Here is a 115,343-nt window from a genome sequence, read left to right on the forward strand (position 1 = left end):
GTGGCTCGGCTGACTGTGGTGATTTGCTGGAGTTGGTTGCGTACATCCCAGTCCAGTGTCTGGCCGCGTACCAGTTGTAGGAGATTACCGTTGGCATCGAAGGCTTCAGCAAAATCCACATCCACTTCACCCTCGGGCAGGCTTCGATTACTGTTCTCTGCCACGCGCAGGGTGCGGGTAAAGTTTTGCGCGCCGACGTGGCGCATCTGCAACAGATTGCCCGCCGCGTCGTAGTCGTAATTTTGGGTGTAATTGCTGATCTGGTTCGGATCAGGCGGCAGCGGCTGCAAGCCGGGTAGGGCTGGCCCATGGCTGGCGCCGATATTGACCTCGCGCCCCGTGGCTTCGATCAGTTGATACAACGTGTCGTAGCGGTAGCGGCTGATTGGCTCGACCCGCTGGTTGGCAAAGAAACGAATCGGTTGCACGGCATCTTCGATCTGCAGGATATTGCCAGCCGGGTCATAAACGTAGATAAGGTGCTGCAACGCTGGGCTGCCCGCCCGAATTTCCATCAAGCGACCATCTTGCGGATCGTAGATCGAGCGGCGGATAACACCATTGCCCGCCGTTTCCTGCTCGACCTGATTGAAAGCGTTGTACTGGATGTCGCTGACCAGCGTCTGTGTGGCGTTCGATAACTTCAGATCGACGGCTTTCAATTGTCCGGCCACGGTCTGTTTGAAGGATTGCGTATTACCCATGGCATCGGTCTGCCGAATCTGTTCGCCCAGAGCATTGAACGCCCACTGCGTTTCCAGGCTGTCGCTCTCCAGCAGGGCATCGCGCTCGGCTTCGTCCAGCGGCCAGTCCGGCGTTTCGGCTGCCTGCAGAAACTGCCGGACTTCGGTCAGGGCCGAACCGAGCACCCCATAATCCGGCAGATGACGCGTGCCCGCCGGGTCGTCGTTGCGGATCAACTGGTTGCACTGGTTGTGCTCGAAACCATCTGGCGCGCCGTAGCTAGACCGCTCGGTTACCCGTCCATTCTCAATGATTGCCAAAGGACGTAGCGCAGCATCATAGGCAACCTGGCGTTGAGTGCCCCGGCTGTCCCATCCTTCAACAGCCTGACCTGCTTCCCCCATTAGCCCGAGCCGCCAACCGGCATCCACGCTTTCGGTCAGCAGCGCTTGATTGCTGAGGCTGTAGGTGGTACGGAGGTTTTCAATAGAGAGGCGCGGATCACGCTGGCTGACCAGTCGACCTGCCGCATCATAGGTCTGAGAGTTCACACGCTTATCGACAGGTTCATCAGGCTCACTGCGATAAAACGCAACGTTGCGTATCGCCAAACCTCGCGGATCGATAACGATCAGCGTAGGTGTGAGGGTGTGCAGCGCCATGTTCATTCGCAAGCGTCCCTGTCTGCGGTCTGACATGAGTTTAGTTCAGTGACATGCGCCGACTTGGCCGTATGTCATATCACACCTGACATCGAACCCTGTCGCGGCCAAGGCTCCTCCCACGGGGCAATATGGAAGGGGCCTTGGCCGCGAGCAGTATTTACAGCATCAGCAGGTATTCGCAAATTCACGTCACCTATCGTTTTTACAATCTAGTCATCTTGAGCTGTGAGTTTTGTCGACCCGGTTGCCGGGCTTCAATGGATAACTCTCGGGCTTCTTTAATAATGCCGATTACCTTTGTCGTCATTTTGTTCAGGGATTCAAACGATGCTCTCGATTTCAACGGTATTACACTGACCTTTACCGATTCTCTGCCGGTTCTTTCAAATTCCTCTTTGAGAGCGTTCATCCTTTCTAGCAAAGCCGTTTCCAGTGCATCCAGATGGGTGTCCAGATACTCCCATTTCTCAGGTTCTATCTGGTTTTCGCTGTGCTGTATTTCGTATGTCAGCTCCACGAATTCCGGAGCGTGTTTTAGGGCAATGCCGACCACTGGAGTTTGCTCCAACGCTGTTCCAGCCGCTAACTTCAACATGTTCTGGCGTGCTTTTTTATCCCTTATATCGGTATATCCACGTACTATGTGCATCACCGTCCCCAGCAGTGAATGGGCTGTTTTTTCAGCTTCCTCAAATATCTTCTCAGGTTCCAGAACGCTGATTTTCAAATTGATGGCAGTGTTCAAATCCAGCATGTCGGTGGCTTTTTCCGCTATGAACCCTGATAGCTTCCCGGCTGCGAACCCGCCGACAAGTGCAGCTCCGCCCGCCACCCATCCGACGGGGCCGCATGCTGCGCATGCGGTTGCCCCAACCAAGACTCCCGCTGCAGTGCCACCGCCTGTAGAGCCGGCCACTTTTGCGGTGGTCTGGCCCATCAGGGATGCGCTGCGTCTGACAGCCGAGATACCACGCTCTTCATGGTCCAGATAGTTTTCTATCTGCTGCCTGACTGCCCGGACTCGCTCTTTAACAAGTTTCAACGCTGAGAGATGAACAACCGTATTGTGGATAAGTTTTCTTTTTGCTTCTGTTCGATCCGGTGCCCCGGATGAGTCCATTCTTCCATCCAGGTCGAATCGGCTGACGGGGTTGTTACCCAGCATTTGATATAAATTCAAACCGTCGATATCACCTGCCGGGTCCGGATTGATCCAGCGCTGCAACCACGGCGCGTAATAGCGAAAACCGTAGTAATACAACCCACTGGTATCGAGTTCCTTGCCCGAGTAACGCACCGTCTTGTATTTCGCTTCCACAGCACTGCGCGCCGCCCACCAAGCTGTGCCGCCAAACGGGTAGTAACCTTCCTGGCTGATCAGGCCGCCTTGCTGGTCCAGTTCCAGCGTGCTCGACCCCAGATGATCGTCCAGGCTGTAACGCACTTGATCGTTGGCAATGCCGCTCGGCTGGCCTGCCTGCCAGTGCAAAACCCGCACGTTACTGCGACCTGCCTGGAGAGTGATGACATGCAGGTTTTCACCATCGGCCGTGGTGCGGATTTCCAGGCCTGGCAGGTAGCGCACTTCACTGTTCAACGTGCGGCTGGAGGTTTGAGTGCTGTTGATCTTGCGACAGCGCTGACCCTGGCCTTCGTAGACGTACTGCTCGTTATCGTTTGCAGCGGTGGCACGGGTAACGGTGATGATCTGCTGCAACTGATTGCGTAAATCCCATTCCAGCGTCTGGCCACGTACCAGTTGCAGCAGATTGCCGTTGCCGTCGAAGCCGTCAGCGAAATCCACCTCCACTTCACTTTCCGGCAAGCTGCGGTTGCTGTCCGGTGCCACGCGCATGGTGCGGGTAAAGGCTTGTGCGCCGACATGGCGCATCTGCAACAGGTTACCGGCGCTGTCGTAGTCGTAACTCTGGGTGTAATTGCTGACCTGATTCGGATCGGGCGGCAGGTTTTGCAGGACGGGCAAGGCGGGGCCATGGCTGGCACCGGTCTTGACTTCACGACCTGTGGCTTCGATCAATTGATAGAGCGTGTCGTAGCGGTAGCGGCTGATCGGTTCGATACGCTGGTTGGCGAAAAAGCGGATCGGTTGGGCATTGTCTTCGATCTGCAGGATGTTGCCGACCGGGTCGTAATCGTAATGCAGCGATTGCAGGGCTTCATTGCCGGCGCGGCCTGCGCTCAGGATTTGCAGCAGGCCGGTGGATGCCTCATAAACGGCCTGGCTGACCACGCCGTTTCCCGCGGTCTGTTCTTCTACCTGGCCGAAGGCGTTGTAAATCATGCCATCCACAAGCGTTGTTTCGTTCTGTGAATTCAGGCGCAGATAGACGCCGCTCAGGTTGCCTGAAACCGAGTAGGCCGCACGTTGTGCATTGCCTCTTGCATCGGTTTGCAGTGTCTGCTCTGCGACAGCGTTGTACTGCCAGTGCGTGGTAAATGCTTCGGCTTCCACCAGGTCGAGATAGTCCGTTGCGTCTGTCCAGTCAGGCAGTTCCGGGGCTTTCAGGAATTGCCTGGGCTGGCTGAGAAGCTGGCCCAGAACCCCGTAATCGGGAAAGTGCAGCGAGCCTGCGGTGTCATCCAGACGAGCCAGTTGACCGCACCGATTGTGTTCGGCCGACTCTTCGCTGCTGTCGGCATAGACCGAGCGGATGATCGTGCGGGCATTTTGTTGTGCGTCGATCTCCACGGTCGCCACGGGTCTGAGGTAGGGGTCGTATTTGATCTGTCGTTTGCTGCCTCGTGTATCCCAGCTTTCAACGACATTGCTGGCCTCTGCCGACAAGCTCAGTTCCCAGCCGGCGTCCACGCTCTCGCTCAGGAGTGGAACGCCAGCAAGGTTGTAACGGTAAGTACGGTTGGCGGGAGATGCCGCATCCTGCTGCGCGAGTGCCCAGAGGCGTGGGTCCCAGAGTGCAGTAAGTCGACCGGCAACGTCATAGGCCATGCGCGATGTCAGGGCGAGCGGTTCGTCCTGATCCTGAAGCTTGCGATACTCGGTGGCGCGTACCGTCAGGCCTCGCCCGTCAATAGCAATCACAATCGGAGTGCGGGCGTGTAGTGCATTGCTCATCACTGCTCTCCTGACACCTTCAATGCCAGCATTTCTTCAGCCGTATCGTTCTCGTCCTCGCTGATGCTGTACCAGGTCCGGTATGTCTTACGTCGCATCCAGCCCTTGGCGGTGAGGGTGATGGTCGGGCGCCCCAGCGGGTCGTAGAACTGGCGGTCGAAATGACCGTGCTCACGCAACGATTCGTCTTTCACATACAAGTGACTGTTGGCGAAGTAAGGGCGATAGACCCGCACTGCCAACCCTTTGTTGTTGTATTCCACCCGCTCGCTGACCCTCCAGCGCGGGGAGGCATGGACGATTTTCGGTTTGCCACCTTCCAGAATCAGCTTGCCGTATTCATCGACCGCATAGGCGTCACCGTCCTCGACCAGTTGGCGGGTCTGCAAGGTACGTCCGAAGCCGTCCACCGACACCAGGCTGATGCGGATTTGTTTGTCTGGATCGCCCGGATAGCGGTCTGCCTGAAGGGCGGCGCTGGTAAAGGGGACAGTGCCCGTATCAAATGCGACATTGCCGTCGTAGTAATAAACGGTGGCCGAATTCTTTAGCGCGATTGCAGGCTTAAGGATTGCCTGATTGCTACCACCCCATATGCGTACAGTGGGGTCAAGCGGATCAAAGCCGACCTCCTGACCCAGTTCTGTGCCATAGAAGCTGCTTGACCATAACCGGCCGAATGCATCGTAGTCCGCCTCCTGAGTGTTGTGGTTGGGGTCGACAATCCGGAACACTTGCAGCACGCGATAGTTGTACGTCGCTGTGGTGACGCAGCCCACCGGGTCAGTGACTTTGGTCACGAACAAACCGTAGGGGTCGTATTCGACGCTGGTCCAGCCATGGCTGCGCGTCGGCCTGAAAGTGGTAATGCGATAGAAGTCTTCAGGCCCTGCGTAGGTGAAGAACCCCTGCTTGACCGACCAGAGATTCAAACCGTCATCCGGCAGGAAAGAGGGCATCTGCTGATAGCCCACCTCTGCCAGCCGGATGGCCAGTTGATCGGCATCCATGACCCGCTCGTAGGCGCTGAGTGCGTGATCGTCCAGCTCTGCGTTTTCGACAGCGTCGGCCAGCGCCTCGAACGTCGCTTCCCCATCGCCGCACCCGATGTAACGTTGCACCGAAAGGCCGATGAGTGTGCGGGGCAGGGCGGCAAATGCGCCTTGCGGGTCAATGAAATGCTCGTAACTGATCTGCGACGGTGCCAGTACGCTTGCCGGAACGACCATGGCGTTGCCCCGGGTTCTGTAGGGCAAGCCCAGGCGCCAGCTTTGCGGGCTGTCCAGATGAATGCTTTGGTTGCGTACTTCGTTCAGGTAGAAATTCTGCTGCGCTTCGTCATGGGATGCCTGCCACCATTGTTGCTGCCAGGGCTCCTCGAACGGTGGCGTATCTTGCGGTTTCTTGCGCCGCGCATAACTCACCGTGACGGCGTGGGTCTGGGCACCGTAATGGTCCCAGGTCAGGTTCAACTGGTGCTGGCACATCGGGTCGTCACGCTGCTCGGCTTCGTATTGATACGTGATGGATTCCAGCGCCAGCGGCATCATCAAGGCGTAAGGCTGATGTGGGGAGCGTGGCTGAAGCTGGCGCACCAGATAGCGTTGCGCCTGGACGGAATACAGCACGCCGTCCGTGCTTGAGATTTCCGTGCGCAAAGGCGAACCGCTGAGTGCGCGGGCCATTTCACGCCGGGTAGCCTCATCAGGTTCACTGATCAGTTGCTCAGTCTGTGTGGCAGGGTCGTAGCTGGACAACAGATGCTCACCCAGCGGCACCGCTTGCGGATCACTGGCGTCGTAGTCATCGTGAGGCTGTTGCGGATCGCGCCCGGTATGAAACCAGGTTTTGCTCAGCACCGGTGCAGTAAAGCCTTCTTGTTGTTGAGGCGGTATTTCGGTGTCGGTCTGCAAGACCAGCCCGAAGCCGCGGAACTCACGCTCGCGTGGATCGTAAAAGCCTTGTCGATACCGGAAGAGCTGGCTCAGGGTGTTACCGGTCACGGTATCTTTCTGGGTTTGCTTGACCACCACATGAACCGGAAATGGCAGATGTGATACAGCGCTCTTGCCTGCGGCAAGCAAGTCCTTTTTCTCATCCAGCCATTCTTGGGCCGAGCTGCGATAAGTCACTTCGCCTGTCGTACCCATATGGTTGTCCGTGGCCTTGAGCAGATAGGGCTTATGCAACAAACCGAGGGCGTTGGCGGCATAGTGCAACGTCCAGTGGCGGGGCTGCATGTGCGGTGCGGTGATGATCAGGCTCGAAAAACCCAGCCCATGCAGGTCGGCACCACTGACCTGGCAGAAACGGTCATAGCGCATTCCGTCAGGCCAGGTTTGCTCGAAAGGCGCGGCGAACGCATTGCCGCCTTCGTTCATGAACACCCGGATGCAGTCCGGCTCAAGGTACAGCAAGTCGCTGGCCCCGGAGCCATCCATGTCGGCCAGTAGAATCCGGCTCGAATCGAACGCTTCATAGCTGAACGGCAAGCTGGCGAACAACTGGCCTTTACCGAAACGCCCACGTCCCAGGTTTGGCCAGAAGCGGACTTCATTGTGGCGAATACGGATCAGATGCTGCTGCCCGGTGCCCAGCAGGTCGGCGAATGCCACCAGCTCGTTGGGGCTGTCGCTGAGCAGTGGCAAACGGTCATCGTCGTGGGCGATCTCCGTCGGTGCTTCGAAACCCGCAGCCCGGCGATTGGCATACAGACGCACGCTGCGCGGCCCGATCAAGGCCAGGTCTGAAAGTCCGTTGCCGACCAGATCGGCCATCTGCCCTTGTGGATGAAAGAACTCGGGCGGGAAGGCCGCAAAGGTGGCAAAGCTCGACCAGCTACGATCGGGGTTGAGGGTGAATAAACCTGACATGCCTGGCTGGGCCACGATCCAGTCCAGGCGCCCGTCGCCGGTCATGTCTGTCAGTGCCTGACGTACTGCAGTGTTTGAATCGGCATTCGGAATGGCAGGCAGCTCCTGCCACGGACCGTACGCCACCGCATCAGCATCGCCTGAGTCAGCGCGTACCGGTTCCCGATAGCGCCAGCTCTTGTCCTCTTTATAAAGCACGCCGGGCAAGCCATCGCCGTACAAGTCGACCATCTGGTAGCGCTGACCGTCATTGAGTCCCGGCATGGATTCCATGGGTTTGTAAATGTCGTTTTTGCTATCGAACTCGCTGTAGGTAAATTGCAGGGCGGGCTGCTGCTGGAGCTGCTGCGTGGTTGTCCCGTCCCAGGCTTGTGAATGCGCGGCGGCGAGCATGTTGTATTTGAGCCCGGTCTGCTTGTACTCCAGCAGCAAGCGTTGAACCAGCAACGGCGATTCTGTGAGTTCGTTCGGGAAGTGATGAAACATCAGGACTTGCTGACACAGCCGCAGATTGCCCAGCTCGAAACCATAGGCAAAGCTGGAATGCGGGTCGCTACGCACAGGCCATGCAGTCTGCTCTGCATAAGTCGGTTTTGCCTTCGGGTCAGTGCTGCGTTCGCCATAGTCGAACAACAGGTCGAAGTGCCATTCCAGGTTTTCCAGCGAGTCTTCGTCCCACAGGTACAACACCGGATGAGCCTGGGCGTTGCCATAACGCACTCGCCACAGATAACACTGGGCGATGAAGTCCCGAGGACAATCATCAGGCAGGCCGACTTCGTCCTCTGCCTTGTACTCGTAGAGGATATGTTCGCCAGCGGCATTCATGCTTTCTTCCAGCAGCCACTCGGCGACCCGGTTCGAGTCGGCCGGGTCGGTACTGCGTGAGCCAGCTTTTTTGCCGTAGAAGTGCAAGCTGCCGTCAGCGCCGTGAATCAGCCAGAAACCCGGATCGACCGGGTCGATACGCCAGTGTTCGATTCGCTCGAACGCGCCTTCGATCCTGGCGAAATAGCGAACCACCTGATAAGTCGCGCCCAGATCATGGCCGTTGTAGCTGCTGGCGCTGGTGAACTGGATGACCCCATTGGCGTCGCGCTCCGGCAGCCAGGCCTCGCCATTGGGGCCGAGGATCAGATCATCGTCGTTGTAGAAGGGCACGCCTTTGCTGGCACGTCGGGCGACGCAACCGATGTTCAGGTTCCAGCCAATACCGAACAGGCCATTGCCGATGGTGCTCTGGTAATTGAGCGACAGCGCAGGGTCATACCCCCGACCGGGGCTGACGGGCAGGGGGATTACCAGTGACGCCGCACCCGTGCTGCCAACGGCACCCCAGCCCTTGCCGATACTTTGAATGGCCCCGCCGCCCTTGGGCAGTGAAGGCGTCGCGACGGCTGGCTGCGATGCTTGTTGCGATTGTGCTTGAGCGTCCATGGTTCTGGCTCTCCCTCGTCAGCTGCTTTTCGCGGTGTAACGCAGGTGAAGGATGATGTCGGTGATCGAGGCGATCATGTCCTCTTGCCCTGCACTGAACTGCAAGGCCCAGCGGGAAATCGCCCCCGTGCCTTCAAAGGGCAGGTAGCGTTCATCATCGAAGTTGAAAACGAACAGGCCGTCGTCGTCGACGCCGGTTGAAACGGCGATCTGCTGGCTGGCGCGCATGTTTTCTCTCGGCGCGCCTTGCGGGCCGTTCATCTGCACCGCGTTGTAGGTTTGCGTCAGGGTGGCGCGAATGTCCTGGTACGGGCCGAGGGTCACTGGCAGCGATACACTCACGCGCTTGATGCGGCGCAGGTAGTGGCCCGGGTAATCGGCATCGAGCATCGCCTGGGTGATTTCAAATTCGGCGATGTTCTCCTCGGCCAGGCGGGCGACCACGTCATCCCAGCCCAGATTGATACTGGGATCTTCTTCGGTCGATACGGGTAATTGTTTCACCGACACCGTCTTGACGATCTCCTGCTTGCGGTCGTTGCGTGCCAGGTAGGCCGCATCCATGCGCAGCAGGTTGAGCTTCAGCGATTCGCCGGCTGTCAGGCCACGCCAGGCGTCTTTCCACGCGGCGGGCTTGATGAAGGTAGTTGCGTAGTCGGCAATTTCGTATTGCCAGCAGGCCTGGGCAGCCAGGCACAGAGAAAAGGTGGCGTCATAGGCCTGATAGTAAAAGGTCGAGAACTGGCCGTTGAGCCACTGGTAAAGCTGGCTGTTGGTGAAGCGTTTGTTGAGGAAGGCATACACGACTTCAGCCTGCTTCTTCGCTTCCTGAGACTGGCGAAGTTGCAAGGCGGTGATACGGGTCTGCGCATCATGGACGGCCAGTTGTGCGGTGAGGTGTTCAGATTCCAGCTGGGCCTGATCGCGAGCGTTTTCCCATTCCTGCAGACGGCGGCGGAAAATTTCCGTACGCTCCAGAGCGGTGCCGACACTGTCCTCGAGTGCGGCGATGGCCTCTGCGCCAATGGCGACCATTTCAGGAATACCTTCAAGCTGGAATCCTCCCCCTGCGCCACCCGTTGCTACCCCGCTCGCATATCCTACGGTTGCGCTTGAATGAATGCCTAAATGGTTTGGGACGGGTTTAAGCCCGGAGGCAACAGCTTTTGAAACCGATGCACCACCGCTTGCCACTCTGGCTACCATATGAGCAGCGAGCGCATCGCTCTCCACGCGAGTGACATTTTCGTCCGCCAGCTTGCCGTAAAAGCTGGCCCGCGCATCGGCTATCGCTTTGCTGGCTTCCAGCGCCTTGCGCGCTTCGATTTCGACTTTTTGAGCCTCCAGTTGCAAATCGATGGCGTACTGGGCGAACTTCCACGCCAGTTGCTGTTGCAACTCCATCAGTTGCCCCTGTTCCTTGCGCTCGATGATCGACAGCAGGGTATTGCCGAACTGGATCAGGTTATCCACTGCGGCACTCGCCCGGTTGAACATCACCGCATAGCGGTAGTGCGGTGTTTCCTGGGCCAGTAGGCTGCCCGCGCCGCCTTCGGTCGCCCCATTGGCGTGGGCGGCGAGCAGGGCGCGTGGGTCCAGTGGCGCAGCAAACAGCGGCAGCGACAAGGGTTTGCCATCCAGGGTCAGGTTATGGCGCAGGTTGTAGAGGCGTGATTCGACCATGTCCCAGTACTTGGTCAGCTCGGCATTCATGGGCACGATAAAGTGCCCGTTGTCTTCATCCACCAGTGTCGGGTCGCTGCCGAAGGTACTCAGGCGCAAAGAGGGCTGAGTGAAACTGATCACGGCCTTGCCTTCATTGGCCACCGCGCTGGCGCGGACCTGCTGCTCCTGTTGGATCAGTTGCGTCTCGAACGCGCGCAGGCCAGGGTTACTGGCTCCGGCCAGATCCGCCAGTTTGATCGGTGTCCACTGGCTGGTGATCACGGCATCGGGGCGCGGGCCGAGCAGGTCGAGGATGCGCACGTACCACAGCTTGGCTTCGCCGAGGCTGTCAGGCGTTACTTGCCGATAGGCCATGTCGCCACGATCAATGAGGTTCTTGATGTAGTGGAAATACACGGCCTTCTGATAACGGACCGGGTCGCTGGCGGCGATGCCGTCCGGGTCGATGGGCGCGCGCATGAAGTAGTCGGGGTCCGGCAGCTCGGTCAACGGTCTTACGTTCCAGTAATCGGGCGCGCCGGTACTGGCGTTTTCCTTGCGCCCCGGCTCGAAGATGAACCCCAGCCAGAATTCGGCTTCGTTGAAGCGTTGCTCCAGATTCAGGCGGTAGGAAATCATGAACGGCAGATGCAGGAACAACTCCCAGAAGTACAGGCCGTTGGCCCCTTTGAAGTCCATCTTGCTGGGTTCGGTTTCTTCGCCAATCGCCGGTTCCGGTAGCTGTTGCGTTCCCCAGGACAACAGCGCTTCCAGGGCGATATTGGCCTTGTTGATCAGTTCGCGGGCGAACAGGGTGTTCATGCGGATCGGGTCGCGCTTGTCGTCAGTCGAGCCGTCGCTGAATTTTATGGTGGAGGCAGAGAAGTCGATGTATTCGGCAATGCCCAGCAGTGGGTCGGTGCGTTTGTTGATTTTGGGCGCGATGGGGTCGACGCCGCCTTCGGATTCCCATTCGAGCTCTATTTCGGTGGATTTGATGGCGGAGCCAATCCATTCATGAGTCGTGTGTCTGTTAACGCCCACGCCATGGGTTATAAAGAATTTTTTCGACCCGTCAATATAGGTGGCAGGCAGCAAAGGCAATAATGTTGATTTATTCAAAGGGATGGTGGTTTGGTAGTGGCTGGGGGCAGTCAGTTTTTCTTTGTGCGAAGTTTGACTAATGTCACTTTGCGCTCCATAAGGTGAGTTCATGTCTCTGGGATGGCTAAAGTATTGATTCATAATGACGGAATGCAGGTTTTCCGTGCTTGAGAAGGTTATTGCTGGATAAATCATGATAAGTGGATCGGATGGAAGGATACTGACAAGCGCCCATTTTAGTTTGTTTGGTTCGGCTGTTACGGTGTCCACTAGCTCTTTCTTTATAAGTCCGCCTGTCAAGTCAAAATACTCATCGCCGGGGTTTTCGGGATCTGAAATGCCAGGGAAATCTACATAATAGTGAGTGTGATCTCCCTTTAAAAGGAAGTCCTTGAATTCTGGGGGTAATGCCAGCTCCGGATTTTCGATCATACTAAAACTTATATCACCGTGGCGGGGTAATATTGTGTAGCCTTTCAGTAAAGACCCTTCAGTAAGACTATAGTAATTTTGGGAGTTAGGGGTGTAGTTAAGGGTTAGAATCCACATTGCAGGGACCAGGGCTATACTTATAACTATAGTTCCTGATGCGTTGCCATCTATGTCTGTGTTTATTGCTGTCGTTAAGGAGATCTCGGATTTTTCATGGTTTATTGTGGCTCTGGCAGCTGTCAGGTCAGAAATCCGGGACTGCCATTCCCGGTAGTTCCATTTATCGCTGTCGTTGTTGGGAGCTGTTGTTTTTATTGTTTTTATTCCAATGTGAACATTCCACGTGAACTGAAAATTCCCTTTGTTTTTCAGCGCCAATGCCCAGCAGGTTTTACGAATGCGGCCTTCATTAGGCTCGGCTTTTGCCGGGTCATAGTTGTCCCACACAAAACCATCTTTAGGGAACGATCTTTCCTTATTGAAGTTTTTGTCAATAAAAGCGGTGTGCAGCAGGGCATAATCCGAAGTAGAGCCGTCCGTATCGCCACTGACCAGCTTTTCCCCTGCATAGAGGGCGATAAACAGCGATTCCGGTGAAGCCGAAACGTCAAACACGGCGATGCTGTTCAGATCGGTTTCAAGGTTGACCGGTTTGTCTGCAAAGGTAAAAGTTTTGAGCGACGTGACATCCATGTAAATCAGCGGTGCGCTCCAGGAGTCGTCATATTTCTTGTACGAGACATTGAAGAGCAGACGCACCTTGGGCGTGGAGGTCGGTGGTGGGGCCGGGGTAATGGGGATGCTGCCATCGGGGTTGGGCTTGATACTGCCTGTGGGCAGAGAAACGTCAATCTCTTCGGAGACAGAGATCATATCCACCCAGGTCACGAACAGCCGGTTATTGAAAAATACCGGCCGCAGCGTGCGTTCAATGGTATTGGCATTGACCCCGATTTCTGCCCGCTTCCAGTCCGACCAGGCACCCGGCGTCGGGTAGTCGTGCTTGGGGCCTTCAGTGCCTTCCTTGTAAGCCCGCTCGTTCATATCGACCGTGCGCCAGTAATAGATATTCTCGGCGCGAGACTTGCCAATAAAGTAATACTTGCCCTCAGCAAAACGCTCCGTGTCGATATAGCCGTTGATAACGGTCAGGTTCGCCACTTCCTCGAAACTGGCCAAGTAGGACTTCACGGCCTCTTGAGTGGTGTCGATACTGATCTTGTTCTGGTTGATATCGTTTTCCAGATTTTCAAAGTAACCGGATTTCTTCATCCGCAGGGCCGGGGAAATGAAGGTTTCCGGGTAGAGCGCCAACTGCATGTTGGCGGCCCAGATCGGGTACTGACTGCTGCGCTCGCGCCACTCGACAAAGTTTGCTTCGGTGGGTTGCAGCAGGTCATAACCGGGCTCCATACCCATCAGCGCCCCGTTGATGAGTTGCTGAACACTGCCGATGGCCGAGGCGACGTAACTGGTTTCGACTTCGTTGATCACCTGATTGTCGATCAGGAAAAACTCATACAGATCGTTGGCCGTTTTCAGGCGCTGGTCCAGCCCCAGGCGCCTCAGTAATGGAGAGTTGGGGACTACTTCGCCGAGGTAATAAGTCACCAGTGCATCCCGAAAGGATTCGTTGAGCTGGCTTTCAATGGAGCGAGACATAATGTGCAGCTTCCCTGGCAATTGATAGAAATCCATTCGTTCAGTGTTCAGCGGCTGATCCCCATGACGCCCTGTCAGCCACTTTTCGCGGTATAGCGCAGGTGAACGATGATGTCGGTGATCGAGGCGATCATGTCCTCCTGGCTGGCACTGAACTTCAAGGCCCAACGGGAAATCGCCCCCGTACCTTCAAAGGGCAGGTAGCGCTCGTCATCGAAGTTGAAAACGAACAGGCCGTCGTCGTCGACGCCGGTCGACACGGTGATTTGCTGGCTGGCGCGCATGTTTTCTTTCGGTGCGCCTTGCGGACCGTTCATCTGCACCGCGTTATAGGTTTGCGTCAGGGTGGCACGGATGTCCTGATAGGGGCCGACCGTCACCGGCAGCGACACACTCACGCGCTTGATACGGCGCAAGTAGTGGCCCGGGTAGTCGGCATCGAGCATCGCCTGGGTGATTTCAAATTCGGCGATGCTCTCATCGGCCAGGCGAGCGACCACAGCATCCCAGCCTCTGTTGATGCTGGGATCTTCTTCTGTGGAGATGGGCAATTGCCTCACCGATACCGTCTTGACGATCTCCAGCTTGCGATCGTTGCGCGCCAGATAAGCCGCATCCATGCGCAACAGGTCCAGCTTGAGCGATTCGCCGGCAGTCAGGCCGCGCCAGGCGTCTTTCCAGGCGGCGGGCTGAATGAAACTCGCTGAATAATCGGCAATTTCGTATTGCCAGCAGGCTTGTGCGGCGAGGCATAGGGAGAACGTTGCATCGTAGGCCTGATAGTAGAACGTCGAGAACTGGCCGTTGAGCCATTGGTAAAGCTGGCTGTTGGTAAAGCGTTTGTTAAGAAATGCATAAACGACCTCGGCCTGTTGCCTGGCTTCCTGAGCCTGACGCAGTTGCAAGGCGGTGACGCGAGTCTGGGCGTCATGCACGGCCAGTTGCGCCACGATCTGTTCGGATTCCAGCTGGGCCTGTTCGCATGCATTGATCCACTCCTGCTGGCGGCGGCGTAATATTTCCACCTTTTCCAGAGCATCGCCGACACTGTCTTCGAGTGTGGCGATAGCTTGCGCGCCGATGGCGACCATCTCGGGGATACCCTCAATTTCAAACCCCCCTGCAGCACCGCCTGCTGCTACTCCAACGGCCATCCCGCCAATCAGGCCTGCATGAGCGCCAGCGTGGTTGGGAGTTACTTTCATCGCTGCGGCGGCAGATGACGAGATGGCCGCTACACCGGTGAACACCTTGGCACTCATATGGGCTGCAGCTGCAGTGATCTCTGTCCCTGTGACATTCTCCTCCGCCAGCCTGCTGTAGAAACTGGCCCGGGCATCGGCTATCGCTTTGCTGGCTTCCAGCGCCTTGCGCGCTTCGATTTCGACCTTTTGAGCCTCCAGTTGCAAATCGATGGCGAACTGCGCGTATTCCCACACCTGCTGCTGTTGCAACTCCATCAGTTGCCCCTGTTCCTTGCGCTCGATGATCGACAGCAGGGTATTGCCGAACTGGATCAGGTTATCCACTGCGGCACTCGCCCGAGTGAACATCACCGCATAGCGGTAGTGCGGTGTTTCCTGGGCCAGCAGGCTGCCCGCGCCGCCTTCGGTCGCCCCATTGGCGTAGGCGGCGAGCAGGGCGCGAGGGTCCAGTGGCGCGGCAAACAGCGGCAGCGACAAGGGTTTGCCATCCAGAGTCAGGTTATGGCGCAGGTTGTACAGACGCGACTCGACCATGTCCCAGTACTTGGTCAGCTCGGCGTTCATGGGCACGATGAAGTGGCCGTTGTCTTCCTCCACCAGTGTCGGGTCACTGCCGAAAGTACTCAGGCGCAACGACGGCTGAGTGAAACTGATCACTGCCTTGCCTTCATTGGCCGCCGCGCTGGCGCGTACCTGCTGCTCCTGTTGGATCAGTTGCGTCTCGAACGCGCGCAGGCCAGGGTTACTGGCTCCGGTCAGATCCGCCAGTTTGATCGGTGTCCACTGGCTGGTGATCACGGCATCGGGGCGCGGGCCGAGCAGGTCGAGGATGCGCACGTACCACAGCTTGGCTTCGCCGAGGCTGTCGGGGGTCACTTGCCGATAGGCCATGTCGCCACGGTCGACGAGGTTCTTGATGTAGTGGAAATACACGGCCTTCTGATAACGGACCGGGTCGCTGGCGGCGATGCCGTCGGGGTCGATGGGCGCGCGCATGAAGTAGTCGGGGTCCGGCAGCTCGGTCAGTGGCCTTACGTTCCAGTAATCGGGCGCGCCGGTACTGGCGTTTTCCTTGCGCCCCGGCTCGAAGATGAACCCCAGCCAGAATTCGGCTTCGTTGAAGCGCTGCTCCAGGTTCAGGCGGTAGGAAATCATGAACGGCAGATGCAGGAACAACTCCCAGAAGTACAGGCCGTTGGCCCCTTTGAAGTCCATCTTGCTGGGTTCGGTTTCTTCGCCAATCGCCGGTTCCGGTAGCTGTTGCGTTCCCCAGGACAACAGCGCTTCCAGGGCGATATTGGCCTTGTTGATCAGCTCGCGGGCAAACAGGGTGTTCATGCGGATCGGGTCGCGCTTGTCGCTGGTCGAGCCGTCGCTGAATTTGATGCTTGAGTCGGAGAAGTCGATGTATTCGGCAATGCCCAGCAATGGGTCGGTGCGTTTGTTGATTTTGGGGGCGATGGGGTCGACGCCGCCTTCGGACTCCCAAGTGAGTTCTATTTCGGTGGATTTGATGGCGGAGCCAATCCATTCCTGGTCTTTTTTAGTGTTAATCCCGACGCCGTGGGTAATGTAGAACTTTTTTGAACCCTCCATAAAAGTGGCGGGTAATGTTGGCAGTAGGGTTGCTTTATTAAAGGGGATCATTATGGATTGCGGGGTGGGCGTGAACAAGTTTTCATGGTCTTGAGTTTTAGTGATGATTTTTTGAGGGCCATAAGGCAGGGCCATGTTTTGAGGGTGGCTCATGTACTGGTGGAGCGTAATTTCAGGGTTTGTATTAGACGCTTCAATAGTGACGCTGCATTGGAAGGGGATGAGTAGTTCCATCATAACAAGCCCTGCCTTGATATCGTCTACGTCATAAAGGGTCTCATGCCTGACTAGCCGGGTAAGGAAATGGTTTATATAGCCGTCTGTCGCGTCGATCGTATTTGAATCCGCACCGAATACGTAGGGTAGGTGGTTTGGGTTTCTTATGAAGTCGATTAGTTCTATAGGTAGGCGGATGTCGTGACTTATATAAGCGGAGCACTGAACGGATAAAAGACTAGGTATTGCGTCTGTAGGCAGAAAACTAATGAGTGAGCCTGATAGTAGTTTGTTGTAAAAGCCTTCTTTTTTACCGACTATCAAATGTAAGTTGGTGTGGGGGGTGCCTCTGTAGTGAAAGGTTATATCAATGATCATAGGTTCAGGATCACTATCACCGCTTTCCGGGATGATGTCGGCATTGATATCGGATGTTAAGCGTATCGTAGAGCTGGCGTGGTCAAGGGTAGGCTGTTGGATAGCCGGATCTTCCATCGCCCGTATCCTGGACTGCCAACCGTTGTAGTCCCAGTCGGCAGACCCGGGAAGTGCTGGTTTGGTAATAATGGGCTTTAAGCCAATGTGAACACTCCAGGTGAACTGAAAGTTTCCTTTGTTTTTGAGTGCCAGCGCCCAGCAGGTTTTACGAATGCGGCTTTCATTAGGCTCGGCATCTGCGCCATTGTAATTTTCTTTTACATAACCCTCTTTGGGGAACGATCGTTCCTTATTGAAGTTCTTGTCAATAAACGCGGTGTGCAGCAGGGCATAATCCGAAGTAGAGCCGTCCGTATCGCCACTGACCAGTTTTTCCCCTGCATAGAGGGCGATAAACAGCGATTCCGGTGAAGCAGAAACGTCAAACACGGCGATGCTGTTTAGATCGGTTTCAAGGTTGACCGGTTTGTCTGCAAAGGTAAAAGTTTTGAGCGACGTGACATCCATGTAAATCAGCGGTGCGCTCCAGGAGTCGTCATATTTCTTGTACGAGACATTGAAGAGCAGACGCACCTTGGGCGTGGAGGTCGGTGGCGGGGCCGGGGTAATGGGGATGCTGCCATCGGGGTTGGGCTTGATACTGCCTGTGGGCAGAGAAACGTCAATCTCTTCGGAGACAGGGATCATATCCACCCAGGTCACGAACAGCCGGTTGTTGAAAAACACCGGCCGCAGCGTGCGCTCAATCGTATTGGCGTTGACCCCGATTTCTGCCCGCTTCCAGTCCGACCATGCACCCGGCGTCGGGTAGTCGTGCTTGGGGCCTTCAGTGCCTTCCTTGTAGGCCCGCTCGTTCATATCGACGGTGCGCCAGTAATAGATATTCTCGGCGCGAGACTTGCCAATAAAGTAATACTTGCCCTCAGCAAACCGCTCAGTGTCGATATAGCCGTTGATAACGGTCAGGTTCGCCACTTCCTCGAAACTGGCCAGGTAGGACTTCACGGCCTCTTGAGTGGTATCGATACTGATCTTGTTCTGGTTGATATCGTTTTCCAGATTTTCAAAGTAACCGGATTTCTTCATCCGCAGTGCCGGGGAAATGAAGGTTTCCGGGTAGAGCGCCAACTGCATGTTGGCGGCCCAGATCGGGTACTGACTGCTGCGCTCGCGCCACTCGACAAAGTTTGCTTCGGTGGGTTGCAGCAGGTCATAACCGGGCTCCATACCCATCAGCGCCCCGTTGATGAATTGCTGAACACTGCCGATGGCCGAGGCGACGTAACTGGTTTCGACTTCGTTGATCACCTGATTGTCGATCAGGAAAAACTCATACAGATCGTTGGCCGTTTTCAGACGCTGGTCCAGCCCCAGACGCCTCAGTAATGGAGAGTTGGGGACTACTTCGCCGAGGTAATAAGTCACCAGTGCATCCCGAAAGGATTCGTTGAGCTGGCTTTCAATGGAGCGAGACATAATGTGTAGCTTCCCTGGCAATTGATAGAAATCCATTCGTTCAGTGTTCAGCGGTTGGCCGCCATGACGGCTATGCCGACGTTTTTCCAGAGTTCAGGTTCGCTATCAGAAGTGAGGTTCGTGGCGTTGAGAATCTGGTTGGCTGCCAGCCCGGTCAGCGCATTGGTGCTGTGCATCCGGTTGATCCAGTCCACTTCGTGCATGGAGATGGCAATACCTCCATGAGCGGTCAGGAACGCACTGGCAGTCAGAACCTCGGAAGCGCTCCAGCCAGAGAGCGCAGCCAGGAGGTTGGCGCACAGTTGCGCCAGCTCGCTCGCCCTGGCTGTTTCCAGACCATTGGCTCGACTTAAATAACCGAGCAGCGCTGTTTCAGGGTGGCCACCGCTATCGCGCCAGTCACGATAGCGATCCAGCAGATAGAAGCTTGTGAGCGACAGCTCCAGTGGTGTCTTGAGAGTGGCGTGCAGCCATTGGGGATAAACCAGAAAAGTACGCAACGCCTGAGCGCTTAGCCCCAGTTGTTGATTGGCCTCTGCGTAGCGCACCAAGGTCATGAGGGCGTCGATCACCGCCAGGCCGGGCGCACTCAATGGCAGGCTCAATGGCGCGTCAGCGGTGGCGCTCAACAACGGACCCAGAAACGTGTCGGCGCTGCTGCCTGCCCAGCGCATGACGGTTTCGCTGCGGTCCAGCGGCAGGCCAGCGTTGGTTTGCAGCAAGCCTTCCATCAGGCGGTGCTGGACGAAATAGCCCTTGAGAATGAACTCAAGCAACCGCGTGGTCACCTCGGCTTTTTCTGACTCTTCCAGGTTGATGGGCTTTAGTTTCGCTTCCAGCGCAGCGGCAATGACCAACGTCTGGTCGTCAAGCAGACTCAATGCCTGGGCCATGACCAGTCCGCTTGCGTCAATCAATGTTTTCAATACGTTGCCTGACCAATCAATGGCCGTGCCGGCATTGTCCTTGGCAGGCAGGTTCAGCAGATCAAGCTTTGCAGCAGTCAATGCGGCATCACGGGTTTCTGTAGCCAACTGGTTGAGTTGATCGATCAGGCTCTGCGGTATGGCCGCTTGCGTACTGTCGATGCCCAGTTGACGGCGCAGGGTCGCTACATCGCGCCCGGTGTCCTTGAGCCAGGTCACGGCCCAGTCCAGTTGCATCAGAATATCGAGAATGTCAGGTTCCACGTTTGTATCGTCAGCCGCTGCGCGTAGCTTGCCGGTCACGACTTTTTTCCGGTACGACTCACCGCCCAGCAGGTCAACCAGCGCTCGACTGTCCTTGGCTGCCAGCCCGAACACCGAGGCGATGCGGGTCTGGCGGTACATTGAAGAGATCATGCTGGAATTGCGTATAAGATCTTGCGGAGCAGCACCGATAAGCTCGCGAGTATCCATCGCTATTGGCCACAGATCGTCCTGAGTCAGGGGTAATTGCAGACCAGCGCATATCTGGGCAAGCGTTCTGTTGTTATTGCTATCTGTACTGTTGAGATAAAACCTTGAGCCATTGAGCACCAGGGGCGTGTCGAACAACGACGGGTTATTGAAGACCTTGTCGAACATCGGCAAATGTCCGTCATTGGCATAAGCGCTCAGTCCATGGAGGAACGCGGCAAACTCTTCTGGCTCGAGGGTGTAGCGGCTGCGCAGGTAACGATAGGTACCAAGGGCCCGCAAGACGTTTTGCGTCAGTATGGCAGCAGTATTTTCGGCCCCCTCCGACCGAATCACCGCCATGATCAGCGTATCCAGTTCTGAAAAGGGAATGTCCATCCAGCGTTGCAGGCGGATCATGCGTTGCAGGCGGTCGAAGCGGTCCACGCTGGTGTTGATCAGTCGTGCGTTGCCCTTGTCGTCTCTGCTCAAACCCAGCGGTTGCTGATCAGACGGACCGTTGACATAACAGGCACCGTATTTGACAGCGCTTGCCTGAGGTTCGATGGCGTTGTGCCCTGCCGACAGGACATTGGGTGATCCATAGGGGGCATGGTTGTGCACAGCCAGTACGGCTTCGACCTCATTACTGTTCAGGCCGGTTTTCTCGATGAACACCTTGAGCGAATCCAGAGCGTTGGCCGCCCCCTGGATATAGCTGACACCGTAATGGGTTTTGAAAAAACGGGTGATGGTCAGCAGGTCTTCCTGATCATCCTGCACGTCGTCTACGGTTTTGGCTGGCGGCGGTTCCAGTGGCAGGGCAGGGGCCAGCACGATGGCCTGCTGCTCGGGGCTGAACCCGCTCATCATCACCTGGGCAATGGCGCTGTTGTGTTGCAGTGCTCCATAGGCGCTGGTTCCCGCCGTAGTGGCAGGAACCTCAAGGCTGACACGGTAACTCAGCTCGCCCAGCCTCGGCTTCTTACCCCCAAGGCCCAGGGTGATCTGTTGATGGTGAAAGTTGTACGGGAACAGAAAGGGATGTTTCTTTTCTGCCACCAATTGATAAATGGTCTTGTCCTTGTCTCCCTCGACGGTGTCGACATAGGCATCGATGGCTTTGGTCAGCACCTGGTTGACGATCTGTAGCGTAGGCACCGGAGTGAAGGTGTTTTGCTGGTCGATCAACAGATCTTTCAGATCCGGGCGACGGTCATCGAGTCTGATACGGTTCGTTTCCGGAGTGCTGTTTTCCAGTTCTTCCAGGGCGAATCTGTACAGGGAGGTGAGATACGCCGCCGGTGAGTCCTTGGCCTCAATCGCACCGACCTTGCAAAACAGGTCCCAGTTCTCCTTGAACAGGTTGGGGAAGCTGGGGCCGATGTCTACCAGCGAGCGGACACCGGTACGCCTGGTAATGGTTTGCGTGCGTCCGGATGACACCAGTTGGTTGCGATACAGCCGCACGATCTGGGTGGCATAACAACGGGCGTTTTCGTATGCCAGCGCACCGTTGGCATCGCTCAACCGGGCAAGTTCACGCACAAACGCAGGCTTGGCGCGGCGCACGATGTCGAACACCGAGGTAATCCCCATCTCTTGCAGGGCATCGACAAACGTCAGTTTGCCGTCCGTGCGCTCGGCGGAAGATGGCTCGCTCTTGGCAAGATTTCTCAACAAGGAAAAAGGCTGGTCGGTCATGTCAGTGCTCCTGCAGGGATGACTGACAGCATTTTTCACGGGGGGATTTTTGTCATCTGACAGAAATGACAGTGAAGATTGAAACAAGAGAAGTCTTCTTTCAATACAGAGGCTTGGCGAACTCCATAGGCCTATGACACTTGGTCATAAAGGCTGACTTACTAAGGCCTGATAGAAACACATCGCAGGATCACGTTGTGCGAGCAAGCGTCTTCCCGCGTATTAGTGGTGACTTGTGCCCGCTGCGACAGCGGCGCATAAAAAAGCCCGGCTCGAAAGCCAGGCTCTTTATCGTCGCCAGGGAGAGGTTTACTGCACTTCCACCGCCAGACTGTCGCTGATCTTCTTCTGCCAGATCGCCGGGCCGGTGATGTGGACCGACTCACCGTTGGCATCGACCGCAACGGTGACCGGCATGTCCTTGACCTCGAACTCGTAGATCGCCTCCATGCCCAGTTCAGCAAAGGCCACGACCTTGGATTTCTTGATCGCCTGGGCAACCAGATAAGCCGCGCCGCCGACGGCCATCAGGTATACGGCCTTGTGGTCCTTGATCGCTTCGATAGCGGTGGGGCCGCGCTCGGACTTGCCGATCATGCCCAGCAGGCCGGTCTGGTCGAGGATCTGCCGGGTAAACTTGTCCATCCGCGTGGCGGTCGTCGGGCCGGCCGGGCCAACCACTTCTTCGCGCACCGGATCAACCGGGCCGACGTAATAAATGAAGCGGCCCTTGAGGTCCACCGGCAGCGTTTCGCCCTTGTTCAGCATTTCGACCATGCGCTTGTGCGCGGCATCGCGACCGGTCAGCATCTTGCCGTTGAGCAGCACGGTTTCGCCCGGTTTCCAGCTCTGTACGTCTTCCGGCGTCAGGGTGTCGAGGTCGACGCGACGAGCAGACGGCCCGGCTTCCCAGACGATTTCCGGGTAGGCGTCCAGCGATGGCGCTTCCAGCGAGGCCGGGCCGGAGCCGTCGAGTACGAAGTGAGCGTGACGGGTGGCGGCGCAGTTGGGGATCATGCACACCGGCAACGACGCGGCGTGGGTCGGGTAATCCATGATCTTGACGTCGAGCACGGTAGTCAGGCCGCCAAGGCCCTGGGCGCCGATGCCCAGCTGGTTGACCTTCTCGAACAGCTCCAGGCGCATTTCTTCAATGCGGTTCTGCGGGCCACGGGCCTTGAGCTCGTGAATGTCGATGGACTCCATCAACACTTCCTTGGCCATGACCGCGGCTTTTTCTGCCGTGCCGCCGATACCGATGCCCAGCATCCCTGGCGGGCACCAGCCGGCGCCCATGGTCGGAACGGTTTTCAGAACCCAGTCGACGATGGAGTCGGACGGGTTGAGCATCGCCATCTTGGACTTGTTTTCCGAACCGCCGCCCTTGGCCGCCACGTCCACTTCGACGGTATTACCCGGCACGATGGAGTAGTGAATGACCGCAGGCGTGTTGTCCTTGGTGTTCTTGCGAGCGCCCGCCGGGTCGGCCAGGATCGAAGCGCGCAGGACGTTTTCCGGCAGGTTGTAGGCGCGACGCACGCCTTCGTTGATCATGTCGTCCAGGCCCATGGTGGCGCCGTCCCAACGTACATCCATACCGACGCGCACGAACACGGTAACGATACCGGTGTCCTGGCAGATGGGGCGATGACCGGTCGCGCACATGCGCGAGTTGATCAGGATCTGGGCGATGGAATCGCGAGCCGCCGGCGATTCTTCACGCAGATAAGCCTCGTGCATCGCCTGGATGAAGTCCACGGGGTGATAGTAGGAAATGAATTGCAGTGCGTCGGCAACGCTCTGAATCAGGTCGTCTTGCTTGATCACGGTCATGCGGCGCGCTCCTCTGTAGGGACGGGAACATTCAATTACGCTATCGGCAAGCGACTGAATCGCGGCACAAACCTGCGTGTTCAGGAAGCCGAAGCGGGCGCAAAAAGGCGCGGCAGTATAACCCGGTCAATCGGCCAACCTGTACAATCGCGCATATTTTCTGCGCCTGGCCTGGAACTTTCCGATGCCTGAATTACATGTCGGCGGCCGGCACTGGCCTGTGCCTGTGTCCAGCAACCTGCTGGACGCCCTGAACCAGGCGGGCTTTGCCGTTCCTTACAGCTGTCGGGCGGGCAGTTGCCATGCGTGTCTGGTTCGTTGCGTGAAGGGCGAACCTGCCGACGCTCAACCTGACGCGCTGGCCGTTGACAAACGCCGCCAGGGTTGGCGTCTGGCATGCCAGTGTCAGGTGGTTGAAGACCTGACGGTCGAAGTCTTCGATGCGAAGCGTGATGGCTTGCCCGCTCAGGTTGTGGGTTGCGACTGGCTCAGTCCTGAGGTGCTGCGCCTGCGTCTTGAGCCTGAACGGCCATTGCGTTATCGCGCCGGCCAGCATCTGGTGTTGTGGACCGACAGCGGCGTTGCGCGGCCGTATTCGCTGGCAAGCTTGCCGGACGAAGACCCGTTCCTAGAGTTTCACCTCGATTGCCGCCGTCCTGGCGCGTTCAGCGATGTTGCGCGGCAGTTGCAGGTTGGCGATTCGATCCGGTTGGGTGAACTGCGCGGCGGAGCACTGCGATACGATCCGGAGTGGCAGGAGCGGCCGCTTTTGCTGCTGGCGGCCGGCACCGGACTGGGGCCGCTATGGGGCGTATTGCGCGAAGCGTTGCGGCAGGAACATCAAGGCCCTGTTCATCTTGTGCATCTGGCTCAAGATGTTGCTGAACATTATCTGGCTGGCCAGCTGAACGTACTGGCCGCCGAACATCCCGGTTTGGAGGTACGACTCATCACGCCTGAGCAACTGCCGGCAGCTCTGGACGCCCTGCGCTTGTTGTCGCGCAGGGCCATGGCGCTGGCGTGCGGCAGCCCTACGAGTGTCGAAATGTTCGCCAAGCGTTTATATCTATCGGGCCTGCCGCGTAATCAGTTGTTGGCGGATGTGTTTCTCGACCGCGCTTGATGCACCGACCGTGGAAGCGGACCGGGCGGCGTTCCGCTGATCCGCGAAAACCTGTTTTCGGCCGATAAACGTGTTTCGTGTATACCGGCCTCTTTGCGGACGAGTCCGCTCCTACTCTCACTGTTTCGCGCGAACATGAAAAAGCCCCGGCTCTTTCGAACCGGGGCTTTTGGGTCTTGCGAGGCTGGCGCTTAGACCAACGGGTCGCCAACGTGCAGGATCTTCATGCCGTTGGTGCCACCGATGGTGTGGTAGCTGTCACCTTTGGTGAGGATGACCCAATCGCCTTGCTCGACCAGGCCGCGCTTGAGCAGCTCGTCCACCGCTGCCTGGCTGACCTGACCTGGCGGCAGGGCTGCCGGGTCGAACGGCACGGTGTAGACGCCACGGAACATGGCGGCACGTGCCTGGGTTTCGCGGTGCGGGGAAAACGCGTAGATCGGCACCGAGGAGCGGATGCGCGACATGATCAGCGGGGTATAACCGCTTTCGGTCAACGCAATGATCGCCTTCACACCCGGGAAGTGGTTAGCCGTGTACATGGCTGCCAGGGCGATGCTTTCGTCACAACGGGTGAACGAGTGGCCGATGCGGTGGCTGGAGGTCTTGCCGGTCGGGTGCCGTTCGGCGCCCAGGCAGATCCGCGCCATGGCCTGCACGGCTTCGATCGGGTACGAACCGGCGGCACTTTCAGCCGAGAGCATCACGGCGTCGGTGTAGTCCAGCACGGCGTTGGCCACGTCGGATACTTCGGCGCGGGTCGGCATCGGGCTGGAGATCATCGATTCCATCATCTGCGTGGCAACGATTACCGCCTTGTTGTGGCGACGTGCGTGCAGGATGATTTTCTTCTGGATGCCCACCAGCTCGGCGTCGCCGATCTCCACGCCCAGGTCGCCACGGGCAACCATGACTGCATCGCTGGCACGGATCAGGGCGTCGAGCACTTCATCGTTGGCAACGGCTTCGGCACGTTCGATCTTGGCGACCAGCCAGGCAGTGCCGCCCGATTCATCGCGCAACTGGCGCGCATATTCCATATCAGCGGCATCGCGCGGGAAGGAAACGGCCAGGTAGTCCAGTTCCATCTCGGCAGCCAGTTTGATGTCCAGCTTGTCTTTTTCGGTCAGCGCCGGAGCAGTGAGACCGCCGCCGCGACGGTTGATGCCTTTGTGATCCGACAGCGGACCACCGATCAGAACGGTGCAGTGCAGCTCTTGCGCGGTCTGGGTGTCGACGCGCATGACCACACGACCGTCGTCGAGCAACAGCTCGTCGCCCACGCCGCAATCCTTGACCAGATCGGGGTAATCGATGCCCACGATTTCCTGGTTGCCGTCAGTGAGCGGATGCGCGGTTGAGAAGGTGAACTTGTCACCGACTTTCAATTCGATTCGCTTGTTGGTGAACTTCGCGATCCGGATCTTCGGTCCCTGGAGGTCGCCCAGCAAGGCGACGAAACGGCCATGTCTGGCGGCGATCTCGCGGATCAGCCTGGCACGAGCCTTGTGCTCGTCAGGGGTACCGTGGGAGAAGTTCAAACGAGCGACGTCCAGACCCGACAGGATCAGCTGTTCGATGACTTCTGGCGAATTACTGGCAGGGCCAAGTGTGGCGACGATTTTGGTGCGGCGAACGGTCATGCACAAACTCCTTAATTGAAGCGCAGCGAGAGGCTACTCCTGTCTGTGCTTTTAGTCATTGTTCCTTTGCACTACAGCGCTACCGATCGGCAGGGCGTTCGGCTGACGGCTGGCGTGCAAACTCGGGTGAAGAAAACCGTGCTCGGGTCGATACAGGGCAAAGGACAGGAGACTCCCATGCGTATTTTAATGATTGCTGTAATGCTCGCCGCAATCGGCGGGTGCACCCGCTGGTCCATGAATTCCAATCTGGACCACGCCTATCTTGCCTACGAGCAGGGCGATTGCGAACGGGTGATGCTCGATCTATCCAAAGTGGAGCGTCAGAGCCGTTCGCGCCGTTACGTCCAGCCGGAAGTCTCGATGTTGCGCGGGCAGTGCCTGGAGAGACAAAAGCTGTACGTGGATGCTGCACAAACTTATCAGTACCTGATGACTCACTACCCTGACAGCGAATACGCCTACCGCGCCCGTGCCCGCCTGGATACGCTCGCGCAGCTGGGGCACCTGCCCAAGGCCCAGCCGGCCAAGGCATTTCCTGCTTCACGATGATTACACCCGATTGGATGACTGGTAGCGTTTTCGGGTGGATGATAGAAATTTTTGAGCTAGGCTGACTGTCAAGGGCGGCGCAAACCCAGGACGTTTGTGCGTTAGGATGTCCGGCAGCAGGAAGCGCAGTAAGGCTGCTGCAAACTCATCATGTTTGCTTGACCATGCTCATGGGTCATCGGAAGGCGGTCACCATGCTCAAAGAACGAAGAATCGAACGTCATCAATTGCAGGATTATCTTCAGGTGTTCAACCGCCTGACCGACAGGTCGGTGGGTTGTCTGGGGAATGTGTCGGAAAACGGCATGATGGTTATCAGCGATTTGCCCATGTTAACGGGCGCAAAGTTCGAGCTTCGCTTGAAAGTCCCTAATAACGGCGGTCAGAAATTTATCGACGTCCAGGCAACCTGCATGTGGTGCAAGGAAGATGAAACGCCGGGCAGCTACGACTCCGGTTTCCTGCTGATCGATGCGCCGGATGACTATCTCGACTTCATCCACATGCTGCGTCGTTACTTCAGCTTCTATCCGCTGGAAGCTTCGGCTTGATGTGATGATCGGCAGGCAGCCTTCACAAGGCGCCTGCCTTTTTCCAGCTCAGGTAACGAGTGACAAGCTTGACGCCCAGTCCGCCAGGACGGGTGTCCAGCACTGGCACGCCCTGGGCCATGAGGCGTTCGTGCAGTCCTGCTCGGGCGTTGAGCAGTTCAAGCGTGCCGCAGTAGGTCATGGCGTCATCGTAGGTTTGCACGGCGCCTTGGCGCACTTCGTCCAGTATTTCTTCGCGCAGGCTGGCGATCAGTACCCGATGCTGACGGCCAAGCTGCTTCATGGCGTTGAACAGCTCCTCGTCCTCTTCATCCCGCAGATTGGTCACCAACACCACCAGCGCCCGTTTCTTCTGACGCGCCAGTACCTGACGTACGGCGTTGGCGTAGTCCGCCGGTCGCCGAGTGGTCTGCAGGTCGTAAACCGTATTGAGTAGTTGATGCAACTGGCCCTGGCCCTTGACCGGCGCGAGGTAGCGGTCCTGATCGGCGGCAAAGGTCGACAGCCCGACCGCATCTCCCTGGCGCAATGCAACGTAGCTCAACAGCAGGCACGCATTGAGCGCATGGTCGAAGTGTGAGAGGTCGCCATCCTGGCTGCGCATCCGCCGCCCGCAGTCGAGCAGAAACACGATCTGCTGGTCGCGTTCGTCCTGATACTCCCGGGCGATGGGCGTGCGTTGACGGGCGGTGGCCTTCCAGTCGATCTGACGCAGGCTGTCGCCTTCGCGAAACTCCCGCAACTGATTGAATTCAAGGCCCAGCCCGCGCCGCTGATACTGGCGGATGCCGATCTGCCCGAGAAGATTGTCCACGGCCAGCAGTTGACCACCGTAGACCCGCGCGAAGTCCGGGTAGACCCGCGTCGTGCCAGGCAGCGGCAGACAGCGTCGGGATGTCCACAGGCGCAGCGGGCTGGGCAGATGGACTTCACACTGCTCGAGCTGCAGCGGGCCGCGCCGCACCGGTCGCACGCGATAGCCCAGCTGTGCGGTTTCGCCTGATGCGAGGGACACCGACTGGGGCAGGTTTTCAGTCTCAAGCCCCGGTGGCGGGTGGTCGAACAGGCGAATGGTCACCGCGTCAGGGGAGTCGTGCTCCACGTCCAGCCTCACTTCGCTCCAGCGCCCCAGGGCCATGTTGCCTGGGAGATGGCGGTTTATCCGGGGGGAGGGCCGATAACCCAAACGGATTGCGTCGATCAACGCCACGCCGGCCAGTGCCAGAAGTGCTCCCCAGAACAGATTGTCCAGTGCCGTCGGCACCGCCACACCCAGCACCTTAAGCGTATCGAGCAGCAACGCGACGGCCGCCATGCCGCCCAGCCCGCGCAGCAGGAGCCCGGTGGGCTTGAATGCCTGCCTCATAAGCGCGGCGCCGGGACCTGATCCAGCAATTGCTTGAGCACCTGGTCGACCGAAAGCCCTTCGATGTCCAGTTCCGGCGCGAGCCTGACTCGATGGCGCAACACGGCCAGCGCGCAGCTCTTGATGTCATCGGGAATGACGAACTCGGCGCCGCGCAGTAATGCCCGCGCCCGCCCGCCGCGAACCAGGGCGATGGATGCCCGAGGGCCGGCGCCCAGGCTCAGGCCCGGCCAGGTTCGGGTGCTGCGTGCCAGACGCACGGCATAATCGAGTACCTGTTCGTCGATGGGCAGGTCGCTGGCAATGCGCTGCAGGGCCTGGACATCCCGCGCCTGCATGATGACGCGCAGCGGCTGCACGTCGAGCATGTCGGCGCGGGTCGAGCGTGTGACCTGACGCACCATGCTCAGCTCCTGTTGCGCGTCGGGATAATCCATCAGCACCTTGAGCATGAAGCGGTCCAGTTCCGCCTCGGGCAGAGGGTAGGTGCCTTCCTGTTCTATGGGGTTCTGGGTGGCGAGCACCATGAACGGCTGGGCGATAGGCAGCGCCCGACCTTCGAGGGTGACTTGTCGTTCCTGCATGGCTTCCAGCAGTGCGGCCTGGGTCTTGGCAGGCGCACGGTTGATCTCATCAGCCAGCAGCAGGTTGGTGAACAGCGGCCCCTTGCGCAGCTTGAACTGCTCGGTCTGCATGTCGTAGACCGCATGGCCGGTGACATCACTGGGCATCAGGTCCGGAGTGAACTGGATGCGGGCGAACTCGCCGCCGAAGCAGCGAGCCAGCGCCCGTACCAGCAATGTCTTGCCCAGCCCGGGTACGCCCTCCAGCAACACATGGCCGCCTGCGATCAGGGCCGTCAGCACGTCATCGATCACCGTGTCCTGGCCGATCAGGGCTTTTTGCAATTCGTTGCGCAGCGCCTGGGCGAGCTGGCTGGCACGCTGGCGTTGCTGAGTCGGGTTCGTGGCCGGCGCTTCGACGGTGGCCGTATCGGTTGGGGAGCCAGTGCTTTGCGGATCGGTCGTTGGATCACTCATAGGGCATTCCTGAGGTTTTGCAGGCGGGCTACCTGACGGGTGAAGTCGGCCCTGGAAAAGCGCTGCGTGGGCCTTGGGCGCAAGGCGTCGCTGATGGCGCTGGTGGGTTGCCGGGTCAGGCGTGCCAGGACCTGCCATTGCTCGGCGACCGCCAGTTGCTCAAAGCCGGGGTGACGTTGGCGGGCACGGCGCAGGATGTCGTGCTGCAGGTTCCTGAGCAGGACCTGCTGGCCGCTGCGCCGGGACAGAAAGTCGGCACAGGCGCGGACATGTTCAATCAACTGACGGCGAGCCTTGGGTGCAGGCAGCTGCAAGGGACCTTCCCGCTGGCCGAAGTGCCACAGCGTCATGCCGAGCAACAACGCCAGCGCCACCAGCGCTGCTGGAAAATGGCGCAGGAGCAGGGTCAGCAGAGTGTCGTGTGCGGATTGCACAACCAGCGTGACCGCACTGTCCTGAGTCAGGTACCACAGCAACCATGCGTTGTCGTAACGCGTAATGGCACGGGTTTTCCAGAGCTCCGCATCGCTGAGCACGGTGATCAGGCCCTCTCCATGGCTCATCTGCAACAGGTGCGTAGCTCCGGCACTGTTGGCCCAGGACTGCGCGCTGTCGTTCGGGTCTTCCAGGTGGTACGCAGTGTTGAAGCTCATGTAGGCCGGGGCGTCTTCGTTCTCCAGATACAGGCGGGTCAGTTCGGGCCACGGCATCCGCGGCGGTTGTTGTGCCGGGGCGGCGAGAGGGATCGGCAATCCCGAACGGGCAGTGTCCTGCTGGCGTTCCTGCTCCTTTATATCCTTGCTGAGGTACTGGCGGATTCCGGTTTTGTCCAGCAACAGGTCGCCGCTGCGACCACGTTTCGCATCCCACAGTCGCTCGGCGACGAACAGCAGATGCCCGCCAGCGCTGGCCCAATCGAGAAGCTCATCTACCTGGCGGGGCGTCATGTTCTCGCGGCTGTCGAGCAGCAGGAGTGATTGTCGCTGCTGCTGCGGATCGGGAAGGCTGGCGAGGCTATCGGCCACATTCACCGGAAGCGAGCGTTGGCGCAGGAAATACTCTGCCGCCAGATAAGGATTGGCCAGGGCCTCGGGAGACGGGCCTTGATCCACCGTCTCCTGGTAAGGTTCCAGATGCTTGAACAGCCAGACGCCCAGCAACGCCACGACCAAGGCGATCGTCAGGCCGATCATGAAATGCCGGCGCCGGGTCATCGCAGCGCTCCGTCGCCGAACAGCCGCCGCCAGCCGTCACACAGTTCTGCCTGCAAGGCGGCGGGTGGTAGACGATGGCCATAGGCGAGGTTCTGCCAGTGGTGGGTGAGGGTGCGACTGAACTGGTCGAGTGATGGATGATTCAGCCCAGCGATGCGCTCCAGCACCTCGCCTTCGGTGTCGGCACTTTTCAACGGGAGCTGGTGCTCGATCAGGAGCCGGTTGAGCAGTGCCCGATACAACAGGCCCAGGGCTTCACGCGGTTGGCTGGCCCAGAGGCTTTCGACACTTGCGGCAATGTCGTCCGGCAGGGATTCGGTAGTGACCTGCAAACCGAACAGCTGGCTGGGCGCCTCTTGCACAGCGCCGGCGGTGCGGACCCTGCGGCTGACGAAGGCGCCGAACCAGGTGCGGTAGCGCCAGACCAGCAGGCCCGCCAGCCCGATCGCGACAGCCCATAGCAGAACCTCGAACAGGCGGGCGACGACGTTCGCTGTTCCCATAAGCCAGGCGAGCCATTTCAGAAAGGCAGGGTCGCCCTGGTTACCCCCGGCCTTTGCAGCCTTGTCCTCAGGATCGGGAAAGCGCCAGCCGGAAATCTGTTTGGGGTTACGGAAGGGAGGTTGTTGCACCAGGTCGGTGATCGACTGCCGGGCGGCCTGGCTGGACAAGGCCTGATGCGTCAGGCGCGGCATGTCCGGAGCCACGGATGCCTGTTCGACAGACAGCGTCTCGGCGTCCGGCAGTGGGCAGCTGAAACCTTGGGCGTTGGCGAAGGCTGGCGTACCGGCCATAGCGAAGACGAGCGAGCACCCGATAAGCACCGAGTAGGCACTGCCGACCAGCCGCTGGCGCAGGCGCCTGAACACCAGTTCGATATCCCAGGCCTCCAGAATCGTGCGGCGATTGAGATACAGGCAGAATCCGCTGGACACGTAGATCGGTTCCCAGAGGATCAGAACCACCGCGTAAAACACATTGTTGAGGTGATCCAGCCAGTTCGATTCGCCTTGCGGGTCGAGCAGGCTGACCCAGAGCCAATCGGTCTCCATCTGTTGCGGAATCAGCGCGTAGAGCAGGACACCCATGCCGATCACCAGTGCGGTTTCCAGATGGCAACCCACCAGAGTCAATAAACGGGCTGCGCGCAGGTCCTTGCGGCTGAGCGCTTCCACGCGCAAGGCGCGTTGCTGACCTGAAAGGTTTTCCAGCTGTTGCACCGGCAGCAAAAAACTGCGACTCAAACTCAGGCGGCGCCAGAGCAGGCTGGGCAACAGCTGGGTTTTCAAGGTGGCGGGCCAGGCCTTGAGCGCCTCTTTCAATGTGGGCGTTGCACCGAACAGCGCCTGGGACAGGATCAATAGCGGCAGCCGTTCGAACAGCGGTTTTAGCCACCAGACAATCAGCGCGACCAGATAAGGATGATCATGAAAGACCGCCGTGAGCAGGATGAACACGGGAACCGTCACGATTGCCCAACTGGTCATCAGCAGGCGCCTGTGCCTGCCCGCCAGCAGTACGCCCAGGTCGATGGCTTCCCAGGGCGTGCGCGGGCGCAGTTCAACCGAGGCTTCAGTCAGGCGCATGGAAACTCCGCCCCGCGAAGGTCAGATAGCCGATCACCAGCGCCCACAGCAGGCTGCCCACCCAATATTTGACAGACGGTTGCGGCCACGTCATCGATGACCAGTACGCCTCAACGAACGCAGCGATTACCAGCAGCAGGATCACGCCGCCCACCAGTTCTACGCTGGTCTTGCCGGCCATCCGCAACGCTTCGCCGCGGGTGTGCCTGCCCGGCGCAAGCAGCGCCCAGCCAAGCTTGAGGCCCGCCGCGCCGGCCAGCACGATACCGGTCAGCTCGAATGCACCATGGCCGATGACGAACGACCAGAACGTCTGGCCATAACCGACCCCGGTCAGGTGGCCAGCCACCGCGCCCATCATCAAGCCGTTGAACAGCAGGAAGAACAGGCTGCCCAGGCCAAGGAGCAAGCCGGAGGCGTAAGTCTGAAAGGCGATGCCGACGTTGTTCATGATGTAGTAGCCGAACATCACCCAGTCTTCACTGGACTCGCGCTCCAGCGCTTCGCCGATCCGGCGAACGTCCGGGTCGTACATGCGCTCCATTTCACTGACCCGTTCGGGGTCGACCACGCTGTAGACCAGATCCGGGAAACCGTAGACCAGCAGGCCCATACCGATCAGGCTCATGAAAAACAGCAGGCCCGCCGCCAGCACGAAACGCCACTCGGCCCGCACCAGCCGAGGAAACCCTGCCAGGACGAAACCTGCCAGCCAGGCGCCGGGAGCGTTGCGGTGGCGGTAGAGCTGTTGATGGGCGCGCATCGCCAGTTGATGAAGCGGGTCGACCAGATGGCTGCTGTAGCCGCGCTCCTGCGCCAGTGCCAGTTGATGGCAAATGCGCCGGTAGTCACCGGCGAAGGTCTCGCTGGTCTGGGGGGCGGACTTGCCGCGTTCCAGTGCATCGAGTTGGGCGCCGAAGCGTTGCCACTGCGCTTGATGACGTGCCTCGAACAAGGTCTGTTTCATGTTGGCCCCAGCAGGCCGCGGGCCATGCCGTTGACGTGCTCGAGTGCCAGGTTCGGCGGGACACGCAGCGGATCGGCGAGAATCGCCGCCAGCTCGTGCGCACGGGCTTCGGACAGCTCGCCCTGACGTTCCGCAAGGCTCAATATCGCGCGTTGTTCCTCGAGCCGAAGCACGACAGGCGCAATGATCGGTGCGGCATCTGGCAAGACCGGGCGTTTGATCGGCAGGTCGTCATGGATCACCAGCGTACCGGCAGCGAGGTCGCCGAGGCGCTTGAATGCGGTGTGGTTGAGGCAACTGATGGCGCCGACGCCGTATCCGAAGGGCAGCATGTCGACGAAGCGCAGCAGGTTGCGGGTCAGGGAGCAAGCCCAGCCTACTGGCGTACCGTCGTCGTGGGTTACCCGCAGGCCCATGAATCGTTTGCCCGGTGTCCGGCCCTGGTTCAGGACTTCGAACAGCACCATGTACCACCAGTTAAGAATGAACATGGCGATGGCAGCCAGGCCCAGGCCCAGGTTGTCGAACAGGCTGAACAGCAGCAGGAGGACGCCGGTCGCCAGCGCACGAATGCCGAAGTCGATCGCGAACGCCAGCGCGCGGGGCACCAGCCCGGCGGGGCGCAGGATCAGATCGATGCCTTCCGGGGTCTCGATCCGGGTGCGGGTATCCAGCGATACATGCAGCGTCGCATTCCTTGGCAGTGTGGGGGATGAGGACATTGTCGGCAGGCGGTACTTGAGGGCGAGAACTGATGCTAGCTACCGCAACGGGGGTAAGCAACCTGCCGTTGCCCTCGGCGTTCGTAAGAAACGGTTACAGGTGACTGGCGAAGCTGCGATTAGCCATACGCCGGTGACTGGCCCTACACTTTGTCTGACTTAGGTTCAGGACAAGACTGTGACTTCCAGCATCTTCTGGTACGACTACGAAACCACCGGTATCAACCCGCGCAACGACCGTGCGCTGCAGATGGCGGGAATTCGCACCGATGCCGACCTCAACGAAATCGCGCCGCCGGTCAACCTGTACTGTCAGCCCAGCGATGACATCCTGCCGCATCCGGCGGCATGCGTGATCACCGGTATCACGCCGCACCGCCTCGCGGAAAAAGGGTTGTGCGAGGCCGATTTCATGACTCGCGTGCATGCCCAACTCGCGGCACCGGGAACGTGCGGTGCCGGCTACAACACCCTGCGTTTCGATGATGAAGTGACTCGTTACAGTTTGTACCGCAATTTCTTCGATCCCTATGGCCGTGAATGGCAGGGGGGCAACAGTCGCTGGGATTTGATCGACGTAGTGCGCGCAGCCTACGCCCTGCGTCCGGACGGGATCGTCTGGCCTCAAGAGGATGGGCGGGTAACGCTCAAACTCGAGCGCCTGACCGCCGCCAATGGCATCGATCATGGCCAGGCCCACGATGCGCTCTCCGACGTGCGTGCCACAATCGCCCTGGCACGCCTGGTTCGTGACCGGCAACCCAAGCTTTATAACTATCTTTTTGCTCTACGCAGCAAGCAGAAAGTGCAGGATCAGATCCGGCTCCTGGAACCGCTGTTGCATATTTCCGGTCGTTTTTCGGCAGCACGCAATTATCTGGGCGTGGTGTTGCCACTGGCCTGGCATCCGCATAACCGTAATGCGCTGATCGTGTGTGACCTGCACCTTGACCATGCCCCGCTGCTGGAACATGACGTCGAGGTCTTGAAACAGCGCTTGTATACGCGGCGTGAGGCCCTGGCAGAGGGTGAACTGCCGGTGCCGCTCAAACTGCTGCATATAAATCGTTGTCCGGTGGTGGCGCCGCTGGGTGTGCTGCGCAGTGAAGATCAGGAGCGGTTGCAGCTCGACATGGCGAGCTACAGGCACCGGGCTGCGCGGTTGAACGAAAGTCGACAAGTTTGGCAGGATAAATTGCGGGCGCTGTACGGCAAGGAAGAATTCGCCGGCAGCGAAGATCCCGAGCAGCAGTTGTATGACGGCTTTATTGGTGATCGTGATCGAAGGCTGTGCGAGCAAGTCCGTGAAGCGCAACCTGAACAACTGGCAAACGAATCGTGGCCTTTCGATGATCCTCGGTTGCCCGAGTTGTTGTTTCGCTACCGCGCGCGCAACTTTCCCGAGACGTTGAACGATCTTGAACGAACGCGCTGGTACAGCTTTTGTCAGGACAGACTGCAGAACCCGGAACTCGGGGCGCCGAATACTATTGCCAGTTTCACCAAGGCCCTGGTCGAGTTGTCACTAAATGCAACGCCGCCGCAGCTGGAGGTCTTGCGGCAGTGGCAGGATTATGTGCAAGTGCTTCGTAAACGACTAACGATATGACGCTAAAGGGTAAAAATTCTGACAATAAAAAACGCCAGCAAGCTGGCGTTCTTTAGATCAGGCTTTAAGGTCTTGCCTTCAGGCCCGGCCACCGGGGTTTAGCCCAGCAGAGTGGCCCAGCTTTCAACCTCGTCGCCGCCCCACTTGGCTTTCCACTCTTTCAGCGTCTTGTGGTTGCCACCCTTGGTTTCGATGACTTCGCCGTTGTGCGGGTTCTTGTATTGCTTGACCTTGCGCGCGCGCTTGGTGCCGGTAGTTTTCACGGCACCACGGGGTGCCTTGTTAACTTTGGAGTCCGGATCCAGCAGGGCAATGATGTCGCGCAGGGATTTCTGATACTCGCCCATCAGGGTGCGCAATTTGCCTTCGAATTCCAGCTCGGTTTGCAGTTTGTCGTCTTGCGACAGGTTCTTCAAACGGGCCTGCAGTTCTTTGATGGCTTCTTCCGTGGCACGGTATTCGTTGATCAGGGACATGAGGGAGACCTTATGTTGTGAAGGGTTTCAGGGTTACAGTGGGGCAATAATAGTCAGTGGTCCCCGGCAAGTAAACATGAAATAAAAGTTTTATTTGAACTGTGCGCCAATATACACATGTCCTACAGCGCGGCGAAATTAGACGGGCTACTGTATCGAGCGGTAAAGATGGTTGCTATAAACCGGTACTTGCCCGGTGAGTTCGTTCAGATGACTGCTCAGTCATCTGAATACTGGCACTCTGCAACCCGCACGGGACGGATGTGCGGATTCGTCGCCGCCGGTGGGCGAAGGGAATACTGCAGTTTTGCCGCGCAGCCGCTAGAATGGCGCCTTTGCGAAGTTCTGGAGTTTCCCCTAATGCGCACTTTTCGTCTGGTGATTGCTTGCCCGGACCGTGTTGGCATCGTTGCCAAAGTCAGTAACTTTCTGGCCGCCCACAACGGCTGGATTACCGAAGCGAGTCACCATTCGGACAATCTCAGTGGCTGGTTCTTCATGCGCCATGAGATTCGTGCCGACACCCTGCCGTTCGATCTGGAAGGCTTTCGCGAGGCGTTCACGCCCATCGCCGAAGAGTTTTCGATGGACTGGCGCATCACCGATTCGGCTCAGAAAAAGCGCGTCGTATTGATGGCCAGTCGTGAATCCCACTGTCTGGCCGACCTGCTGCACCGCTGGCACAGCGATGAACTGGACTGCGACATCGCCTGCGTGATTTCCAATCACCAGGACCTGCGCAGCATGGTGGAGTGGCACAACATTCCTTATTACCACGTGCCGGTGGACCCGGCGGACAAGCAACCGGCGTTCGCCGAAGTGTCGCGTCTGGTCGGGCATCACCAGGCCGATGTCGTGGTCCTGGCGCGCTACATGCAGATCCTGCCCCCGGATCTTTGCCGCGAGTATGCGCATCAGGTCATCAATATCCACCACAGTTTCCTGCCATCCTTCGTGGGTGCCAAGCCTTACCACCAGGCCTCGTTGCGCGGTGTGAAGCTGATCGGCGCCACGTGCCACTATGTAACCGAAGAGCTGGACGCCGGCCCGATCATCGAGCAGGACGTAGTGCGGGTCAGTCACCGCGACAGTATCGAGAACATGGTGCGTTTCGGCCGTGACGTGGAAAAGATGGTGCTGGCGCGCGGGCTGCGTGCGCACCTGGAAGATCGCGTACTGGTGCACGACAACAAGACGGTGGTGTTCGACTGATTCACTGAATGGCGCTAGAACTCCAGTGTACCGATGCATGCCCGGTCGCTGGAGCCTGTGCCGCACCGGACGAGGCAAGCGCCATGACCGATCCCTTCGAAAAAGCCACTTCCAAGGCACCGCCCACCCTTGGCGAGGGCTGCCTGAGCCGTTATGACCCCGATGAGCTGACTCCGGAGACGGGCACCGACTTCGACGGCGCCGCGCAGCTGTGGCGTGAGCTGCATCCGGTGAGTGACGAGCAGCCCGGCCCCGCCTCTGAAAACGCGGGCTGAACCCTCAACCAGCCGATCTTGGTGACCGGGTCGCGTCCTTGCTCCAGCAGGCGTCCGAGCAGATTCAGCCAGTAACGCCGAGACGACGGGTGACGCATGTCTTCAGGGTGCAGACCCAGCCGGATCACCGGTGCGTCTTGCAGTTGGTGTTCCCGCATCGCGCTGTACATCGTTGACACGCCGCGTCGCCAGGCGCTGCGCGAACTCCACACGATGCCCGGAGCACGAATCGGCAAAAAGTCCGGCAGTCGGTAGAAATGACCCACGTCGCTGGTGTAGCTCAGCGGCAGTTGACGCAAGGCCCGGCGAGTCCCTTCACTCATCAGCCAGGCGGGGGCAACAAAACCGTGCAGCGGCCAGCCCAGTCGGGTGAACAGCTCGATACCGGCCTCCAGTCGGGCCAGTGCCTGTGGTTCGGTGAGTGTGTAGAACTCGCCTTCCCAGGTATAGATGCGACGCATGAAGTAATCCCGCAGGCTCCGTGGTGCGGGTCCGTCATCGCAGTGGTAATAACCGTGCAGTGCCAATTCATCGCCGCGCCAGAGCCGAGCCTGCAAAAGGTCTTGGAACGCAGTGGCGGTCCGCATAGGGTCGCATCCGTGAAAGTCCGGCACCACCAGCCAGGTGATGGGCACCTTTCCCAGCGCGTCGACCGCCGCGACAAAAGGTTCGTAGGCCGGCCAGGTCTTGGGCGCCACATCGTGCAGGACCAGCATCAAGCGACGCATCGTTTGTTCAGCCATGTGCCAGTTCCGGCAGCCGACGCCCCAGGACCGCGTGGTAGTGATTCAGCAGTCCGGCCACCACTACGTCCCAACTGCAACGGGTTTCAACGTAGCGACGGGCGCTGCGGCCTTTGTCTCGCACGTCTTGAGCAAAGAGCTGGCGTACGGCGCAGGCCATTGACCTGGCGTCATTGGCTTCGCACAACAGCCCGCATTCCTGGGGCACGATCTCTGTGAATGCTCCGGCCGCCACGGCAACCACCGGGATGCCGCTGGCCATCGCTTCGAGTATCACCAGCCCGAAAGTCTCTTGGTCGCCGGCATGCACCAATGCGTCCGCGCTGGCGAGCAGGCGTGCCAGCTGCGGGGTCTTGCAGAACTGTCCGATGATCGAGACGTTGTCGGGTACCTGGCTGGGCATGTGCGAGCCCACCAGCAGCAGGTGATAGCGCGGGCCGAGTTTCTTCATGCACTGCAGCAGGATCGGCAGGTTCTTCTCTCTGGAACCGCGTCCGGCAAAGATCAGCAGGTGAGTATCGGGGCGCAGGCCCAGTTGCTGTTTGAGACGTTCGTCCCGGTGATCCGGGTGAAAGGCTTGCAGGTCGACACCCAGCGGCTGCACGTGGACATTGTCCACACCCATGCCGATCAGCTTGTCGACCATCACCTGGCTGGGCGCGAGCACCCGGTCAAAGTTGCCATACAACTTGCTGACATAAGCCTGGACGCTGGTGCCCATCCAGGTGCCGATACGGTTGCTGACCAGCAGCGGCAGGTCGGAGTGGTAGAAACCGATGACCGGCACTTCCAGTTGCCGCCGTGCATCCAGAGCGGCCCAGGCGGTCAGGTAAGGGTCACCCACTTCGATCAGATCCGGTTGCAGGCTTTGCAGCGCCGTGCGCCAGGGTGAGACACGCAGCGGAAACCGGTAGCCATTGCTGAACGGCAATGCCGGAGCCGGAACCTTGTAAACGCCGTCATTGTGACTGGAGCGTGCACCGGGAATCAGCAAGCTGTGGCGAACCTCGGGATTCCTGCCCAGGCGCCGGTGCTTGGCGTCCAGGTAAGTGCGTACCCCGCCGCTGGCCGGTGCGTAGAACATCGTCATGTCCGCAATGTGCACGAGAACATTCCTCCGTCGGTGGTCGTCCTTTCCTGACCTCTGACAAGGATAGTTGCTGTGGGTGAAACCACCGCCTCGCGAAGGCTCAAGCACGGGGTTGCAGGTCGGATTCGGGCGCAGACGGCAAGACAGTTCGCAAAACTGGTCAATACTTGCCGCCAGCCCTGCGAAAAACAGGCAGTAAATGACGTCAGCGAACAAGGGTGACGAAATGCACGAATCTCAGGAATTGACGCTGGGTGCGGACCTCTCCGGGCAGCCGGTTTTCCAGGCGCTGCGCCTGGCCAACCGCCACGGGTTGATTGCGGGCGCCACCGGCACGGGCAAGACGGTGACCTTGCAGCGTCTCGCGGAAGCGTTCAGTGACGCCGGGGTCACGGTATTCGCAGCCGACATCAAGGGTGACCTGTGTGGGCTGGGGGCAGCGGGCAACCCGCAGGGCAAGATTGCCGAGCGGATTGCCGGCATGCCCTGGCTGACTCATCGGCCTCAGGCTTATCCCGTGACGTTGTGGGACGTCGACGGAAAATCCGGTCATCCGCTGCGTACCACCTTGAGCGAAATGGGACCGCTGTTGCTGGGCAACCTGCTGGAGCTGACCGACAGCCAACAGGCGGCGCTCTACGCCGCGTTCAAGGTGGCGGATCAGGAAGGCCTGTTACTGCTGGACATCAAGGACTTGAAAGCGCTGCTCAACCATCTGCGCGACCATCCGCAGTTGCTGGGCGAGGACAGCGCATTGATGACGTCCGCCTCCAGCCAGGCGTTGCAGCGACGGCTGGCCGGTCTGGAACAGCAGGGCGCGGAGGCGCTGTTCGGTGAACCGGCGCTGCAGTTGGAAGATCTGCTGCAACCGGCCCGTGACGGCCGAGGGCAGATTCATCTGCTCGATGCCAGCCGTCTGGTACACGAGGCGCCGAAAGTCTACGCCACCTTTCTGCTGTGGCTGCTGGCCGAGTTGTTCGAGCAGCTGCCAGAGCGCGGCGATGCGGACAAACCGCTGTTGGCCCTGTTCTTTGACGAAGCGCATCTGTTGTTCGCCGATACCCCCAAGGCGTTGCAGGATCGGTTGGAACAAGTCGTGCGGCTGATCCGCTCCAAGGGCGTGGGTGTGTATTTCGTCACTCAGTCACCCGCTGATTTGCCGGATGACGTGCTGGCTCAGCTTGGGCTGCGCATTCAGCATGGGTTGCGGGCCTTCACGGCCAAGGAGCAGAAATCTTTGCGGGCGGTGGCGCAGGGTTTCAGACCTAACCCGGCCTTCGACACGTTGAGTGTGCTGACCGAGTTGGGTATTGGCGAAGCACTGGTGGGAACGCTGCAGGACAAAGGCACGCCGGCCATGGTGCAACGGGTGCTGATCGCGCCGCCGCAGTCGCGCATCGGCCCGCTGAATGCGGCCGAGCGTGACAGCATGATCGCGCAGTCGGCATTGCGCGGCCGTTACGACCAGGCCATCGACCGGGAGTCAGCGTATGAAAGGCTGGTGACGCGCAAGGTGGCCGAGCCCGCTGACGCAGATGCGGCCTCGCAGCCTTCGGGCGCCCAAGAGAGCTTCAGCGACAAGGCCGGGGAGTTTCTCGGTGGGCTCGCCGGGCAGGCGATGAAAAACGCCATGCGTCAGGCCGCCAACCAGTTGGGACGCCAGCTGGTTCGAGGCTTGATGGGGTCGTTGTTGGGAACGAAGAAGTCCGGACGGCGCTAGTACACCGTCCGGAGCAGGCTGGGTCAGGCCAGCGCGAGGGTGGCCAGCCAGAACAGGAAGGCCGAGAGCGCGACGGTTGCCGGCAGCGTCAGCACCCAGGCCAGCAAGATGGTGCGCACAGTGCCGCTTTGCAGCCCGCTCTTGTTGGCCACCATGGTCCCGGCCACGCCGGACGACAGGATGTGGGTGGTGGATACCGGCAGGCTGAACACGTTGGCGAGACCGATGGCACAGGCAGTGGTGATCTGTGCCGACATGCCCTGGGCATAGGTCATGCCCTGCTTGCCGATCTTCTCGCCGATGGTCAGCACCACCCGCTTCCAGCCGACCATGGTGCCGATACCCAGCGCCAGGGCAACGGCCAGGATCACCCAGAACGGTGCGTATTCGGTCGTACCGGTCAGGTCCTTGCGCAGCTTCTCCAGGTCGGATTTTTCACGGGCGCCCAGGTTAGGCAGTTTGCTGACCTTGCGTGCCGTGTCGTCCAGGCACAGCAGGTAGCGACGCACCTCGATACGCTTTTCCGACGGCAGCGAGTGGTAGTCGGTCACGCCGGTCAGGCGGTCGAGCAGGGCGTTGATGGTCGGCTCGGTCTGGTCCGGGTTGCAGGCCGCGCTCGACGGCAGGTCGCCTTTGGCGGCCTTGCCCAGCGCCAGGTATTCACCCAGCGTGGCATTGTTGCGCTGGTAGAACTGGCTCAGGTGCAGAGTGGCGTCGCGGGTGCGCTCGATCTGGTAGGTGGTGCTGTTGAGGTCCAGCACGAACTGGCTCGGCACGATGCCGATCAGCACCAGCATGATCAGGCCGATGCCTTTCTGGCCGTCGTTGGAGCCGTGCACGAAGCTTACGGCCATCGCGGAGATGACCAGCACCAGGCGGTTCCAGAACGGCGGATGTTTCTTGTCGTCCAGCTTGCGGCGCTGTTCCGGCGTCTTGTGCATCTTCGACAGCGGGCGCCACCACTTCAGAGCGACCAGGACCAGGCCCGCGACCAGGAAACCGGCCAGTGGCGAGAAAACGAGCGAAGCCGCGATGTCGATTGCCTTCTGCCAGTTGACGCCGTCGGCCAGGGGAATGTCGTTGAGCAGGGCGTTGGCCAGGCCTACGCCCAGGATCGATCCGATCAGGGTGTGGGAGCTGGAAGCTGGAATCCCGAAGTACCACGTACCCAGGTTCCAGGTGATGGCGGCGGCCAGCAGCGAGAACACCATGGCCAGGCCATGTCCGGTGTTGACGTTGATCAGCAGTTCGACGGGCAACAGGTGCACGATGGCGTACGCCACGCCGACGCCGCCCAGCAACACGCCGAGAAAGTTGAACACACCGGAAAAGAATACGGCCAGATGAGGCGGCATGGCTTTGGTGTAGATGACTGTCGCCACCGCATTCGCGGTGTCATGAAAGCCGTTGATGAACTCGAACGTGAGGACGAACGCCAGAGCGAGCAACAGGCTCACAATCACCCAAGCATCTAGCCCGCTGAATAAATCGATCATGTAGGTTTTCTGACCCGGTCTGAAGGGGGCGCGATTATGACAGAAAAAATACAGATCGACGTGCAAGCTGCTGGCCGGTGTCGCCTCAAACCAATAAAAAGACGCACGAGCCTGATGAAAAAGCGTTCCAGACTAACGCAGGACGAGAGTCCGTCCCGTCAGGCCAGTGCTGAGTCTGTAGGAGCGGGCTGACCACAAAGAGGCAGTGATAGCGCTGCATGGGCGGCGTGTGCAAATGCGTCTTCGCGGAAAAGTCCGTTCCCACAGGTCTGCGAAGAGCCCATGGATCAATGCTCTTGCTTCAGATCCTCTTCCATCTTTTGCAGCTCTTGTTTGAAGGCCTGATCGAGGATGCTGGCTTTCTTGCGCCAAGGCTTGCGTTCCGGATCCGGTTGCGCAGCGTAGGTGGTGACTTCCCCGCCGTAGACATCCTTGTAACGTTGTTCCTGGCGCTCTAGTTCCGCGCGCAGTTCATCTTTAGTCACAGTGTTACCTGATTAGTGATAGGAGTCCGGCGTTAACGCAGAGCACCGCAAAGTATGTTCACTCGTAGGGCCATTTTCCGGATTGCAGATACTCGATCCATGCAATGCAGACAAGGGTGGAGTTTCGAACACCATTGAGGCTCGCGGCTACGGGCGCCGGGAGAAACTGCTGTCGTAGCGACATGTTTTTGGGCTGCAGCTTCAAGGTCGTTAGAGCAGGCCTTGCCGCACTATCATCGCAGCATGCGGTACATGGCCGGATGATCGACAACCGCGCCCGTGCAGGCACCGGTGGATCATCTACAAGCTAAAGCTGACCGCGTGGCAGCTACTATCTCCAAGAAGTTCTGTGTCGTCAACTACAGCGAGGGCATGAATGACGCAAATTTCATGAGTCAGGTTTATTTTTCCGCGGCAGTTCCAAAGTGTGAACGACTCATGTGAGTGAAAGAACTTTCATGATGCAAATTCTGACACGGCAGGACAGAAATCTGACGACAGAAAAGTCTATGCCAAAAGGTGGGTATGCATAAGAACGCTAATCGAGTTTATGCAACGGGAGCCGGATAGAAATACGGGAGACGGGCGCTGGAATGAAAACGGCCTCGCTGTCAGGCAAGGCCGCTGCCTAGGACTTCTCAGTGGGTACCTGACCAGTATTTCCAAGAAGTCACTACGTGGCAGGGCTAAAGGTATAAGTATATTTGCGACGGGTCAATTGCGATTATCGGCCACTCGTTCGATAATCGCACAAAGTCAAGCTGCTGCGACTGCCAGGATATTGGCCAGTCCGCGCAGTACAAGGGTTGTGGCGCGATGATGAGGGTGTGGCCGTGAACGATGAACTGCGAAAATCCTTTGCCTCGCTGGCGCCGCCGATCGTGGCGTCGCCGGCCAAGCGCATCCAGGCATTGACCGGTGATCCGGACTTCATGACCTCGCTGGCCCGCGGCCTGGCTGTCATCCATGCCTTTCAGGAGCGCAAGCGGCATCTGACCATCGCCCAGATCAGCCATCGCACCGAAATCCCGCGAGCCGCCGTGCGGCGGTGCCTGCATACGCTCATCAAACTGGGGTACGCCACCACCGACGGCCGAACGTATTCGCTGCTACCCAAAGTGCTGACGCTGGGGCATGCGTATCTCTCCTCGACGCCGCTGGCGGTGTCGTCCCAACCGTACCTGGACCGCATGAGCGATCAGCTGCACGAGGCCTGCAACATGGCGACGCTGGAGGGCGATGACATTTTGTACATTGCCCGCTCTGCCACGACCCAACGGTTGATATCGGTCGACCTTTCCGTGGGCGGGCGGCTGCCGGCGTATTGCACGTCCATGGGCCGGATTCTGCTCGCGGCGCTGGATGACGTGTCCTTGCGCGAATACCTGGACCACGTCGACCTGCAACCCAAGACCAGCCGCACCATCCGGACCACCGAGGCGCTGCTCGAATGCCTTCAGCAAGTGCGTCAACAGGGCTGGTGCATCGTGGATCAGGAGCTGGAGCAAGGGCTGCGGTCGATTGCCGTTCCGGTTTATGACGCATCGGGCCAGGTACTGGCCGCGTTGAATGTCAGCACCAGCGCGGGCCGAGTCGCACGCAGTGAGCTGGAACAACGCTTTCTGCCGATCATGCTGGACGCAAGCCGTGACTTGAGTACCCAGTTGTTTACCTGAGTGTCGCCGGTGGCCTGTTTTCCACGCAGTCATGGCGTGCGCTGTACCCGTGGGAAGGAGCGGGCGGCGATCCGTCTTGCTCGTGACTGCGATAGGCCTGCCGCTATCGTCGAGCTGGACAAAACCGCCGTCGCCAGCAAGCTGCCTCCCACATTGTGGTGTTCCGTACGAATTCGCTCTTTCTGTAAGGCAAGGCGCGCCTCGATCCTGTAGGCGCTCGATAAAATCGGTTCGGTGATCGAACAGTTAGTCGATTATCGGATTGTTTGCCTTTTTCCCCAGGCATACCCTCGTTTTCATTCCGGCGCGCGTGCGCCGATCATTGAATCTGGTGGTGAGCTTGGGAGCACGTCATGGCTGAAATCCTTTCCTTGGGCGATGCGGTGAAGCGGCTGGTCAACGATGGCGACACCGTTGCGCTGGAAGGCTTTACCCATCTGATTCCTACTGCGGCGGGGCATGAAATCATTCGTCAGGGCAAGAAAGACCTGACATTGGTGCGCATGACGCCTGACCTGATCTACGACCAACTGATCGGCGCCGGCTGCGCTAAGCGGCTGATTTTCTCGTGGGGTGGCAACCCCGGCGTCGGTTCACTGCATCGCCTGCGCGATGCGGTGGAAAAACAGTGGCCCCACGCGCTGGAGATCGAAGAGCATAGCCATGCCGACCTGGCCAATGCCTACGTCGCGGGCGCGTCCGGTCTGCCGTTTGCCGTGCTCCGTGCCTACGCGGGTTCGGACCTGCCCAAGGTCAATCCGCTGATCAAGACCGTGACCTGCCCGTTCACCGCAGAGGTGCTGGCCGCCGTGCCGTCGGTTCGGCCGGATGTCACAGTGATCCACGCGCAGAAAGCCGACCGCAAGGGCAACGTGCTGCTGTGGGGCATTCTCGGGGTGCAGAAAGAGGCGGCTCTCGCAGCCAGGCGTTGCATCGTGACGGTAGAAGAGATCGTCGACGACTTGAATGCACCGATGAACGCCTGTGTATTGCCGACCTGGGCCTTGAGTGCCGTGTGCCTGGTGCCGGGCGGCGCACGTCCCTCCTATGCCCATGGCTATTACGAGCGGGATAACCGGTTCTATCAGGCCTGGGACCCGATTGCCCGAGACCGCGAGACCTTCACCGCCTGGGTGGACGAATACATTCGCGGCACCGCGGATTTCAGCGAATTTCAGCGCAAACTTGCCACTGCGGCGGAGGCCGGACAATGAGCTACAGCACCAGTGAAATGATGACCGTCGCCGCAGCCCGACGTTTGCGTAACGGGGCGGTATGTTTTGTTGGCATCGGCTTGCCATCCAAGGCTGCCAATCTGGCGCGCCTGACCTCGGCGCCGGACGTTGTGTTGATCTACGAATCCGGGCCGATTGGCGCCAAACCCAGCGTGCTGCCGCTGTCCATCGGCGACGGCGAACTGGCCGAAACCGCCGACACCGTGGTGGCGACCAGCGAGATCTTCCGTTACTGGCTGCAGGGCGGCCGGGTCGACGTGGGTTTCCTGGGCGCGGCGCAAGTCGATCGCTTCGGCAATATCAACACCACGGTGGTTGGCGACTATCTCAACCCCAAAGTGCGGCTGCCGGGTGCCGGGGGCGCGCCGGAGATTGCAGGCTCGGCGAAGTCCGTGCTGATCATCCTCAAGCAGTCGGCGCGTTCGTTCGTCGACAAGCTCGACTTCGTGACTTCAGTCGGCCACGGCGAGGGCGGTGACTCACGCAGGCGCCTTGGCCTGCCGGGTGCCGGGCCGGTCGGCATCATCACTGACCTGTGCATCATGGAACCGGAAGCCGTCAGCCACGAATTTGTGGTCACCACGCTGCACCCCGGCGTGACCCGCGAGCAGGTCATCGCCGCCACCGGCTGGAATGTCCGCTTTGCCGAAAACGTGGTGTATTCCGACCAGCCCACGGAGGTCGAACTCAACGCCCTGCGGGAACTGGAAGCGCGAACCGCTACCGCCCACGGCCAGGTTGCAGGAGAAGCCTGATGCGCGACGTATTTATCTGCGATGCGATTCGTACCCCCATCGGCCGTTTCGGCGGCGGGTTGTCCAGCGTGCGTGCCGACGACCTGGCCGCAGTGCCGATCAAGGCGCTGATGGAGCGCAATCCGTCGCTCGACTGGCAGGCTCTCGACGAGGTATTTCTCGGCTGCGCCAATCAGGCCGGTGAGGACAACCGCAACGTCGCGCGCATGGCCGCGTTGCTGGCCGGGCTGCCGGAAACCGTACCGGGCGTGACCCTGAACCGGCTTTGCGCTTCAGGCATGGATGCCATCGGCACTGCGTTCCGGGCCATTGGCTCGGGCGAAATGGAGCTGGCGATTGCCGGCGGCGTCGAGTCCATGTCTCGCGCGCCTTTCGTCATGGGCAAGGCGGATGCAGCGTTCTCGCGCACCATGAAGCTGGAGGACACCACCATTGGCTGGCGTTTCATCAACCCGCTCATGAAAGCCCGTTACGGCGTCGACTCGATGCCTGAAACCGCCGACAACGTCGCGGATGACTTCACCATTTCTCGAGCCGATCAGGACGCTTTCGCCCTGCGCAGCCAGCAACGCACCGCCGTTGCCCAGGCTGCGGGCTTTTTCGAGGAAGAGATCGTGGCGGTACATGTGCCGCACAAGAAAGGCGAAACGATCATCGACAAGGACGAACATCCTCGCGCCGACGTGAGCCTGGAAGCGCTCGCCAGCCTCAAGCCGGTAAACGGCCCGGGCAAGACCGTCACCGCCGGCAATGCCTCTGGCGTGAATGACGGTGCGGCGGCGCTGATCCTGGCGTCGGCCGATGCGGTCAGAACCCATGGCCTGACGCCCAGGGCGCGTGTGCTGGGCATGGCCAGTGCGGCTGTCGCGCCGCGGGTAATGGGGATCGGCCCGGTGCCTGCGGTCAATAAGCTGGTCGAGCGTCTTGGGCTGTCGGTGGCGGATTTCGATGTCATCGAACTCAATGAAGCATTCGCCAGTCAGGGTCTGGCAGTGCTGCGCGGGCTCGGGCTGGCGGACGACGCGCCACAGGTCAACCCCAACGGCGGCGCGATTGCGCTGGGGCATCCGCTGGGCATGAGCGGCGCGCGGCTGGTGCTCACGGCGCTGCACCAGCTTGAAAAAACCAATGGTCGACGCGCACTGGCGACCATGTGCGTAGGTGTAGGGCAGGGGCTCGCATTGGCTATCGAGCGGATCTGAAGGGCGCAGCCTGCGCAGGTTCAACCGCTCGGATCTTTGTCTGCCTCTACGCAACGGCAAAGACATGATCCAGTTGTTGTGCTTGTCATGCGGGAATGTTACTGCTTGTTTCTGGTTATCAATCTGTACGGAGTCATAATGACAATTACAACAGCACAGTCGGACTACACCGGAGAAGAGCGCAGCAAGAGAATCTTTGCCATTGTCGGCGCGTCGTCCGGCAATCTGGTCGAATGGTTCGACTTCTACATCTACGCGTTCTGTGCCATCTACTTCGCTCCGGCGTTCTTCCCTTCCGATGACCCTACGGTCCAGTTGCTGAATACGGCCGGGGTATTTGCCGCCGGATTCCTGATGCGGCCCATCGGCGGCTGGATCTTCGGGCGAGTGGCCGACAAACATGGTCGCAAGAACTCCATGCTGATTTCGGTGAGCATGATGTGCGCAGGCTCGCTGATCATCGCCTGCCTGCCGACCTACGCCTCGATCGGCGCCTGGGCGCCGGCCCTGTTGCTGATGGCCCGTCTGCTGCAAGGGCTGTCGGTGGGCGGCGAATACGGCACCACCGCGACTTACATGAGCGAAGTCGCCTTGCGCGGCAAGCGCGGGTTCTATGCCTCGTTCCAGTACGTCACCCTGATCGGCGGGCAGTTGCTGGCGGTCCTGACCGTGGTGATCCTGCAGCAGTTTCTCACCACCGAAGAGTTGCGTGACTACGGCTGGCGTATCCCGTTCGTGATCGGCGCGGCGGCAGCAGTGATTGCTTTGCTGCTGCGGCGCACCCTGAACGAAACCACCACCGCCGAATCGCGTCAGGACAAGGACGCCGGCAGCATTGCCGCGTTGTTCAAGCACCACAAGGCGGCGTTCATCACAGTGCTGGGCTACACCGCCGGCGGCTCGCTGATTTTCTACACCTTCACCACCTACATGCAGAAATACCTGGTGAACACCGGCGGCATGGAACCCAAGACCGCCAGTTTCATCATGACCGGCGCGCTGTTCCTCTACATGTGCATGCAGCCGTTCTTCGGCATGCTGGCCGACAAGATCGGTCGACGTAATTCGATGTTGTGGTTCGGTGCGCTGGGTGCGATCTGTACGGTGCCGATCCTGATGACGCTCAAGACCACCAGCAGCCCGTTCATGGCATTCGTGCTGATCACACTGGCCCTGGCCATCGTCAGTTTCTATACCTCGATCAGCGGGCTGGTGAAGGCCGAGATGTTCCCGCCGCAGGTTCGCGCGCTGGGCGTCGGCCTGGCTTACGCGGTGGGTAACGCCATTTTCGGTGGGTCTGCCGAGTTCGTGGCGCTCAAGCTCAAGGCTGGCGGCATGGAAAACGCCTTTTACTGGTACGTGACGGTGATGATGGTGGTCGCGTTCCTGTTCAGTCTGCGTTTGCCCAAACAACCGGCTTACCTGCATCACGACCTGTAATCATCCAGGCATAAAAAAACCCACCGTGAGGTGGGTTTTTTGTGCCGCTCGGATCAGAACAGCTGGACCGAAGGCTTTTCCTTGGCAATCGGCTGGTTGCCGCCGGTGTTCTCGTACCAGCCGCCGCCGAGGGCCTTGTACAGATTGACCTCGCTGGTCAGCTGGGCAAGACGGTCGGTAATCAGCGTTTGCTGGGCACTGAACAACGAGCGCTGGGCATCGAGGAACGTCAGGTTGCTGTCGATGCCGATCCGGTAGCGACGCTCCGCCAGACGATAGTAGTCCTGGTTGGCGGTCACGAAATCACGCTGCGCCTGAAGCTGGTCGTTGTAGGTGCGGCGCGAAGCCAGGCCGTCGGAGACTTCCTGGAAGGCGGTCTGAATCGCCTTCTCGTAGTTGGCGACGTTGATTTCCTTCTGGATCTTCGAGTAATCCAGACTCGCACGCAGGCTGCCGGCGTTGAAGATCGGCAGGTTGATGCTCGGCTGGAACAGCCAGGTGCCCGAACCGCCCTTGAACAGGCCGGACAGGTCGGTGCTGGCAGTGCCGGCATTGGCCGTCAGGCTGATGCTGGGAAAGAACGCAGCGCGTGCCGCGCCGATATTGGCATTGGCTGCCTGCAGTGAGTGTTCGGCTTGCAGAATGTCCGGGCGACGTTGCAGCAGGTCCGACGGCAAGCCGGGCGGCAGCTCGGTCAGCAGGTCGGCGTCCAGCTTCTGCGGGGTCGGCAGGTTGTCAGGCAAACCGGTGCCGAGCAGCAACACCAGGTTGTTCTGATCCTGGGCGACCAGACGCTGGTACTGGGCCAGACGAGCACGCGCGCTTTCCACCGACGTGCGGGTCTGGCTCAGGTCCAGTGCCGAGGCCACACCCACTTCATTGCTGCGCGTGGTCAGCCGCAAGCTTTCCTCGTAGGTTTTCAGCGTGTCCTCGGTCAGCTTCAACAGTTCCTTGTCGGCCTGCCAGGTCAGATAGGCCGTGGCGACGTTGGCCACCAAGCTGATCTGCGTGCTGCGCCGCGCTTCTTCGCTGGCGAAGTAAGTCTGCAATGCCTGCTCGCTGAGGCTGCGAACGCGACCGAACAGGTCCAGCTCGTAGGCGCTGATGCCCAGCGTGGCGGAGTAGGAACTGGTGATGCCGGACTGGCCCAACTGCGACATGTCGGCCGGCACGCGCTGCCGCGAGCCGCTGCCGTCGGCCGATACCGCCGGGAACAGGTCCGCACGCTGGATGCGGAACTGGGCGCGGTAGGCGTCGATGTTCAGTGCCGCGACCCGAAGGTCACGGTTGTTTTCCAGCGCGGTCTGGATCAGCTGTTGCAGCGCCGGGTCACGGAAGAACTGACGCCAGCCTTGTTCGGCTGCGGCCATGTTCGCCGACTCGGCCGGCGTGTACGCCGGACCTTGCGGGTATTGAGCAGCAACCGGTGCTTGCGGGCGCTCGTAATCGGGGATCAACGAACAGCCGCCGAGGATGAACGCGGTGACTGCCAGAGAGATCAGGGACTTGCTCATTGGCCAGCCTCAGTGTGTGGGGTTTCGTGCTTCTGCACCTTTTCTTTGTCCTTGCCCTTGAACAGCGAGGACACCGCGACATAGAACATAGGCACCCAGAAAATCGCCAGAACGGTGGCGGTAATCATACCGCCGATCACGCCCGTACCGATGGCGTGCTGGCTGCCTGAACCTGCACCGCTGGAAATCGCCAGCGGAACCACGCCAAGGATAAAGGCCATGGACGTCATGATGATCGGGCGCAGACGCATCCGGCAAGCTTCGACCGCTGCGTCGACCAGACTCTTGCCCTGTTCATGCAGCTCCTTGGCGAACTCGACGATCAGAATGGCGTTCTTGGCCGCCAGGCCGATGGTCGTCAACAGGCCGACCTGGAAGAACACGTCGTTGGACAGGCCGCGCAGACTGGTCGCCATCAATGCCCCGATGACGCCCAACGGCACCACCAGCATGACCGCAATCGGAATTGACCAGCTTTCATACAGCGCTGCCAGGCAGAGGAACACTACCAGCATCGACAATGCGTACAGAGCCAGCGACTGGGAACCGGCAAGGCGCTCTTCGTACGACAGACCGGTAAACGCGTAGCCGATACCGGCAGGCAGTTTCTTGGCAAGGGCTTCGACTTCGGCCATGGCCTGCCCGGAGCTGTAGCCCGGCGCCGGTGTGCCGAGGACTTCCATTGCCGCTACGCCGTTGTAACGCGACAGCTTCGGCGAGCCGTAGGTCCACTCGCCGGTAGCGATGGCCGACAGCGGAACCATGGTGCCGCTGTCATTACGCACGTACCACTTCTGCAGGTCTTCAGGGGTCATGCGGCTGAAGGCTTCACCTTGCACGTACACCTTCTTCACCCGACCGCGGTCGATGAAGTCGTTGACGTAGCTGCCACCCAGCGCGATGGACAGCGTCTGGTTGATGTTGGACAGGGTAATGCCCAGCGCACTGGCTTTCTCGTCATCCACGGTGAGCTGGTACTGCGGCTCATCGTTCAGACCGTTGGGACGCACGCCCGCCAGGATCTTGCTTTGTGCGGCCATGCCGAGGAACTGATTCCGGGCTTCCAGCAGTTTTTCATGACCTACGCCGCCCTGGTCCTGAAGGTACACGTCGAAACCGGTGGCGTTACCCAGTTCCAGTACCGAAGGCGGTACGACCGCGAACACCATCGCGTCGCGGAAACTGGCGAAGTGCGCCTGCGCTCGTTCGGCGATCTTGAATACCGTGTTCTCGGCATCACGTTCGCCCCATGGCTTGAGCATGACGAACGCCAGGCCCGAACTCTGACCACGGCCGGCGAAGTTGAAGCCGTTGACGCTGAACACCGAGTTCACGCCGGTGCCTTCACCGTTTTCCTTGTCGAGCAGGAAGTCACGCATTTCGTCGATGACTTTCTGAGTGCGCTCTGCCGAGGAACCCGCCGGAGTCTGGACCTGGGCGAAGATCACGCCCTGGTCTTCTTCGGGCAGGAACGCCGATGGGATGCGGGTGAACAGCCAGATCATGCCGGCGAAGATAATCAGGTAGACGACAAAGGCGGGCAACTTGTGGGTCACCATGCGCTTCACGCCGTTTTCGTAGCTGACGACGCTGCGGTCGAAGGTCCGGTTGAACCAGCCGAAGAAACCGCGCTTGGGTTGGCCGTGTTTTTCCGGATCGATCGGCTTGAGGATAGTGGCGCACAGCGCCGGGGTGAAGATCAGGGCGACCAGCACCGACAGGCCCATGGCCGACACGATGGTGATCGAGAACTGCTTGTAGATCACTCCTGTGGAACCGCCGAAGAACGCCATTGGCAGCAGTACCGCCGACAGCACCATGGCGATACCGATCAGCGCGCCCTGGATCTGATCCATGGACTTGCGCGTGGCCTCCTTGGGTGACAGATGCTCCTCGGCCATCACCCGTTCGACGTTCTCCACCACTACGATGGCATCGTCCACCAATAGCCCGATTGCCAGGATCATGCCGAACATGGTCAGGGTGTTGATGGTGAATCCGAAGGCCGCGAGGATGCCGAACGTACCCAGCAACACCACCGGTACGGTCATCGTGGTGATGATCGTCGCGCGCAGGTTCTGCAGGAACAGGTACATGACCAGGAACACCAGCACGATGGCTTCGATCAGGGTGTGGACCACGCCGTTGATCGATTCGGTGACCGTTGGCGTCGTGTCATACGGGTAGACGACTTTCATGCCAGGCGGGAAGAAAGGTTCGAGGTTGGCGACGGTCGCGCGAATGGCTTTGGCGGTATCCAGCGCGTTGGCGCCGGAGGCCAGCTTGATCGCCATCCCGGATGCCGGTTTGCCGTTGTACTGTGCGTCGATGCTGTAGTTCTGGCCGCCCAGGGCAACCCGAGCCACATCTTTCAGGCGAACCTGGGAACCGTCGGTGTTGACCTTGAGCAGGATGTTGCCGAACTGTTCGGCAGTCTGCAGGCGGGTCTTGCCGATGATGGTCGCGTTGAGCTGAGTGCCGGGCAGGGCCGGCAGGCCGCCCAGCTGGCCGGTTGCGATCTGCACGTTCTGTGCGGAAATCGCGGTGCTGACGTCCACGGGGGTCAGCTGGAAGTTATTGAGCTTGCCCGGGTCCAGCCAGATGCGCATCGCGTACTGCGAACCGAATACCTGGAAGTCACCGACGCCGGAGGTCCGCGCAATCGGGTCCTGTATGTTGGAAACGATGTAGTTGGACAGGTCTTCACGGGTCAGCGTGCCGTCTTCGGCCACAAGACCGATGACCAGCAGGAAGTTCTTCACCGACTTGGTTACCCGCAGGCCCTGCTGCTGCACTTCTTGCGGAAGCAGCGGGGTCGCCAGGTTCAGCTTGTTCTGAACCTGGACCTGAGCGGTATCAGGGTTGGTGCCCTGGTTGAAGGTCACGGTGATGGTCATGCTGCCGTCGGAGTTGCTGTCCGAGGACACATAACGCAGGTTGTCGATGCCGTTGAGCTGTTGCTCGATGATCTGCACCACGGTGTCCTGCACGGTCTGCGCAGAAGCGCCCGGGTAGGTCACCTGGATGTCGATGGCGGTCGGCGCAATGGCCGGATACTGGTTGATCGGCAGCTTCAGGATCGAAAGCGTACCTACCAACATGACCACCAGGGCTAAAACCCAGGCGAAAATCGGTCGGTCAATAAAGAATCTGGACATCGATTACTCACCTTTGCCGTTGGCAGCAGGGGCAGACTGGGCAGACGTGAGGTTGGTTGCTTCCTTGACCTTCACTTCAGCGCCTGGCTTGACGTACTGCAGACCTTCGGTGATCACGCGATCACCCTCGGCCAGGCCTTTCTCGATCAGCCAGTACGCACCGGCGGTGCGGTTGGCAACCAGTTGACGCTGTTCGACCTTGTTGTCCTTGTTGACCACCATGGCCGTCGGCATGCCTTTCTGATCACGGGTCACACCTTGCTGCGGCGCGAGGATGGCCTTGCTGTTGACGCCGGCCTGCAGCTTGGCGTGCACGAACATGCCCGGCAGCAGGGTGTGATCCGGGTTCGGGAACACGGCGCGCAGGGTGACGGAACCGGTGTTCTGGTCTACCGACACTTCGGAGAACTCCAGCTTGCCGTCTTGCGGATACTCGTTGCCGTCTTCGAGGGTCAGCTTGACCATCGCAGCGTTGTCGCCGGACTTCTCGAGGCGGCCGCTGGCCAGGTCGCCACGCAGCTTGAGCATTTCGGCGGACGACTGGGTGACATCGACGTAGATCGGGTCCAGCTGCTGGATGGTGGCCATCGCTTCCGTCTGGCCGCTGGTCACCAGCGCACCCTCGGTCACGCTCGAACGGCCGATACGACCAGAGATCGGTGCGAAGACGCGGGTGTAGCGCAGGTTGATCTGGGCTGTCTGCAATGCGGACTGGGCTTCCAGGGTCGAGGCCTGTGCGGTGTCGTATTCCTGGCGGCTGACGGCCTGCTCGTTGACCAGCTGCTTGTAGCGGTCAGACATCGACTTGGCCGATTGCAGCGTCGCCTTGGCGCTGTTGGCGGTCGCTTCGTAGAGCGCAGGGTCGATCTGATACAGCTGCTGTCCGGCCTTGACGTCGCCGCCTTCCTTGAACAGACGCTTGAGAATGATGCCGTTGACCTGAGGACGTACTTCAGCAACGCGGAACGCCGTGGTGCGACCCGGCAGCTCGCTGGTCAAGGTGAACGGTTGAGCTTTCAGGGTCACGACCCCGACTTCAGGGGTTTGGGCGGGCGGTGCCGCTTCTTCCTTCTTGCTGCAGCCGCTGAGCATTGAGGCCAGGGCGACGGCAGTGACCAGGACGGTAACAGCTGGCTTGAATTGCATGAAGATCCTCGGGGGCACGAGCCTGTTTACGCTTGAAAAGGGATTGTCGAACAATCTTTCGGCTAGATAAGTAGCATGCTAATGAATATACTTACATTCACGGCTGTTTGTAAACACCTCATAAAGCGATCAGCCACTATGAGGACAGTCGGTAACAGATTCGGGACAAGGCACTATAAAAGCCGCCCGGTAACCTTTGCAGGCAGCCGCAGCACCCGGCTGTCGCAAGATTTTTGAGGTTTTTATTGCCATGGTTCGTCGTACCAAAGAGGAAGCCCAGGTCACTCGTACCCAGATTCTGGAAGCTGCGGAACAGGCTTTCTATGAGCGAGGCGTTGCCCGGACGACCCTGGCGGATATCGCGACCCTGGCGGGTGTGACGCGCGGTGCGATCTATTGGCATTTCAATAACAAGGCCGATCTGGTCCAGGCCATGCTCGACAGCCTTAACGAGCCGCTCGAAGAGATGGCTCGGGCGAGCGAAAGCGAGGATGAGGAAGACCCGCTGGGCTGCATGAAAAAGCTGCTGGTTCATTTGTTTCATGAAGTTGCGCTGGACCCTAAAACCCGCCGCATCAACGAAATCCTGTTCCATAAATGCGAATTCACGGATGAGATGTGTGATTTCCGACGCCAGCGTCAGGCCAACGTCATCGAGTGCCACGACCGCATCGGCCTGGCCTTGAGCAATGCCGTGCGCCGTGGCCAGTTGCCGCCGAGGCTGGACACCGTTCGTGCCGCGATCTGTCTGTTTTCCTATATCAACGGCATCCTCGACCAATGGCTGCTGGTCCCCGAGCAGTTCTCGCTGTTCGAAGAGGCCGAACGACTGGTCGACGTCTGCATGGAAATGCTCCGCCTGAGCCCGACCTTGTTGATTCCGGAACCGGCGGCTGTGTGATCTCGGCACATATATCGTCTGACCGATCTGCTGCGCACCATCTAACCCCAATCAGTGGGTCGTTAAACAGCACTTTTACCCACTGTTTACCTTTCGTGCGGCGATACACCGCACTTGGCGCATCCTTGCAGGGTGTGCGCGTCTGTAGGAAGCGAGTAGGACATTTCTCGATACATGTAGCTGATTTCCCAAAGTAATTTCCGTGTATTGCTAGCTCGGAAAACTCCCGTCACTCTTCGCTCCTTGACCAACGACATGGGAGGGAAGGCTGCATGTTTTTGCGGGATCTTGCGCCTGGATGCCTGGCGGGACCGATAGCGACCGGCACGAGCAGCGAAATGGGCATGGACGCCCGTCCGAATCCACGGATCGATAGGGGCCGCGCCGATGCCTGAATCCCTGACCGACCCTGTACCGTTGCTCGACCGGCTTGAACGGCAGGCCAGCCAGGTCGCCGTGGATGTGTCCCAGTGTGTTCCGGTGGTGCGGCTCGGGCTTATCACCACCTTGTACTTCAAGGACGGGCACACGCCGGAAGTCAAAAAACGCGTCGAGGCCTGTTTTGCGCGCTTCTACGCCACATTCAAGCCGGTGCTCAAGTGGCAGCTATACAAGCGCATGCGGCGCCTGACACCCTCCGGTTTCGCCTCGTGCAGACGGCAGATCCTGCAAAGCCCCGCGGCTGATCAGTTCGTGTGGTCGATCGCCAGCGCCACCCAGGCCGAAGTCGCGACCCACAGTCTGTTCGTGATGAACACCTCCCTCGGCCAGGCCGACATCGATCAATCCTGCCTCAAGATGGTCTTGCCCTGGAGCTATCTCGCAGAACCTGATGGCCTCAAGAACTATGAAGCCTGGATTCGTTACCTGAGCAGCCAGGTGCATGCCGAGCATGGCTTTGGTGGACTGGCGTGTGTCCTGCCGTGTGATGGTCATCGTTATCTGCCATGGGAATATCGCCTCGCCCAGCGATACATCGGGCTGATGGTCGATCCCGGTCCGCATCTGGAAAGCCTGCGCCTGCTTGATCGCATCAAGGGTGTCAGCTGGTACACCGTGCTGGGCGACGCGTTCATCCAGCGCCTGGGCGGCAGTGACCGAATGCGCGGCGAGCTCAGCCGCCATAGCGATGTAGTGTTCCAGACCTACGAAGGCGGCTTGCTGATCCGCGCCGGCATTGCGCCGGTACTGGGCGGCGAGGGTGATGAGCCTGCGGCGGCCTATCTGGCCGTGAATCGGCTGATCCAGCCTGTTCGCCTGCAGGACACCGGTAACCTTCATCCTTATCTGGCGCCGGGCCTGGGCTTTACCGAGGAAACAACCGCGCAGTGGTATGCCCGCTTCGATGACAAGCCCGTGCCGCCAGTGGATGCCGGGCAGCCCTGTCGCAAATCCGGTTACTGGTTCAGCAGTGCCCAGGCCCGATCGCGGCGTTTTTTCGAGGAAGGGGAGATCATGCCGGCGTTCGAACACATCCGGGGCAAGCGCACCCAGTGGTTCTGGGCTGACCCGCAGGACTGACCGCGCGTCGTCATTCGCGCCCGCGCAGCAGATTATTGGGCATTGCCCAAGCCGCCGCGAGGCCGAGCAGGGAAACAGCGGCGCTGACCATCAACAGATGGCGGAACGTCATGGCCAGTTCGACGCGCAGCGACTCCAGCGCCGGGCCGCTGGCGGCATTGAGGCTGTCGAGCAGGACGCTGCCGGATGAGCCTTCGCCGCCCAGCGCAGCGGCGTCCAGCCGGCCCACGCCGGTGTGCTGCAACATCGCCAGGAGCAGCGCCGACATGATCGCAACGCCCACCGCGCCACCCAAGGAGCGGAACAGGTTGGTCGTGCTGGTGGCCACGCCCATGTCCTTGGGCGTGACAGAGTTTTGCGTGCCGACCAGCGAGGTGGGGAATTGCATGCCGGTAGCGATGCCGGTCAGGACCATGAACAGGCTCATCAGCACCAGCGAATCGGCGGGAGTGAAAGCCATGGCCAGGATCGACAGCGGCATGAGCAGCGCGCCGGTCAGGATCAGCGGTTTGTACCGGCCGGTCAGGGCCGTGCGCCGCCCGGCGAAGTAAGCGCCCATCGGCATGCCCATCGCCAGTGGCAACAAGTGCAGCGCTGCGCTGTCCGCACCGCCGCCGGTGATGGTCTGATAACGCAGCGGCATCAGCACGATCAGCGAAATGGCCTGGAAACTGGTGAAGAACACCGTACACCAGCACAGCACGGCGCTGCGGTTGGCAAACAGGTGCATGGGCAATAACGGCTCCGGCGCGCGGCGCTCGTACCAGACGAACAGCGCCAGAGTGAAAATTGCCAGGCCCAGCAGCGTCCGTACGTTGCGGTTGTCCAGGCCATGTCCCTGGCCGATCTCGGTAATGCCCAGCAGCAGCGCGGTCAGGCCGATGATCATCAGCACAGTGCCCAGATAATCGATGACCGGCTTGCGCTGCGGTATCGGCAAACCGTTCAGGGTGCGCCAGGCGATGACCAGCGCGGCGATGCCCAATGGCAGGTTGATCAGGAACACCCAGCGCCACGACAGGTATTCGGTCATCAAACCGCCCAGTACCGGCCCTGCCACGCTGGCAACGGCGTACATGCTGCTGAAATAACCCTGGTAGCGGCCACGTTCCCGGGGCGGGACGATATCGGCGATGATCGCCTGGCTCACCGACACCATCCCGCCGGCGCCGATGCCCTGGAGCACTCTGGCCAGCACCAACTGTTCCATGCTCTGCGCCCAGCCGCAGAACAGCGAGGCCAGCGTGAACAGGCCAAGGCCGAACAGCATCAACTTGCGGCGCCCGTACAGATCGCCCAGCTTGCCGTAGATCGGTACCGCGACGGTCAGCGCCACCATATAGGCGGAGATGACCCAGGCCAGCAGCTCGACATCCTTGAATTGTGCAGAAATTGCCGGCATCGAGACGGCGACGATGGTCTGGTCCAGTGCGCTGAGGAACACGGCCATCATCAAGGCGAAGAGAATGCTGCGAATAGCCGGTGGCGTTTGAGTCAGACTGGTCAAGACGGAACCTGAAGGCATTGGAGTCCGCCCGGCGCGGACGGGAAAATTCTTGCCAGTCTAGACCGATAGCCTGCTAATCGATAGGGCGGAACAGATCTGCTGCGGGACATTTTTCGCAGGAGCAGTTGTTTTACGGCGCCATGTGCCGGGTCGCGGCTAGAGGGTCATCGCAAGGCACTGAATGTGGAGTTGGCCGGGACGCAGTGGCCAATGGAGCAGAAAGCGGTCTGCGGTGCCTGACGGATCATCTCGATTCGCCACGCGCCGACTGCATAGAGTCCGATGACGGTCATCACACCCAGCACAGCCATGCATCTTCTTGTTCTGACTTTCATGATGCCCTCCACATTTCAACTACAAAGCAGTTTCAAAGGACTAATGAAAGTGTAGGACAAGCTTTCAGAGCATGCGGGAATCCATCGGAGTCTTGGCATAGAATCTACGCCTCGACTCACACACAGGTTGCAAGAACATGGCACGCAAGGAACTGAACGGCTTCGAAGTGGTTAGCGCGGTGATACCCAGCGACGGGAGCTACCGGGCCGCAGTGGCAATCAAGGCCATGGGCCAGGGCGGCGCGCCACGATTCCATGCCGTTTTGCCCGAGGAGACATTCAAGACCGCGCACGACGCCGACCTGGCCGCTGTCCGCGAACTGGAGCGACTGGTCGACGTCGATGCCGAGGGTGAGCCTGTTTGGGTACAGGCGTGATCAGGCCTGTGGCCGGAACATCTTGAACAGGTCCTGGGGCTCGATCTGGAAATAGTCGGCCGGGCCGCCGCCGCGCAGAATCGGCTGCGCAGCAGCAGTGTCATAGATGCCATCCTTGAGCAGCCACTTGGCGATATGCACCGCCACCACTTCACCCATCACCAGCCAGCTGGGCACCAGCTCGTGGTCGGCGCGTTGCAGCTGGATGATTTGCGAAACCTTGCACTCGAACGACACCGGGGTTTCCACTACCCGTGGCACCGACACGACATGTGAAGCCAGCGGGGTCAGATTCGCCAGCTCGAACTCGCTGACGTCAGAGGCGACCGGTGCGCAGCTCTGGTTCATCGCTTCGGCCAGCGAGCGGGTTGCCAGGTTCCAGACGAACTCGCCGGTCTGCTCGACGTTATTGAGGCTGTCCTTGCGACCCACGCTGCAGAACCCGATGATCGGCGGGACGTAGTTGAAGGCGTTGAAGAAGCTGTAGGGCGCCAGATTCAGCTTGCCATGTGCGTCCTGGGAAGAAATCCAGCCAATGGGGCGCGGGCCGACGATGGCATTGAACGGATCGTGAGGCAGGCCGTGGCCCTTGATGGGCTCGTAGGAGTGAATATCGTCTGACATCGCTTGATTCCTGTTAACCACTGAAAGAAGTAAGAGGATGAGCATAGTGCTGGGCATTGGCTGCCGACGCCAGAGCGGATGTGCTTCATCCAGAAACGAGCAAGCCCGGCAAAGGCCGGGCTCGGAGGGGCATCGTGGTGTGATCAACCCAGGCGGTTGGCACCTACGCGGTCGGCACCATCGGCAGCCTGACGGTTAGGGCCGACGCGATCAGCGCCATCGGCAGCCAGACGAATCGAACCGACATTGGTGTGAACGGTGCCGCCTTCGGCGACCAGTGCCGGACGGGATACATTGCTCGAACTGGCAGCGGGAGCGGCGAAGGCGCTTGACGCCAGAACCGAGAAAGCGATGCCGAAGATCAGTGTGTTGGTTTTCATGGGAGTCTCTCCAATTCAGGGGATGAGCCGTCATCCCGATATGGAGCCAATGCTACGCGCCCATGGTTTTTTCAGAAGTTAATCGGATTGCTACCCATAATCGTTGAAAATGATAGTTGGCTGTATTGCCCGTGCTAGAGCGTTTTGACCACGTTCCGCTCCCACAGATCCGCGTTGTATCCGTGGGGCGGAACAGCCCGCGAAAAGCGTCAGTCGGTCTCGATCCGCGAATGTTTGCGGGTGTCTTTCATGAATACATACACCAGCAGCGAGCACGCGATACAGGCCGTGACGTACCAGTAGTAGCCGGTTTCCATGCCGATGCTCTTGAACCACAGCGCGATGTATTCAGCGGTGCCGCCGAAGATCGAAACGGTGAGTGCGTACGGCAGGCCGACGCCCAGGGCACGGATCTCGGTCGGGAACAGCTCCGCCTTTACCACGGCGTTGATCGAGGTGTAGCCGCTGACGATGATCAGCGCCGCCATGATCAGGAAGAATGCGCCCCACCAGGTCTGGATGGTGTGCAGCGTGGTCAGGATCGGCACCGTGCACAGGGTGCCGAGTACACCGAAGGCGATCAGGATAGGCCGACGTCCGACCTTGTCGGACAGCGCGCCGACCACGGGTTGCAACAGCATGAACAGGAACAGGGTCGCCGCCGAAATGCTGGTCGAATCACTGATGCTCATGCCCACCGTGTTCACCAGATACTTCTGCATGTAGGTGGTGTAGGTGTAGAACGCCAGCGTACCGCCCATGGTCAGGCCGACCACGGTTGCCAGTTCCTTTGGGTGGCGCATCAGGGTGCGCATCAGGCTTTCTTTAGGCTTGGTCTTCTGTTTGCGGGTGAAAGACTCGGTTTCTTCCATGCCGCGACGCAGGAACAGTGCAACCACGGCACACAGCGCGCCGATGGCGAACGGAATGCGCCAGCCCCAGGAATGCAGCTCTTCGGTGGTCAGCACCTGTTGCAGCACGATCAGCACCGCCAGCGCGATGAGCTGGCCGGAAATAAGGGTCACGTACTGGAAGCTGGAGAAGAAGCCGCGACGCTCCTTGGTTGCCATCTCGCTCAGGTAGGTTGCCGAGGTGCCGTATTCACCGCCGACCGACAGGCCCTGCAGCAAGCGAGCCAGTACCAGCATGATCGGCGCGCCCACACCGATGGTTTCGTAACCTGGGGTCAGCGCGATGATCAGCGAGCCGAAGCACATCAGCAGCACCGAGGCCATCAGTGCAGCCTTGCGGCCTTTGTAGTCGGCATACAGGCCCATCAGCCAGCCGCCGATCGGGCGCATCAGGAAGCCCACGGCAAAGATCGCCGCCGTGTTGAGCAGTTGCGCTGTGGTGTCGCCTTTCGGGAAAAAGACTTTGGCGAAGTACAGGGAGAAGGCCGCGTAAACGTACCAGTCGTACCATTCGACCATGTTGCCGACCGATCCGCTAAAGATCGACTTGAGGCGACTGGAGGTGGTTTTCTCGGCAGCGCGTGCGCCACCCGAGTCTTTCGGAAGGGAGTTGGAGATTTCCATGGTGTTCCTTGCAGTCATTATTTTTAGAAGAGAGCACGGTGCGCCCTGGCGGTCGCATCGATGGCCCGCCTTGCCAGTGCTATAGCAGGACCTGTGCCAGAACGGACAGGCCCATGCCAGAGGGGTTTTTTCAGGCAGATGAGCGGAAATCCGCTCATGAAGGGGAAGTAGGTAGGCGAAAAATTGCTGATCGAGGCCGGTGCGGCGACCTGACTCAGGTCTTGGGTCGAGAAGATTGGGTCAGGTGCATGGAGCGCTTGGCCGCCTTGCGCAACGTGGCGGCCAGTTCCTCGGTGGAGTAGGGTTTTTGCAGCAAGTCGAAACGCTGGTTTTCATCCTGGGCGAAATGGGCGAACTCAGTGCTGTAACCGGTGGTCAGGACCACCGGAATCCAGGGATACAGCGCTTCCATGCGCTCATGCAGCTCTATCCCGCTCATGCCCGGCATGGCGATGTCCGAGAACACCACCTGAAAACGCTCCGGGTTGCCCGCCAGTTCACGCAAGGCGTCCTGCGCACTGGTGACCCAATGAACCTCCAGGCCCAATTGCTCCAGCACCGGTTGCGCATAGGTGCCGATATTCTGGTTGTCCTCGACCATCAAAACGCTCAAACCCGGCATGCCGAGGGTCGTTTCGGGCGTGTCTTCAACGTCAGCACTGGCGTCACGGGGCGCGCTGGGCAGGTACAAGGTAAAACAGCTGCCGCTGCCCAGTTCGCTGTCCACCAGCACTTCACCACCCGACTGCTTGGCAAAGCCGAATACCTGGGAAAGGCCCAGGCCGGTGCCTTCTCCGACCCCCTTGGTGGTGTAGAACGGCTCGAAGATCGCGCCGAGCTTGTCCTGCGCGATGCCTGTGCCGGTGTCGGTCAGGGCGATGGTCACGTACTCGTCCGTGCCCAGAGCCGTATTCAGGCCTGGCGTTGCGCTGCGCGCCCGCCCGACCTGGATGCTCAGCCGGCCGGCGCCGGACATCGCGTCGCGGGCATTGACCACCATGTTGACCAGAGCGGTATCGAACTGGCTGCCGTCGGCAAAAATGAAGCAGGGTTCTTCAGGCACATCGATCTGCACCTGAATCCGCGAGCCGGTGAGGGTGTCCATCATTTCGCCGATGCGCATCACGCTTTTGCCGACATCGAAGACTTCCGGCTGCAACGCCTGGCGCCGGGCGAAGGCCAGTAACTGGCCGGTGAGGCGCGCGGCGCGGTCCACGGTGCTGGAAATCGCCTCGACATACTTGAGCCGGCGTTCTTCGGCAAGGCCGGCCGGGCGCAGCAGGTCGCTGCACGAGCGAATGACCGTCAGCAGGTTGTTGAAGTCATGGGCGACACCGCCGGTGAGCTGGCCGATGGCTTCAAGCTTCTGCGACTGGCGCAACGCCTCTTCGGAAAGCCGCAATGCCTCGTCAGCTTCCACCTGGGCCTGAATATCGCGCCCTACCGCATGAATGAACTGCTGGTCGGGCACTGCCGTCCAGGCGATGGTTCGCCATGAGCCGTCCCGGTGTCGGTAGCGGTTCTTGAAGTTGGGAATATTGCTGCCGTGCTCCAGGCCGTGCATGGCCGCGCGGGTGCTGGCCAGGTCGTCGGGATGAACCAGGTTCAGGAACTGGCTGCCCGGTAGCTCGTCTTCCGACCAGCCGAGCGCCTGGGTCCAGGCCGGGTTGACCGCGTGAATGATGCCGTCGAACTGCGCGACCAGCATCAGGTCGGTGGACAGTCGCCAGATACGGTCGCGGTCCTGGGTACGTTCCAGGACGCGTTGTTCCAGGCAATCGTTCAGGCCCTGCAGCGCTTGTTGCGCGTCCCGCAGTTCGGTCATATCGCGGGAAACGCACAGGATCTTTTCCGGATTACCCGCCTTGTCGAGGATCGGACTGACCTGGACGTGCCACCATTTCACCGTGCCGGCCATGGTCTGCGCGGTGCCCATGAAGCTTGCGCTGCGTCCGGCCTTGGCGGCTTCCACGGCGGCGCGGGCATCGATGTTGCCCTGGTCCTGCCAGAAATCCGGCCACGGGCAGCCGCGGAGGGCGTCGAAGTCGGTGACTTCCATGATCCGCTGACCGCCTTCGCTCATGAAAACCAGGCGCGAGTCGAGATCGAGCACCTTGATGCAATCGTCGATGCTGGACAACACGCGCTGCGTGAACACCTCGGTTTCGTCATGGCGTGCCTGCACGGCCACCAGCGCTGTCGTTTCATTGGCATGGCAGAACATGCCTTCGACCAGCCCGCTGTCGCCATATAAAGGAGAGAATGACAGTGACCACCAGGTCTGTTGTTGCTGCCCGTCCCGGGCGACGACCAATGGCAGGTTCTCGCTACGGGCGCTGCCCCCGGCAAGCGCCTGCTCGGCCTGCGGGCGCACTTGCTCCCAGGCCTGACCCCAGACCGCCGCAACCGGCCGGCCCATGGCACGGTCGAGCGGTACGGGCAGCAGGACACGGCAGGCGTCATTGAAGAACAAGGCGCGCTCGGTACCCCAGATCAGGTACGCGCTGTCCGGCGAGTTAAGCATCAGGCTCAGCGCGGACAACAATGCCATGGGCCAGTCCTCACGCGGACCCAGAGACGAGGCGGACCAGTCCGTAGCACGGATCAGTCGGCCCGTTTCGCCGCCGCCCAGAGGCAGATCGAGGGGAGTACTCAAGATGGAAGAAGCCCTTTTGCCGCGTCGAAGACCAGCGGCATCGATGAAACCGCGCATCATGGCATTGCAAGGTGTTACTGACCACCTTCCACGACAAACGGCTCGGCGTCAGTCTTCTGCAGGAGCGGACTCGTCCGCGAAGACATTCTTACCGCCGCCGGAGTTCTTGCCCCTGTACCGGGCTCTTTGCGTACAAGCAGAGCGCCTTCAGTATCGTCTTCGCCAGCAAGACGGATCGCCGCCCGCTCGCTCCTACAATGATTGCTGCGCCTTCAAGGATGCAGCTCACCCCAGAAACATTTCCCTGACCAGCCCGTGACGCTGCATCTTTTCGTTCAGCGTGCGGCGTGGCAGCTGCAATTCATTGAGGACCGCCTTGATGTCGCCTTTGTGCCGACTCAACGCCGCCCGCAGGCATTGGGCCTCGAAGGCTTCCTGCTGGGCGGCCAGGGATTGTCCCGGCGGGGTTTCGTCCACCGGCTGCGGATTGAGGCCCAGCGTCTCGCGCTCGGCGGCATTGGCCAGCTCCCGGACGTTGCCGGGCCAGTCATGACTGAGCAGCAGGCTCAACTGCACAGCGCTCAAGGTCGGCGGTTCGCGACCCATGCGTTCGGCGGCGGCGCGGGCGAAATGGCTGAACAACAGGGCAATGTCTTCGCGGCGTTCACGCAGTGGCGGCAGGCGCAGTTCGGCGACGTTGAGCCGATACGCCAAGTCTTCGCGAAAACGACCGGCCCGGGCTTCCTCCAGCAGATCCGGCTTGGTCGCGGCAATCACGCGCAGGTCCACTTCAATGCTCTGGTTGGAACCCAAGCGTTCCAGACGTTTGTCCTGCAACACCCGCAGCAGCTTGACCTGCTGGGCCATGGGCATGCTTTCGATTTCATCGAGGAACAGCGTGCCGCCGTCGGCATACTCCAGCCTGCCGATCCGCTTGCCCTGGGCGCCGGTGAAGGCCCCGCTCTCATGGCCGAACAGCTCGGCCTCGAACAGGTGTTCGGGAATCGCCGCGCAGTTGAGTGCCACGAACGGCTTGCTCGCCCGCGGACCGAAGTCATGCAGGCAGCGCGCGACCAGTTCCTTGCCGCTGCCGGTTTCGCCACGGATGATCACGTTGACCGGCAGTTGCGACAGGTCCAGCACCTGACGCCGTAACGTCTGCAGGCTGGGTGAAACGCCCAGCAAGGTCGCGTCCAGCTTGCTGCGGGCATCGGCCTGTTCATGCAGACGGCGGTTTTCCAGCACCAGCTGGCGCTTTTCCATGGCACGCCGCAGGTTGCTGATCAGGGTTTCCGGGCTGAAGGGTTTTTCCAGAAAATCATAGGCACCTTCACGCATGGCCTGTACGGCCATGGGCACGTCGCCGTGGCCGGTGAGCAGGATCACCGGCAGGTCCTTGTCCCGCGCCTGCAGTCGGGCGAGCAATTCCAGCCCGCTGAGGCCCGGCATGCGCACGTCGGTCACGATCACGCCGGGGAAATGTTCGGGCAGGCGCGCCAGGCATTCTTCGGCACGACCGAAGACCTGTACCGCAAAGCCGGACAACGTGAGCCATTGCTCGATGGCTTCACGGATCGGGGCTTCGTCATCCACCACTATCACTGAGTTCAGCATGCTATGTCGGGCTCCAGGAAATCATTGGGCAGGTGGAACCAGAACACCGCGCCGTTGCCGTGATTTTCCACCATCAGGCGATCGCCCAGTTCATGGATGATTGCATACGACACCGCCAGACCGAGGCCAAGGCCGTCGCCCACCGGCTTGGTGGTGAAGAACGGGTCGAAAACGCTGGTCAGATGATCCGTGGCGATCCCGCCGCCGCTGTCGCCCACACTCAAGCGCCAGCGACCTTTCTGCGCTTCGATGCGGACTTCCAGGCGCTTGTGCGGCTTGTCACGCATGGCGTCCAGCGCATTACGCAGCAGATTGATCAGCACCTGTTCCAGGCGAATCGCGTCGCCGCGCACCCACGCCGGACGCGACAGATGCAGCACGCACTCGACCCGCTCCTCACGAAGACGCGGATCGAGCAGCAGCAGTGCCTGATCGACCACCGTCGCCAGATCCAGCCGTTCGCGCAGGCCGCTGGGGCTTTTACGGGCAAAGGTCTTCAAATGGCTGGTGAGGGCGGCCATGCGCGTCAGTTGCTGATCGACCGGCACCAGCGCCTTGCAGGCGTCGTCGACACGGCCCTGGTCAAGCAGCAGGCGCACGGTTGCCAATTGCATGCGTTGGGCCGTCAACGGCTGATTGATCTCGTGGGCCAGCGCTGCCGACATTTGCCCCAGTGCCGCCAGTTTGGTCGATTGCACCAAGCCGTCCTGCGCGGTGCGCAGATCGCGGGTGCGTTCCTGCACCAGTCGCTCCAGCTCGTCGCGGCTGCGTTCGCGCATGCGCGCCAGCCGCCAGCGCTGGTAAAGGAACAGGCCGAGGAACACCAGCGTCAGCCAGGTTCCGGCCGCCGCCAGGGCGGCATTGCGAATGTCTTCGTTGGCCGTCTGCGGTTTGCGCAACAGGTGCAACGTCCAGTTCTCATCCGGCAGCGGCAGCGATTCCCACAAGTAGTCGGTCATGCCTTCCGGCCCGTCTACCCGGCTCAGCCTGCTGGACGGGCCAAAACTGTCCAGGGTCCGGCTGCGCAGGGGCGAGAGCGGCTTCTTGTCGTATTGGCGGGTGCGCATCAGCTCGGCGCGGCCCTCCGCCGAAATCGGCTGCATCTCGCGATACCGCCAGCCCGGACGGTTGGCGATGAAGACGATGCCTTTCTCATCGCTGACCAGCAACAGATCGTCGCCCTGGCCCCATTCATTCTCCAGGTTGGGGAATTCCAGCTTCACGACCATCGCACCGCTGAACTGCCCGGTTTCGTCCAGCACCGCATTGGACAGAAAGTAGCCTGGAATACCGGTGGTGACGCCGACGGCATAAAAGCGGCCCACGCCATTGGCCCGGGTCTGCTGGAAGTACGGACGGAAGCCGTAGTTATGGCCCACGTAGCTGTTGGGTTTGCGCCAGTTGCTCGCGCCGACGGCAAGGCCATTGCGGTCGAGCAATTCGAGGGACGATGAATGGGCGGTTTCGTTGATTCTTTCGAGCTTGCGATTGAGCGCGTTCTGGGCGGTGGCGGTGATCGGCCCGTTGACCGCGGCACGAATTTCCGGGTCCAGCGCCAGCACCGATGGCAGCGCGCGGTAGCGTTCGATCAGGGTGTGCAGGGTATTGGCGTAGAGCGACAGTTGCCCGCCGGCGCGAACGACTTCTTCCGACAAGGCATGTCGCTGCGCCTGACGCATCGCCAGCCCGGCCGACAAGGCCGCACCCGCCAGAATCAACAGGACATACAGGGTGATGCGCAGGTAACGATGCTTGAAAGTCATGACAGATGGGCTGCCTGAAGGGTCCGTGCGAACGCATTCGCGGGTCTGGCCCGCGAATGCGCCGTGAGCGGCTCTAAAGCAAATGAAGCGTTACAGCAGATTGAAGGTGGCTTCCCTCACCGCCTCGGAGTCCAGGCCGATCATGACCTTGAACTCCCCAGGCTCGGCAGCATACTTGAGCTCGGTGTCGAAGAACTTCAGATCTTCTTCGCTGAGCGTGAAGCTGACGACCTTCTCCTCACCCGGCTCAAGGGTGACTTTCTGGAAGTTCTTCAGTTCCTTGACCGGACGGCTGATGGACGCCGCTATGTCGCGCAGGTACAGCTGGACGATGGTGGCGCCCGCCAGTTTGCCGGTGTTTTTCACCGTCACGCTGGCCGTCAGCTTGCCGTCGCGGGCCATCTCGGCACTGGACAGTTTCACGTCGGAAACGTCAAAGCGGGTGTAGCTCAGGCCATACCCGAACGGGAACAGCGCGCCATTGGGTTCTTCGAAGTAGTGCGACGTGTAGTTGCCCGGCTTGCCCGGCGTGTAAGGCCGGCCTGTGTTCAGGTGCGCGTAGTAAAGCGGCAGTTGGCCGATGGAGCGGGGGAACGACATCGGCAGTTTGCCGCTGGGGTTGTAGTCGCCGAACAACACGTCGGCCACTGCGTTGCCGCCTTCGGTGCCCGGGAACCAGGTTTCCAGCATGGCATCGGCCTGTTCCAGTTCGTCGGTCAGAATCAACGGACGACCATTCATCAGGACCAGCACCAGCGGTTTGCCGGTGGCCTTGAGTGCCTTGATCAGGTCGCGCTGCTTGCCCGGAATGTTCAGGGAGCTGCGGCTGGCCGACTCATGGGACATACCGCGCGACTCACCGACCACGGCTACGATCACGTCAGCTTTCTCAGCCACTTTCACCGCTTCGTCGATCATTTCCTGTGCCGGACGCGGATCGACTTCCACCTCGGGCTCGATGAAGTTCAGGTACTTGAGGATCGCTTCGTTGTCGCTGACGTTGGCGCCACGGGCATACACCAGTCTGGCCTTGTCGCCGACCGCATTGGCCAGGCCTTCATACACCGTCACGGACTGGTGGGGACGGCCGGCGGCGGACCAGCTGCCCAGCATGTCGAGCTTGCTCTGGGCCAGGCCGCCGATGACGGCGATAGTGCCTTGCTTCTTGAGCGGCAGGGTTTCGTTGTGGTTCTTGAGCAATACCAGGGTCTTGCGCGAAACGTCGCGGGCTTCGGCGCGATGCAGGCGATCATCCGAATAAGTGTCGGCCGGGTCCTGTTCCGCGACACCGATGCGGCCGTAAGGCTTGGCGAACAGGCCCATGTCGTACTTGGCACCCAGCACTTCACGCACGGCATTGTCGATTTCCTGCATGGAAACCTCGCCATCCTTCACCAGCCCCGGCAACTGCTCACCATAGGCTACATCGTTCATGCTCAGGTCGATGCCGGCCTTGATCGACAGCTTGGCGGCTTCACGGTAGTCCTTGGCCACGCCGTGCTCGATCAGTTCCTTGATCGCGCCGTGGTCGCTGATGGTCACGCCCTTGAAGCCCCAGTCCTTGCGCAGCAAATCCTGCATCAGCCAGGTGTTGGAGGTGGACGGAATGCCGTTGATGGAATTGAGCGCGACCATCACACCGCCGGCACCGGCGTCGATGGCGGCGCGGTAGGGCGGCAGATAGTCCTGGTACATGCGCGTCTTGCTCATGTCCACGGTGTTGTAGTCGCGACCGCCTTCGACGGCGCCGTACAGGGCAAAGTGCTTGACCGCGGCCATGATGCTGTCGTTGTTCGCCGGGCTCTGGCCCTGGAACGAACGAACCATGACGTCGGAGATGCGCGAGACCAGATAAGTGTCCTCGCCGAACCCTTCGGAGCTGCGGCCCCAGCGTGGGTCGCGGGACACGTCGACCATGGGCGCGAACGTCATGTCCAGGCCGTCGGCGGCCGCTTCCCGGGCAGAAATCCGGCCGGTCAGTGCAATGGCGTCCATGTCCCAGCTGGCCGCCATGCCCAGGCTGATCGGGAAAATCGTGCGGTGACCGTGGATCACGTCGTAGGCGAAGAACATCGGGATCTTCAGGCGGCTCTTGGCGACAGCCGCTTCCTGCAACGGACGGTTTTCCGAACGTGTAATCGAATTGAAAGTGCCGCCGATGCGTCCGGCGGCAATTTCCTTGAGGATCATGGGTTGCGGCATTTCCTGGCTGATGCTGATCAGCCGCAGCTGCCCGATTTTCTCATCGAGGGTCATCTGCTTCATCAGGTTCGAGATGAATGCATTCTTGTCTTGCAGCGTGGTTTTGCTGGGGGTGACGGCAGCGGCAGTGGCGTCGGCCATTGCCGTGTGGCTGGCCAGACTGACCAGCAAACCTACTAAACACAGCTTATTCATGAATGATTTCTCAAGGCTTTTGCAGGCAACTCGCGTTTAATACCCGGTAGCCAGATATTGGGTTTTAGACCTTTGGCCTTTATTGTTCGAGCCGGACAAGAGCGTAGCTGCTGTTCGTCGGCGTGCTTCAGGCAACGGCGACGCGGCGGGTTCTGACCAACACTCGGGCGTTGGCGACGGATTATGCCGGGGAACTCCCGATTTAGCTAAGCGTGTCGTGTCGACTGAAACAACCGGTTACTGGAGGTAGGGATTTGAAGTGTGTGTTACAGCTGATCATGCCGATCGTCATGTGGCTCGGTGGCGCGGCAAATACCTGGGCAGAGCCTGCGGCGCTGGTGTTTCCACCCATGACCGGCAGCGTCGTGGACGCTGCGCAAATGCTCGACAGCCAGACCACGATGCGTCTGGCTCGCTTGCTGCGTGCCCATGAACAGGCCACCGGGGAGCGGGTCGTGGTGGTCACGCTGGTCGACCTGCAGGGCGCCACGATCGAGGATTTCGGCTCGCGCCTGGGCGAGGCCTGGAAACTGGGACAGGATGGCAAGCAGGACAGCGCCTTGCTGATCGTCGACCGCGACAAGCGCAAAGTGCTGATCGAAGTCGGCCCGGCATTGGCCGGCCGCCTGACCGAGGCGCAGTCTTCATTGATCATCAACATGCTGATCAACCCGGCGTTCGATGACGCCCGGTTTGCTTCGGGTATCGAGCGCGGCGCCCAGGCGATGCTGGTGGCGCTGGGCGGCCATGTGCCGGATTATCCCGAACCTGTCAGCGAAACCGGCGTCTATGAACCGCGTACCGAAGCCGATCATGCCTGGCAGATTGCCCTGGTCCTGATCGGCCTGGTGTTGCTGATCGTAGCCGTCAGCGTTCGGCGTGGCGCACCCTGCGGCGCTGCACTGCGAGGCGGACCGGGCAGTGGCGGTGATCGTTTCGGTGGAGGCGGCGCATCAGGCAACTGGTGAGCGCAGGATCGGACTACGAGGGCACAATGGCTTTACTCAACAGAGAAGAACAGCGGCAGGTGGCCGAAGCGATCGACCGCGTCGAGCGGCGCACCGATGCCGAACTGGTCACGGTCCTGGCGGCCCGGGCCGACGATTACGCGTACATGCCCCTGATCTGGGCGGGCGTCATCGGCCTGCTGGTGCCAGGCATCGTCAATTACTGCCTTGAATGGCTGGACGCCAATGAACTGCTGCTGGCGCAAATGGCGACGTTCATCCTTGTCGCGCTGCTGTGCCGCATTCCGGTGGTGACCAGCCTGCTGGTCCCGGCTGCGGTGCGCCGCTGGCGCGCGGGCAACCTGGCGCGGCGGCAGTTTCTCGAACAGAACCTGCACAAGGCGCAGGACGGCACCGGCATTCTGGTGTTCGTCAGCGAGGCTGAACGCTACGTCGAGATTCTTGTGGACCACGGCATTGCCAGCCGTTTGCACAACGACACCTGGAAAGCCATGGTCGATGTCTTCACCCAGCAGGTGCGCGATGGCCAGACGCTGCAGGGTTTTCTGGGCTGCATCCATGCTTGCGGCGAACTGCTGGCTGACCATGTGCCGGTGACTCATAGCCGCAATGAGCTGCCGAACCGGCTGGTGGTGTTGGGATGACCCATCGGGCAGGTGCGGACTTGCGACACCTGCCCGATGTTGCACCGGTGGAATCAGACTAACCGCACGACGCTGTAGAACGAGTTGATGTAGCCGACCATGGCCCTGATCCTCTCCGGTGACAGGCGCGTCCGGTCATCGAGGAGATAGGTTTCCAGGAAAGAGAACAGCGCCTCGGAGGCTTTTCTGGATTCGGTGATCCAGTCCACTTTGCTGCGGTTGACGCTGGCCAGGCCATCGACTTCGTCCAGATTCCGTACCAGCTCTCTGCTCTCGCCCTCCAGCTGCCGCGACTGATTGAGCGCTTCGTTGTAACGAGCCCGGAGTTTGTCGCGCTCACTGACCAGATCGAAATAGGTCAGGCTGCGACTCAGCCCGTCAAGAAGCTTCGAAAGACGTGCCAGCCCGGCTTCCGCCAGCGCCAGTTCGGGTGCAGGCATCGACAATGCGTTGAGTTCCGCCGCCGTCGGCAACTGCTCTTTGAAGATGTCGAGCACGTTGAATTTATCGAGGGTCCTTATCGTGTCGTCCAGCAGCCGCCGATCTTCCGCAATGGCGCTTAACCGGGCCTGCAGGTCCGCAGTGCGCTGGCTCAGTTGATCAACCTGCCTTTGCAGCGCGTCCTTGAGACGGTTGTCCTTGGGCTCGATATCGATCTGGGCCAGATCGTCGGTACTCTCGGCAATGGCGGTGGCACCGTCACGAATCGTGGTGCTCAGTTGGGTAACGATCGGGTGTATTCATTGTCCAGCATGACCAGTGCCTGGCGGCGCTGCTCTTCAGTCAGCCGGGTTTCCGCTTCAATCTGTCGCCGCTTCAGTTCCAGTTGATCCAGTTGCACGGTTCTGAGCCTGACCACGATGGTCCCCAATGCCTGACGAAAAACAGCGTCGGCGTTGGTCAATGCCCGTTGCAGCGGCGGCAGTTTTTCTTTCATGACGGGCAGGAAAGCCAGATTCAGGGTCGCCACCTGATTATGGATCAAGGTGAGCGAGGCTTTCATGACAGCCGGACGTGGGGCGGGGTAGTCGAGTGTGTTTTCAAGTGTACGCATGGTCATGTCCTTATGATCATCTTTGTTCAAGCTTGTATTGGTCCAGGGCGCTTTGAAATATCTGTAACAACCGAGTGGTGTAACCCTGGATCGTATGCCACGGGCGAATAACCGAGCGAAATTGCAGCGCAAACATCAGCAGTGACTGGCTGTCGGAGATGTTCGCCAGGTCGTCAGCCGAATTCTTGATGCACGTTGTCATCATCGCCCACAGGTCCTGCAGGTTAGTTGCACTTTGATGCGCATCGATCAAACGGATATCCATATCCTCGAATTGCAACTCCAGGCGGCGAATGGCGGCCGATATAGGTTGCTTGGTGTTGATCTGCGCGACTATTTTGTTCTTTTCTCTAATAAGCCTGTTCTTTTCCTTACGGATTTTTTCGGCTTTACTGCCGAAAATTCCGCCGGTGATCGCAACGCCTATCGGGCCTCCGAAGACGCCCCAGGCAATATTGTTCTTGGCGGCCGTGTATTCCTTGTTTTTCTGCCCGATCTCCTTGCTCAGGGCATCCATATCGGCCGTCAGTTCCTTGATCTGTCGCTCCAGATCGGACTTTTTGACCAGGCTCAGCTTTTGGCTGATATCGGGCATCAGTTCGGTCTGTATCGTTGCAACGAACGACGCAATCTGGTCCTTCAGGGATGTTGCCGCCACCCTCTGCAGTTCGATGTTCCTGGCCAGGAGCGACAGATAATCGGACAGTCCGCCTACGATGCGCCTATCCGTGGCATTCAATTGGGTGGGAGCCGCTTGCTCCACCAGTTGCTCAGTCAGTTCGTCGACCCTGGTGACGATCTGGGTGAAGGAGTCCATGCCTTCGATGATCTGCAGGACACGTCCGCCCTGATTGGTGAAGTTTCGGGCGAACTCATCAAGTTGATAACCGGCGTCTTTGATCTTTGCTTCAATCGCCGTCCAGCCCAAGGCGTGAATATTGATCGAACAGTGGGTGTTCATGATGTCTGCGGGCTCCAGCCCGGGAAGGCCACTGGAGGTAATGCCGAGGTGGCGCTGAACGGTTTCAAGCGTATGTGGCAGGCTCAGGGCAAACCTTTCATAGCGCTTGAGGCTCAACACGTCTTCTTTGGTAAGCAATAGAGCAGCACCACGTCCGCCGCTTTCCTCGTCGGTCAGAGAAGTTTTTAAAAACTCGCCCGGTTGAGTGGCAGCGCGAGCGATAACTTCATTCTCGAAAACTTTCATTTGAGTCTGCATAGTGCACGTCCTGTGTACTGATGGCGGTAAAAAGCTGTTGATGCGTCGGCTGATATCCTGTCCGACAGAACTAAATATAAGCCGCTTTTTTACAGGCTCCACTGGGGATGCATTTCAAAGTCTGAACGTTCGTTTATAGTTGTGTCATTGCGCAGGCGGCAGGGCAGAATCAGGCGCCGTGAAACCGGGGTTGAAAATTGTTATGTCTGCGCGGTGTGACACAGGCGTAAAATGCCGCCCTGAATTTTTCGCGCCCTTATCGGGGCCGCCCGAGGCGATACTGATGTCAGAGACAACTCAATCCCTTCCTCCCGCCGCAGCGGATGACCTTGCCGAGTTTCTCGGGCTGGTGGACAGCGGAGTGTCCCAGGATTCGCTGGTCAAGCTGGTGCTGGCCAAGCATGTGGGCAGCGAGGCCGAGTTGCAGCGGGTCATCATCAAGCCGCTGCTGATCAAGGCGCAACCCAGCCTGTCGTTCGTCTACCGCTACAAGACCCGCGACATCACCAAGAATCTGCCGCTGGCCGAAGCCCTGGCGCGCGTTGCCGAACTGGTGCCGGAGTCGTTCAAGAACGCGCATCTGCTGACCCTCACCGACGAGGTGCAGCTCGAATTCAGCAAGAAGAACAAGACCACGCTGTTCCGCAACAAGGCCCAGCGCGAGCGCGAAGTGCCGACTGCCGGCCACGATCGCGAGAAAAAACGCTACCTGGAGCTGAGCCGGCCATTCCTGACCGATCTGGGCGTGACCAACAAGCAGCATGAGCTGATCCCGGCCATGTCGCGCAAATGGAAGCAGATCAACAAGTTCATTGAGGTGTTTTCCCACGCCCTGACGTCGTCGCCGCTCAAGCTGGATCAGCCGATCCGGGTCGCGGATTTCGGCTCGGGCAAGGGCTACCTGACGTTTGCCATCCACGATTACCTGCGCAACACCTTGCAGGCCGAAGGGTGCGTCACTGGGGTCGAGCTGCGTGAAGACATGGTGACGCTGTGCAACAACGCGGCGGCGCGTCTGGATCACCCCGGCCTGACGTTCCAGCATGGTGACGTGCGCACGGTTGCACCTACCGAGCTGGACGTGATGATCGCGCTGCATGCCTGCGACATTGCCACCGACTACGCCATTCACATGGGCGTGCGTTCCGGCGCGGCGATCATCATGTGCTCGCCGTGCTGCCACAAGCAGATCCGCTTGCAGATCCAGAGTCCCGGCCTGCTCAAGCCGATGCTGCAATACGGCTTGCACATGGGCCAGCAGGCGGAAATGGTCACCGACAGCCTGCGTGCGCTGTTGCTCGAAGCCTGCGGCTATGAAACCAAGGTGTTCGAGTTCATCTCCCTGGAACACACCAACAAAAACAAGATGATCCTGGCGGTCAAACGCACCGAGCCTGTGGCGCCTGCGCAACTGCTGGCACGCATCCAGGAACTCAAGGCGTTCTACGGCATTACCGAGCAGTGCCTGGAAAACCTGCTGCAGGCCGACGGTCTGCTGGGCTAAAGCTGTGCCGCCGCTGTCCGACCGCCTGCGCCAGGCAGGCCCGATTCGTTGAGCCAGTCAATTCTTGAGCTTCAGTAAGGCTGATCGGCGTGGGGTGGGGGCTGAACCGATTGAAACGGTCGAATCCTCACCTTGCAGGGGCGAGGTCAGTCGGCGGGCGTAAGCGGGTCGAGCATCTTGCGGGCTTTTTCCAGCAGTTCGGCGAGCTTGAACGGCTTGATGATCATGTCCATGCCTTCGCCCAGGAAACTGCGACGGTTGACCGCGTTTTCCGTATAGCCGGTCATGAACAGCACGGGCAGGTCCGGACGCCACAGGCGCGCGCGATCGGCCAGCTCGCGGCCGTTCATCTGCGGCAGACCGATGTCGGAAAGCAGCAGGTCCACCGTGGCGTCGTGTTCGAGAATATCCAGCGCCGTGTTGACGTCCGGCGCCAGGCTGCAACGGTAGCCGTTTTCCAGCAGCAGCTCGTTGACGAACATCCTGACCGAGGCCGTGTCTTCGACGATGAGTATGTGCTCGCCTTTTCCGGGCAGCAGCACCGCTGGCGTTTCGATAGCTTCCGGCGCCATGTCGATGCGGGCCGGGATCATCAGCGTCACTTCAGTACCGTGGCCGACCAGGCTGCGGATCTGGATGTCGCCGCCCGACTGGCGCACGAAACCGTAGATCGACGACAAGCCCAGGCCGGTGCCTTCGCCCAGCGGCTTGGTGGTGAAGAACGGGTCGAAGACCTTGTCGATGACGCTGTGTTCGATACCTACGCCGTCGTCTTTCACCGAGATCACCACGTATGGACCGTCGGCCAGCTTGGGGTCACCCTTGTAATGCGCCGCGAAGGTCGTCACCCGGATGGTGCCGCCGTCCGGCAGCGCGTCGCGGGCATTGATCACCAGGTTGAGCACCGCGCTTTCCAGCTGGCTGGCGTCGATCATGGCGACCGCCGCCGTCGAGGGCAGGTCCATCTCCAGCTCAATGCGTTTGCCGATGGTCCGGCGCAGCAGGTCGTCGAGGGATGCGATGTGCCGGTTGATATCAATCGGCCGGGCATCCAGCGGCTGCTGGCGGGCGAACGCCAACAGGCGTTGGGTCAGCGCCGCCGCACTCATGGCCGAAGCCAGCGCGCCTTCGGCATAACGCAGCACCTTGTCGGGGTTGTTATCGATCGTACGTTTCTTGATCAGCTCAAGACCGGTGATGATGCCGGTGAGCAGGTTATTGAAGTCGTGGGCGATACCGCCGGTGAGCTTGCCGATGGCGTCCATTTTCTGTGCCTGCAACAGACGCTCTTCGGTCTTGGCCCGTTCGGCAACCTCGAACGCCAGCTTGGAGCTGACGTTGTTCAACTGGTGGATGTGCGAGCGTTCGCGCTGACGATGCTCGGTGACGTCTTCGACGAACACCAGGCTCATCAACGGCGTGCGGTACGGCGAGATCTGCCATTCGGTGTCGTGAATCTCGCCGCGAATCGACATGCTGACGCTGCCTTTCCAGCGCTCGCCGGCACGCAGCGCAGCGGCCAGCCTATCGATGATTTCCTGCTGGTCGTCAGCCAGTGCGCCGAGCAGTGTGCGTTGCGAATCGTTGTGATCGATCAGCTGCGCGAAGGCGTGATTGCACTCGTGGACGTTGAAATCCACGTCCAGCACGGCAATAGGCGCCGAGACATTGGCGAAGATCTCGCCGAACCGCGCTTCGCTTTCACGCAGTGCGTATTCGGTGTCCCGCACGCGCAGCAGGGTGCGGATGGTGGCGAGCAGTACGTCAGGGTCGACCGGATGGACGAGGTAGGCGTCGGCCCCCGCTTCCAGGCCGGTAACGATATCGGCGCTCTGCATGGAGGCCGCCGAAACGTGTACCACCGGCAGCAAGGCCGTGCGTGGCTCGGACCGCAACAGGCGAACGATGTCGAAGCCGCTCATGTCCGGCAGGTTGACGTCCAGGATCAGTGCGTCGGGCACTTGTGCGGCGATCATCTCCAGGCCGTCGGTGCCGTTGCCGGCCTCGGTTACCACAAAACCATGCCGCTCCATGCGGCGCCTGAGGGCGTAGCGGGTGGCGTCGTTGTCGTCGACGATCAGCAAGCTTGTTTCACGACTCATCGCGGGGCTCCCCGGCGATGGCCAGTGGAATGATGACGTAGAAGGTCGAGCCAACGCCCGGCGTGCTGTCGACTCCGACGCGGCCGCCGAGCAGCTCGGCAAAACGTTTGCACAGCGACAGGCCAAGGCCGGTGCCGCGCAGGCGTTTTTGCAGGGGTGAATCGATCTGGGAGAAATCCTCGAACAGTTCGCCGTGCAGCGCTTCGGGAATGCCGACGCCGGTGTCGCTGACCGCAAAGCGTACTTCCTTGGGGTTCTCCAGCGTGGCCGATACCCGCACCTCGCCGCGCAAGGTGAACTTGAGCGAGTTGGAGATGAAATTGCGCAGGATCTGCGCGACTTTCTTGTCGTCAGTGAACAGGCGGGGCAAGCCGCTCGGCGCCTCGAAAATCAGGTCTACCGAGGACATATTGACGATCGGCCGGAACATCCCGCGCAGCGCCGCGAACAGGTCGAACATGTCGAACCAGGCCGGGGAAATGGAGATGCGCCCGGCTTCGATCTTGGCCAGGTCCAGCAAGTCGTCGACCATGTCGGACAGTTCACGGGCCGCGCCGCTGACGAAGGCGACCTGCTTGTGCTGCTCCGGGGTCAGCGGGCCGTCGATTTCATCCTTTAACAGGCTGGCGATGCTCAGGATCGAGCCCAGCGGGGTTCTGAATTCATGGCTCATATAAGACAGGAAACGGCTCTTGAGGTCCGATGCCTGGCGCAGCGCACTGGCCTGGTTATCCAGCTCCGAGTACAGCGCCATGACGCCCTGGTTGGTCTCATCGAGTTCAGCCCGCAGGGCTTCGGTTTCCTGGCGCAGGCGCATCAGTTCGGCGGCCATGTCTTGCTGGGAATCTGCGCACGAATCAATCATTAATAGCCTCCAAGGCAATGACCAGAACGGTTACATCGTCTCGACCACGACAAAAGTCGCGATGTAACAGCGCTGCGATGACCGCGGGGTGGCGATAGATCAGCCCCGGATAGTCACGCAGGTTCCAGCGGGACTGCAGTCCATCGCTGTACATCACCAGCAAGCGCCCGACCGCATTGGGGTGCTCGAAGGTCTGGGCCTTGCGGAACTGCAGACCGACGATGCCCGGATGCGACGCCAGGCCATGGGTTCTTTCGTCACCGATCACAGTGGCGCCAATATTGCCGATGCCCACGAAGCGCAACAGGTCGTGCTGCGGATCGAACTGGGCAACGGCGACTGCGCCGCCGCGGGTGCCCTTCATCGCGTAATGCATTTCGTCCAGAACCGCTACGCCGGCGTCGAACGGGGCTCGGGCAAAAGCCGCTTCGCCCGCCCGGGCCGCCAGTTCGGCCTCGGTCCCGTGCCCCAGACCATCGACGACCAGCGCACTCAACCGGCCGTTCTGGACCACTAATGACCAGACATCGCCGCAAGCGGGATCGTTCAACAGCGAGTGCTGGCTGGCGCCGAACTTCAGGTCGCGGACTTTTACGGCGCGAGGATAGAAGCGACAGAGGATCACCGTGCCGCGGGCGTCGGCGTGTACGTCGAATACATCGGCTTGCCGGGAAATGGCGCCGAGGCCGATGCCCTGGGTGCCGCCGGTGGAAAAACCATCCTCCAGGCAGCGCTGGATATCCAGTCCGGGACCGCGATCCACGGCAACGATTTCGATGCCCGTCACCGAGCCTGCCGGCACCACGCGCAGGTGCAGCTCGCCGCTTGTCGCATGCTTGAGGTGATTGCTGGCCAGTTCGGTGACCGCCAGAGCGACCCGACCGGCATCGACCGGGTCGAAACCCTGCGTTTCTGCCAGTTGCTGGGCCGTGCGCCGGGCATGGCCGACCTGACTGCTGTCTTCTATGACCAGAACCTGCGTCAGGGTACCGCTGAGTTTCATGTCCATCGAGTGATCGTTATTCGAGTACCTGCGCCGGGCGCGGTGTCCAGTTCGAAGTCATCCACCAGGCGCTTGGCGCCGGTCAGGCCCAGGCCCATGCCGTTGCCGGACGTCCAACCGTCGGTCATCGCCAGTTTGAGGTCCGCAATGCCGGGGCCTTCATCGCGAAAGAGGATGCGCAGGCCGGTGCGCACGCCCTCGTCGATGATCTGCCAGTCCATCGAGCCGCCGCCGCCGTATACCATGGTGTTGCGGGCCAGTTCGCTGACGGCGGTGACCATCTTGGTCAGGTCGACCAGACGCATGCCGCACTCCTGACAGAGCTTGCGCGCGGTCTGGCGTGCCAGTACCACGTCCTGTTCGATGAGAATCGGCTGCGAGCCTGAGCTCTGCACGCTCATTGTTCACCTGCCCGCTCTTGCAACAGCTTCATGCCGCGTTCCACGTTCAGCGCGGTGCTGACACCAGGCAGCGTCATGCCCAGCTCGACCAGCGTAATGGCGACGGCAGGTTGCATGCCGACCAGCACGGTCTGGGCGTCCATGATGCGCGACAGCCCGGAAATGGTTCCGATCATGCGGCCCACGAACGAGTCAACGATGTCCAGCGCCGAAATGTCGATCAGCACGCCCTTGGCGGACGTTGCGCTGATACGTTCGGAAAGATCGTCCTGCAAGGTGAGGGCGAGCTGGTCATGCATGTCGACCTGAATGGTGACGAGCAGGAACGGGCCCATCTGCAAAATCGGAATTCTTTCCATCGCTTACACTGCCTTGCTGACGGTCAGGCCAAGACGGCGCAGTGCCAGCGACAGTGCATCAGCCAGGTTGGCCTTGGTCACCACGCCTTGCAGATCCAGGCCCAGGTGGACGATGGTCTGGGCGATTTGCGGACGCACACCGCTGATGATGCAGTCGGCACCCATCAGGCGGATGGCGGTCACGGTCTTGAGCAGGTGTTGCGCGACCAGCGTATCGACGGTCGGCACGCCGGTGATGTCGATGATCGCAATCTCCGAACCGGTGTCGACGATACGTTGCAGCAGCGATTCCATGACCACTTGGGTGCGCTGGGAATCCAGGGTGCCGATCATCGGCAGGGCCAGCACGCCGTCCCACAGTTTCACCACCGGCGTCGACAGTTCGAGCAGCTCTTCCTGCTGACGCTTGATCACCGCTTCGCGGGATTTCTGGAAGGTGCGGATGGTGTGCATCCCCAGCGAGTCCAGCAATTCCGAAATCTGCAGCAGCTGCTGGGAAAGCAGGGCCGGCTCTTCGTTGTATTCACGTTGCAGCAGATCGAACAGCGGGCCTTTCAGGGTGAAGATAAAGCCGGCGGTCTGTTGGGAGTCCTGACCGGCCAAGGCGCGGGAGTGGGAGAGTTTTTCGAGGAACTGACGGATTTCGTCCCAGTCGCTGCCACTCAGGGACTGAACGCTGCCGCGTTCTGCCGTGTTGACGATCAGGCGCAGGAACTCTTCCGCCTGACGCTTCACGTCGTCCTCTTTGAGGTTGCGTGCGGCGCCACTGGCGTCGAGGCTGGAAAACCAGCTTGAAATCAGGTTGCTCTGGGAGGATTTGATCGCTTCCACGGTACGCTGCAGCAGGCTTGCCATACTTTCAGACTCCTTAACATTCCGGTGAGATAGTGTGGCGCCAGGCGATTGGCGTTAAACCAATATCGCTGTGCCAGCAATGCCGTGGAGTTTCTACTTTTTATAGGCAATTGCAAGCAAACGAAGGCTCCAACGCCTTTTTATGCCAAATGACTGCCATTGCATGCAGGGCAGTGGATTTCGCCGACCTTCAGGCAAGCGTCGATGCTGGAAAGTTCCAGAAGCCGGCTGACTGTCAATGCGGTTTGGCCCAGGTTTGGGAGGCGTACAGAAGGGGTCAGTCGCAGTCGGAAAGGGAAGCGGAAAGTTGACTGAAGGCGCGCTGGTCTTCCTTGGGAAGAGAGCGATAGTGCGCCAGGACGTCGGCTTCGTCCGGGTCCAGGCTGTTGGCCAGCGTCGGGGTGTGCTTGCCGAGCAGGACATAAAGGATGTCCACGCCACCGCCAGCGATTCCGATCAGGTAACCGGCCTTGGGCTGTCTTTCGCCGGACTCGTAATGCGCCTGCGCGTTGCTGGCTATACCTCCGAGTGCGGCAAAATCATGCTGGGTCAACCCCAGCTTCTTGCGTTCTTCTCTTAATCGTGCACCTAGCTGTTTCACAATATTCATCTCCGCCAATATCTTTTGACAATACGCCCTTAGTTGTCAAAACGGTGGATAAATATGTGAATTTTCAGAAATAACCGACCGTACGTATTCAAATGAATACATTAACTTCAAACGAAGCGACTGTTCTCACAGGTCAGGTTTGCTTCGACTTCATCCTGACCGGTGAGTCGTCGGTAAAATCGCGATCCTATAGGTCATCGAGTTCTTACGGCTGGCGGTTTGCTATCGACCATCAGGGTTACTGCACCCAGCTTTCGACCGTTTCAGCGCCATATTGGGTTTTCCACTGCTTGAGCGTCTTATGGTTCCCGCCCTTGGTCTCCACGGTCTCGCCGGAATCAGGATTTTTGTAGATCTTTACACTGCGCGCCTTGCGAGTGGCTTTGACCGGAACAGAGGTATTTTTCCCCGCGCGTGACGAAGTCTGTGGATCGAGAATCGAGACAATTTCTTTCAGACTCTTGTTGTACTCACCCAGCAATTCGCGCAGTTTGGTCTCGAACTCTATTTCCTGCTCCAGCGCCTTGTCACCTTTCATGGCTTCCAGTGCCTGGAGTTGCTCAGCAAGATGTCGCTCAAGTTGACGGTATTCAGCAAGTTTGGACATGCGTGTTTACTCCGAGTCGAACATCATCTTCGCCGATGACGGATGGTTGTGCATTCTGCACGGTCAGTGGAACCAGGGCTGTTGCTGCGCAGCAGCCGTCAGTCAAAACGTTGCACGGGTGTCGGGCGATCAGCCTGCCAGCTTGACGCAAGGCATCGGGCGATAGCGCGCCGCCGCCGGCCGGTGGTCGACCGGCGCCTGATGACGGCGGCTGACACGCAGCACACCCCACAGCATTGCACAGGCTATCGCCAGCCAGGCAGCGATCATGCTGAAGATTGTCATTGCAAGGCTCATAAATACCTCCGTTGCGTTGTCGTCTTCGTGCTCTCCCAATTAATGACCGCCGGGCAACTCAGGGATTCAAATTAAAATCGGATCGTTCATTCCGGCTGTGACACATGCTTCATACGTGGCAGTTTCCAGAGCATGTGGCTCACTCTGTTAGTTACTCTCCAGGTTCGCCAAAGTGCCGTGCAGCAGCAAGCGTTCCAGAGTCGGGAGCCGCGACGCCGCGCAGGGTTCACGGAAGTTGGCCGGGACCGGGTTCAAGTCCCAGGGCCCGATACCAGTCAGCGTAAGGTGTATTGGCAGCGCGGTAGCGATTGAAATCCGGACTGCCGTCACTCCACCACACCGGGCCTCGCTCACCCAGCGCAACCTTGGCCGCCTGCACCCGGGCGCGAGCGCATTTGAGCAGCACCGCGTCCGCTGCCGTCTTCGCTGCCTTCACCGCACGACGGGCAGCCATCAGCTCATTGACCCAGTGCTGGCGAACATCTTCTGTGAGCGCCGGATTGGAGCAACGCCACAGCTGACCTTTGACGACAAAGTAGCGACCATCGGGAGTGGTGGGATTCATTGCGCGACTCACCTGAGCGGTTGGACTGGAAACCTGGTTGTCTAGAACCGCGAGGCGCAGAGAAATTCCACCGCAAGCGAGGGTGATGGCGTTAAAAAATGCGGAAAGAGAAGGAGTGTTGCGCAGAAAGGAAATGACGCAGAGGCGCGGATGGAGCGGGTGAAGGGAATCGAACCCTCGTTATCAGCTTGGGAAGCTGGAGTAATGCCATTATACGACACCCGCTTTGAGCGGCTGACTTTGTACCAGAAGCAGGCCGGTTTTTGAAGCGCTAATTTGCTGACCGCTTCGGCGAAGCCGCCCAGGGGCGCGGGCCATTCGCCGAAGGCTTCTGGCGAAGCTCTGGCGAATGGCGGCCGGATCCTGGTTTGCGCCGGGGTTCAGAAGGCGTAGGCGTGGTGGTCCTGAACCAGGTTGTACGTGCAGCGGTTTTGCTCGGTGACGGGTGCCGGTTGGCCGAGGAATCCCAACAGTGCCTGCCTGGTATCCCGTGAAGCCGCCTTGTGTTCCATGTCCAGAAAATGGCCGGCCGCTTCTATGCAGGCAAAGTGGCTCTGCTGCACGTAGTCAGCGAACAGCACCGCGTCCTTGGCTGCCGTGTATTCGTCCCAGGCTCCGTTCATGAACAGCACCGGCACGTTGATGCGTTTCGCCGCCGCCAGATAATTGTCCGGATCCAGCTTCAGAACATGGCTGATGTGGTGGTGCATCTGGTCATATTCGTGCAGGTCCAGGCTGCTGACGTGACGGAAGTTGAAGCGCTTGAACAGCGAAGGCAAGTGCTTGCCGATGGTCGCGTTGATCAGTTGGCCCATCTCGTAGCGATTGTGGTCGCCAAGGTGGGTCAGGCCCCTGTGCAGGTAATCGCGCATGTGCTCGTTGATGACCGGCGAAAATGAACTGATCACTGCCTTTTCAATCAGTTTTGGCCGGTGGGACAGGGCAACCAGCGCAGCGGCTCCACCCCATGAGAACGACATGACATGCTCGGCTCTGAAATGATCGATCAGTTCCAGCAGGATCTGACCTTCGATTTCCCGTGTCAGTGGTTTCTCATGCAGGTTGTGGGGCTTGGACTTGCCGGAATATGGCTGGTCATAGAGCACCACGTTGAACTGCGGGTAAAGGTTGCGCACGGTCTGTGCAAATGACGCAGTAGTGGCCAGCGAGCCGTTGACCAGAATAATGGTCTTTTCTGCGGCATCCGCACGATAAAACTCCGTGTAAACCCGAAAAAGTCCTTGTATATCAAGCACGGCGATTTCTGGCGTCATAGGTGTATCTCCTGGCATAACAGGTGTACGCGCAAACTACGTCACGCGAGGTTCGTAACAGGCAGGCATTAGCCGGTAAGTGGCCCATGTCGATCCGAACGATCTGTCCGACAGGTATTGTTATTGGCGGGCAATTTGTCGTGAGTCTCTAACGGACTCGGTACGGCAAAAGGGTTTTTCAAATTAGGGATGACCCGTCAGTCACATGTGGACTGACGGTTGGATTCAAGCAGGCGATCCAGCATGTCGCAAGAGCCGTTCGTAACCCGAAGGCATGTTCCGCCGAACGGTTGTGACTTTTTCAGACAGAGGCGATTTGTGCGGCATCGAGTGCGCGGTAGCTGCCGGGCTCTAGAGCGGGGTCCAGCGTGAGCGGCCCCATGCTTTCGCGGTGCAACTCCAGCACCTTGTTATCGAAATGACCGAACATCCGCTTCACCTGATGATAGCGGCCTTCGAAGAGGGTAAGCCTTGCGCAGCGCGGTCCAAGCAGTGTCAGCTCGGCAGGTTGCGTGGTGATGTCTTCGAAAGAAAAGTAGAAACCTTCGGCGAAGCGGGTCACGTAACGCTCGTCGATCAACTGCTCGGTCTCGACGTAATACACCTTCGGCAGATGTGTCTGCGGCTGGGTCAGGCGACGAGACCATTGGCCGTCGTTGGTGAGCAGCATCAGCCCGGTGGTGTTGAAGTCCAGGCGCCCTGCGATATGCAGCTCATGACGATCCGGCTCGTCCAGCAACTCCAGCACGGTCGGGTGATGCGCGTCGCAGGTAGCGCTCACATAGCCCTTGGGTTTGTGCAGCATGAGGTAGCGGGCCGGTTTGCCCGGTTGAAGCAACTGGTCATCGAACGCCACGCGACTGAACTCGCGCACTTCATGGTGCGGGTCCTTGCAGATCTGACCATCGACTCTGATCCGGCCGGCGACCAGCGCGAGACGGACGTCCTTGCGATTGAAGCGCGGCAGGTTGCTCAGGAAACGGTCAAGGCGCATGGCACGGCAAACGTAGGGAAAAAGGGATGCGCATAGTACGCGATCTAGCGTGCCGGTTGCCCCAGGGCCGCGTCTGTAATGCCTGCGCAACGTGGGCACAGGCAGGCTCGATTGCGCAGCTCGGCAGGCAGTGCTTCGAGCCGCGCCGGATCGATGATTGCGGAAAAGCACCAGCAGGCCTGATCCGCAGTGCGCGGGTCGGCCAGGCTGCACTGGTTGGTGAATCCGCACAGCGGGCACCGGTTGGTCGACTCAGGGTGGTTGGGTGAGGTCATCGGGCAAAGCGTCCTGCAACTGGCCGGTCAGGTCAGCCGGGTAGGTTTTCGAAGGTTTCAGGGTCGGTGCCTGATAGACCGGCACGCGCCCGAAACGGGCGGCAATGGCGGCGCAACGACAGTGCACCAGCAGGATCCTGTCGTAGTGAATGCCCTGAGCATAAAGGCTGTTGAACAGGTCTGCCAGCGTCGGAGACGGCATTCCCAGCCGGTTGCGCACGGTCAGGACATCCATCGGCGTGGCCGGCAACTGGCCTCTGAGCGGCGAGACATTGGAATTGCGCACGATATGCGCGATGTCGTCATAGGTCTCGTCCCGGACACTCTGGAACTTGGACAACGTGTAGTTCTTCAACCGGCCGGGCAGCGAAGTGCCCGCCATCATCTTGTCGGTGCAAAGCAGCGGCGGCGCAGTGAAGCGGCTCTGCACCAAGGTATTGCCGGCTTCGCTTGAGAGGGCAAAGGGCTGGATCGTCTTGTTGACGATGCGGTGCAGCATCGGGTCGACGAGGATATAGCCATGCGGCGCGTAGGTCTGGATCTCCGTGCCGTGGGGAATCTTCACCGTCGAGCTCCAGGGCAGGTAGTGCCCATGGGTGCTGACCACCAGCGTGCGGGCCTGACCTCTGTCGGACGTCCAGAGCAGAAACCGGCGGCCCAGTTTCCAGGCATGCACCGACATCGTACCGAAGCGTGGATGGCTGGGGATGGTCCAGCGTTTGAGCATGGCATTGGTGTGGAAGAACTTTTCCAGCCGGGTCTGGCGCGGCGCCAGGGAGCGGCGAAACAGCGAGTCCAGCCCTCTGACGTTGCTGTGGAACGCCACGCTGTTGCGGGTCGGGTTCCCGCCCGACTTCATGATTCTGCCCAGCGAGCGCAATAGCCTGGGCGTTTGTGGCCCGAGACGCAGCAGCCCGAGTGACAGGAGCGCCAGCAGCGCGTGCTTTTTCTCTGTATAGCGGCTTCCCGGCAACCGCGCCGAGGCGATAGTGAGCGAGGCGACGCCTATTTCCGTCGCCAGGGACGCCATGAAGGCGGGTGTCAGCAGCACCGACATCGGGATCAGCAACAGTTGCAGCTGGTTGAGGCGCGAGGTCCAGTAGCGCAGTGAAATCTCGGCAGCGGTGACAATGCGCTCCTGAGCGTCTTGCAGGGCATTGTGTTTCAACGCCTCGCGCAGGAAGCCGAACGGCAGCCCATCCAGCCTTTGCCGGACCAGGGTCTGGTGCAGTGCCTTGCGCGTGTCGAGGTTGTAAAGTGCATCGGTCCAGGGGCGAAGCAAGGACGCCGGTGAATCCGGTGCCTGCACGCCGCCCCACAGACGGAGCAGGTAGTCGAGCCGTTCATGGCTGCGCACCGGCACGTAGTGCATCAACGACTGGCGCCACCGCTCGTCCGCCGCTGCATGGCGCAGGTAGTGCTGGAGTTCTTCATCGTCGTGAAACTCCATGAATGCCTGGGCATGGCCGGCCTGGTACAGCACCTTCGGCCCACCGGACGCTTCCAGCATCAGCAGGCCTGGGTACTGCGGCGACATGGCATCCACCGCCGAACCCTGAACATGGAAGCCCAGGGCCACCCAGCTTCCGGGCTGTGGGTGGGCCAAGGCTCTGACGACCTGATCGAAACCGCCGCGCTTCAAACGACCCTGTTTCAATGCGGTCAGGGCCTGGGTAATGAACGTCGAAGTGAATGCCCGCTCGATCTCGGCTGTGTGCTGGCCCCAGAAGTCGACGATCTTCTTCGACATGATCCTGAGAAAGTCCAGCTCACGGATGTGCTGCTCAACGGCGTGCGGCTCGATGGCCAGCTCTTGATCCGGCGACCAGACGCCTTTGCCGGACCTGTCCAGATAGACCACCGTGCGCCCGCCATGGTCGATGTAGCCGGCCGGATACTGGACCTGGTAATGGGTCATCAGCGCCTGGCTGAGGCTGAGCGGAGTCTCGTCCGGTACGTTCACGTAGGTGGCCGGCGTGCGCGCGTCGCCCAGCGGTGTCGTTGCATGACCGCGCCGATGGGCGATGAACACCTGATCGGCGTTGAGCGTCAACCCATGGCGCGTGGCGAGAAACTCGCCCATGAGCTGCGCGGCATATCGAGAAGGCTCCGGTATCAGGGGCAGTACCGCAGCGTCGGTCTGCCAGAATTCCACGGCGCTGGCCAATGACAGGGCTCGGGCTACCGGCTTGAGCAAGTCGAAGCGGTCGAGGTTTTCGGCGCCCAGCAGTTCGCCGGTGACGCTTTCCTGGGCACGGGTCAACGCGCTGAACACGTCGCCTTCGATACGTGACGCCTGCGCCACCGCGTCCGTGTGGTCGGCAACTTCCAGCATTTCGAGCAGTTGTCGGTGCCAGCCGGAGTCGTTCACGGCCGCCAGCAGCCGTCGGGTCATCTCGGCGGGATCGTCGGTGATGTATTCGACCGTCGTGCGTTGGGCGCCCACGACGTGAATGAAGCAGTGCGAGGTGTTTTTCGATCTGACCTGAAAGATTCCCGGTATGCGCTCGTCATTCAACGACAGGCCCCAGACTTCAGCCCGCTCACCGCGCCCGCTGCGCTCGACCTCGGCGACGGTTTGCGGAAACCCCCGCAGCCCCAGCGCGTCGAGGGTCAATGCATAACCGTCGCGGCTGATCCGTTTGCGGGCCACTTGTCGGGCCAGCCCGTCGAGGAAGCCGAGCTTGCTCAGGGTCCGGAAGGCTTCACGTTGCCGCGCCCAGAAGATCGCCAGCGCGTGGTGGTAATCGGCGGGGAAGGTCGCCTTGCTGATCAGGTCGAACACCGCCGCCGCACGCAACGACGGCGTGGCCTCGGATACCGGCGCATCCGCCAGAGTGGCGCGTCGCAAGCCTTTGAGCCGCCACGGGTCGAAGCAGGCCTGCGCCACGTCGGTCAGCGAAAGCCGTCGGGTGTAGTGTTCCGTGCCGTCGTCATCCACTGACGGGGCATCCAGGCTGGTGAAGGTGAGATAGAGCTGATCCGGGTCGGCGGGTACGCCGGTATGCCGCTCCAGCTCTGCCTTGAGCCGGTCGCGCAGGTAATGCCGACGGCGGGGCGGCAGGTCCATGTCCAGCTGGTAGACCTTGAGCAGCAGGACCGATTCGGCAAGCAGCGCAAACCCCGGACTCTTGCGTAAAGACCTGAGCCTGCGCTCGGCTTGCGGGTCCGGTTCAATGGCCGGGACGTTGTCATCGGCCAGTGCCGCGACGCGTTCTTCACCGGTGGAGTAATGAAAAGGGGACAGTGAGAAACGCGGGGGCGGCGTCAATGCCTCTGTTTTCTCCACCGGCTGCGCGGGCAATAGCAGGACAGCGGGCATTTCCAGCGAGGCTGAAGAGGGCGGATGCAAGGCGTGCGGATGATACGGGCTCCAGGTCGGCTTCATGACGGTCTTTCGCGGCGAAGGGTGGCTTACTATCGCCCAGGACTTCTGCCGATCAGACATAACTATGTATGCCTGCCGCGCCGGAACATCGTGATTGGTGGTGAGGCGCTGAATCCCGTGTCGGGAAATGTTTTGTAGCATCTTTGCGAGCCACGGCAACTGCCCGAAAACATTGCTCCGCAGGGGCCTGGCTACGCTGTGAATGCCCTTTGGAGCCGGGCACGCCGACGGACAGCACGCACCGAAAAGCCTTTTCCGTGTCTTATCCTGCGTCCGTTGATGCTTTTTCGGACGCCGACCAGCGTCGCTGGTTGAGCCAGATCGCGGTCCGGGAGGCCGCCATGTATAGACAATCCTTGCTTGTTGCCGTGTTGGCCCTTTTTCTCACCGGGTGTTACGCAGGCCCCGGTTATTACGAATCCGAGGTGTACACCCAGCCGACGACGGTCGTCGGTGGTGTCTATGCCTACGACAATGGCTATCGATCTTCCTACTATCAGGAACGGCGCATCTACGTGGCGCCGCAGCCGCGCTATTACAACCAGCCGCGTTACTACCAGCAGCCGCGCTATTACGCGCCTCCACCGCTGCCACGTTACTACCAGCCTGGTAGACCGCCCGGCCAGGCGTGGAGTTCGCCTGGGCGCAGGCACGACGGATATCGCCCGCACCCAGGTTACCGGGGCGATCATCGAGGTGGATGGCGTGACGACGGGCATCGTGGCGGCCGGGATCGCGGCTGGCAACGCAGCGGCGACTATCGTCGGGGTGACGGCCGGCATCGGTGACCGAATCCGTTCTGTAGGAGCACGCTTGTTCGCGAAGAACGAGAGCAGTACCGATATCCGAATTTGCGCGCCATGCAAGCCGGTCTTCGCAAACAGGTCCGCTCCAGCACAGGGGCTGCGCTGATCTCAAAGATCGGCCAGCGGATGCCGGCCTTCCCAGACCTTGCTGAAGTGTGCCTCGATCACCGCTTGCGGTATCGAGGCCACGTCCGGCCAGTGCCAGTGAGGCTTGTGGTCCTTGTCGATCAGGCGCGCACGCACACCCTCGCTGAACTCCGGATGACGACAGCAATTGAGGCTCATCGCATATTCCAGTTGGAAGACTTCGGCCAGCGACAGGTGCCGGGCACGCGCAAGCTGTTCCCAGACCAGATGGGCAGTCAGTGGGCAGCCTGCTGCCAGATTACGCCCGGCGTTGGTCAGCAACGGGTCGCAGTGATGCTGCAAATGAGTGATCGCGTTCCATGCGCAAATGAGATTGCCCACGTCCAGCAGTTCGTCGATCTGTGCCCTGCGGGGTAGCCACTGCGCGGCCGGCAGTTGTCCACTGGCCTCCTGCTGCAATGCCTTGAGCAAACTGTTGAGCTGCACGTCGGTGCGTGCCTGCCAGTTGAGCTGCAACAGCCCTTCGATCAGGTCATCCTGCTGGTCATCGAGCAGGAAGCGGTCCGCCAGATTGAGATCGAGGGCGTCACGGCCGTTGATGGGCGAGCCGGTCAGGCCAAGAAACAACCCCAGCTTGCCCGGCAGCCGTGGCAGGAACCAGCTGGCGCCGACGTCCGGATACAGCCCGATGCCGATTTCCGGCATCGCCAGCCGGCTGCTCGGAGTCACGATGCGGATATTCGCGCCTTGCAGCAGACCCATGCCGCCGCCCAGCACGTGGCCGTGGCCCCAGCAGATCAGCGGCTTGGGATAGGTATGCAGGCTGTAATCCAGTCGGTATTCGGCCTCGAAGAAATGCGCCGCCAGGGTCGGCACCACGCCCGGCTCGGCGCGGCAGGCTTCGACCAGCGTGCGCACATCGCCTCCGGCGCAAAACGCCTTGGGACCTTCGCCGCGCAGCAGCACGCACACCACCTGCGGGTTGCTCGCCCAGGCGTCGAGCTGATCCTGGAGCGCCAGAATCATCGGCAATGACAAGGCATTGAGCGAACGCTCGGCCGCCAGGCTGGCGATCCCGATACGAGCGCCGTCCGGCGCGTGAAGTTCTTCGAAATGCAGATTCATCGTGACCCTCTTGGCGTACACGGCGGTTATCGTTGGTCCGCCGGATGCCCGGTTAAGTTGCAGGAGAAACCTGAAAACCAGTGTAGAAAACTGCCTGATCCGCTGCGGGGTATTTGACATTGGTCATGGGCTTTCCTAGTGTCCGCGCATTGTTTTCACAGGTACGACCATGACAAGCGACGACCGCATCAAACTGGAGCCCGGCTGGAAGGCCGCGCTGCGCGACGAATTCGAAATGCCTTACATGCAGCAGATACGCGACTTTCTGCGCCAGGAGCATGCCGCCGGCAAGGAGATCTACCCGCCCGGGCCGCTGATCTTCAATGCACTGAATTCGACACCGCTCGACAACGTCAAGGTGGTGATCCTTGGGCAGGACCCGTATCACGGGCCGGGCCAGGCGCACGGCCTGTGTTTCTCGGTGCAGCCCGGCGTGCCGGCGCCGCCCTCGCTGGTCAATATTTTCAAGGAGCTCAAGCGCGACCTGAACATCGACATTCCGAATCACGGCTGCCTGCAATCCTGGGCGGATCAGGGCGTTCTGCTGCTCAACACCACGCTCACTGTAGAGCGTGCCAATGCAGCGTCCCACGCGGGCAAGGGCTGGCAGCATTTCACTGACCGGATCATTCAAGTGGTCAGCGAGCACCGGCCGCACCTAGTGTTTCTGCTGTGGGGCGCCCATGCGCAGAGCAAACAGAAGCTGGTCGATGCCACCCGGCACCTGGTGCTGACGTCCGTCCACCCGTCGCCGCTGTCGGCCTACAAAGGCTTTCTCGGGAACGGACACTTCGGACGGGCCAACAAGTACCTGGAGCAGAACGGAATGACGCCGATCGACTGGCGCCTGCCCGACCTCTGAGGGTCAGATGGGCGGCGGCTTGTTCCAGCGCCTGAACAGCGGCTCGGCCAGAAACAGCACGAACAGCAAGCGCATGACCTGCATCGCCGTCACCAGCGGCACCGACAGTTGCAGCACCTCGGCGGTCAGGCTCATCTCGGCGATGCCGCCGGGCATCATGCCCAGCGTCAGCGAGCGCAAATCCAGATGGGTGAGGGCGCTCAAGGCCAGGGCCGCGAGGGCCGCGATCATCATCGTCAGTGCGGTTGCCAATAAGGTGCGCGCCAGAAACGACGGCGCACGCCGGAAGAATTCACGGTTGAAATGACAGCCCAGGCTGCTGCCGATCAGCAGTTGCCCAAGCTGGCTGCCACCTGGCGGCAGACCGATCCGCAAATCCCAGGTCACGCTGACCACCGCACTGAGCAGCAGCGGGCCGAACAGCCACGGGTTGGGTTGCTTGAGGCGTTGCCAGATCCAGGCCAGTGCTGCGCCCAACGGCAGGAGAAACAGCAACCAGCGCCAGTCCGCTTGCGTCGCGTGCAGCGCCGGCGCTCCGTCGCCCAACAGGTATTTGAAGATCGCCGGTACGCACAGCACCACCGCCAGCACTCGCAGACTTTGCGCGGCGGCGACGCTGCTGAGGATGGCGCCGTTGCGGGCACCCAGGTTGACCATTTCCCCCGAACCGCCGGGCATGCTGGAAAAGAACGCCGTGGCGCGATCTTCCCCGGTGCGTAGCATCAGCCAGACCCCGACCAGGCACGACAGGCTGGTCACCAGCGCGCCGACGAAGATCAGGCCGAAATGCGCCAGCACCTGCTCGATGACCACCGGTGTGAAATGCAGGCCGATGCCGATGCCGATAATCAACTGGCCGAACTTGCGGCCTCCGGGAATCTGCGCCAGTTGCCACGGCGTCAGGCAGCGCACCAGAATGATCGCCAGCAACGAACCGACCATCCATGGCAGCGGCCAGCCGACCTGGCTGGCGAGCCAGCCGCCGGTCAGACCGACCAGCGGCGTCGCCCACCAGCCTCGCCAGCCCGATTCAGACATTGGCCATCGAGGCGCGCTGCCTGGCACGCTTGCGCCAGATGCGGATCAGCGGGAACAACAGCATGAACACGGTCACCACCCAGACGCCGATGGAGATCGAACTCGACCACAGGATGCCCAGCTCGCCGTTGGAGATCGACAGCGCGCGGCGCAGGTTCTGTTCCATCAAGCCGCCAAGGATGAAGCCCAGCAGAATCGGCGACAGCGGGAAGTCCAGCTTGCGCAGGATGTAGCCGAAGATGCCGATGCCGACCATCAGGAACAGGTCGAAGGTGGTGGCGTGTACTGCGTAGACGCCGATCCCGGTGATGATCGCGATGACCGGCACCAGCGCCCAGTTAGGCACGGCAAGGATGCGGGTAAAGATACGGATCATCGGGATGTTGAGGATCACCAGCATGACGTTGGCGATGAACAACGAGGCAATCAGGCCCCAGACGATATCCGGCTGTTGCTGGAACAGCATCGGGCCGGGTGTGATGTTGTACAGCGACAGCGCGCCGATCATCACCGCCGTAGTGCCGGAGCCTGGAACGCCGAGGGTCAGCATCGGCACCAGCGCACCGCAGGCCGTCGCACCGATGGCGGTTTCCGGAGCAGCCAGGCCGCGCATGTCACCTTGACCGAACTTGCCGGATGCACCGGCGATGCGTTTCTCGGTCATGTAGGCCACGGCGCTGGCCAGGGTCGCACCGGCACCCGGCAGCACGCCAAGAATGAAACCCATCAGGCCGCAGCGAATGTTCACCACAAAGACCGCCGAAGCTTCCTTGAGGTTGAACATCATGCGCCCGGTGGCCTTGACCGCTTCCTGACCGTGGTGGGTCTTTTCCAGCAGCAACAGGATCTCGCTGATGGAAAACAGGCCCAGCACCAGCACCACGAACTGAATGCCGTCGGTAAGGTGGATGTTATCGCCGGTGAAGCGGTACACGCCGCTGTTGGCATCGATGCCCACCGCAGACAGGAACAGACCGATCAGCGCGGCGATGAACGTCTTGAGCGGCCGATCCCCGGCCATGCCGCCGAGACAGACAATCGCGAACACCATCAATACGAAATATTCCGCCGGTCCGAAGGCAATCGCCCATTTGGCGAGTAACGGCGCGAACAGCACCATGCCGCAGGTCGCGATGAGCGCGCCGATGAACGAACTCCACGCCGACAGCGAAAGGGCCACACCGGCCAGGCCCTTGCGCGCCATCGGGTAACCGTCGAGGGTGGTCATTACGGTCGAGGCTTCGCCCGGAATGTTCAGCAGGATCGAACTGATCCGACCGCCGTATTCGCAGCCCAGATACACCGCCGCCAACAGAATCAGCGCCGATTCCGGTGGCAGGCCCAAAGCGAAAGCGATGGGGATCAGCAAGGCCACGCCGTTGATCGGCCCAAGGCCTGGCAGCAGGCCGACCACGGTGCCGATCAAGGTGCCGCACAAAGCGGTGATCAAGTTGTAAGGCGTGAGGGCCACGCCGAAGCCCTGGCCCAGATAGTTGAATGTATCCACGTTAATTCTCCAGAACGCTGAGCAGGCCCAAGGGCAACGGAACGTCCATGGCTTTATCGAACAGCAGATAGAGACCGACGCTCATGGCAACCACCACCACGACACTGGGCACCCAGCGCCCGCCGTACAGGCGCGCCATCGGGATGCCGATCAGGATGCTGCTGAGAATGAAGCCCAGCGGCTCGAACAGCCCGGCGAAAACCAGCAGCAGGGCGATGCAGATGCCGATCTTGGTCAGTGTTTCGCGATCCAGCGGTGGCTCATCCTCGGTGTGGACGATGGGCGTCGGACGGATCAGCAGGTACAGCAGGGCAACGCCCATCAGACCCAGCATCAACAGCGGAAAGGCCCGTGGGCCCACGGGCTCGTAGGAAAACGGCGCCTCATAAGGCCAGGCCATCAAGGCCAGGCCCGCGCATGCCAGCAGCAGCACGGCAGCGAAAATACGTTGTATGACCATGGAAAGCTCCCGGGCCGCGCCTGTCAGGCAGGCGCGGCCGTTCAGTCAGTCGAGTTCGATCACTGGATCAGGCCGAATTCCTTGGCCAGCACTTTGTAATCGGCGACCTGCTTCTTGACGTAGGCATCCAGCTCGGCACCGGTCATGGCAAACGGAAACAGTTCGCGCTGGTCACGCAACTTGGCGAAGTCTTCCGAGGCCAACACCTTGTCGAACGACGCTTTCCACCAGTTGTAGTCTTCATCGCTGACTTTCGGCCCCAGGTAGAAACCGCGAACCACCGGCCAGACAATGTCGTAGCCCTGTTCCTTGGCGGTGGGGAAATCTTTCATTTCCGGCTCGTCCAGGCGATTTTCCGAGAACACCGCGAGCAGGCGCATGTCACCGCTCAAGATGTGCGGCATGGAGTCGGAAATGTCGGTACTGCCCACCTGAATGTGGCCACCAAGCAGCGCGGTGGCGATTTCCCCGCCGCCTTCCAGGGCGACGTAACGCAGGGCGCGCGGATTGATCCCGGCGGCCTTGGCGATCAACGCAGTCTGCATCCAGTCCTGGCTGCCGACGGTGCCGCCGGAACCGATCACCACTTTGCTCGGGTCGGCCTTGAGCGCCTTGACCAGATCGTCCAGGTTTTTGTACGGCGAATCGCTCTTGACCGCGATGGCACCGTAACTGGTGCCGACCGCCGCCAGCCAGCGCACGGCGTTTTCATCGAAGCGTCCGAACTTGCCCTGGGCCAGGTTCAGCAGCGAGCCGCTGGACCAGGCCACCAGCGTTCCTGCGTCGCCCGGACGCTGCGCAACCACTGCGTTGTACGCCACCGCACCGACTCCGCCGGGCATGTAGGTCACGCGCATGGGAGAAGTCAGGATCTTTTCGTTGATCAGAGCGCTCTGCACCAACTTGCAAGTCAGGTCGAAGCCGCCGCCCGGCGATGCCGGCGCGATGCATTCGGGGCGCTTGGGTTCGGCGGCCGAGAGTTGTGTGGCTACCAGCATGCTGGCGGCGGTCAAGGCCATATGACGCAAGGAAAGTCTCATGTTCAGTCTCCAGGGCGTTGTTGTTTTTGGATGAGAGAAGCTGTCGAGCAAGTGCAGTGACCAGGCGGGCGCGGCGTGGCGCTTTATCCGCAGTCCGTCATCGAAGTCTTGGAGCGGGGCGGCGCGCGGGCGCAGAGTGGCGATGCAGCGCACGCGTAGCGAGCTGACCGGCCGAGGTCGGGACAAGAGGAGCAGAAAACGAAGGGGCGAGCCGCAAGGGGCTTGGGCGTGGCATGGTTGACTCCGGCTTTTGTTCTTATTGTTCGGACGCGTCGAGGCGCCCTTACCGGACCCGTTCGAGCGGGTCGTAGCGCGATGCTAACGGGTGAACCTTTCACAAACCTTTCAATTTGTTTCCGGAGAAGCGCAATCTGGTCTCCAGTTATTTCAGAGCTTCACAGCGTGCGGCACCGCTGTAAACTCCGGCCGCTGGCCTTCATAACAACTCACAAGCAGGAGACGACGATGCGTGTTCTTCTCGTCGAAGACCATCTGCAATTGGCTGAAAGTGTGGCGCAGGCGCTCAAGAGTGCGGGTTTGAATGTCGACGTCCTGCACGATGGCGTCGCCGCCGACCTGGCGCTGAGCAGTGAAGAATATGCCGTGGCGATCCTCGACGTAGGGCTGCCGCGCATGGACGGTTTCGAGGTGCTGGCGCGCTTGCGGGCGCGCAGCAAGAACCTGCCGGTACTGATGCTCACCGCGCGCAGCGACGTCAAGGACCGCGTCCATGGCCTGAACCTGGGCGCTGACGACTATCTGGCCAAGCCGTTCGAGCTGTCCGAGCTTGAAGCGCGGGTCAAGGCATTGCTGCGGCGCAGTGTGCTGGGCGGTGAACGCCAGCAGCGCTGTGGCGTGCTGGTTTACGATCTGGACACGCGTCGCTTCAGCCTCGGCGGGGAACTGCTGACCTTGACCTCTCGCGAACAGGCGGTGCTCGAAGCCCTGATCGCCCGGCCGGGACGAGTGATGAGCAAGGAGCAACTGGCGGCTCAGGTCTTCGGCCTCGACGAAGAGGCCAGCCCCGATGCCATCGAGATCTACGTGCATCGCCTGCGCAAGAAGCTGGACGGGCATTCGGTCGCCATCGTGACGTTCCGTGGCCTGGGGTATTTGCTGGAAAGCCGTGATGAATAACGACAGCCTGCGCTGGCGGCTGTTGTGGAACCTGGCGTTGCTGCTGGTGGTGCTGATGCTGGCCAGCGGCATGAGCGCCTACTGGAACGGCCGGGAAGTGGCCGATACCGCCTATGACCGCACCCTGCTGGCCTCGGCGCGGACTATCGCCGCCGGGCTTACCCAGCGGGACGGCACCTTGAGCGCCGAAATTCCCTACGTGGCGCTCGATACCTTCGCCTATGACAGCGAAGGGCGGATTTACTACCAGGTCAACGACATTCACAAAAAGCTGATCTCCGGCTTTGAGAACCTGCCTTCGCCACCTTCCGGCACGCTAAGAACCGACGACTATCCGGCCCTTGCCAGCTTCTACAACGGCCGCTATCTGGGCCAGGATGTGCGGGTGGTCAGCCTGCTCAAACCGGTCAGCGAGCCGGGCATGAACGGCATTGCCGAGATTCGCGTGGCCGAAACCCAGGAGGCGCGGGTCGGCATGGCTCGCAGCCTGATGGCTGACACCTTGCTGCGCCTGGGGATGCTCGGCGGCGGCGCTTTGCTGCTGGTGTGGTTTACGGTCAGCGCTGCATTGCGTCCGCTGGAGCGTCTGCGTACCGCGGTTGAGGAGCGTCAGCCTGACGATCTGCGGCCATTGCCGATGGTCGAGGTCCAGCATGAATTGCGCCCACTGGTCGGCGCGCTCAACCATTTCACCGAACGCTTGCGGGTGCAGTTCGAGCGTCAGGCGCAGTTCATCGCCGATGCCGCCCATGAATTACGCACGCCGCTGGCCGCCCTCAAGGCGCGGGTCGAGCTGGGCCTGCGGGATCGGGACCCGGCGCAGTTGCGCAGCACGCTGGAAGCCGCAGCGCTTGGCACCGACCGACTTACTCACCTGGCGAATCAGCTGTTGTCGCTGGCGCGCATCGAAAACGGTGCGCGGGCCATCGCCGAAGGTGGCGCACAGCGGCTCGACCTCAGTCAGTTGGCCCGCGAGTTGGGCATGGCGATGGCGCCGCTGGCCCATGCGCGCGGCGTGGCGCTGGCGCTGGAAGCCGAGGAGCCGGTGTGGTTGCGTGGCGAACCGACCTTGCTCAATGAGCTGCTGAGCAATCTGGTCGACAACGCGTTGGCGCATACGCCGACAGGCGGCAACGTGGTGCTGCGGGTTTACGCGCCGGGCGTTCTGGAGGTCGAGGACGACGGGCCGGGCATTCCCCTGGCGGACCGCGACCGGGTCTTCGAGCGCTTTTATCGGCGCAGCCAGCAAGGCAGCGGTTCGGGGTTGGGGTTGGCGATCGTCGGCGAAATCTGCCGCGCTCATCTGGCGCACATCACCTTGCATGATGGTGCCGAGCGCGGCTTGAAGGTCCGGGTCAGCTTCGCGGCCAATCAGTAAAGCATGGTCATGGCTTCGTCCATCTCCGCGCTCAGCAGCCCGCCGGCAGTGTCGAGTTTGAGCTGATGGAACGCGGGGAGGTCGACGACGTCGATCTCGCTGAACGGGTGGCTGGTGTTGCGATGGATATGGATAGTCGCAACCTGCACCAGATCGATGTAGTCGGCGCTTTCCGACAGTCGGGTGAAATCCTGGAAGCGTGCCGGTACCGACGCCAGGGCATCGGGGAAATCCCAGGACCGCAGCAGGCGCTCGCCAATGATCGGGTGGATGTTGTCGATCACATGATTGAGGCTGATCGGGTCGGCGAGCAGGTCGAAATGGTCTTCGGCATAGGTCAGGATCGGCAGGATCCCGATCAGGTGAATCAGTCCGGCGAGCGTCGCCTGATCCGGCTTGAGCCTGGTATAGCGTTGGCAAAGGCTGTAGCTGATGCCGGCGACCTGCATGCTCTGCTTCCAGATCTCGCGCATTTTTTGCTCGATGACTTCCGACTTGGCGTGGAACATCTGCTCGACCACCAGCCCGATGGCCAGGTTGCAGGTGTAGTTGACGCCCAGCCGGCGGATCGCCGTGCCGACATCGCTCACTTCGAAATTGGCCCGCAACAGCGGGCTGTTCGCGACCTTGATCATGCGAGCCGACAGCGCAGTGTCGCTGCCGATCACTTTGCTCAAGGCGGCGATACTGATGTCTGTGTCTTCGGCGGCAAGGCGGATCTTCAGTGCTACTTCGGGCAGGGTCGGCAGGAACAGGGCATCGCGGTCGATGGCCTTGATCAAATTTCTCTGCACCTCGTCAGCCATCTTGCTCATGTTGCTTCTCGCAGCCGTTAGGGGTGTCCGGGATTGTCCCGGCGCGTCTGGGCGTCGGGTAACCGGATAGGTTGAATGACAGTTGTATCCAGAGTGTGTTCGATCGGTCAGCGTTGCGTTTCGAGTTTGCTGTCCAGGGTGTAGGGCAGTTCACACAATTGCAGAGCCGGGCCGTCCGGCGACCCCAGGTGAACCTGACCACCTTCCGCTGCGTCCGCCTGCAGCACGGCCAGCAGTTCCATACCTTGGCCGGCTTGTGCGGCGATCACCACGTTGCCTGCGGAGCTGGCGTTGACCGGCGAAAACAGCGGGGTGCCGGGCGCTGGAAGCTCGCCGCCTTGACTCGATAACCGATACAGCCTGCGCTTGAGCTTGCCCAGGTATTGCATGCGCGCGACGATTTCCTGGCCGGTGTAGCAGCCTTTCTTGAAACTCACGCCGCCCACCGCTTGCAGGTTGATCATCTGCGGGATGAACTCTTCGCGGGTCGTTGCGAACACCTGACCCACGCCGGCGCGGATCTGGCCGAGCAGCCAGTCGTTTAGCGGCGCTTCGGGCAAATGCCCGGCGAGCTGCGATTTCATGGTGTCTGTCTGATCGGCAGGGACCCACAGTTCGGCGCGGCCCGGCGACACGCGAATGGCGATCAGCTGGTTGGCCCGCACGACGCTGTCGGTGTCCTGCGCAAGCTCCAGCCCGAGGCGGGCCAGCGCGGCGTCGCCGTCCTGCAGGCCGAAGCGCACCCAGGCGTCGCTTTCGTCCGTCAGTTTGGACTTGGAGAACACTGCGTATTTGCGCAAGTCCAGCAGTTGCGGCTCGATCAGCTCGCGGGCCATGGCCAGCAGGCAGTCGGTGCCGTCGAGCAGGATGCGAAAGCTGGACTGCATCCGGCCCTTCTGCGTGCAGCGTGCGCCCAGGCTGGATTTGTCTTCGCTCAGGTAATTGAGGTTGCAGGTCAACTGACCCTGCAGGAATTTGCTGGCATCCACGCCGCGAACGGCAAGAATGCCTTCATGGGAAAGCGTGCAGTAAAAAGCTGAGTGGGCCATGGTCATCGCATGTGGAAAATGTCTGGGGCACATCATAGTGCCGTGTCGCGATTATGAATACGGGCACATGAAAACTGCTGCGACCATTGCACGATTCGCCAGCTCGCCTTGCGGCTGTATACTCGCCGCCTACTTTGAGGAGCGCTCCATGGTCGAAGACGTTGAACTCAACCGCCTGTACTGGCACAGCCGCCGCGGCATGCTCGAACTGGACGTGTTGCTGGTCCCTTTCGTGAAAGAAGTCTATCCAACCCTGAACGACGCGGATCGTGACCTCTATCGTCGCCTGCTGACGTGCGAGGATCAGGACATGTTCGGCTGGTTCATGCAGCGCGCCGAGTCCGAAGATCCCGAACTGCAGCGCATGGTTCGCATGATCCTGGATCGTGTCCAGCCCAAGTGACAGGTTCCACTGCCGTTGGCAGGCCTCGCGGCTGTTGTTGACGGCTTACCTCGCGGCTCTGGGGCTGGCACTTGTTGCGCTGGCCTGGCTCGATGTTCCACGGTCGGCGGTCGCCGTCGGGGTGGTGCTGTGTGCGGCCCATGCGCGGTGGGTGCTGCCACGCCGGATCCTGCTCAGGCACGCTGCGGCTTTCAGGGCGTTGCGGCGGGATGCCGACGGGTGGCAAATCTGGAGCGAGCGGGGCGGATGGCAGTCGGTGCAGGTGTGCGGCGACAGCGTGGTGCTGCCGCTGATCGTGATCCTGCGCTTTCGCTTGCAGCGTGACGGGCGACCCGGGAAACAGGTTCACAGCGCCTGCATCCCTTGTGACGCCCTGGTGCCGGACGAGCACCGACGCCTTCGGGTGCGCTTGAAGTTCAGCCGACGTGGTTTGTCGGCACCAGAATAGTGTCCAGTGCTTCGGGCAGCATGTCCGGGTAATCCAGCGTGTAGTGCAGCCCGCGGCTTTCCTTGCGCTCCATCGCCGAGCGAATCATCAGCTCCGCCACCTGCGCCAGGTTGCGCAATTCGATCAGGTCACGGCTGACCTTGTAGTTGCTGTAGAACTCGTCGATCTCGTCCAGCAGCAAGCGCACCCGATGCTGGGCACGTTGCAGGCGCTTGCTGGTGCGCACGATACCCACGTAATCCCACATGAAACGCCGCAACTCGTCCCAGTTGTGGGCGATGATCACGTCTTCGTCCGAATCGGTGACCTGGCTGGCGTCCCACGCCGGCAAGTTCACCGGCATCGCCACTTCGCCCAGTTGGGCTTCGATGTGGTCGGCGGCGGACCGGGCGTAGACGAAGCATTCGAGCAGCGAATTGCTGGCCATGCGGTTGGCGCCGTGCAGGCCGGTAAAGCTGGTTTCGCCGATGGCGTAGAGGCCGGGGACGTCAGTGCGCCCCTGGCTGTCGACTATTACGCCGCCGCAGGTGTAATGCGCGGCGGGTACCACGGGAATCGGCTGGCGCGTGATGTCGATGGAAAATTCCAGGCAGCGCTCGTACACGGTAGGGAAGTGCGCCTTGATGAACTCCGGGGATTTGTGCGTGATGTCCAGGTACACGCAATCGATGCCCAGGCGCTTCATTTCATGGTCGATGGCACGCGCGACAATATCGCGCGGCGCCAGCTCGGCGCGCTCATCGAAGCGCGGCATGAACCGCTCGCCGTTGGGCAGCTTCAAGTAAGCGCCTTCGCCGCGCAGCGCTTCGGTAATGAGAAAGCTCTTGGCTTGCGGGTGATACAGGCAGGTGGGATGAAACTGGTTGAACTCCAGATTTGCCACCCGGCAGCCGGAGCGCCAGGCCATGGCGATGCCGTCACCGCAGGCGCCGTCCGGGTTGCTGGTATACAGATAGACCTTGGCCGCGCCGCCTGACGCCAGAATCGTGAAGCGCGCGGCGTAGGTGTCGACTTCGCCGCTGCGGCGGTTAAGCACATAGGCACCCAGGCAACGATTGCCTTCAAGGCCCAGGCGCGGTTCGGTAATCAGGTCGATGGCTGCGCATTGGTCGAGCAACTGGATGTTCGGCCGTTGCCTGGCCTGGTCGAGCAGGGTCTTGAAGATCGCCGCCCCAGTGGCATCCGCCGCATGAATGATGCGCCGATGGCTGTGCCCACCCTCGCGGGTCAGGTGAAACTCGAAGCCGCTTTCCTCGGTATCGGCCTGCTCGCCGCGGGTAAAGGGCACGCCCTGGTCGATCAGCCACTGGATCGCCTCGCGGCTGTGCTCCACGGTAAAGCGCACTGCCTCTTCATTGCACAGGCCGCCGCCGGCATTGAGGGTGTCTTCAACATGAGATTGCACGGTGTCGGTGTCATCGAGCACCGCCGCAACGCCGCCCTGCGCCCAGAAGGTCGAACCGTTCGACAGATCGCCCTTGCTCAGGACTGCGATCCGCAGGTGGGCCGGGAGGGTCAACGCCAGGCTCAACCCCGCAGCGCCGCTGCCGATAACCAGGACATCATGCTGAAATTGTTGGCTCATCAGTGAATTTCGCCTTTAACGGCCACTAGTATAAGTAAGGGTCTATCGGCACAATAGCCGCGCCTTCATGGCAATGTGAGACCACGGCGGGCATGGATTGTGCTCCAGTCCCTGACGTCATGCATACCGTTTTTCCGTCAGGCATGTGGTGTTTTCCTACGCCTCCTGCTGATTCTACGACGTAGGTTGCTTTGTGTGTCTGACACCTGTGCCGGAATTCCGGGAACTTTTCCAGGCTTTCCGGGCTCAATAGCAGGTTGCCTTTAAAGGAACAGCGTCGGCTTTACGCCCGGCCCGGTTGGTCATTACCGACGGCGGATCCGACGACAAGACTATTCGCGCAGCCGACTCTGTTCGCGCTGCGTTTTTCGTGCAGGCCTTCGACGGCCCGCAGGAAACTTGCTTGAAGGGGGAGAACTTTTGCGAAAAGCCCGAGTCTATGTTTGCGAGCCTGAACAATATCAGTTGCAACGCTCCTTCAAGCTTAACGAGGAGTGTTCATGCTAACCCAGGAAGAGGATCAGCAGCTGGTCGAGCGCGTACAGCGCGGCGACACGCGAGCATTTGATCTGTTGGTGCTGAAATACCAGCACAAGATTCTAGGGTTGATCGTGCGATTCGTGCACGACACCCATGAGGCTCAAGACGTTGCACAAGAGGCCTTTATCAAGGCTTACCGTGCACTGGGAAATTTTCGCGGCGACAGTGCTTTTTATACCTGGCTGTACCGCATCGCCATCAACACGGCGAAAAACTATCTGGTGTCGCGCGGTCGGCGGCCACCTGATAGCGATGTGAGGTCTGAGGACGCGGAGTTCTACGATGGCGATCATGGCCTCAAGGACATCGAGTCGCCGGAACGTGCATTGTTGAGGGATGAAATCGAAGGCACAGTCCATCGAACCATCCAGCTTCTCCCGGAAGATTTACGTACTGCCCTAACTTTACGTGAATTCGACGGTCTGAGTTACGAAGACATTGCGAGCGTCATGCAATGTCCTGTTGGTACCGTGCGCTCTCGGATCTTCCGCGCTCGGGAAGCCATCGATAAAGCCCTGCAGCCGTTGTTGCAGGAATCCTGAGACAGCGGCGATAGCCCAAGAGAGGAACCCGCCATGAGTCGTGAAGCCCTGCAGGAATCGCTGTCCGCAGTGATGGATAACGAAGCGGACGAATTGGAATTGCGTCGAGTGCTGAATGCCATCGACGATGCGGATACACGTGCCACATGGTCGCGTTATCAAATTGCCCGTGCAGCCATGCACAAAGAACTGTTGATGCCTCATCTGGATATTTCGGCAGCTGTTTCCGCCGCAATCGCCGATGAAGTAAGCCCGCTCAAGGCGGCTCGCGGTCCTTGGCGCTCTCTGGGTCGTCTGGCGGTAGCTGCTTCGGTGACCGTCGCCGTTCTGGCCGGTGTTCGCCTGTACAACCAGGACGACATCGCGGGTGCTCAACTGGCCCAGCAAGGCCAGCAGCCTGCCAACCTGTCGATGCCGCAGGTCAAAGGTCCGGCTGTGCTGGCGGGCTACACCGAAAGCTCCGAGCAGGCACCAGGCCCGATGGTCAACGGTGTTCTGCAAGGCAAGGCTGGCGAAGATGACAGCCGTCTGCCGGGTTACTTGCGTCAACACGCGCAGGATGCTGCCGTGAAGGGTGCTGACAGCGCGCTGCCATACGCTCGTGCTGCAAGCCTGGAAAACCGTTAAGGAGTAGCATGCGAGCCGTCCGTCTTTGGCCATTGTTGTTCGGTGGATGGCTTGTCCTCCCGGTATATGCCGATGAAGCGCAGGACGCAGTCAAGCGTCTTGCTCAGGCAGATGAACAGCAGAATTACCAAGGGACGTTCGTCTACGAGCGCAACGGTAGTTTTTCCACTCACCGAATCTGGCATCGCATAAGCGACGGCAAGGTTCGTGAGCGGTTGCTGCAGCTCGATGGTTCCGCCCAGGAAGTTCTGCGCGTAGGGGGAATGACCCAGTGCGTTAGTGGCACGCTGGCACCCGGCGTCGCCAATCCTTCCGAGTCTTCATCCCGCGTTCTGGATGCCAAGAAACTTTCCGCCTGGTACGACCTGAAAATGGCCGGTTCATCCAGAGTGGCCGGTCGTGCGGCGTCCATTCTGGCGATCACGCCCAAGGATCAGCATCGTTACGGCGTCGAATTGCACGTCGATAACGCAACCGGTCTGACCCTCAAGTCATTGCTGTTGAGCGACAAGGGCCAGTTGCTGGAGCGTTTCCAGTTCACCGAATTCGACACAGCCGTCCCGACCGATCAGCAATTGCAGGCCAGTGCCGAATGCAAGCCTGTGAACATGGTCAAGGCCAGGCCGGAAGCCACGATTGCGCCGGTGGACTGGCGATCGGACTGGTTGCCTTCGGGTTTCGAGTTGAGCAGTAGCGGCGTGCGCAAGGACCCTGCATCGGGCGCGGAGGTCGCATCACTGATGTACGGTGACGGGCTGGCACGTGTGTCGGTGTTCATCGAGCGGATCAGTAACGCCGCGACCACGGATATCCGTACTCAGTTAGGCCCGACCGTGGCGGTATCGCGCCGTTTGACGACGCCGCAGGGTGACGCCCTGGTGACGGTGGTCGGAGAGGTTCCGCTAGGCACTGCAGAGCGTATAGCGTTGTCGATGCGCAGCACTGCCGCTCAAGCCAGCAAGTAATGCCGACGTTGAAACGCCTGTGATGTAAAAGATTTCATCTCGGGCACGATACCCTGCCAGGCCGCAGTCCTGCTGGTCTGGAGCTGGTTGCTGAAATGTTTGGTGAGCTTTGCAAGTTGCAAAAGCGGCCGTTTTTTTCTATAGGTCACAGCCTTGCCGCTCTGGCCTTTGTCGTTTGTGGGGCCTTGAAGCTGATCCTCAACCAGGGCCGAAGCTGTGCCGGCCCTTTGGGTCACTCGCTCTGTACTGCTTAACTTTGCTCGTTGTGAACGGGAGCCGTATGTCGATACCACGCATGAAATCTTATCTCTCACTGTTCGCCGCCGTGTTCATGCTCGGTCAGGTTGCCGTGGCTCAGGCCGAAGACCTGCCGGACTTCACCGGTCTGGTCGAGCAGGCATCCCCGGCCGTGGTGAACATCAGTACCCGCCAGAAATTGCCGGATCGTGCCGTCGCGGGCCAGCAGATGCCCGACCTGGAAGGTCTGCCGCCGATGTTGCGCGAATTTCTCGAGCGCAGCATGCCGCCAGGGTCTCGCCCGCCAGGCAAGGGCGACCGACAGCGCGAGGCCCAGTCCCTGGGCTCGGGCTTCATCATTTCCGCCGACGGTTATGTGCTGACCAACAACCATGTGATCGATGGCGCTGACGAAATCCTCGTCCGCCTGTCCGATCGCAGCGAACTGAAAGCCCGGCTGGTCGGTACCGATCCCCGCACCGATGTTGCGGTCCTCAAGATCGAGGGCAAGGATCTGCCAACGGCCAAGCTGGGCAATTCCAACAAGCTGAAGGTCGGTGAGTGGGTCCTGGCCATCGGTTCGCCGTTCGGCTTCGATCACTCGGTGACCAAAGGCATCGTGAGCGCCAAGGGCCGCAGCCTGCCGAACGATACCTATGTGCCGTTCATCCAGACCGACGTGGCGATCAATCCCGGCAACTCGGGTGGCCCGTTGTTCAACATGGCCGGCGAGGTCGTGGGGATCAACTCGCAGATCTTTACCCGTTCCGGCGGCTTCATGGGGCTTTCGTTCGCCATCCCGATCGATGTGGCACTCGACGTCGCCAATCAGCTCAAGGCCAACGGCAAGGTCAATCGTGGCTGGCTGGGCGTCGTGATTCAGGAAGTGAACAAGGATCTGGCCGAGTCGTTTGGCCTGGACAAGCCGGCCGGTGCGCTGGTGGCTCAAGTGCTTGAAGACGGCCCGGCGGCCAAGGGCGGCCTGCAAGTGGGTGATGTGATTCTCAGCGCCAACGGCCAGCCGGTCATCATGTCGGCCGACCTGCCGCACCTGATCGGTAATCTCAAGGACGGCAGCAAGGCCGAGCTTGAGGTCATCCGTGACGGCAAGCGTCAGACCCTGACCGTGACCGTCGGCGCATTGCCGGACGAAGGCCAGGAAATGGGCGGCACGCCGGGCGCAGGTTCGGAACGCAGCAGCAACCGCTTGGGTGTTTCGGTGACCGAGCTGACCGCCGAGCAGAAGAAGTCGCTGGATCTCAAGGGTGGCGTAGTCATCAAGGACGTCCTGGGTGGCCCGGCATCGCTCATCGGGTTGCAGTCCGGTGACGTGATCACGCACCTGAACAATCAGGCGATCACCACTGCCAAGCAGTTCACGGACGTGGCCAAGAGCCTGCCCAAGGATCGTTCCGTTTCAATGCGCGTGTTGCGTCAGGGACGAGCGACGTTCATCACCTTCAAGCTTGCCGAGTAACGGAAGCGTTTGATCAGAAAAGGGCGGCTCATACCGCCCTTTTTTGTGGATGCTGTTCAAGGGGCGGGCAGGGTAGTTGCCTGCGAGCGTGACGCCCCTTGCTTCCATCAGGTACAATTCCCGGCTATTTTTCGGCGGGTAAACTGCCTGCAACCTTTTTGAGTGTTGATCCGTGAGTGATTTGAGTCATATCCGCAATTTCTCCATCATCGCCCACATTGACCATGGCAAGTCGACCCTGGCCGACCGCTTCATTCAAATGTGCGGTGGTCTGTCCGAGCGCGAAATGGAAGCGCAGGTCCTCGACTCCATGGACCTGGAGCGTGAGCGCGGCATCACCATCAAGGCCCACAGCGTTACTCTGTATTACAAGGCCAAAGACGGCATCACCTACCAGCTGAACTTCATCGACACCCCGGGCCACGTCGACTTCACCTACGAAGTCAGCCGTTCCCTGGCAGCGTGCGAAGGTGCATTGCTGGTGGTGGACGCCGGCCAGGGCGTCGAGGCTCAGTCCGTCGCCAACTGCTATACCGCCATCGAGCAGGGCCTTGAGGTCATGCCGGTCCTGAACAAGATGGACTTGCCGCAAGCCGATCCGGAGCGCGTCAAGGAAGAGATCGAGAAGATCATCGGCATCGACGCCACCGACGCCGTGGCCTGTAGCGCCAAGAGCGGCATGGGCGTCGATGAGGTGCTCGAGCGTCTGGTTACCACTATTCCGGCGCCGACCGGCAACATCGAAGATCCGCTGCAAGCGTTGATCATCGACTCGTGGTTCGACAACTACCTGGGCGTCGTGTCTCTGGTTCGCGTGCGTCACGGCCGGGTTCGCAAGGGCGACAAGATCCTGGTCAAGTCCACCGGCAAGATCCACCTGGTCGACAGCGTGGGCGTGTTCAACCCCAAGCACACCGCGACCGTTGATCTGAAAGCCGGCGAAGTGGGCTTCATCATCGCCGGTATCAAGGACATCCATGGTGCGCCCGTGGGCGATACCCTTACCCTGAGTTCCACGCCGGACGTCGAAGTGCTGGCCGGCTTCAAGCGCATTCAGCCGCAGGTCTACGCCGGCCTCTTCCCGGTCAGCTCCGACGATTTCGAAGACTTCCGCGAGGCGCTGCAGAAGCTGACCCTCAACGACTCTTCCCTGCAGTACCTGCCGGAAAGCTCCGACGCGTTGGGCTTCGGCTTCCGTTGCGGCTTCCTGGGCATGCTGCACATGGAAATCATCCAGGAGCGCCTCGAGCGCGAATACAACCTGGACCTGATTACCACTGCACCTACGGTTATTTTCGAGCTGCTGCTCAAGACCGGTGAAACGATCTACGTCGACAACCCGTCCAAACTGCCGGACGTGTCGGCCATCGAAGACATGCGCGAGCCGATCGTGCGGGCCAATATTCTTGTGCCTCAAGAGCACCTGGGCAACGTCATTACGCTGTGCATCGAGAAACGCGGCGTGCAGCGCGACATGTTGTTCCTGGGTACCCAGGTTCAGGTGAGCTACGACCTGCCGATGAACGAAGTGGTCCTGGACTTCTTCGATCGTCTCAAGTCGGTCAGCCGTGGCTATGCGTCACTGGACTACCAGTTCGATCGTTACCAGTCCGCCAATCTGGTCAAGCTGGACGTTCTGATCAACGGTGAGAAGGTCGACGCCCTGGCGCTGATCGTGCACCGCGACAATGCGCACTATAAAGGCCGTGCGTTGACGGAGAAGATGAAGGAACTGATTCCCCGGCAGATGTTTGACGTTGCGATCCAGGCGGCCATCGGCGGCCAGATCGTTGCCCGGACAACCGTCAAGGCGCTCAGAAAGAACGTACTGGCCAAATGTTACGGTGGCGACGTGAGCCGTAAGCGTAAGTTGCTGGAGAAGCAAAAGGCCGGTAAGAAACGCATGAAGCAGGTCGGCAACGTGGAAATTCCACAAGAAGCTTTCCTCGCAGTGCTCAGGTTGGAATAGTAAGGTCTTATGTCTCTAAATTTCCCGCTGTTGTTGGTCATCGCTGTTTTTGTCTGTGGCTTGCTCGCACTGCTCGATCTGGTGATCCTGGCGCCTCGGCGCCGGGCTGCCATCTCGAATTACCAGGGCAGCGTCGGCCAGCCGGACATGGCAGTGGTCGAGCGATTGAACAAAGAACCCCTGCTGGTCGAATACGGCAAGTCGTTCTTTCCGGTGTTGTTCATCGTGCTGGTGCTGCGGTCGTTTCTGGTCGAACCCTTCCAGATTCCCTCGGGCTCGATGAAACCGACACTCGATGTGGGTGATTTCATCCTGGTCAACAAATTCTCCTACGGTATCCGCCTGCCGGTGCTGGATCAGAAGGTGATTTCGATCGGTGATCCACAGCGTGGCGATGTCATGGTGTTCCGCTATCCGAGCGATCCGAGCGTCAACTACATCAAGCGCGTAGTCGGCCTGCCGGGTGATCAGATCCGCTACACCAGCGACAAGCGCCTGTTCGTCAATGGTGAGCTGGTGGCCAAGAAGCTGGTCGGCGAAGAGCCCGGCACCCTGGGCAGCGCCGAGCTGTATGAAGAGCAGCTGGGCGCTGTCGAGCACCAGATCCGCCAGGAAATGACCCGTTACCGCGCGCCGCCTGACAAGGAGTGGACCGTACCGGCCGCTCACTATTTCATGATGGGCGACAACCGCGACAATTCCAACGACAGCCGTTATTGGGACGATCCGAACATTCCCAAGGATGAACTGGGGATGGTTCCGGACAAGAACATCGTCGGCAAGGCCTTCGCGGTCTGGATGAGCTGGCCTGAGCCGAAACTCAGCCATCTCCCCAACTTCTCTCGCGTCGGGCTGATCAAGTAAATCAAGGTGGCGCTGCTCAGGCAGCGCCACCTGTCATTCCGGCTGCGTGGATTGATAAACGGGTCTTATCGCACAGGCGGGCTACTCTTGAGGTCAAGGTCGAACATGACGTTTTCTGCTTCTCAGAAAGGGCTTTCGTTGGTGGGCTGGCTGTTGACCCTGGCACTGGTAGCCTTCGGGGTGAGCACCGGATTGAAAGTGGTGCCTCATTACCTCGACAACATGTCGTTGAAGAAGACCATCGAAGCAGTCGATAACAATCAGGCCCTGGATATCACCACGGTCGACGATTTTTACAGTTATGTCGGTAAAAGCATGCAGGTCAACAGTATTCGGGATGTGGATTTGAACAAGGCGTTAAAGGTGACGGTGGCGAACAACAAGTTCAACGCCCATTTGCAATACGAACAGCGCGAGCCGTTGATTCTGAACATCGACCTGGTCCTGAAGTTTGACCAGCAATTCAGCGTGGGCAAACCGTGAGCGTATCCTTGAGTCGCCTGGAGCGTCAGCTCGGTTATACCTTCAAGGATCAGGAGCTGATGGTTCTGGCCCTGACTCACCGCAGTTTTGCCGGTCGCAACAATGAGCGCCTGGAGTTTCTCGGCGACGCGATCCTCAACTTTGTCGCCGGTGAAGCGCTGTTCGAGCGTTTCCCCCAGGCGCGTGAAGGCCAGTTGTCGCGCTTGCGCGCACGTCTGGTGAAAGGCGAAACCCTGGCGTTGCTGGCTCGCGGTTTCGACCTCGGTGAATACCTGCGGCTGGGGTCTGGCGAATTGAAGAGTGGCGGTTTTCGCCGCGAATCGATTCTGGCCGACGCCCTCGAAGCGTTGATCGGTGCGATCTATCTGGACGCCGGCATGGAAGTGGCGCGCGAACGCGTCCTGGCCTGGCTGACCACCGAGTTCGACAGCCTGACGCTGGTCGACACCAACAAAGACCCGAAAACCCGATTGCAGGAATTCCTACAGTCGCGTGCTTGTGATCTGCCGCGCTACGAAGTGGTGGATATCCAGGGCGAACCGCACTGCCGGACGTTCTTCGTTGAGTGCGAGATCACCTTATTGAATGAAAAAAGTCGAGGACAGGGTGTCAGCCGCCGGATCGCCGAACAGGTAGCCGCCGCAGCAGCACTCATCGCCCTGGGCGTGGAGAACGGTAATGACTGATACAACTGCAACACGCTGTGGCTATGTCGCCATCGTCGGCCGGCCCAACGTAGGCAAGTCAACGCTGCTCAACCACATTCTGGGCCAGAAGCTGGCGATCACCTCGCGCAAGCCACAGACCACCCGTCACAACATGCTGGGGATCAAGACCGAAGGCGCTGTGCAGGCGATCTACGTCGATACGCCCGGCATGCACAAGAACAGCGACAAAGCGCTCAACCGCTACATGAACAAGACCGCCTCGGCTGCGTTGAAGGACGTGGACGTGGTGATCTTCGTCGTGGACCGCACCCGCTGGACCGACGAAGACCAGATGGTGCTCGAGCGCATTCAATATGTGCAGGGTCCGGTGATCCTGGCGATCAACAAGACCGACCGCCTCGAAGAGAAAGGCGACCTGATGCCGCATCTGGAATGGCTGCAAGGCCAGCTCCCGAATGCATCCATCGTGCCGATCTCCGCGCAGCACGGGCATAACCTCGACGCGCTGGAAGGGCTGATCGCTTCGCACCTGCCGGAGAACGAGCACTTCTTCCCGGAAGACCAGATCACCGACCGCAGCAGCCGCTTCCTGGCCGCCGAAATGGTTCGCGAGAAGATCATGCGCCAGCTGGGTGCCGAGCTTCCGTACCAGATCACCGTCGAAATCGAAGAGTTCAAGCAGCAGGGTCGTACCCTGCACATCCACGCGCTGATCCTGGTCGAGCGCGATGGCCAGAAGAAAATCATCATTGGCGACAAGGGCGAGCGCATCAAGCGTATCGGCACCGATGCCCGTCGCGACATGGAGCTGCTGTTCGATTCCAAGGTCATGCTCAACCTCTGGGTCAAGGTCAAAGGCGGCTGGTCCGATGACGAACGCGCCCTGCGTTCGTTGGGCTACGGCGACCTTTAACCGGTCCGTTCACCCGGCTCCGCGCCCAGGCGCGTCCGGGTGTAATCCTTCTGTCGAGCCCGCCCGATGAGCACGCCAACCGGCCAACCTGCGTATGTGCTCCATAGCCGTCCGTATCGCGAGAACAGCGCTCTGGTGGATTTCCTCACGCCTTCGGGCCGCCTGCGCGCAGTGTTGCGCAGCGCCAAGGGCAAGGCGGGGTCGTTGGCGCGACCGTTCGTGCCGCTGGAAGTCGAATTTCGCGGACGCAGCGAGCTGAAGAATGTCGGGCGCATGGAGAGCGCCGGAGTCGCCACCTGGATGACCGGCGATGCATTGTTCAGCGGCATGTACCTCAACGAACTGCTGATCCGCCTGCTGCCGGCGGAAGATCCGTTTCCCTCGGTCTTCGAGCACTACGCCGCGACCCTGGTCGCCCTGGGCGCCGGCCGCCCGCTGGAGCCGCTGTTGCGGTCGTTCGAGTGGCGGCTGCTGGACGACCTCGGCTACGGCTTTGCGCTGGATGTCGATATTCACGGCGAACCGTTGGCCGCCGATGGCCTGTATCGGCTGCAAGTCGACGCCGGCCTGGAGCGGGTCTATCTGCTGCAACCGGGGCTGTTCCAGGGCGTGGAACTGCTGGCCATGGCTGAAGCCGACTGGAGCGCGCCCGGTGCGCTGAGCGCCGCCAAGCGTTTGATGCGCCAGGCACTGGCCGTGCATCTGGGCGGCCGTCCGCTGGTCAGTCGCGAACTCTTTCGCAAACCATAGTTTCCGCCGCCCACGGTTTCGCGAAACGCGGCCGCGCCGTATGCTTGCCCGCCTGTATCGCTCAATTTTCAGGAGACACCCGTGACTCAAAGCACTCGCATCCTTCTCGGCGTGAATATCGATCACGTGGCCACGTTGCGTCAGGCCCGTGGGACCCGTTATCCGGACCCGGTCAAGGCCGCGCTGGATGCCGAAGAGGCGGGTGCCGATGGCATCACCGTTCATCTGCGCGAAGACCGCCGCCACATTCAGGAGCGCGACGTATTGCTGCTCAAGGACGTACTGCAGACGCGAATGAACTTCGAGATGGGCGTGACCGAAGAAATGCTCGCATTCGCCGAGCGTATCCGCCCGGCCCATGTGTGCCTGGTGCCCGAGACACGACAGGAATTGACCACCGAAGGCGGGCTGGACGTGGCCGGTCAGGAGGCGCGGATCAAGGCCGCTGTGGAGCGTTTGGCGAAGATCGGTTGTGAAGTGTCGTTGTTCATCGATGCCGACGAGCAGCAGATCGCCGCGTCAAAGCGTGTGGGTGCGCCGGCCATTGAGTTACATACCGGGCGCTATGCCGACGCACAGACCCCGGCCGAGGTCGCCGAAGAACTCAAGCGCATTGCCGACGGCGTGGCGTTCGGCGTGGCTCAGGGCCTGATCGTCAATGCCGGGCATGGCCTGCATTACCACAACGTCGAAGCCGTGGCGGCTATCAAAGGCATCAACGAACTGAACATCGGTCACGCGCTGGTGGCGCATGCCCTGTTTGTCGGCTTCAAGGCGGCGGTTGCCGAGATGAAAGCGCTCATCACAGCCGCTGCCCGGTAAGCGCCCATTACGGGGGCTTGTCCGCCATCGGTAGCAAGCTCCTACCGGGTCGCGGCGTCTTTTTACCCGTCGCCAGCTTGCTGGCAACGACGGTGGACAAGTCAGGGCTTGCGGCCCACGATTACCGCACGCATCGGCGCCGGCAGGCCTTCTACAGTCTTGCTGTGATCCTGCGGATCGAGGAAATGGCTCAGCGACTGATAGCGCATCCACTCGGTGCTGCGTTGTTCTTCGACCGTCGTGGTGCTGACGTCGACGCAGCGCACATCGACGAAACCGGCTCGTCGCAACCACAATTCCAGCGCCGGCACCGACGGCAGGAACCAGACGTTGCGCATCTGCGCGTAGCGATCCTCCGGCACCAGCACCTGCTGCACATCGCCGGGAACCACCAGCGTCTCCATTACCAGCTCGCCACCCTTGACCAGGCAGTCCTTCAACGCCAGCAAATGGTCGATGGGCGACTTGCGGTGATACAGCACGCCCATGGAGAACACGGTATCGAAGCCTTCGAGACTGGCGGGCAGGTCTTCCAGAGCGAACGGCAAGTGCCACGCCGGCAGATCCGGCAAATAGCGCTGCATCGCCTGGAACTGACAGAAGAACAACCAGTTGGGGTCTACGCCGATCACGCTGTCCGCGCCGGCGCCGAGCATGCGCCACTGGTAGTAGCCATTGCCGCAGCCCACATCC

At 60.3% G+C, this 115,343-nt stretch carries 89 protein-coding genes, 1 tRNA gene and 2 pseudogenes (1 of these 92 running past the window's edge); 34 read left to right on the top strand and 58 right to left on the bottom strand.

Annotation, left to right across the window (positions count from 1 at the left end; genetic code table 11):
- The 7 genes and pseudogenes from EGJ27_RS12905 to EGJ27_RS12935 all read right to left on the bottom strand — a co-directional run.
- Positions 1 to 1,352, bottom strand: a pseudogene (locus EGJ27_RS12905) (RHS repeat protein); the annotation flags it as partial.
- A gap of 199 nt (positions 1,353 to 1,551) precedes the next feature.
- A complete protein-coding gene (locus EGJ27_RS12910) occupies positions 1,552 to 4,443 on the bottom strand; it encodes an RHS repeat domain-containing protein (RefSeq protein WP_125831139.1) in 2,892 nt (963 codons plus the stop codon).
- Entirely contained in the window at positions 4,443 to 8,753 is a 4,311-nt protein-coding gene (locus EGJ27_RS12915) for a SpvB/TcaC N-terminal domain-containing protein (protein WP_125831140.1), read from the bottom strand. The genes EGJ27_RS12910 and EGJ27_RS12915 overlap by 1 nt, the downstream gene beginning before the upstream one ends.
- A gap of 18 nt (positions 8,754 to 8,771) precedes the next feature.
- Positions 8,772 to 13,616: a neuraminidase-like domain-containing protein gene (locus EGJ27_RS12920; protein WP_125831493.1), complete on the bottom strand. Its 4,845-nt coding sequence runs from the start codon at positions 13,614 to 13,616 to the stop codon at positions 8,772 to 8,774.
- 74 nt (positions 13,617 to 13,690) lie between these two features.
- Positions 13,691 to 18,547: a neuraminidase-like domain-containing protein gene (locus EGJ27_RS12925; RefSeq protein ID WP_125831141.1), complete on the bottom strand. Its 4,857-nt coding sequence runs from the start codon at positions 18,545 to 18,547 to the stop codon at positions 13,691 to 13,693.
- 47 nt (positions 18,548 to 18,594) lie between these two features.
- The gene (locus EGJ27_RS12930; protein WP_125831142.1) at positions 18,595 to 21,630 is read right to left on the bottom strand and encodes a Tc toxin subunit A; all 3,036 of its coding nucleotides are present in this window, start codon (positions 21,628 to 21,630) and stop codon (positions 18,595 to 18,597) included.
- Positions 21,631 to 21,939: 309 nt separating this feature from the next.
- A complete protein-coding gene (locus EGJ27_RS12935) occupies positions 21,940 to 23,463 on the bottom strand; it encodes a fumarate hydratase (RefSeq protein ID WP_125831143.1) in 1,524 nt (507 codons plus the stop codon).
- A gap of 184 nt (positions 23,464 to 23,647) precedes the next feature.
- Between EGJ27_RS12935 and EGJ27_RS12940 the strand changes: the two genes are divergently transcribed.
- On the top strand, positions 23,648 to 24,586 hold the full coding sequence (locus tag EGJ27_RS12940; protein WP_125831144.1) for an iron-sulfur-binding ferredoxin reductase: 939 nt from the start codon (positions 23,648 to 23,650) through the stop codon (positions 24,584 to 24,586).
- Positions 24,587 to 24,777: 191 nt separating this feature from the next.
- Here the strand turns inward: EGJ27_RS12940 and pyk are convergent, their stop codons facing one another.
- Positions 24,778 to 26,229, bottom strand: a complete 1,452-nt coding sequence (gene pyk / locus EGJ27_RS12945) for a pyruvate kinase (RefSeq protein ID WP_125831145.1) — start codon at positions 26,227 to 26,229, stop codon at positions 24,778 to 24,780.
- 177 nt (positions 26,230 to 26,406) lie between these two features.
- Between pyk and EGJ27_RS12950 the strand changes: the two genes are divergently transcribed.
- On the top strand, positions 26,407 to 26,781 hold the full coding sequence (locus EGJ27_RS12950; protein ID WP_125831146.1) for a tol-pal system YbgF family protein: 375 nt from the start codon (positions 26,407 to 26,409) through the stop codon (positions 26,779 to 26,781).
- Positions 26,782 to 26,975: 194 nt separating this feature from the next.
- Positions 26,976 to 27,332 (top strand): PilZ domain-containing protein, encoded by a 357-nt coding sequence (locus tag EGJ27_RS12955; protein ID WP_125831147.1) that lies wholly within the window; start codon positions 26,976 to 26,978, stop codon positions 27,330 to 27,332.
- 22 nt (positions 27,333 to 27,354) lie between these two features.
- Here the strand turns inward: EGJ27_RS12955 and EGJ27_RS12960 are convergent, their stop codons facing one another.
- The 6 genes from EGJ27_RS12960 to EGJ27_RS12985 are packed head-to-tail and all read right to left on the bottom strand — an operon-like array spanning position 27,355 to position 34,227.
- Positions 27,355 to 28,698: a DUF58 domain-containing protein gene (locus tag EGJ27_RS12960; protein WP_125831148.1), complete on the bottom strand. Its 1,344-nt coding sequence runs from the start codon at positions 28,696 to 28,698 to the stop codon at positions 27,355 to 27,357.
- Positions 28,695 to 29,738: a MoxR family ATPase gene (locus EGJ27_RS12965; protein ID WP_125831149.1), complete on the bottom strand. Its 1,044-nt coding sequence runs from the start codon at positions 29,736 to 29,738 to the stop codon at positions 28,695 to 28,697. Before EGJ27_RS12965 ends, EGJ27_RS12960 begins: the two co-directional genes overlap by 4 nt.
- Positions 29,735 to 30,952, bottom strand: coding sequence for a DUF4350 domain-containing protein (locus tag EGJ27_RS12970; RefSeq protein ID WP_125831150.1), 1,218 nt, complete (start codon positions 30,950 to 30,952; stop codon positions 29,735 to 29,737). The genes EGJ27_RS12965 and EGJ27_RS12970 overlap by 4 nt, the downstream gene beginning before the upstream one ends.
- On the bottom strand, positions 30,949 to 32,538 hold the full coding sequence (locus EGJ27_RS12975) for a DUF4129 domain-containing protein (RefSeq protein WP_125831151.1): 1,590 nt from the start codon (positions 32,536 to 32,538) through the stop codon (positions 30,949 to 30,951). Before EGJ27_RS12975 ends, EGJ27_RS12970 begins: the two co-directional genes overlap by 4 nt.
- A complete protein-coding gene (locus tag EGJ27_RS12980; protein WP_125831152.1) occupies positions 32,525 to 33,505 on the bottom strand; it encodes a stage II sporulation protein M in 981 nt (326 codons plus the stop codon). The genes EGJ27_RS12975 and EGJ27_RS12980 overlap by 14 nt, the downstream gene beginning before the upstream one ends.
- Positions 33,502 to 34,227: an RDD family protein gene (locus tag EGJ27_RS12985; protein ID WP_125831153.1), complete on the bottom strand. Its 726-nt coding sequence runs from the start codon at positions 34,225 to 34,227 to the stop codon at positions 33,502 to 33,504. Before EGJ27_RS12985 ends, EGJ27_RS12980 begins: the two co-directional genes overlap by 4 nt.
- 178 nt (positions 34,228 to 34,405) lie before the next feature.
- Here EGJ27_RS12985 and sbcB point away from each other — a divergent pair, with 178 nt between their 5' ends.
- A complete protein-coding gene (gene sbcB, locus EGJ27_RS12990; RefSeq protein WP_125831154.1) occupies positions 34,406 to 35,836 on the top strand; it encodes an exodeoxyribonuclease I in 1,431 nt (476 codons plus the stop codon).
- Between the two features lie 98 nt (positions 35,837 to 35,934).
- Here the strand turns inward: sbcB and mvaT are convergent, their stop codons facing one another.
- A complete protein-coding gene (gene mvaT / locus EGJ27_RS12995; RefSeq protein WP_125831155.1) occupies positions 35,935 to 36,312 on the bottom strand; it encodes a histone-like nucleoid-structuring protein MvaT in 378 nt (125 codons plus the stop codon).
- Between the two features lie 360 nt (positions 36,313 to 36,672).
- Between mvaT and purU the strand changes: the two genes are divergently transcribed.
- Positions 36,673 to 37,524, top strand: a complete 852-nt coding sequence (gene purU, locus EGJ27_RS13000) for a formyltetrahydrofolate deformylase (protein ID WP_125831156.1) — start codon at positions 36,673 to 36,675, stop codon at positions 37,522 to 37,524.
- A gap of 151 nt (positions 37,525 to 37,675) precedes the next feature.
- Here purU and EGJ27_RS13010 read toward each other — a convergent pair whose 3' ends face one another.
- Positions 37,676 to 38,542: a DUF2334 domain-containing protein gene (locus EGJ27_RS13010; RefSeq protein ID WP_177523019.1), complete on the bottom strand. Its 867-nt coding sequence runs from the start codon at positions 38,540 to 38,542 to the stop codon at positions 37,676 to 37,678.
- Positions 38,535 to 39,626 (bottom strand): glycosyltransferase family 1 protein, encoded by a 1,092-nt coding sequence (locus tag EGJ27_RS13015; RefSeq protein WP_125831494.1) that lies wholly within the window; start codon positions 39,624 to 39,626, stop codon positions 38,535 to 38,537. The genes EGJ27_RS13010 and EGJ27_RS13015 overlap by 8 nt, the downstream gene beginning before the upstream one ends.
- A 232-nt stretch (positions 39,627 to 39,858) precedes the next feature.
- Between EGJ27_RS13015 and EGJ27_RS13020 the strand changes: the two genes are divergently transcribed.
- Positions 39,859 to 41,352: a helicase HerA-like domain-containing protein gene (locus EGJ27_RS13020; RefSeq protein WP_125831158.1), complete on the top strand. Its 1,494-nt coding sequence runs from the start codon at positions 39,859 to 39,861 to the stop codon at positions 41,350 to 41,352.
- A gap of 23 nt (positions 41,353 to 41,375) precedes the next feature.
- Here EGJ27_RS13020 and EGJ27_RS13025 read toward each other — a convergent pair whose 3' ends face one another.
- Together EGJ27_RS13025 and EGJ27_RS13030 are read right to left on the bottom strand one after the other, a co-directional pair.
- On the bottom strand, positions 41,376 to 42,848 hold the full coding sequence (locus EGJ27_RS13025; protein ID WP_125831159.1) for an inorganic phosphate transporter: 1,473 nt from the start codon (positions 42,846 to 42,848) through the stop codon (positions 41,376 to 41,378).
- A gap of 287 nt (positions 42,849 to 43,135) precedes the next feature.
- Positions 43,136 to 43,333, bottom strand: a complete 198-nt coding sequence (locus tag EGJ27_RS13030) for a hypothetical protein (protein ID WP_125831160.1) — start codon at positions 43,331 to 43,333, stop codon at positions 43,136 to 43,138.
- 833 nt (positions 43,334 to 44,166) lie between these two features.
- Between EGJ27_RS13030 and pcaR the strand changes: the two genes are divergently transcribed.
- The 5 genes from pcaR to EGJ27_RS13055 all read left to right on the top strand — a co-directional run bounded on the left by pcaR (position 44,167) and on the right by EGJ27_RS13055 (position 49,641).
- Positions 44,167 to 45,009: a pca regulon transcriptional regulator PcaR gene (gene pcaR / locus EGJ27_RS13035; RefSeq protein WP_125831161.1), complete on the top strand. Its 843-nt coding sequence runs from the start codon at positions 44,167 to 44,169 to the stop codon at positions 45,007 to 45,009.
- A gap of 353 nt (positions 45,010 to 45,362) precedes the next feature.
- Positions 45,363 to 46,223, top strand: coding sequence for a CoA transferase subunit A (locus tag EGJ27_RS13040; RefSeq protein ID WP_125831162.1), 861 nt, complete (start codon positions 45,363 to 45,365; stop codon positions 46,221 to 46,223).
- The gene (locus EGJ27_RS13045; RefSeq protein ID WP_125831163.1) at positions 46,220 to 46,999 is read left to right on the top strand and encodes a CoA-transferase subunit beta; all 780 of its coding nucleotides are present in this window, start codon (positions 46,220 to 46,222) and stop codon (positions 46,997 to 46,999) included. Before EGJ27_RS13040 ends, EGJ27_RS13045 begins: the two co-directional genes overlap by 4 nt.
- Positions 46,996 to 48,201 carry a 3-oxoadipyl-CoA thiolase gene (pcaF, locus tag EGJ27_RS13050; RefSeq protein ID WP_177523029.1) on the top strand — a complete coding sequence of 402 codons (1,206 nt, stop codon included), beginning with the start codon at positions 46,996 to 46,998 and terminating at the stop codon, positions 48,199 to 48,201. The genes EGJ27_RS13045 and pcaF overlap by 4 nt, the downstream gene beginning before the upstream one ends.
- 138 nt (positions 48,202 to 48,339) lie before the next feature.
- A complete protein-coding gene (locus tag EGJ27_RS13055) occupies positions 48,340 to 49,641 on the top strand; it encodes an MFS family transporter (RefSeq protein WP_125831165.1) in 1,302 nt (433 codons plus the stop codon).
- Between the two features lie 53 nt (positions 49,642 to 49,694).
- Here EGJ27_RS13055 and EGJ27_RS13060 read toward each other — a convergent pair whose 3' ends face one another.
- From EGJ27_RS13060 to EGJ27_RS13070, 3 genes are read right to left on the bottom strand one after another with little or no spacing between them, the layout of a single operon-like run.
- On the bottom strand, positions 49,695 to 51,155 hold the full coding sequence (locus tag EGJ27_RS13060) for an AdeC/AdeK/OprM family multidrug efflux complex outer membrane factor (RefSeq protein ID WP_125831166.1): 1,461 nt from the start codon (positions 51,153 to 51,155) through the stop codon (positions 49,695 to 49,697).
- Complete coding sequence (locus EGJ27_RS13065) at positions 51,152 to 54,313, bottom strand: efflux RND transporter permease subunit (protein WP_125831167.1); 3,162 nt, start codon at positions 54,311 to 54,313, stop codon at positions 51,152 to 51,154. Before EGJ27_RS13065 ends, EGJ27_RS13060 begins: the two co-directional genes overlap by 4 nt.
- A gap of 3 nt (positions 54,314 to 54,316) precedes the next feature.
- A complete protein-coding gene (locus EGJ27_RS13070) occupies positions 54,317 to 55,459 on the bottom strand; it encodes an efflux RND transporter periplasmic adaptor subunit (RefSeq protein ID WP_125831168.1) in 1,143 nt (380 codons plus the stop codon).
- A gap of 250 nt (positions 55,460 to 55,709) precedes the next feature.
- Between EGJ27_RS13070 and EGJ27_RS13075 the strand changes: the two genes are divergently transcribed.
- Both EGJ27_RS13075 and EGJ27_RS13080 read left to right on the top strand, forming a co-directional pair.
- A complete protein-coding gene (locus EGJ27_RS13075) occupies positions 55,710 to 56,360 on the top strand; it encodes a TetR family transcriptional regulator (protein ID WP_125831169.1) in 651 nt (216 codons plus the stop codon).
- 387 nt (positions 56,361 to 56,747) lie between these two features.
- Positions 56,748 to 57,881 (top strand): DUF3396 domain-containing protein, encoded by a 1,134-nt coding sequence (locus EGJ27_RS13080; protein ID WP_125831170.1) that lies wholly within the window; start codon positions 56,748 to 56,750, stop codon positions 57,879 to 57,881.
- A 10-nt stretch (positions 57,882 to 57,891) separates the two neighbouring features.
- On the opposite strand, the gene EGJ27_RS13085 is transcribed toward EGJ27_RS13080, so the two are convergent.
- Entirely contained in the window at positions 57,892 to 59,406 is a 1,515-nt protein-coding gene (locus EGJ27_RS13085) for an MDR family MFS transporter (protein WP_125831171.1), read from the bottom strand.
- Positions 59,407 to 59,552: 146 nt separating this feature from the next.
- The gene (locus EGJ27_RS24905) at positions 59,553 to 59,699 is read right to left on the bottom strand and encodes a hypothetical protein (protein ID WP_177523018.1); all 147 of its coding nucleotides are present in this window, start codon (positions 59,697 to 59,699) and stop codon (positions 59,553 to 59,555) included.
- A gap of 161 nt (positions 59,700 to 59,860) precedes the next feature.
- Here EGJ27_RS24905 and EGJ27_RS13090 point away from each other — a divergent pair, with 161 nt between their 5' ends.
- Positions 59,861 to 60,100 carry a hypothetical protein gene (locus EGJ27_RS13090; protein ID WP_125831172.1) on the top strand — a complete coding sequence of 80 codons (240 nt, stop codon included), beginning with the start codon at positions 59,861 to 59,863 and terminating at the stop codon, positions 60,098 to 60,100.
- On the opposite strand, the gene EGJ27_RS13095 is transcribed toward EGJ27_RS13090, so the two are convergent.
- The 7 genes and pseudogenes from EGJ27_RS13095 to bglX form a co-directional block, all read right to left on the bottom strand.
- Positions 60,101 to 60,724: a flavin reductase family protein gene (locus tag EGJ27_RS13095; protein ID WP_125831173.1), complete on the bottom strand. Its 624-nt coding sequence runs from the start codon at positions 60,722 to 60,724 to the stop codon at positions 60,101 to 60,103.
- A 152-nt stretch (positions 60,725 to 60,876) separates the two neighbouring features.
- Positions 60,877 to 61,104 (bottom strand): annotated as a pseudogene (locus EGJ27_RS13100) (hypothetical protein); the annotation flags it as partial.
- A 209-nt stretch (positions 61,105 to 61,313) separates the two neighbouring features.
- Positions 61,314 to 62,639 (bottom strand): MFS transporter, encoded by a 1,326-nt coding sequence (locus EGJ27_RS13105; protein ID WP_125831175.1) that lies wholly within the window; start codon positions 62,637 to 62,639, stop codon positions 61,314 to 61,316.
- 214 nt (positions 62,640 to 62,853) lie between these two features.
- Positions 62,854 to 65,190, bottom strand: a complete 2,337-nt coding sequence (locus EGJ27_RS13110; RefSeq protein WP_256672815.1) for a PAS domain-containing protein — start codon at positions 65,188 to 65,190, stop codon at positions 62,854 to 62,856.
- A gap of 390 nt (positions 65,191 to 65,580) precedes the next feature.
- The gene (locus EGJ27_RS13115) at positions 65,581 to 66,909 is read right to left on the bottom strand and encodes a sigma-54 dependent transcriptional regulator (protein WP_125831176.1); all 1,329 of its coding nucleotides are present in this window, start codon (positions 66,907 to 66,909) and stop codon (positions 65,581 to 65,583) included.
- Positions 66,903 to 68,672 (bottom strand): ATP-binding protein, encoded by a 1,770-nt coding sequence (locus tag EGJ27_RS13120; protein ID WP_125831177.1) that lies wholly within the window; start codon positions 68,670 to 68,672, stop codon positions 66,903 to 66,905. Before EGJ27_RS13120 ends, EGJ27_RS13115 begins: the two co-directional genes overlap by 7 nt.
- A 90-nt stretch (positions 68,673 to 68,762) precedes the next feature.
- A complete protein-coding gene (bglX, locus tag EGJ27_RS13125) occupies positions 68,763 to 71,069 on the bottom strand; it encodes a beta-glucosidase BglX (protein WP_125831178.1) in 2,307 nt (768 codons plus the stop codon).
- A gap of 254 nt (positions 71,070 to 71,323) precedes the next feature.
- On the opposite strand from bglX, the gene EGJ27_RS13130 reads away from it, so the two are divergent.
- Both EGJ27_RS13130 and EGJ27_RS13135 read left to right on the top strand, forming a co-directional pair.
- A complete protein-coding gene (locus EGJ27_RS13130) occupies positions 71,324 to 72,037 on the top strand; it encodes a YgcG family protein (RefSeq protein ID WP_371920856.1) in 714 nt (237 codons plus the stop codon).
- A gap of 26 nt (positions 72,038 to 72,063) precedes the next feature.
- Positions 72,064 to 72,681, top strand: a complete 618-nt coding sequence (locus EGJ27_RS13135; RefSeq protein ID WP_125831179.1) for a TPM domain-containing protein — start codon at positions 72,064 to 72,066, stop codon at positions 72,679 to 72,681.
- Between the two features lie 53 nt (positions 72,682 to 72,734).
- Here the strand turns inward: EGJ27_RS13135 and EGJ27_RS24780 are convergent, their stop codons facing one another.
- The 3 genes from EGJ27_RS24780 to EGJ27_RS13150 are packed head-to-tail and all read right to left on the bottom strand — an operon-like array spanning position 72,735 to position 74,954.
- Positions 72,735 to 73,421 (bottom strand): alpha-xenorhabdolysin family binary toxin subunit B, encoded by a 687-nt coding sequence (locus tag EGJ27_RS24780; protein ID WP_158619352.1) that lies wholly within the window; start codon positions 73,419 to 73,421, stop codon positions 72,735 to 72,737.
- Complete coding sequence (locus tag EGJ27_RS13145; RefSeq protein WP_125831181.1) at positions 73,397 to 73,735, bottom strand: hypothetical protein; 339 nt, start codon at positions 73,733 to 73,735, stop codon at positions 73,397 to 73,399. The genes EGJ27_RS24780 and EGJ27_RS13145 overlap by 25 nt, the downstream gene beginning before the upstream one ends.
- A gap of 16 nt (positions 73,736 to 73,751) precedes the next feature.
- On the bottom strand, positions 73,752 to 74,954 hold the full coding sequence (locus tag EGJ27_RS13150; protein WP_158619350.1) for an alpha-xenorhabdolysin family binary toxin subunit A: 1,203 nt from the start codon (positions 74,952 to 74,954) through the stop codon (positions 73,752 to 73,754).
- 283 nt (positions 74,955 to 75,237) lie between these two features.
- Between EGJ27_RS13150 and EGJ27_RS13155 the strand changes: the two genes are divergently transcribed.
- Positions 75,238 to 76,458, top strand: coding sequence for an SAM-dependent methyltransferase (locus EGJ27_RS13155; RefSeq protein WP_125831182.1), 1,221 nt, complete (start codon positions 75,238 to 75,240; stop codon positions 76,456 to 76,458).
- Positions 76,459 to 76,604: 146 nt separating this feature from the next.
- Here the strand turns inward: EGJ27_RS13155 and EGJ27_RS13160 are convergent, their stop codons facing one another.
- From EGJ27_RS13160 to EGJ27_RS13225, 15 genes are all read right to left on the bottom strand, one after another.
- On the bottom strand, positions 76,605 to 78,560 hold the full coding sequence (locus tag EGJ27_RS13160) for a response regulator (protein WP_125831183.1): 1,956 nt from the start codon (positions 78,558 to 78,560) through the stop codon (positions 76,605 to 76,607).
- Entirely contained in the window at positions 78,550 to 79,425 is an 876-nt protein-coding gene (locus EGJ27_RS13165; RefSeq protein ID WP_125831184.1) for a sensor histidine kinase KdpD, read from the bottom strand. Before EGJ27_RS13165 ends, EGJ27_RS13160 begins: the two co-directional genes overlap by 11 nt.
- The gene (locus EGJ27_RS13170) at positions 79,418 to 80,428 is read right to left on the bottom strand and encodes an anti-sigma regulatory factor (RefSeq protein ID WP_125831499.1); all 1,011 of its coding nucleotides are present in this window, start codon (positions 80,426 to 80,428) and stop codon (positions 79,418 to 79,420) included. Before EGJ27_RS13170 ends, EGJ27_RS13165 begins: the two co-directional genes overlap by 8 nt.
- Positions 80,425 to 80,829 (bottom strand): anti-sigma regulatory factor, encoded by a 405-nt coding sequence (locus EGJ27_RS13175; RefSeq protein ID WP_125831185.1) that lies wholly within the window; start codon positions 80,827 to 80,829, stop codon positions 80,425 to 80,427. Before EGJ27_RS13175 ends, EGJ27_RS13170 begins: the two co-directional genes overlap by 4 nt.
- Complete coding sequence (locus EGJ27_RS13180) at positions 80,826 to 81,188, bottom strand: STAS domain-containing protein (protein WP_125831186.1); 363 nt, start codon at positions 81,186 to 81,188, stop codon at positions 80,826 to 80,828. The genes EGJ27_RS13175 and EGJ27_RS13180 overlap by 4 nt, the downstream gene beginning before the upstream one ends.
- A 3-nt stretch (positions 81,189 to 81,191) precedes the next feature.
- A complete protein-coding gene (locus EGJ27_RS13185) occupies positions 81,192 to 82,043 on the bottom strand; it encodes an STAS domain-containing protein (RefSeq protein ID WP_125831187.1) in 852 nt (283 codons plus the stop codon).
- Between the two features lie 277 nt (positions 82,044 to 82,320).
- Entirely contained in the window at positions 82,321 to 82,653 is a 333-nt protein-coding gene (locus EGJ27_RS13190) for a helix-turn-helix domain-containing protein (RefSeq protein ID WP_306085279.1), read from the bottom strand.
- Between the two features lie 238 nt (positions 82,654 to 82,891).
- On the bottom strand, positions 82,892 to 83,260 hold the full coding sequence (locus tag EGJ27_RS13195) for a histone-like nucleoid-structuring protein, MvaT/MvaU family (RefSeq protein WP_125831188.1): 369 nt from the start codon (positions 83,258 to 83,260) through the stop codon (positions 82,892 to 82,894).
- Between the two features lie 129 nt (positions 83,261 to 83,389).
- Positions 83,390 to 83,557, bottom strand: coding sequence for a hypothetical protein (locus EGJ27_RS24910; RefSeq protein ID WP_177523020.1), 168 nt, complete (start codon positions 83,555 to 83,557; stop codon positions 83,390 to 83,392).
- Positions 83,558 to 83,783: 226 nt separating this feature from the next.
- The gene (locus EGJ27_RS13200) at positions 83,784 to 84,122 is read right to left on the bottom strand and encodes a hypothetical protein (RefSeq protein WP_125831189.1); all 339 of its coding nucleotides are present in this window, start codon (positions 84,120 to 84,122) and stop codon (positions 83,784 to 83,786) included.
- Between the two features lie 151 nt (positions 84,123 to 84,273).
- Positions 84,274 to 84,347: transfer RNA gene (locus tag EGJ27_RS13205), tRNA-Gly, on the bottom strand.
- A gap of 155 nt (positions 84,348 to 84,502) precedes the next feature.
- Positions 84,503 to 85,396, bottom strand: a complete 894-nt coding sequence (locus EGJ27_RS13210; protein ID WP_125831190.1) for an alpha/beta fold hydrolase — start codon at positions 85,394 to 85,396, stop codon at positions 84,503 to 84,505.
- Positions 85,397 to 85,697: 301 nt separating this feature from the next.
- The gene (locus EGJ27_RS13215; RefSeq protein WP_125831191.1) at positions 85,698 to 86,390 is read right to left on the bottom strand and encodes a pseudouridine synthase; all 693 of its coding nucleotides are present in this window, start codon (positions 86,388 to 86,390) and stop codon (positions 85,698 to 85,700) included.
- A gap of 44 nt (positions 86,391 to 86,434) precedes the next feature.
- Positions 86,435 to 86,665 (bottom strand): cysteine-rich CWC family protein, encoded by a 231-nt coding sequence (locus EGJ27_RS13220; RefSeq protein WP_125831192.1) that lies wholly within the window; start codon positions 86,663 to 86,665, stop codon positions 86,435 to 86,437.
- Entirely contained in the window at positions 86,643 to 90,053 is a 3,411-nt protein-coding gene (locus EGJ27_RS13225) for a dermonecrotic toxin domain-containing protein (protein ID WP_256672817.1), read from the bottom strand. The genes EGJ27_RS13220 and EGJ27_RS13225 overlap by 23 nt, the downstream gene beginning before the upstream one ends.
- 425 nt (positions 90,054 to 90,478) lie before the next feature.
- On the opposite strand from EGJ27_RS13225, the gene EGJ27_RS13230 reads away from it, so the two are divergent.
- The gene (locus tag EGJ27_RS13230) at positions 90,479 to 90,841 is read left to right on the top strand and encodes a hypothetical protein (protein WP_177523031.1); all 363 of its coding nucleotides are present in this window, start codon (positions 90,479 to 90,481) and stop codon (positions 90,839 to 90,841) included.
- A 126-nt stretch (positions 90,842 to 90,967) separates the two neighbouring features.
- On the opposite strand, the gene EGJ27_RS13235 is transcribed toward EGJ27_RS13230, so the two are convergent.
- Entirely contained in the window at positions 90,968 to 92,071 is a 1,104-nt protein-coding gene (locus EGJ27_RS13235; RefSeq protein ID WP_125831194.1) for an enoyl-CoA hydratase/isomerase family protein, read from the bottom strand.
- A 169-nt stretch (positions 92,072 to 92,240) separates the two neighbouring features.
- Here EGJ27_RS13235 and ung point away from each other — a divergent pair, with 169 nt between their 5' ends.
- The gene (ung, locus tag EGJ27_RS13240) at positions 92,241 to 92,933 is read left to right on the top strand and encodes a uracil-DNA glycosylase (RefSeq protein WP_125831195.1); all 693 of its coding nucleotides are present in this window, start codon (positions 92,241 to 92,243) and stop codon (positions 92,931 to 92,933) included.
- Positions 92,934 to 92,936: 3 nt separating this feature from the next.
- On the opposite strand, the gene EGJ27_RS13245 is transcribed toward ung, so the two are convergent.
- The 4 genes from EGJ27_RS13245 to EGJ27_RS13260 are packed head-to-tail and all read right to left on the bottom strand — an operon-like array spanning position 92,937 to position 96,984.
- The gene (locus EGJ27_RS13245) at positions 92,937 to 93,971 is read right to left on the bottom strand and encodes an AbrB family transcriptional regulator (protein WP_125831196.1); all 1,035 of its coding nucleotides are present in this window, start codon (positions 93,969 to 93,971) and stop codon (positions 92,937 to 92,939) included.
- Positions 93,964 to 95,478 carry a tripartite tricarboxylate transporter permease gene (locus tag EGJ27_RS13250; RefSeq protein ID WP_125831197.1) on the bottom strand — a complete coding sequence of 505 codons (1,515 nt, stop codon included), beginning with the start codon at positions 95,476 to 95,478 and terminating at the stop codon, positions 93,964 to 93,966. Before EGJ27_RS13250 ends, EGJ27_RS13245 begins: the two co-directional genes overlap by 8 nt.
- A gap of 1 nt (position 95,479) precedes the next feature.
- Entirely contained in the window at positions 95,480 to 95,938 is a 459-nt protein-coding gene (locus EGJ27_RS13255; RefSeq protein WP_125831198.1) for a tripartite tricarboxylate transporter TctB family protein, read from the bottom strand.
- A 59-nt stretch (positions 95,939 to 95,997) separates the two neighbouring features.
- Positions 95,998 to 96,984 (bottom strand): tripartite tricarboxylate transporter substrate binding protein, encoded by a 987-nt coding sequence (locus tag EGJ27_RS13260; RefSeq protein WP_177523032.1) that lies wholly within the window; start codon positions 96,982 to 96,984, stop codon positions 95,998 to 96,000.
- Positions 96,985 to 97,443: 459 nt separating this feature from the next.
- On the opposite strand from EGJ27_RS13260, the gene EGJ27_RS13265 reads away from it, so the two are divergent.
- Both EGJ27_RS13265 and EGJ27_RS13270 read left to right on the top strand, forming a co-directional pair.
- Positions 97,444 to 98,115: a response regulator gene (locus EGJ27_RS13265; RefSeq protein ID WP_125831200.1), complete on the top strand. Its 672-nt coding sequence runs from the start codon at positions 97,444 to 97,446 to the stop codon at positions 98,113 to 98,115.
- Complete coding sequence (locus EGJ27_RS13270; protein WP_125831201.1) at positions 98,108 to 99,493, top strand: sensor histidine kinase; 1,386 nt, start codon at positions 98,108 to 98,110, stop codon at positions 99,491 to 99,493. The genes EGJ27_RS13265 and EGJ27_RS13270 overlap by 8 nt, the downstream gene beginning before the upstream one ends.
- Here the strand turns inward: EGJ27_RS13270 and EGJ27_RS13275 are convergent.
- Entirely contained in the window at positions 99,487 to 100,308 is an 822-nt protein-coding gene (locus EGJ27_RS13275; protein ID WP_125831202.1) for an HDOD domain-containing protein, read from the bottom strand. The genes EGJ27_RS13270 and EGJ27_RS13275 overlap by 7 nt on opposite strands.
- A gap of 107 nt (positions 100,309 to 100,415) precedes the next feature.
- Entirely contained in the window at positions 100,416 to 101,357 is a 942-nt protein-coding gene (locus tag EGJ27_RS13280) for a folate-binding protein YgfZ (protein WP_177523022.1), read from the bottom strand.
- Between the two features lie 148 nt (positions 101,358 to 101,505).
- On the opposite strand from EGJ27_RS13280, the gene EGJ27_RS13285 reads away from it, so the two are divergent.
- Together EGJ27_RS13285 and EGJ27_RS13290 are read left to right on the top strand one after the other, a co-directional pair.
- On the top strand, positions 101,506 to 101,760 hold the full coding sequence (locus EGJ27_RS13285) for a succinate dehydrogenase assembly factor 2 (RefSeq protein ID WP_125831204.1): 255 nt from the start codon (positions 101,506 to 101,508) through the stop codon (positions 101,758 to 101,760).
- On the top strand, positions 101,744 to 102,208 hold the full coding sequence (locus EGJ27_RS13290) for a protein YgfX (protein ID WP_125831205.1): 465 nt from the start codon (positions 101,744 to 101,746) through the stop codon (positions 102,206 to 102,208). Before EGJ27_RS13285 ends, EGJ27_RS13290 begins: the two co-directional genes overlap by 17 nt.
- Here EGJ27_RS13290 and nadB read toward each other — a convergent pair.
- Positions 102,177 to 103,793 carry an L-aspartate oxidase gene (gene nadB, locus EGJ27_RS13295; RefSeq protein WP_125831206.1) on the bottom strand — a complete coding sequence of 539 codons (1,617 nt, stop codon included), beginning with the start codon at positions 103,791 to 103,793 and terminating at the stop codon, positions 102,177 to 102,179. The genes EGJ27_RS13290 and nadB overlap by 32 nt on opposite strands.
- A 500-nt stretch (positions 103,794 to 104,293) precedes the next feature.
- Between nadB and rpoE the strand changes: the two genes are divergently transcribed.
- From rpoE to pdxJ, 11 genes are all read left to right on the top strand, one after another.
- Positions 104,294 to 104,875 carry an RNA polymerase sigma factor RpoE gene (rpoE, locus tag EGJ27_RS13300; RefSeq protein ID WP_002554912.1) on the top strand — a complete coding sequence of 194 codons (582 nt, stop codon included), beginning with the start codon at positions 104,294 to 104,296 and terminating at the stop codon, positions 104,873 to 104,875.
- Positions 104,876 to 104,908: 33 nt separating this feature from the next.
- Positions 104,909 to 105,502 (top strand): RseA family anti-sigma factor, encoded by a 594-nt coding sequence (locus tag EGJ27_RS13305; RefSeq protein ID WP_125831207.1) that lies wholly within the window; start codon positions 104,909 to 104,911, stop codon positions 105,500 to 105,502.
- An 8-nt stretch (positions 105,503 to 105,510) separates the two neighbouring features.
- Positions 105,511 to 106,467: a MucB/RseB C-terminal domain-containing protein gene (locus tag EGJ27_RS13310; protein ID WP_125831208.1), complete on the top strand. Its 957-nt coding sequence runs from the start codon at positions 105,511 to 105,513 to the stop codon at positions 106,465 to 106,467.
- 295 nt (positions 106,468 to 106,762) lie between these two features.
- Positions 106,763 to 108,181 carry a DegQ family serine endoprotease gene (locus EGJ27_RS13315; RefSeq protein WP_256672820.1) on the top strand — a complete coding sequence of 473 codons (1,419 nt, stop codon included), beginning with the start codon at positions 106,763 to 106,765 and terminating at the stop codon, positions 108,179 to 108,181.
- 172 nt (positions 108,182 to 108,353) lie between these two features.
- Positions 108,354 to 110,150 (top strand): translation elongation factor 4, encoded by a 1,797-nt coding sequence (gene lepA / locus EGJ27_RS13320; protein ID WP_125831210.1) that lies wholly within the window; start codon positions 108,354 to 108,356, stop codon positions 110,148 to 110,150.
- Between the two features lie 9 nt (positions 110,151 to 110,159).
- The gene (lepB, locus tag EGJ27_RS13325) at positions 110,160 to 111,014 is read left to right on the top strand and encodes a signal peptidase I (RefSeq protein WP_125831211.1); all 855 of its coding nucleotides are present in this window, start codon (positions 110,160 to 110,162) and stop codon (positions 111,012 to 111,014) included.
- A gap of 105 nt (positions 111,015 to 111,119) precedes the next feature.
- A complete protein-coding gene (locus EGJ27_RS13330) occupies positions 111,120 to 111,497 on the top strand; it encodes a DUF4845 domain-containing protein (protein ID WP_125831212.1) in 378 nt (125 codons plus the stop codon).
- A complete protein-coding gene (gene rnc / locus EGJ27_RS13335; RefSeq protein WP_125831213.1) occupies positions 111,494 to 112,183 on the top strand; it encodes a ribonuclease III in 690 nt (229 codons plus the stop codon). The genes EGJ27_RS13330 and rnc overlap by 4 nt, the downstream gene beginning before the upstream one ends.
- Positions 112,176 to 113,078, top strand: a complete 903-nt coding sequence (era, locus tag EGJ27_RS13340) for a GTPase Era (protein WP_125831214.1) — start codon at positions 112,176 to 112,178, stop codon at positions 113,076 to 113,078. Before rnc ends, era begins: the two co-directional genes overlap by 8 nt.
- Before the next feature lie 66 nt (positions 113,079 to 113,144).
- The gene (gene recO, locus EGJ27_RS13345) at positions 113,145 to 113,828 is read left to right on the top strand and encodes a DNA repair protein RecO (RefSeq protein WP_125831215.1); all 684 of its coding nucleotides are present in this window, start codon (positions 113,145 to 113,147) and stop codon (positions 113,826 to 113,828) included.
- 81 nt (positions 113,829 to 113,909) lie between these two features.
- Positions 113,910 to 114,650 carry a pyridoxine 5'-phosphate synthase gene (gene pdxJ, locus EGJ27_RS13350; RefSeq protein ID WP_125831216.1) on the top strand — a complete coding sequence of 247 codons (741 nt, stop codon included), beginning with the start codon at positions 113,910 to 113,912 and terminating at the stop codon, positions 114,648 to 114,650.
- Positions 114,651 to 114,751: 101 nt separating this feature from the next.
- Here the strand turns inward: pdxJ and cmoB are convergent, their stop codons facing one another.
- Positions 114,752 to 115,343, bottom strand: the 3' portion of a protein-coding gene (cmoB, locus tag EGJ27_RS13355; protein ID WP_125831217.1) for a tRNA 5-methoxyuridine(34)/uridine 5-oxyacetic acid(34) synthase CmoB. It continues 368 nt past the right edge of the window; the window shows 592 of its 960 coding nt (coding positions 369-960); its start codon lies beyond the right edge, outside the window; its stop codon occupies positions 114,752 to 114,754.

This window comes from Pseudomonas sp. v388 (assembly GCF_003935425.1).
Classification (GTDB): domain Bacteria; phylum Pseudomonadota; class Gammaproteobacteria; order Pseudomonadales; family Pseudomonadaceae; genus Aquipseudomonas.

What these genes read in the sequence shown, in the direction of transcription:
- EGJ27_RS13170 (WP_125831499.1), bottom strand. Translation starts at nt 80,428, where the DNA reads ATGAAACTCAGCGGTACCCTGACGCAGGTTCTGGTCATAGAAGACAGC.
- rpoE (WP_002554912.1), top strand. Translation starts at nt 104,294, where the DNA reads ATGCTAACCCAGGAAGAGGATCAGCAGCTGGTCGAGCGCGTACAGCGC.
- EGJ27_RS13085 (WP_125831171.1), bottom strand. Translation starts at nt 59,406, where the DNA reads ATGCCTTCAGGTTCCGTCTTGACCAGTCTGACTCAAACGCCACCGGCT.
- EGJ27_RS13040 (WP_125831162.1), top strand. Translation starts at nt 45,363, where the DNA reads ATGGCTGAAATCCTTTCCTTGGGCGATGCGGTGAAGCGGCTGGTCAAC.
- EGJ27_RS13150 (WP_158619350.1), bottom strand. Translation starts at nt 74,954, where the DNA reads ATGCAGACTCAAATGAAAGTTTTCGAGAATGAAGTTATCGCTCGCGCT.
- EGJ27_RS13075 (WP_125831169.1), top strand. Translation starts at nt 55,710, where the DNA reads ATGGTTCGTCGTACCAAAGAGGAAGCCCAGGTCACTCGTACCCAGATT.
- EGJ27_RS24910 (WP_177523020.1), bottom strand. Translation starts at nt 83,557, where the DNA reads ATGAGCCTTGCAATGACAATCTTCAGCATGATCGCTGCCTGGCTGGCG.
- nadB (WP_125831206.1), bottom strand. Translation starts at nt 103,793, where the DNA reads ATGAGCCAACAATTTCAGCATGATGTCCTGGTTATCGGCAGCGGCGCT.
- EGJ27_RS13080 (WP_125831170.1), top strand. Translation starts at nt 56,748, where the DNA reads ATGCCTGAATCCCTGACCGACCCTGTACCGTTGCTCGACCGGCTTGAA.
- EGJ27_RS12965 (WP_125831149.1), bottom strand. Translation starts at nt 29,738, where the DNA reads ATGAGTGATCCAACGACCGATCCGCAAAGCACTGGCTCCCCAACCGAT.
- EGJ27_RS13315 (WP_256672820.1), top strand. Translation starts at nt 106,763, where the DNA reads ATGAAATCTTATCTCTCACTGTTCGCCGCCGTGTTCATGCTCGGTCAG.
- EGJ27_RS13270 (WP_125831201.1), top strand. Translation starts at nt 98,108, where the DNA reads ATGAATAACGACAGCCTGCGCTGGCGGCTGTTGTGGAACCTGGCGTTG.
- EGJ27_RS13195 (WP_125831188.1), bottom strand. Translation starts at nt 83,260, where the DNA reads ATGTCCAAACTTGCTGAATACCGTCAACTTGAGCGACATCTTGCTGAG.
- EGJ27_RS13095 (WP_125831173.1), bottom strand. Translation starts at nt 60,724, where the DNA reads ATGTCAGACGATATTCACTCCTACGAGCCCATCAAGGGCCACGGCCTG.
- EGJ27_RS13210 (WP_125831190.1), bottom strand. Translation starts at nt 85,396, where the DNA reads ATGACGCCAGAAATCGCCGTGCTTGATATACAAGGACTTTTTCGGGTT.
- EGJ27_RS13160 (WP_125831183.1), bottom strand. Translation starts at nt 78,560, where the DNA reads ATGAGTCGTGAAACAAGCTTGCTGATCGTCGACGACAACGACGCCACC.
- EGJ27_RS13215 (WP_125831191.1), bottom strand. Translation starts at nt 86,390, where the DNA reads ATGCGCCTTGACCGTTTCCTGAGCAACCTGCCGCGCTTCAATCGCAAG.
- EGJ27_RS13330 (WP_125831212.1), top strand. Translation starts at nt 111,120, where the DNA reads ATGACGTTTTCTGCTTCTCAGAAAGGGCTTTCGTTGGTGGGCTGGCTG.
- EGJ27_RS13200 (WP_125831189.1), bottom strand. Translation starts at nt 84,122, where the DNA reads ATGAATCCCACCACTCCCGATGGTCGCTACTTTGTCGTCAAAGGTCAG.
- EGJ27_RS13190 (WP_306085279.1), bottom strand. Translation starts at nt 82,653, where the DNA reads ATGAATATTGTGAAACAGCTAGGTGCACGATTAAGAGAAGAACGCAAG.
- purU (WP_125831156.1), top strand. Translation starts at nt 36,673, where the DNA reads ATGCGCACTTTTCGTCTGGTGATTGCTTGCCCGGACCGTGTTGGCATC.
- EGJ27_RS12915 (WP_125831140.1), bottom strand. Translation starts at nt 8,753, where the DNA reads ATGGACGCTCAAGCACAATCGCAACAAGCATCGCAGCCAGCCGTCGCG.
- EGJ27_RS13135 (WP_125831179.1), top strand. Translation starts at nt 72,064, where the DNA reads ATGGCTTTACTCAACAGAGAAGAACAGCGGCAGGTGGCCGAAGCGATC.
- EGJ27_RS13155 (WP_125831182.1), top strand. Translation starts at nt 75,238, where the DNA reads ATGTCAGAGACAACTCAATCCCTTCCTCCCGCCGCAGCGGATGACCTT.
- EGJ27_RS12950 (WP_125831146.1), top strand. Translation starts at nt 26,407, where the DNA reads ATGCGTATTTTAATGATTGCTGTAATGCTCGCCGCAATCGGCGGGTGC.
- EGJ27_RS13175 (WP_125831185.1), bottom strand. Translation starts at nt 80,829, where the DNA reads ATGAGCGTGCAGAGCTCAGGCTCGCAGCCGATTCTCATCGAACAGGAC.
- ung (WP_125831195.1), top strand. Translation starts at nt 92,241, where the DNA reads ATGACAAGCGACGACCGCATCAAACTGGAGCCCGGCTGGAAGGCCGCG.
- EGJ27_RS13255 (WP_125831198.1), bottom strand. Translation starts at nt 95,938, where the DNA reads ATGGTCATACAACGTATTTTCGCTGCCGTGCTGCTGCTGGCATGCGCG.
- recO (WP_125831215.1), top strand. Translation starts at nt 113,145, where the DNA reads ATGAGCACGCCAACCGGCCAACCTGCGTATGTGCTCCATAGCCGTCCG.
- EGJ27_RS12955 (WP_125831147.1), top strand. Translation starts at nt 26,976, where the DNA reads ATGCTCAAAGAACGAAGAATCGAACGTCATCAATTGCAGGATTATCTT.
- EGJ27_RS13275 (WP_125831202.1), bottom strand. Translation starts at nt 100,308, where the DNA reads ATGAGCAAGATGGCTGACGAGGTGCAGAGAAATTTGATCAAGGCCATC.
- EGJ27_RS24905 (WP_177523018.1), bottom strand. Translation starts at nt 59,699, where the DNA reads ATGGCTGTGCTGGGTGTGATGACCGTCATCGGACTCTATGCAGTCGGC.
- EGJ27_RS13225 (WP_256672817.1), bottom strand. Translation starts at nt 90,053, where the DNA reads ATGAAGCCGACCTGGAGCCCGTATCATCCGCACGCCTTGCATCCGCCC.
- EGJ27_RS13165 (WP_125831184.1), bottom strand. Translation starts at nt 79,425, where the DNA reads ATGATTGATTCGTGCGCAGATTCCCAGCAAGACATGGCCGCCGAACTG.
- EGJ27_RS13020 (WP_125831158.1), top strand. Translation starts at nt 39,859, where the DNA reads ATGCACGAATCTCAGGAATTGACGCTGGGTGCGGACCTCTCCGGGCAG.
- EGJ27_RS13015 (WP_125831494.1), bottom strand. Translation starts at nt 39,626, where the DNA reads ATGTTCTACGCACCGGCCAGCGGCGGGGTACGCACTTACCTGGACGCC.
- EGJ27_RS13090 (WP_125831172.1), top strand. Translation starts at nt 59,861, where the DNA reads ATGGCACGCAAGGAACTGAACGGCTTCGAAGTGGTTAGCGCGGTGATA.
- EGJ27_RS12925 (WP_125831141.1), bottom strand. Translation starts at nt 18,547, where the DNA reads ATGTCTCGCTCCATTGAAAGCCAGCTCAACGAATCCTTTCGGGATGCA.
- bglX (WP_125831178.1), bottom strand. Translation starts at nt 71,069, where the DNA reads ATGAATAAGCTGTGTTTAGTAGGTTTGCTGGTCAGTCTGGCCAGCCAC.
- EGJ27_RS13045 (WP_125831163.1), top strand. Translation starts at nt 46,220, where the DNA reads ATGAGCTACAGCACCAGTGAAATGATGACCGTCGCCGCAGCCCGACGT.
- EGJ27_RS13060 (WP_125831166.1), bottom strand. Translation starts at nt 51,155, where the DNA reads ATGAGCAAGTCCCTGATCTCTCTGGCAGTCACCGCGTTCATCCTCGGC.
- EGJ27_RS12980 (WP_125831152.1), bottom strand. Translation starts at nt 33,505, where the DNA reads ATGAAACAGACCTTGTTCGAGGCACGTCATCAAGCGCAGTGGCAACGC.
- EGJ27_RS12930 (WP_125831142.1), bottom strand. Translation starts at nt 21,630, where the DNA reads ATGACCGACCAGCCTTTTTCCTTGTTGAGAAATCTTGCCAAGAGCGAG.
- EGJ27_RS13055 (WP_125831165.1), top strand. Translation starts at nt 48,340, where the DNA reads ATGACAATTACAACAGCACAGTCGGACTACACCGGAGAAGAGCGCAGC.
- EGJ27_RS12960 (WP_125831148.1), bottom strand. Translation starts at nt 28,698, where the DNA reads ATGAGGCAGGCATTCAAGCCCACCGGGCTCCTGCTGCGCGGGCTGGGC.
- EGJ27_RS13115 (WP_125831176.1), bottom strand. Translation starts at nt 66,909, where the DNA reads ATGCTGAACTCAGTGATAGTGGTGGATGACGAAGCCCCGATCCGTGAA.
- EGJ27_RS13285 (WP_125831204.1), top strand. Translation starts at nt 101,506, where the DNA reads ATGGTCGAAGACGTTGAACTCAACCGCCTGTACTGGCACAGCCGCCGC.
- EGJ27_RS13120 (WP_125831177.1), bottom strand. Translation starts at nt 68,672, where the DNA reads ATGACTTTCAAGCATCGTTACCTGCGCATCACCCTGTATGTCCTGTTG.
- EGJ27_RS13245 (WP_125831196.1), bottom strand. Translation starts at nt 93,971, where the DNA reads ATGTCTGAATCGGGCTGGCGAGGCTGGTGGGCGACGCCGCTGGTCGGT.
- EGJ27_RS13065 (WP_125831167.1), bottom strand. Translation starts at nt 54,313, where the DNA reads ATGTCCAGATTCTTTATTGACCGACCGATTTTCGCCTGGGTTTTAGCC.
- EGJ27_RS13025 (WP_125831159.1), bottom strand. Translation starts at nt 42,848, where the DNA reads ATGATCGATTTATTCAGCGGGCTAGATGCTTGGGTGATTGTGAGCCTG.
- EGJ27_RS12970 (WP_125831150.1), bottom strand. Translation starts at nt 30,952, where the DNA reads ATGACCCGGCGCCGGCATTTCATGATCGGCCTGACGATCGCCTTGGTC.
- EGJ27_RS13010 (WP_177523019.1), bottom strand. Translation starts at nt 38,542, where the DNA reads ATGGCTGAACAAACGATGCGTCGCTTGATGCTGGTCCTGCACGATGTG.
- mvaT (WP_125831155.1), bottom strand. Translation starts at nt 36,312, where the DNA reads ATGTCCCTGATCAACGAATACCGTGCCACGGAAGAAGCCATCAAAGAA.
- EGJ27_RS12920 (WP_125831493.1), bottom strand. Translation starts at nt 13,616, where the DNA reads ATGTCTCGCTCCATTGAAAGCCAGCTCAACGAATCCTTTCGGGATGCA.
- EGJ27_RS13280 (WP_177523022.1), bottom strand. Translation starts at nt 101,357, where the DNA reads ATGGCCCACTCAGCTTTTTACTGCACGCTTTCCCATGAAGGCATTCTT.
- EGJ27_RS13265 (WP_125831200.1), top strand. Translation starts at nt 97,444, where the DNA reads ATGCGTGTTCTTCTCGTCGAAGACCATCTGCAATTGGCTGAAAGTGTG.
- pyk (WP_125831145.1), bottom strand. Translation starts at nt 26,229, where the DNA reads ATGACCGTTCGCCGCACCAAAATCGTCGCCACACTTGGCCCTGCCAGT.
- EGJ27_RS13180 (WP_125831186.1), bottom strand. Translation starts at nt 81,188, where the DNA reads ATGGAAAGAATTCCGATTTTGCAGATGGGCCCGTTCCTGCTCGTCACC.
- EGJ27_RS13220 (WP_125831192.1), bottom strand. Translation starts at nt 86,665, where the DNA reads ATGACCTCACCCAACCACCCTGAGTCGACCAACCGGTGCCCGCTGTGC.
- lepB (WP_125831211.1), top strand. Translation starts at nt 110,160, where the DNA reads ATGTCTCTAAATTTCCCGCTGTTGTTGGTCATCGCTGTTTTTGTCTGT.
- EGJ27_RS13110 (WP_256672815.1), bottom strand. Translation starts at nt 65,190, where the DNA reads ATGGCATTGTTGTCCGCGCTGAGCCTGATGCTTAACTCGCCGGACAGC.
- EGJ27_RS12940 (WP_125831144.1), top strand. Translation starts at nt 23,648, where the DNA reads ATGCCTGAATTACATGTCGGCGGCCGGCACTGGCCTGTGCCTGTGTCC.
- era (WP_125831214.1), top strand. Translation starts at nt 112,176, where the DNA reads ATGACTGATACAACTGCAACACGCTGTGGCTATGTCGCCATCGTCGGC.
- EGJ27_RS13235 (WP_125831194.1), bottom strand. Translation starts at nt 92,071, where the DNA reads ATGAATCTGCATTTCGAAGAACTTCACGCGCCGGACGGCGCTCGTATC.
- EGJ27_RS12975 (WP_125831151.1), bottom strand. Translation starts at nt 32,538, where the DNA reads ATGCGCCTGACTGAAGCCTCGGTTGAACTGCGCCCGCGCACGCCCTGG.
- EGJ27_RS13305 (WP_125831207.1), top strand. Translation starts at nt 104,909, where the DNA reads ATGAGTCGTGAAGCCCTGCAGGAATCGCTGTCCGCAGTGATGGATAAC.
- EGJ27_RS13185 (WP_125831187.1), bottom strand. Translation starts at nt 82,043, where the DNA reads ATGGCAAGCCTGCTGCAGCGTACCGTGGAAGCGATCAAATCCTCCCAG.
- EGJ27_RS13105 (WP_125831175.1), bottom strand. Translation starts at nt 62,639, where the DNA reads ATGGAAATCTCCAACTCCCTTCCGAAAGACTCGGGTGGCGCACGCGCT.
- EGJ27_RS13070 (WP_125831168.1), bottom strand. Translation starts at nt 55,459, where the DNA reads ATGCAATTCAAGCCAGCTGTTACCGTCCTGGTCACTGCCGTCGCCCTG.
- EGJ27_RS13145 (WP_125831181.1), bottom strand. Translation starts at nt 73,735, where the DNA reads ATGCGTACACTTGAAAACACACTCGACTACCCCGCCCCACGTCCGGCT.
- EGJ27_RS12910 (WP_125831139.1), bottom strand. Translation starts at nt 4,443, where the DNA reads ATGAGCAATGCACTACACGCCCGCACTCCGATTGTGATTGCTATTGAC.
- EGJ27_RS12985 (WP_125831153.1), bottom strand. Translation starts at nt 34,227, where the DNA reads ATGTCCTCATCCCCCACACTGCCAAGGAATGCGACGCTGCATGTATCG.
- EGJ27_RS13310 (WP_125831208.1), top strand. Translation starts at nt 105,511, where the DNA reads ATGCGAGCCGTCCGTCTTTGGCCATTGTTGTTCGGTGGATGGCTTGTC.
- EGJ27_RS12935 (WP_125831143.1), bottom strand. Translation starts at nt 23,463, where the DNA reads ATGACCGTGATCAAGCAAGACGACCTGATTCAGAGCGTTGCCGACGCA.